Origin of the sequence: Pelagerythrobacter aerophilus (assembly GCF_003581645.1) — a bacterium.
GTDB lineage: Bacteria > Pseudomonadota > Alphaproteobacteria > Sphingomonadales > Sphingomonadaceae > Pelagerythrobacter > Pelagerythrobacter aerophilus.
In genome coordinates this window covers 559310-669975 of sequence record NZ_QXFK01000014.1, presented here as the reverse complement: position 1 = coordinate 669975, position 110666 = coordinate 559310, and the positions used below count along the sequence as shown (strand labels likewise).

117 protein-coding genes, 2 tRNA genes and 1 other annotated feature (3 of these 120 only partly in view) are annotated in these 110666 nt (G+C 64.6%); of the genes, 73 read left to right on the top strand and 46 right to left on the bottom strand.

Annotated elements, in window-relative coordinates:
* Positions 1–318 (bottom strand): IS3 family transposase gene (locus D2V04_RS07245; protein ID WP_119511571.1). Its coding sequence is split into 2 segments (ribosomal slippage): positions 1–30 and positions 30–318, totalling 1230 coding nucleotides (it extends 911 nt beyond the left edge of the window); the frame shifts between segments, so codons are not numbered across the junction.
* Positions 1–37: a sequence feature (AL1L pseudoknot), on the bottom strand (it extends 80 nt beyond the left edge of the window). (Overlaps the previous gene by 117 nt.)
* Before the next feature lie 228 nt (positions 319–546).
* Between D2V04_RS07245 and D2V04_RS07240 the strand changes: the two genes are divergently transcribed.
* A complete protein-coding gene (locus tag D2V04_RS07240; protein ID WP_119512645.1) occupies positions 547–816 on the top strand; it encodes a hypothetical protein in 270 nt (89 codons plus the stop codon).
* A 319-nt stretch (positions 817–1135) separates the two neighbouring features.
* Here the strand turns inward: D2V04_RS07240 and D2V04_RS07235 are convergent, their stop codons facing one another.
* From D2V04_RS07235 to D2V04_RS07220, 5 genes are all read right to left on the bottom strand, one after another.
* Positions 1136–2053 (bottom strand): DUF1259 domain-containing protein, encoded by a 918-nt coding sequence (locus D2V04_RS07235; RefSeq protein WP_225081837.1) that lies wholly within the window; start codon positions 2051–2053, stop codon positions 1136–1138.
* Positions 2054–2076: 23 nt separating this feature from the next.
* Positions 2077–3471, bottom strand: coding sequence for a chromate efflux transporter (gene chrA / locus D2V04_RS07230; protein ID WP_119512568.1), 1395 nt, complete (start codon positions 3469–3471; stop codon positions 2077–2079).
* 308 nt (positions 3472–3779) lie between these two features.
* Positions 3780–3944 carry a hypothetical protein gene (locus tag D2V04_RS17915; protein WP_182849688.1) on the bottom strand — a complete coding sequence of 55 codons (165 nt, stop codon included), beginning with the start codon at positions 3942–3944 and terminating at the stop codon, positions 3780–3782.
* Positions 3941–4216 (bottom strand): helix-turn-helix domain-containing protein, encoded by a 276-nt coding sequence (locus D2V04_RS07225; protein WP_228766303.1) that lies wholly within the window; start codon positions 4214–4216, stop codon positions 3941–3943. The genes D2V04_RS17915 and D2V04_RS07225 overlap by 4 nt, the downstream gene beginning before the upstream one ends.
* A gap of 537 nt (positions 4217–4753) precedes the next feature.
* A complete protein-coding gene (locus D2V04_RS07220) occupies positions 4754–5350 on the bottom strand; it encodes an SOS response-associated peptidase (RefSeq protein WP_119512567.1) in 597 nt (198 codons plus the stop codon).
* Positions 5351–5447: 97 nt separating this feature from the next.
* On the opposite strand from D2V04_RS07220, the gene D2V04_RS07215 reads away from it, so the two are divergent.
* Entirely contained in the window at positions 5448–5711 is a 264-nt protein-coding gene (locus tag D2V04_RS07215; protein ID WP_119512566.1) for a hypothetical protein, read from the top strand.
* 33 nt (positions 5712–5744) lie between these two features.
* Here D2V04_RS07215 and D2V04_RS07210 read toward each other — a convergent pair whose 3' ends face one another.
* Entirely contained in the window at positions 5745–6674 is a 930-nt protein-coding gene (locus D2V04_RS07210; RefSeq protein ID WP_119512565.1) for a HEPN domain-containing protein, read from the bottom strand.
* A 917-nt stretch (positions 6675–7591) separates the two neighbouring features.
* Here D2V04_RS07210 and D2V04_RS07200 point away from each other — a divergent pair.
* Complete coding sequence (locus D2V04_RS07200; RefSeq protein WP_119512563.1) at positions 7592–8722, top strand: beta-ketoacyl-ACP synthase III; 1131 nt, start codon at positions 7592–7594, stop codon at positions 8720–8722.
* Here the strand turns inward: D2V04_RS07200 and D2V04_RS07195 are convergent.
* A complete protein-coding gene (locus D2V04_RS07195) occupies positions 8683–9765 on the bottom strand; it encodes a phosphatase PAP2 family protein (RefSeq protein ID WP_182849687.1) in 1083 nt (360 codons plus the stop codon). The two genes, D2V04_RS07200 and D2V04_RS07195, sit on opposite strands and share 40 nt — an antisense overlap.
* A gap of 100 nt (positions 9766–9865) precedes the next feature.
* Between D2V04_RS07195 and D2V04_RS07190 the strand changes: the two genes are divergently transcribed.
* The 5 genes from D2V04_RS07190 (at position 9866) to tsf (ending at position 13797) form a co-directional block, all read left to right on the top strand.
* Positions 9866–10615 carry a phosphatidylserine decarboxylase gene (locus tag D2V04_RS07190; protein WP_119512561.1) on the top strand — a complete coding sequence of 250 codons (750 nt, stop codon included), beginning with the start codon at positions 9866–9868 and terminating at the stop codon, positions 10613–10615.
* Positions 10616–10665: 50 nt separating this feature from the next.
* The gene (gene pssA / locus D2V04_RS07185; RefSeq protein ID WP_119512643.1) at positions 10666–11463 is read left to right on the top strand and encodes a CDP-diacylglycerol--serine O-phosphatidyltransferase; all 798 of its coding nucleotides are present in this window, start codon (positions 10666–10668) and stop codon (positions 11461–11463) included.
* A gap of 58 nt (positions 11464–11521) precedes the next feature.
* Complete coding sequence (locus D2V04_RS17910; RefSeq protein WP_182849686.1) at positions 11522–11680, top strand: hypothetical protein; 159 nt, start codon at positions 11522–11524, stop codon at positions 11678–11680.
* Positions 11681–12019: 339 nt separating this feature from the next.
* On the top strand, positions 12020–12784 hold the full coding sequence (gene rpsB / locus D2V04_RS07180; protein ID WP_119512560.1) for a 30S ribosomal protein S2: 765 nt from the start codon (positions 12020–12022) through the stop codon (positions 12782–12784).
* Positions 12785–12870: 86 nt separating this feature from the next.
* Complete coding sequence (gene tsf / locus D2V04_RS07175; RefSeq protein WP_119512559.1) at positions 12871–13797, top strand: translation elongation factor Ts; 927 nt, start codon at positions 12871–12873, stop codon at positions 13795–13797.
* An 86-nt stretch (positions 13798–13883) separates the two neighbouring features.
* Here the strand turns inward: tsf and D2V04_RS07170 are convergent, their stop codons facing one another.
* Entirely contained in the window at positions 13884–14735 is an 852-nt protein-coding gene (locus D2V04_RS07170) for a metallophosphoesterase (protein ID WP_228766302.1), read from the bottom strand.
* A gap of 83 nt (positions 14736–14818) precedes the next feature.
* Between D2V04_RS07170 and pyrH the strand changes: the two genes are divergently transcribed.
* The 20 genes from pyrH to D2V04_RS07075 all read left to right on the top strand — a co-directional run bounded on the left by pyrH (position 14819) and on the right by D2V04_RS07075 (position 33060).
* Entirely contained in the window at positions 14819–15541 is a 723-nt protein-coding gene (pyrH, locus tag D2V04_RS07165) for a UMP kinase (protein WP_119512641.1), read from the top strand.
* A gap of 3 nt (positions 15542–15544) precedes the next feature.
* Entirely contained in the window at positions 15545–16102 is a 558-nt protein-coding gene (gene frr, locus D2V04_RS07160; protein ID WP_119512558.1) for a ribosome recycling factor, read from the top strand.
* Positions 16103–16263: 161 nt separating this feature from the next.
* Positions 16264–16950, top strand: coding sequence for a polyprenyl diphosphate synthase (uppS, locus tag D2V04_RS07155; protein WP_119512557.1), 687 nt, complete (start codon positions 16264–16266; stop codon positions 16948–16950).
* 45 nt (positions 16951–16995) lie between these two features.
* Positions 16996–17724: a phosphatidate cytidylyltransferase gene (locus D2V04_RS07150; RefSeq protein WP_119512556.1), complete on the top strand. Its 729-nt coding sequence runs from the start codon at positions 16996–16998 to the stop codon at positions 17722–17724.
* Complete coding sequence (gene dxr / locus D2V04_RS07145) at positions 17721–18884, top strand: 1-deoxy-D-xylulose-5-phosphate reductoisomerase (RefSeq protein ID WP_119512555.1); 1164 nt, start codon at positions 17721–17723, stop codon at positions 18882–18884. The genes D2V04_RS07150 and dxr overlap by 4 nt, the downstream gene beginning before the upstream one ends.
* Positions 18877–20016, top strand: coding sequence for an RIP metalloprotease RseP (gene rseP, locus D2V04_RS07140; protein WP_228766301.1), 1140 nt, complete (start codon positions 18877–18879; stop codon positions 20014–20016). Before dxr ends, rseP begins: the two co-directional genes overlap by 8 nt.
* Before the next feature lie 156 nt (positions 20017–20172).
* Positions 20173–22887 (top strand): outer membrane protein assembly factor BamA, encoded by a 2715-nt coding sequence (bamA, locus tag D2V04_RS07135; RefSeq protein ID WP_119512640.1) that lies wholly within the window; start codon positions 20173–20175, stop codon positions 22885–22887.
* Positions 22887–23564, top strand: coding sequence for an OmpH family outer membrane protein (locus tag D2V04_RS07130; RefSeq protein WP_119512553.1), 678 nt, complete (start codon positions 22887–22889; stop codon positions 23562–23564). The genes bamA and D2V04_RS07130 overlap by 1 nt, the downstream gene beginning before the upstream one ends.
* Before the next feature lie 25 nt (positions 23565–23589).
* Positions 23590–24057 carry a 3-hydroxyacyl-ACP dehydratase FabZ gene (fabZ, locus tag D2V04_RS07125; protein ID WP_119512552.1) on the top strand — a complete coding sequence of 156 codons (468 nt, stop codon included), beginning with the start codon at positions 23590–23592 and terminating at the stop codon, positions 24055–24057.
* Between the two features lie 182 nt (positions 24058–24239).
* Positions 24240–24467, top strand: a complete 228-nt coding sequence (gene rpmE, locus D2V04_RS07120) for a 50S ribosomal protein L31 (RefSeq protein ID WP_119512551.1) — start codon at positions 24240–24242, stop codon at positions 24465–24467.
* A gap of 350 nt (positions 24468–24817) precedes the next feature.
* A tRNA-His gene (locus tag D2V04_RS07115) sits at positions 24818–24894 on the top strand.
* A gap of 47 nt (positions 24895–24941) precedes the next feature.
* Complete coding sequence (locus D2V04_RS07110) at positions 24942–26006, top strand: Leu/Phe/Val dehydrogenase (RefSeq protein WP_119512550.1); 1065 nt, start codon at positions 24942–24944, stop codon at positions 26004–26006.
* Between the two features lie 94 nt (positions 26007–26100).
* Positions 26101–26823, top strand: coding sequence for a heme ABC transporter permease CcmC (gene ccmC / locus D2V04_RS07105; protein WP_119512549.1), 723 nt, complete (start codon positions 26101–26103; stop codon positions 26821–26823).
* Positions 26823–26963, top strand: coding sequence for a hypothetical protein (locus D2V04_RS17905; RefSeq protein ID WP_182849685.1), 141 nt, complete (start codon positions 26823–26825; stop codon positions 26961–26963). Before ccmC ends, D2V04_RS17905 begins: the two co-directional genes overlap by 1 nt.
* On the top strand, positions 26960–27424 hold the full coding sequence (gene ccmE, locus D2V04_RS07100) for a cytochrome c maturation protein CcmE (protein WP_119512548.1): 465 nt from the start codon (positions 26960–26962) through the stop codon (positions 27422–27424). The genes D2V04_RS17905 and ccmE overlap by 4 nt, the downstream gene beginning before the upstream one ends.
* Entirely contained in the window at positions 27421–29367 is a 1947-nt protein-coding gene (locus D2V04_RS07095; protein WP_119512547.1) for a heme lyase CcmF/NrfE family subunit, read from the top strand. Before ccmE ends, D2V04_RS07095 begins: the two co-directional genes overlap by 4 nt.
* On the top strand, positions 29367–29894 hold the full coding sequence (locus tag D2V04_RS07090; protein ID WP_119512546.1) for a DsbE family thiol:disulfide interchange protein: 528 nt from the start codon (positions 29367–29369) through the stop codon (positions 29892–29894). Before D2V04_RS07095 ends, D2V04_RS07090 begins: the two co-directional genes overlap by 1 nt.
* 98 nt (positions 29895–29992) lie before the next feature.
* A complete protein-coding gene (locus D2V04_RS07085) occupies positions 29993–30388 on the top strand; it encodes a cytochrome c-type biogenesis protein (protein WP_182849696.1) in 396 nt (131 codons plus the stop codon).
* Positions 30385–31017, top strand: a complete 633-nt coding sequence (locus D2V04_RS07080; RefSeq protein WP_119512544.1) for a tetratricopeptide repeat protein — start codon at positions 30385–30387, stop codon at positions 31015–31017. The genes D2V04_RS07085 and D2V04_RS07080 overlap by 4 nt, the downstream gene beginning before the upstream one ends.
* A 111-nt stretch (positions 31018–31128) precedes the next feature.
* The gene (locus D2V04_RS07075) at positions 31129–33060 is read left to right on the top strand and encodes a potassium transporter Kup (protein ID WP_119512543.1); all 1932 of its coding nucleotides are present in this window, start codon (positions 31129–31131) and stop codon (positions 33058–33060) included.
* Between the two features lie 73 nt (positions 33061–33133).
* Here D2V04_RS07075 and D2V04_RS07070 read toward each other — a convergent pair whose 3' ends face one another.
* The 5 genes from D2V04_RS07070 to D2V04_RS07050 are packed head-to-tail and all read right to left on the bottom strand — an operon-like array spanning position 33134 to position 38347.
* Positions 33134–33775, bottom strand: coding sequence for an inner membrane-spanning protein YciB (locus D2V04_RS07070; RefSeq protein WP_119512542.1), 642 nt, complete (start codon positions 33773–33775; stop codon positions 33134–33136).
* Positions 33775–34698 carry a signal recognition particle-docking protein FtsY gene (gene ftsY / locus D2V04_RS07065; protein WP_119512541.1) on the bottom strand — a complete coding sequence of 308 codons (924 nt, stop codon included), beginning with the start codon at positions 34696–34698 and terminating at the stop codon, positions 33775–33777. The genes D2V04_RS07070 and ftsY overlap by 1 nt, the downstream gene beginning before the upstream one ends.
* On the bottom strand, positions 34695–35873 hold the full coding sequence (locus D2V04_RS07060) for a MiaB/RimO family radical SAM methylthiotransferase (RefSeq protein WP_119512540.1): 1179 nt from the start codon (positions 35871–35873) through the stop codon (positions 34695–34697). Before D2V04_RS07060 ends, ftsY begins: the two co-directional genes overlap by 4 nt.
* On the bottom strand, positions 35870–36679 hold the full coding sequence (gene dapF, locus D2V04_RS07055; protein ID WP_119512539.1) for a diaminopimelate epimerase: 810 nt from the start codon (positions 36677–36679) through the stop codon (positions 35870–35872). The genes D2V04_RS07060 and dapF overlap by 4 nt, the downstream gene beginning before the upstream one ends.
* 39 nt (positions 36680–36718) lie before the next feature.
* A complete protein-coding gene (locus D2V04_RS07050; protein WP_119512538.1) occupies positions 36719–38347 on the bottom strand; it encodes a putative bifunctional diguanylate cyclase/phosphodiesterase in 1629 nt (542 codons plus the stop codon).
* 174 nt (positions 38348–38521) lie between these two features.
* Here D2V04_RS07050 and D2V04_RS07045 point away from each other — a divergent pair, with 174 nt between their 5' ends.
* A complete protein-coding gene (locus D2V04_RS07045) occupies positions 38522–38932 on the top strand; it encodes an EVE domain-containing protein (RefSeq protein ID WP_324186854.1) in 411 nt (136 codons plus the stop codon).
* Positions 38933–39020: 88 nt separating this feature from the next.
* On the top strand, positions 39021–39203 hold the full coding sequence (locus D2V04_RS07040) for a CsbD family protein (RefSeq protein ID WP_119512537.1): 183 nt from the start codon (positions 39021–39023) through the stop codon (positions 39201–39203).
* 334 nt (positions 39204–39537) lie between these two features.
* Here the strand turns inward: D2V04_RS07040 and D2V04_RS07030 are convergent, their stop codons facing one another.
* The gene (locus D2V04_RS07030; protein ID WP_119512535.1) at positions 39538–40887 is read right to left on the bottom strand and encodes an MFS transporter; all 1350 of its coding nucleotides are present in this window, start codon (positions 40885–40887) and stop codon (positions 39538–39540) included.
* A 110-nt stretch (positions 40888–40997) separates the two neighbouring features.
* Between D2V04_RS07030 and pgsA the strand changes: the two genes are divergently transcribed.
* Positions 40998–41591: a CDP-diacylglycerol--glycerol-3-phosphate 3-phosphatidyltransferase gene (gene pgsA, locus D2V04_RS07025; RefSeq protein WP_119512534.1), complete on the top strand. Its 594-nt coding sequence runs from the start codon at positions 40998–41000 to the stop codon at positions 41589–41591.
* A gap of 24 nt (positions 41592–41615) precedes the next feature.
* Here the strand turns inward: pgsA and D2V04_RS07020 are convergent, their stop codons facing one another.
* The 3 genes from D2V04_RS07020 to rnd form a co-directional block, all read right to left on the bottom strand.
* Positions 41616–42578, bottom strand: coding sequence for a division plane positioning ATPase MipZ (locus D2V04_RS07020; protein WP_119512533.1), 963 nt, complete (start codon positions 42576–42578; stop codon positions 41616–41618).
* A 119-nt stretch (positions 42579–42697) separates the two neighbouring features.
* The gene (locus D2V04_RS07015) at positions 42698–43594 is read right to left on the bottom strand and encodes a hydrogen peroxide-inducible genes activator (RefSeq protein WP_119512532.1); all 897 of its coding nucleotides are present in this window, start codon (positions 43592–43594) and stop codon (positions 42698–42700) included.
* A gap of 88 nt (positions 43595–43682) precedes the next feature.
* Positions 43683–44885 (bottom strand): ribonuclease D, encoded by a 1203-nt coding sequence (gene rnd / locus D2V04_RS07010; RefSeq protein WP_119512531.1) that lies wholly within the window; start codon positions 44883–44885, stop codon positions 43683–43685.
* Positions 44886–45041: 156 nt separating this feature from the next.
* Between rnd and aspS the strand changes: the two genes are divergently transcribed.
* The 8 genes from aspS (at position 45042) to D2V04_RS06970 (ending at position 52346) form a co-directional block, all read left to right on the top strand.
* Positions 45042–46862, top strand: a complete 1821-nt coding sequence (gene aspS, locus D2V04_RS07005; protein WP_119512530.1) for an aspartate--tRNA ligase — start codon at positions 45042–45044, stop codon at positions 46860–46862.
* Positions 46863–46937: 75 nt separating this feature from the next.
* The gene (locus D2V04_RS07000; protein ID WP_047805955.1) at positions 46938–47174 is read left to right on the top strand and encodes an acyl carrier protein; all 237 of its coding nucleotides are present in this window, start codon (positions 46938–46940) and stop codon (positions 47172–47174) included.
* 149 nt (positions 47175–47323) lie between these two features.
* Positions 47324–48583 carry a beta-ketoacyl-ACP synthase II gene (gene fabF / locus D2V04_RS06995; RefSeq protein WP_119512529.1) on the top strand — a complete coding sequence of 420 codons (1260 nt, stop codon included), beginning with the start codon at positions 47324–47326 and terminating at the stop codon, positions 48581–48583.
* Between the two features lie 19 nt (positions 48584–48602).
* Complete coding sequence (gene mltG / locus D2V04_RS06990; RefSeq protein ID WP_228766299.1) at positions 48603–49556, top strand: endolytic transglycosylase MltG; 954 nt, start codon at positions 48603–48605, stop codon at positions 49554–49556.
* Positions 49553–50083, top strand: coding sequence for a 2'-5' RNA ligase family protein (locus D2V04_RS06985; protein WP_119512638.1), 531 nt, complete (start codon positions 49553–49555; stop codon positions 50081–50083). Before mltG ends, D2V04_RS06985 begins: the two co-directional genes overlap by 4 nt.
* 90 nt (positions 50084–50173) lie before the next feature.
* Positions 50174–50250 (top strand) — tRNA-Met (locus D2V04_RS06980).
* Positions 50251–50427: 177 nt separating this feature from the next.
* Positions 50428–51540 (top strand): sensor histidine kinase, encoded by a 1113-nt coding sequence (locus tag D2V04_RS06975; protein WP_182849684.1) that lies wholly within the window; start codon positions 50428–50430, stop codon positions 51538–51540.
* Positions 51540–52346 carry a LytR/AlgR family response regulator transcription factor gene (locus D2V04_RS06970; RefSeq protein ID WP_119512526.1) on the top strand — a complete coding sequence of 269 codons (807 nt, stop codon included), beginning with the start codon at positions 51540–51542 and terminating at the stop codon, positions 52344–52346. Before D2V04_RS06975 ends, D2V04_RS06970 begins: the two co-directional genes overlap by 1 nt.
* Before the next feature lie 94 nt (positions 52347–52440).
* Here D2V04_RS06970 and D2V04_RS06965 read toward each other — a convergent pair whose 3' ends face one another.
* Both D2V04_RS06965 and D2V04_RS06960 read right to left on the bottom strand, forming a co-directional pair.
* On the bottom strand, positions 52441–55425 hold the full coding sequence (locus D2V04_RS06965) for a TonB-dependent receptor domain-containing protein (RefSeq protein ID WP_228766298.1): 2985 nt from the start codon (positions 55423–55425) through the stop codon (positions 52441–52443).
* Positions 55426–55587: 162 nt separating this feature from the next.
* Entirely contained in the window at positions 55588–56100 is a 513-nt protein-coding gene (locus D2V04_RS06960; protein WP_147391788.1) for a hypothetical protein, read from the bottom strand.
* 275 nt (positions 56101–56375) lie between these two features.
* Between D2V04_RS06960 and D2V04_RS06955 the strand changes: the two genes are divergently transcribed.
* Together D2V04_RS06955 and D2V04_RS06950 are read left to right on the top strand one after the other, a co-directional pair.
* Entirely contained in the window at positions 56376–57392 is a 1017-nt protein-coding gene (locus D2V04_RS06955; protein WP_119512523.1) for a hypothetical protein, read from the top strand.
* A gap of 117 nt (positions 57393–57509) precedes the next feature.
* The gene (locus D2V04_RS06950) at positions 57510–58652 is read left to right on the top strand and encodes a DJ-1/PfpI family protein (protein WP_119512522.1); all 1143 of its coding nucleotides are present in this window, start codon (positions 57510–57512) and stop codon (positions 58650–58652) included.
* Here the strand turns inward: D2V04_RS06950 and D2V04_RS06945 are convergent.
* The 6 genes from D2V04_RS06945 to D2V04_RS06920 all read right to left on the bottom strand — a co-directional run bounded on the left by D2V04_RS06945 (position 58649) and on the right by D2V04_RS06920 (position 66938).
* Complete coding sequence (locus D2V04_RS06945; RefSeq protein ID WP_119512521.1) at positions 58649–59653, bottom strand: DUF2891 domain-containing protein; 1005 nt, start codon at positions 59651–59653, stop codon at positions 58649–58651. The two genes, D2V04_RS06950 and D2V04_RS06945, sit on opposite strands and share 4 nt — an antisense overlap.
* Positions 59650–60603, bottom strand: coding sequence for a DUF979 domain-containing protein (locus D2V04_RS06940; RefSeq protein ID WP_119512520.1), 954 nt, complete (start codon positions 60601–60603; stop codon positions 59650–59652). Before D2V04_RS06940 ends, D2V04_RS06945 begins: the two co-directional genes overlap by 4 nt.
* Entirely contained in the window at positions 60600–61346 is a 747-nt protein-coding gene (locus D2V04_RS06935) for a DUF969 domain-containing protein (protein WP_119512519.1), read from the bottom strand. Before D2V04_RS06935 ends, D2V04_RS06940 begins: the two co-directional genes overlap by 4 nt.
* On the bottom strand, positions 61343–64843 hold the full coding sequence (locus D2V04_RS06930) for a hydantoinase B/oxoprolinase family protein (protein WP_119512637.1): 3501 nt from the start codon (positions 64841–64843) through the stop codon (positions 61343–61345). Before D2V04_RS06930 ends, D2V04_RS06935 begins: the two co-directional genes overlap by 4 nt.
* 62 nt (positions 64844–64905) lie before the next feature.
* Positions 64906–66654 (bottom strand): sodium:solute symporter family protein, encoded by a 1749-nt coding sequence (locus D2V04_RS06925; RefSeq protein ID WP_119512518.1) that lies wholly within the window; start codon positions 66652–66654, stop codon positions 64906–64908.
* Positions 66651–66938 carry a DUF4212 domain-containing protein gene (locus D2V04_RS06920; protein WP_228766296.1) on the bottom strand — a complete coding sequence of 96 codons (288 nt, stop codon included), beginning with the start codon at positions 66936–66938 and terminating at the stop codon, positions 66651–66653. The genes D2V04_RS06925 and D2V04_RS06920 overlap by 4 nt, the downstream gene beginning before the upstream one ends.
* Before the next feature lie 199 nt (positions 66939–67137).
* On the opposite strand from D2V04_RS06920, the gene D2V04_RS06915 reads away from it, so the two are divergent.
* From D2V04_RS06915 to D2V04_RS06900, 4 genes are all read left to right on the top strand, one after another.
* The gene (locus tag D2V04_RS06915) at positions 67138–68436 is read left to right on the top strand and encodes a serine hydrolase domain-containing protein (RefSeq protein WP_119512517.1); all 1299 of its coding nucleotides are present in this window, start codon (positions 67138–67140) and stop codon (positions 68434–68436) included.
* A 387-nt stretch (positions 68437–68823) separates the two neighbouring features.
* On the top strand, positions 68824–71517 hold the full coding sequence (locus D2V04_RS06910) for a TonB-dependent receptor domain-containing protein (protein ID WP_119512516.1): 2694 nt from the start codon (positions 68824–68826) through the stop codon (positions 71515–71517).
* 10 nt (positions 71518–71527) lie between these two features.
* Entirely contained in the window at positions 71528–72235 is a 708-nt protein-coding gene (locus D2V04_RS06905) for a PepSY domain-containing protein (RefSeq protein ID WP_119512515.1), read from the top strand.
* Positions 72232–72957 (top strand): PepSY domain-containing protein, encoded by a 726-nt coding sequence (locus D2V04_RS06900; RefSeq protein WP_119512514.1) that lies wholly within the window; start codon positions 72232–72234, stop codon positions 72955–72957. The genes D2V04_RS06905 and D2V04_RS06900 overlap by 4 nt, the downstream gene beginning before the upstream one ends.
* A 17-nt stretch (positions 72958–72974) precedes the next feature.
* Here the strand turns inward: D2V04_RS06900 and hutC are convergent, their stop codons facing one another.
* Positions 72975–73733 carry a histidine utilization repressor gene (gene hutC / locus D2V04_RS06895; protein ID WP_119512513.1) on the bottom strand — a complete coding sequence of 253 codons (759 nt, stop codon included), beginning with the start codon at positions 73731–73733 and terminating at the stop codon, positions 72975–72977.
* A gap of 213 nt (positions 73734–73946) precedes the next feature.
* Here hutC and D2V04_RS06890 point away from each other — a divergent pair, with 213 nt between their 5' ends.
* Entirely contained in the window at positions 73947–74234 is a 288-nt protein-coding gene (locus D2V04_RS06890) for a hypothetical protein (RefSeq protein ID WP_119512512.1), read from the top strand.
* Positions 74235–74275: 41 nt separating this feature from the next.
* Here the strand turns inward: D2V04_RS06890 and D2V04_RS06885 are convergent, their stop codons facing one another.
* The 3 genes from D2V04_RS06885 to purS form a co-directional block, all read right to left on the bottom strand.
* Positions 74276–74599 carry a hypothetical protein gene (locus D2V04_RS06885; RefSeq protein WP_147391787.1) on the bottom strand — a complete coding sequence of 108 codons (324 nt, stop codon included), beginning with the start codon at positions 74597–74599 and terminating at the stop codon, positions 74276–74278.
* Between the two features lie 312 nt (positions 74600–74911).
* Positions 74912–75589: a phosphoribosylformylglycinamidine synthase subunit PurQ gene (gene purQ / locus D2V04_RS06880; RefSeq protein WP_119512510.1), complete on the bottom strand. Its 678-nt coding sequence runs from the start codon at positions 75587–75589 to the stop codon at positions 74912–74914.
* Positions 75589–75828, bottom strand: coding sequence for a phosphoribosylformylglycinamidine synthase subunit PurS (gene purS, locus D2V04_RS06875; RefSeq protein WP_119512509.1), 240 nt, complete (start codon positions 75826–75828; stop codon positions 75589–75591). Before purS ends, purQ begins: the two co-directional genes overlap by 1 nt.
* A 145-nt stretch (positions 75829–75973) precedes the next feature.
* Between purS and D2V04_RS06870 the strand changes: the two genes are divergently transcribed.
* Entirely contained in the window at positions 75974–76852 is an 879-nt protein-coding gene (locus D2V04_RS06870; RefSeq protein ID WP_119512635.1) for a diacylglycerol/lipid kinase family protein, read from the top strand.
* A 7-nt stretch (positions 76853–76859) separates the two neighbouring features.
* Here D2V04_RS06870 and ruvX read toward each other — a convergent pair whose 3' ends face one another.
* From ruvX to pyrE, 7 genes are read right to left on the bottom strand one after another with little or no spacing between them, the layout of a single operon-like run.
* Entirely contained in the window at positions 76860–77345 is a 486-nt protein-coding gene (gene ruvX / locus D2V04_RS06865) for a Holliday junction resolvase RuvX (RefSeq protein ID WP_119512508.1), read from the bottom strand.
* Positions 77327–78463, bottom strand: coding sequence for a DUF3089 domain-containing protein (locus D2V04_RS06860; RefSeq protein ID WP_119512507.1), 1137 nt, complete (start codon positions 78461–78463; stop codon positions 77327–77329). Before D2V04_RS06860 ends, ruvX begins: the two co-directional genes overlap by 19 nt.
* The gene (locus tag D2V04_RS06855; RefSeq protein WP_119512506.1) at positions 78463–79581 is read right to left on the bottom strand and encodes an AI-2E family transporter; all 1119 of its coding nucleotides are present in this window, start codon (positions 79579–79581) and stop codon (positions 78463–78465) included. Before D2V04_RS06855 ends, D2V04_RS06860 begins: the two co-directional genes overlap by 1 nt.
* Positions 79553–80476 carry a signal peptidase I gene (lepB, locus tag D2V04_RS06850; protein WP_119512505.1) on the bottom strand — a complete coding sequence of 308 codons (924 nt, stop codon included), beginning with the start codon at positions 80474–80476 and terminating at the stop codon, positions 79553–79555. Before lepB ends, D2V04_RS06855 begins: the two co-directional genes overlap by 29 nt.
* Positions 80434–80835: a holo-ACP synthase gene (acpS, locus tag D2V04_RS06845; RefSeq protein WP_119512634.1), complete on the bottom strand. Its 402-nt coding sequence runs from the start codon at positions 80833–80835 to the stop codon at positions 80434–80436. The genes lepB and acpS overlap by 43 nt, the downstream gene beginning before the upstream one ends.
* Before the next feature lie 10 nt (positions 80836–80845).
* Positions 80846–81574, bottom strand: coding sequence for a pyridoxine 5'-phosphate synthase (locus D2V04_RS06840; RefSeq protein WP_119512504.1), 729 nt, complete (start codon positions 81572–81574; stop codon positions 80846–80848).
* On the bottom strand, positions 81575–82153 hold the full coding sequence (pyrE, locus tag D2V04_RS06835) for an orotate phosphoribosyltransferase (RefSeq protein WP_119512503.1): 579 nt from the start codon (positions 82151–82153) through the stop codon (positions 81575–81577). It lies immediately after the preceding gene.
* A gap of 226 nt (positions 82154–82379) precedes the next feature.
* Between pyrE and coxB the strand changes: the two genes are divergently transcribed.
* From coxB to D2V04_RS06800, 8 genes are all read left to right on the top strand, one after another.
* On the top strand, positions 82380–83384 hold the full coding sequence (gene coxB, locus D2V04_RS06830; RefSeq protein WP_228766294.1) for a cytochrome c oxidase subunit II: 1005 nt from the start codon (positions 82380–82382) through the stop codon (positions 83382–83384).
* Positions 83385–83408: 24 nt separating this feature from the next.
* Positions 83409–85130, top strand: coding sequence for a cytochrome c oxidase subunit I (gene ctaD / locus D2V04_RS06825; RefSeq protein WP_119512501.1), 1722 nt, complete (start codon positions 83409–83411; stop codon positions 85128–85130).
* Between the two features lie 103 nt (positions 85131–85233).
* Positions 85234–86157, top strand: coding sequence for a heme o synthase (locus D2V04_RS06820; RefSeq protein ID WP_119512500.1), 924 nt, complete (start codon positions 85234–85236; stop codon positions 86155–86157).
* Positions 86154–86279, top strand: a complete 126-nt coding sequence (locus D2V04_RS18300) for a hypothetical protein (RefSeq protein ID WP_263853359.1) — start codon at positions 86154–86156, stop codon at positions 86277–86279. The genes D2V04_RS06820 and D2V04_RS18300 overlap by 4 nt, the downstream gene beginning before the upstream one ends.
* 3 nt (positions 86280–86282) lie before the next feature.
* Positions 86283–86855, top strand: a complete 573-nt coding sequence (locus D2V04_RS06815) for a cytochrome c oxidase assembly protein (RefSeq protein WP_119512499.1) — start codon at positions 86283–86285, stop codon at positions 86853–86855.
* 64 nt (positions 86856–86919) lie between these two features.
* Positions 86920–87741, top strand: coding sequence for a cytochrome c oxidase subunit 3 (locus D2V04_RS06810; protein WP_119512498.1), 822 nt, complete (start codon positions 86920–86922; stop codon positions 87739–87741).
* Complete coding sequence (locus D2V04_RS06805) at positions 87741–88130, top strand: DUF983 domain-containing protein (protein ID WP_119512497.1); 390 nt, start codon at positions 87741–87743, stop codon at positions 88128–88130. The genes D2V04_RS06810 and D2V04_RS06805 overlap by 1 nt, the downstream gene beginning before the upstream one ends.
* On the top strand, positions 88130–88699 hold the full coding sequence (locus D2V04_RS06800; protein WP_119512633.1) for an SURF1 family protein: 570 nt from the start codon (positions 88130–88132) through the stop codon (positions 88697–88699). The genes D2V04_RS06805 and D2V04_RS06800 overlap by 1 nt, the downstream gene beginning before the upstream one ends.
* Positions 88700–88708: 9 nt before the next feature.
* On the opposite strand, the gene D2V04_RS06795 is transcribed toward D2V04_RS06800, so the two are convergent.
* Both D2V04_RS06795 and D2V04_RS06790 read right to left on the bottom strand, forming a co-directional pair.
* On the bottom strand, positions 88709–89068 hold the full coding sequence (locus D2V04_RS06795; RefSeq protein WP_119512496.1) for a DUF1428 domain-containing protein: 360 nt from the start codon (positions 89066–89068) through the stop codon (positions 88709–88711).
* A 38-nt stretch (positions 89069–89106) separates the two neighbouring features.
* Positions 89107–89589 (bottom strand): SRPBCC family protein, encoded by a 483-nt coding sequence (locus D2V04_RS06790; protein ID WP_119512495.1) that lies wholly within the window; start codon positions 89587–89589, stop codon positions 89107–89109.
* Positions 89590–89650: 61 nt separating this feature from the next.
* On the opposite strand from D2V04_RS06790, the gene D2V04_RS06785 reads away from it, so the two are divergent.
* The 6 genes from D2V04_RS06785 to D2V04_RS06760 are packed head-to-tail and all read left to right on the top strand — an operon-like array spanning position 89651 to position 93723.
* The gene (locus tag D2V04_RS06785; RefSeq protein WP_119512494.1) at positions 89651–90001 is read left to right on the top strand and encodes an ArsR/SmtB family transcription factor; all 351 of its coding nucleotides are present in this window, start codon (positions 89651–89653) and stop codon (positions 89999–90001) included.
* A gap of 48 nt (positions 90002–90049) precedes the next feature.
* Positions 90050–91453, top strand: a complete 1404-nt coding sequence (gene thrC / locus D2V04_RS06780) for a threonine synthase (protein WP_119512493.1) — start codon at positions 90050–90052, stop codon at positions 91451–91453.
* A 31-nt stretch (positions 91454–91484) separates the two neighbouring features.
* Positions 91485–92381 carry a class I SAM-dependent methyltransferase gene (locus tag D2V04_RS06775; RefSeq protein ID WP_119512492.1) on the top strand — a complete coding sequence of 299 codons (897 nt, stop codon included), beginning with the start codon at positions 91485–91487 and terminating at the stop codon, positions 92379–92381.
* A complete protein-coding gene (locus D2V04_RS06770; RefSeq protein ID WP_119512491.1) occupies positions 92381–92965 on the top strand; it encodes a TMEM175 family protein in 585 nt (194 codons plus the stop codon). Before D2V04_RS06775 ends, D2V04_RS06770 begins: the two co-directional genes overlap by 1 nt.
* Before the next feature lie 48 nt (positions 92966–93013).
* Positions 93014–93385, top strand: coding sequence for a dihydroneopterin aldolase (locus D2V04_RS06765; RefSeq protein WP_119512490.1), 372 nt, complete (start codon positions 93014–93016; stop codon positions 93383–93385).
* Complete coding sequence (locus tag D2V04_RS06760) at positions 93385–93723, top strand: Rossmann fold domain-containing protein (protein ID WP_119512489.1); 339 nt, start codon at positions 93385–93387, stop codon at positions 93721–93723. The genes D2V04_RS06765 and D2V04_RS06760 overlap by 1 nt, the downstream gene beginning before the upstream one ends.
* Here the strand turns inward: D2V04_RS06760 and D2V04_RS06755 are convergent.
* Complete coding sequence (locus D2V04_RS06755) at positions 93720–94229, bottom strand: hypothetical protein (RefSeq protein WP_119512488.1); 510 nt, start codon at positions 94227–94229, stop codon at positions 93720–93722. The two genes, D2V04_RS06760 and D2V04_RS06755, sit on opposite strands and share 4 nt — an antisense overlap.
* 187 nt (positions 94230–94416) lie before the next feature.
* Here D2V04_RS06755 and rplU point away from each other — a divergent pair, with 187 nt between their 5' ends.
* The 3 genes from rplU (at position 94417) to D2V04_RS06740 (ending at position 95962) form a co-directional block, all read left to right on the top strand.
* Positions 94417–94944, top strand: coding sequence for a 50S ribosomal protein L21 (rplU, locus tag D2V04_RS06750; protein ID WP_119512487.1), 528 nt, complete (start codon positions 94417–94419; stop codon positions 94942–94944).
* A gap of 12 nt (positions 94945–94956) precedes the next feature.
* Positions 94957–95226 (top strand): 50S ribosomal protein L27, encoded by a 270-nt coding sequence (gene rpmA / locus D2V04_RS06745; protein WP_119512486.1) that lies wholly within the window; start codon positions 94957–94959, stop codon positions 95224–95226.
* Between the two features lie 202 nt (positions 95227–95428).
* Entirely contained in the window at positions 95429–95962 is a 534-nt protein-coding gene (locus tag D2V04_RS06740) for a GNAT family N-acetyltransferase (RefSeq protein WP_119512485.1), read from the top strand.
* Positions 95963–96048: 86 nt separating this feature from the next.
* On the opposite strand, the gene D2V04_RS06735 is transcribed toward D2V04_RS06740, so the two are convergent.
* Positions 96049–96930 (bottom strand): metal-dependent hydrolase, encoded by an 882-nt coding sequence (locus D2V04_RS06735; protein WP_119512484.1) that lies wholly within the window; start codon positions 96928–96930, stop codon positions 96049–96051.
* 128 nt (positions 96931–97058) lie between these two features.
* Positions 97059–97967 carry a metal-dependent hydrolase gene (locus tag D2V04_RS06730; RefSeq protein WP_119512483.1) on the bottom strand — a complete coding sequence of 303 codons (909 nt, stop codon included), beginning with the start codon at positions 97965–97967 and terminating at the stop codon, positions 97059–97061.
* 29 nt (positions 97968–97996) lie between these two features.
* Between D2V04_RS06730 and D2V04_RS06725 the strand changes: the two genes are divergently transcribed.
* Positions 97997–98596, top strand: coding sequence for a TetR/AcrR family transcriptional regulator (locus D2V04_RS06725; RefSeq protein WP_119512482.1), 600 nt, complete (start codon positions 97997–97999; stop codon positions 98594–98596).
* Here D2V04_RS06725 and ygfZ read toward each other — a convergent pair.
* Complete coding sequence (gene ygfZ, locus D2V04_RS06720; protein ID WP_119512481.1) at positions 98580–99320, bottom strand: CAF17-like 4Fe-4S cluster assembly/insertion protein YgfZ; 741 nt, start codon at positions 99318–99320, stop codon at positions 98580–98582. The two genes, D2V04_RS06725 and ygfZ, sit on opposite strands and share 17 nt — an antisense overlap.
* Before the next feature lie 39 nt (positions 99321–99359).
* On the opposite strand from ygfZ, the gene pyrC reads away from it, so the two are divergent.
* Positions 99360–100406 carry a dihydroorotase gene (gene pyrC / locus D2V04_RS06715; protein WP_119512480.1) on the top strand — a complete coding sequence of 349 codons (1047 nt, stop codon included), beginning with the start codon at positions 99360–99362 and terminating at the stop codon, positions 100404–100406.
* On the opposite strand, the gene rarD is transcribed toward pyrC, so the two are convergent.
* The gene (rarD, locus tag D2V04_RS06710; protein ID WP_228766293.1) at positions 100403–101311 is read right to left on the bottom strand and encodes an EamA family transporter RarD; all 909 of its coding nucleotides are present in this window, start codon (positions 101309–101311) and stop codon (positions 100403–100405) included. The genes pyrC and rarD overlap by 4 nt on opposite strands.
* Positions 101312–101503: 192 nt before the next feature.
* Here rarD and D2V04_RS06705 point away from each other — a divergent pair, with 192 nt between their 5' ends.
* Both D2V04_RS06705 and D2V04_RS06700 read left to right on the top strand, forming a co-directional pair.
* Complete coding sequence (locus D2V04_RS06705; RefSeq protein ID WP_407672070.1) at positions 101504–101938, top strand: glycine zipper 2TM domain-containing protein; 435 nt, start codon at positions 101504–101506, stop codon at positions 101936–101938.
* 191 nt (positions 101939–102129) lie between these two features.
* A complete protein-coding gene (locus tag D2V04_RS06700) occupies positions 102130–102843 on the top strand; it encodes a hypothetical protein (protein WP_119512479.1) in 714 nt (237 codons plus the stop codon).
* A gap of 7 nt (positions 102844–102850) precedes the next feature.
* On the opposite strand, the gene astD is transcribed toward D2V04_RS06700, so the two are convergent.
* Positions 102851–104266, bottom strand: a complete 1416-nt coding sequence (gene astD, locus D2V04_RS06695; protein WP_228766292.1) for a succinylglutamate-semialdehyde dehydrogenase — start codon at positions 104264–104266, stop codon at positions 102851–102853.
* Positions 104267–104354: 88 nt separating this feature from the next.
* Positions 104355–105749: a protein adenylyltransferase SelO family protein gene (locus tag D2V04_RS06690; RefSeq protein ID WP_119512477.1), complete on the bottom strand. Its 1395-nt coding sequence runs from the start codon at positions 105747–105749 to the stop codon at positions 104355–104357.
* Positions 105750–105836: 87 nt separating this feature from the next.
* Here D2V04_RS06690 and D2V04_RS06685 point away from each other — a divergent pair, with 87 nt between their 5' ends.
* The 5 genes from D2V04_RS06685 to D2V04_RS06665 all read left to right on the top strand — a co-directional run.
* Complete coding sequence (locus D2V04_RS06685) at positions 105837–106697, top strand: alpha/beta fold hydrolase (protein WP_119512476.1); 861 nt, start codon at positions 105837–105839, stop codon at positions 106695–106697.
* Positions 106694–107845: a glycosyltransferase family 4 protein gene (locus tag D2V04_RS06680; RefSeq protein WP_119512475.1), complete on the top strand. Its 1152-nt coding sequence runs from the start codon at positions 106694–106696 to the stop codon at positions 107843–107845. The genes D2V04_RS06685 and D2V04_RS06680 overlap by 4 nt, the downstream gene beginning before the upstream one ends.
* A 127-nt stretch (positions 107846–107972) precedes the next feature.
* Entirely contained in the window at positions 107973–108740 is a 768-nt protein-coding gene (locus D2V04_RS06675) for a tetratricopeptide repeat protein (RefSeq protein WP_228766291.1), read from the top strand.
* Between the two features lie 19 nt (positions 108741–108759).
* Positions 108760–110103 (top strand): PQQ-binding-like beta-propeller repeat protein, encoded by a 1344-nt coding sequence (locus tag D2V04_RS06670; protein ID WP_119512474.1) that lies wholly within the window; start codon positions 108760–108762, stop codon positions 110101–110103.
* Between the two features lie 50 nt (positions 110104–110153).
* Positions 110154–110666: the 5' portion of a methyltransferase family protein gene (locus tag D2V04_RS06665; RefSeq protein WP_119512473.1), read on the top strand. 843 nt of this gene lie beyond the right edge of the window; 513 of the gene's 1356 nt are visible here — the first part of the coding sequence; the start codon lies at positions 110154–110156; its stop codon lies beyond the right edge, outside the window.

Sequence of the window (110666 nt, the reverse complement as noted above, 5' to 3'; positions counted from 1 at the left end):
GAACGGGCGGTCGAGCTCCGCCTGGGCAAAATATGCAGAGGCCTTGCGCAGGATCTCGTTGGCCTGGCGCAGCTCGCGGTTCTCGCGTTCCAGCGCCTTCAGCTTGTCTGCAACCTCCACCGGTACGCCGGCACGCTTGCCGCTGTTCACCTCGGCTTTCTTCACCCACTCCAGCAACGTGTGCCCTGAACAGCCAATCATCGCCGCTATGGATGTGATCGCTGCCCACCGGGATGGATGCTCGCTCTCTTGGTCCAGAACCAGGCGGACTGCCCGCTCGCGAACTTCCGGTGCAAACTTGTTCGTCGTCTTGCTCATCGTAGACCCTTCCTCTCAGGAGTTAGGGCCTCCGACAATCCCGGGGCGGTTCAGCTGTGAAGCTCCGGACAGGGCAAAGCTGACGGTCCGTTGGGTTTCTGCCTCGGCCAGTAGCCTCTCTTATTTTACACCAGACATGCCCCGCCACATTGCCGGCAAAATTCGCCGGTCATTTGTGCGGCGTCGATGCGATTTACACGGATGCCCTTCTGCAATATCCAGCAGTATATGAGCAAACGCGACCCTAACCTTGTCACTTCCGGCCTATCGGGTAGCCAATCGAAAGATGGGGTTTCTGTCGAGGTGAACATTTTTCGTCTGGAGGACGAAGGTCAATGGACCCTCGAAGTCGTCAATGAGAAGGGTACCTCGATCGTTTGGGATGACCAGTTCGCAGATGATGACGCGGCATTCAGGGCGTTCGAGCAGGTAGTCGCTGATGAAGGTATGGCGACCTTTCTTGATAGCGCCAATGTCATCCCATTTCCCGGCCAGTGAAAGTGACCAGAATTCCCGTGAACCAATCCGACGTATGAATCGTCTGACCGGCTTGGTTTCGGGCGCCGGTAGTTTAGCTGCCATATCGTGGCGAGTTCTGGGCCGCTTCGAGACAGTCTGGTTTCGGGAGCTTTCCTAAGAAAACGGACAATCCGGTCGCGATTCAAATCGCGGCGCCGTGTCCCATCCACATCGCATTCAAAGACAAGCCCACCAGCTAGCGACATAACTCACGTTCCCTGCCATTTCGAAGACAATGCCTGTCGCAATGAGGTGCAAGCGATCGCTGCCTTACTGATTTTTATCGGAATGGTTGCGCCTATCCGGTTTCGGCCTGTGCGTTACGGGCAGCAGCAATCGCCGCTGCAAGCTCTTTTGCTGGACCCACTCCCCAGTAGTGGAGGAAGTAAAACATCGGTTCACCGCCGATCATGTGGTTATGCAATGCTACGATATGGATATCCCGCTCGCGCAGTGCGCGGAGCACGGGCTGGACTTCGTCCTCGGTCATGATGAAGTCACCATCCACGGCGGCAAGGTCGTTGGTGCCCGAGAACGCCGCCCAGGTCGTAAGCCCCATCGAACCACCGATCTCAACGCCGTGCATGCGGCCTTGGCGAGCGAAGGTGTATTTCACGACACCATCGGCGATGCTTGGCTCGGTGCCCAAGATTTCGCTCAGCGCCAGGGCTTCGATCGTGCCGTTTGCATCCGGCGTCATGCCACCGAAACTGCGCTGCGGCGTCGGCGAGGCGGCGCGCACTTCCTTGATGGCATCCCAGACGGCTTTTACACCCGCTGCCATCTTGGCGGTTTCCCCATGCCCGCCGATATGCATAAAATAGACCGGCGGATCGTCGAATATGAAATGATTGTGCAGCGCGGTGACGGTCAACCCGTTGGCGAGGGCAGCGTCCATCGCGGCTGTTATCTCATCCTCGAATACGACCGTGTCGCCCATGACCATCACTCCGCCATCGACGGGTTTGAAGGCAGCCCATGAGCCGAGACCTGCCGGGGGATCGAGGCGCATGCCGTCGACCATCACCGGCACGTCGGCGCGCGTCCAACCGATGCGTGCGACCCCATCGTCGGTCATGGTGACCTCCGAGTGCGATGCCTCGAAAATCAGTGCCTCGAGATTGCCGAGATTATCCTGCGCGTGAAGAGCCGCCGACATCGCTGATAGCGATAGAGCCAAGCCGCCGACGAACAATGTTCTGCGTAATTGCTTCATCTTAGTTCTCCTTGGATGTGATTTCAGGTGCCAGCCATCATTGCGAGGTAATACAGCGACCCAATGAGTGCGCTCACGAAGAGAACGAGCAACATCCCGATCTTGAAGCGCAGCATGGCGATCAGGGCCGCAGCGGCAATGACGACGGAGGCGACGTCGATCGTGGCGAAGTCCGGCACGAGCAGGCGTGCGCCGTAACCTCGAACCTCGTCAAGCCGTGCGAAGGCAACGTGCAGCGCAAACCAGATGGCAAGGTTTAGGATCACACCGACGACTGCTGCCGTCACCGCCGAAAGCGCCGCTGTCAGAAGCTTCACGCCGCGCAGTTTTTCGATAAATGGCGCACCAAGGAAAATCCATAGGAAGCACGGCACGAACGTGACCCACGTGACGATGACCGAAGCCGCGATGCCCGATGCCACCGGGCCTAACATGTCTGCTTCGCGATATCCCCCCATGAACCCCACGAATTGGACGACCTGGATCAGTGGACCCGGCGTGGTCTCCGCCATGCCCAACCCATCGAGCATTTCACCGGGGGCAAGCCAGCCATGCGTCTGCACGGCTTCCTGCGCCATATAGGCCAGCACGGCATACGCGCCCCCGAATGTCACGACCGCGAGCTTGGAGAAGAAAACCGCCAGTTCCGTGAACACGTGATTTGGGCCAACAAGAAGGATCAGCGCAATTATGGGAGCTGCCCAGATGCTGCCCCAGATCAAGGCCGTGCGGACTGCTCCGCGCCATGTAGGCTGCGCTTTCGCCATACCGCCTGTATGAAGCACGGCTTCCGGCTCGCTCTCCCCGTCCTCGGTCGTTTCACGGGCGCGAATGACCAGAAACCGTGCAGGATCGAAATGCCCTCCAAGAAAACCGACCAGCGCGGCGGCCGCGATAATCAGCGGGAAAGGTGCATCGAATGCGAATATCGCCACGAAGGCTGCGGCGGCAATCAGATACATGGGCCAAGTTTTCAATGCCCTTTTCCCGATGCGCAGCAGGGCCTCGATGACTATGGCGAGCACCGCCGCCTTAATGCCGAAGAAAATCGCCTGGACGAAGCTGGCCTCCTGAAAACTGGCATAGAGCACGCTAAGCGCCATAATGCTGAGGAAGCCGGGAAGGACGAACAGGCATCCTGCGACGAGGCCACCGCGAACGCCGTGGAGCAACCAGCCAATATAGGTGGCAAGCTGCATGGCTTCCGGTCCGGGCAGGAGCATGCAGTAATTGAGCGCATGCAGGAACCGGTTCTCCCCGATCCAGCGCTTTTCATCGACTAGAATGCGGTGCATCACCGCGATCTGGCCCGCTGGTCCACCAAAGCTCAACGCGGCCACGCGCGCCCAGACACGCACCCCTTCGGAAAACGGGATCGGAGTTTGTTCTACGGAACCTGAATTAGCGGGAGAATTCATCAACGCGTCCTTCGCACACAGCTCATCGAGCCGGACTTGGGCGCATTGCCTTACCGGGCGCCGGAATAAGTGCCCGAAGTCAAACTGCTAGATCATTGATCTGGTGTTGTCAAAAGCCTTACGCGAACAGTCTGCCTTGCACTTGGAGAATGTCGGCTTTCGAGATCGGCATTTGTATCTCCGATTTCCGAATTGAGGGCACGAAGCCGCCCTCAGCTACTACCTAGTCCAGTGGCAGGTTTCAGGATCGCGACGAGACCGATCAAATGTCCAATATTGGGGCGCGAAGCCGACATAGCTCGAGTGCACTAGGAGCGCCGCGAAAGTTCCACGACCACGCTGGCTGCCAATGCATCTTCGGATTTCTCGCGTCGCTGCTGAACCGTCGACACCAGCTGACGCTTCGAGTGGTCCGGCATCCTGATGATGGCGGCGAGTACGATGGCCTTCATGAGATCAGGATGCATGGTCATTGCACAGCTTCTGCAGTCGGCTCATCTGAATTCTTCCGCCGTCTCTCAACCAGCGATCGGAGACTGGCAGTCAGCACAAGCGTCGAACTGCCCAGCTTGACGATCTCTATCTCGCCTTCACCGATGAGCACATAGAGGGTGCTGCGCCCGATCCCGAGATAGCGGCAGGCCTCGGGCACCCGCATCGCTATCGGTTCTATCGACTGACGCTGTCGTTGCTCGCGAAGATGGTCTGTCGTGCCTGCAGAAGGCATGCCGGTCGGTCCTTTCATCTATCGGGTGATGACGGACCGACCTGGGGGATCATGGAGGGGAGCAGACCGGCCCGCCATCGACAGCGAGTATCGCTCTATTGAGAGCTGGCGCGCCACATGACGTTTTTACGCTGGGGCAGCCTTTGGTGCGCTGGCGCGCCGCTCTTCTGGCAACTTAGGGTAAAGTGTATCCCAACGTGTCTTCGGGGACGAATGCGGATCTCATCTCAAAGGCTCATTTGCCAAGATACTTGCTCGATTTGGGAGGCGCCGTCGCTCTCTGCATTGAAAACAAAAGGATTTCATAGGGCAGCGCCAGCAGGGCAACATCAGCGCCGTCGGCAAATCATCAGCGAAACCAACCACCTGCACCCCGACCGACGGCGGTGCTTTTATCTCGCCATCCTATTTCCTACCCACCCCAAACGTCCACGGACACTTTATCTGAACAGCACGCGATGCAGCTTCGTTGCAAATGCGTGGCAATGATGTCGCGAAGCGAGCGCAGCGATTACAGCGCACCAAAAACGGCAGGCGTGCAGTCGGAATGCACTTCTACCAGCTCTGATCCGTCCGTTCGATTGCAAGCTCACCGGTCCATGGCTTGCAGAGACTGCGCGCCTCTCTTGTCGAGCCGTTGGTCCATTTCGACCAGTCGTCTTGCTCCAGCAGTACCGGCATCCGCGAATGGCATTCCGCAGCAATGCCAGCGCTGTCGGTCATCAACATCGAGTAGACGAGACCCCATTCGTCGCTGTTGCGCCACAGCCCTGCGGCTGCAAACAACTCGCTATCGGGACGGCTTAGCCAGGTGCGCGTCTTGCTTCCCGGTGTGCCCTCGGCTTCCGCCCATGCCGTCAACGGAATGAGGCAGCGGCGTTCCTCGAAGCTGTAGCGCCACATGTAGCTGTCGAGTTTGTCGGTGCGAGCGTTGTTGACCGGCTTCGGTTTGAGCGGCTCGCCGGTGCGCTTGCTTTTGAGCGACAACGGGAAACCCCAGGACATCTGCGAGAGCTTGCCATCTGCAATCACAGCACCGGGATATCCCGGAAACACTTCGTCCCCAAAGTTGGCATTGCCCAGTTGATCGGCTGCATTGAACCAGCGCGCGACCTCGTCGTTCGCCTTCGTCATTCGGTAGAGATTGCACATCGCAAAGCGCCTGCCGCGAGCATGTTTTACTGTCAATCGGCAGCAGGGTAGAAGTTTCGCATTGGCAATTAGTTCCTGTTATGTTCTAACTGCAAGAATGTTGATTCGACCTAGCGATACTGAACTTACCTATGTGATCGGGGCTGCACTCGGTACGGTCGAGACCTACGCGCTCCGCGATGTGCTTTCAGCAACGAGAGCGTTCAACCGGCGCGAAGCGGTCGAGACACTCACGGCAAGGATCGTCGAGGCGCTCGGGCCTTATGAAATTACCCGGGAGGCGGGGGAGGCCGGTTTTGACGACAAAACCCTGCCGCTTTTTCCAGAAACAGAACAGACAAATGTGCTCAGCGCTCCGTAATCTTGACGAATCTCGAGCCAAGATAGCAATTGTCTAAGAACCGTTCCCGGTCTCGGCTTTGAGTTTTTCCAATCGCTCAGAACACACTTCGTGGACGACGCGGCCCAGCTCTTCGACCTGCTCGCCGAGCCACTCAAGCTCCGCTTTCGTGATCCGGTAGTGTTTTGAGTAGCGCGCCTTCACGTACGCTTCTTTGAGTTTCTCAAAGCGGGCGCGGTCTCGCTTCGTATCGCGTGGCCAGACGTAGGTGAGGCGAGGATCGATGCGCTCAGCTTGGGTGCGAAGGAACCCGAGATTGTGCACGTGGGGTGTGTAGAACGTGCAGACCAGGAGCACGCAGTGATAGAGAAACTCGGAAGTTTGATGAAGGTCGAAGGCAGCGGGTTTGAGGAAGCCTCGCTCCCTGCCAAGTTTCGAGAGTTCAAAGCGCTGGATAGCCGTTGGAAACCACTCGTCGAAATACTCCTGCGCCATTGCTAGCGCTTGGTCGGGAGTCTTGGGTTTAGGCGTATGCAGCTCGGTGTCGTCCGACTGGTAGAGCGCGACTCCATCCTGCTTAACGTCCATGAAGAAATAGCGGCCATGGGCGAGACCGTCGTTCACCTCCTGCAAGGTGTGGACGATGAAATTTACCGGCGTGTGGAGCGTGCCCGTCACGCCGTATTCTCGCATCAGGCGGTCATCGACCTTTGCCCAGTATTTCACTCTGTCGGTGAGCCGCTTGTCATTGACGATGATCAGTAAATCATAATCCGACTGGTAGCCTTTGGCGGTATGCGGCTCGTCGACCCAGGTACCGCGTGCGTAGCTTCCGTAAAGGATGACCTTGAGGATACGCCCGGCTTTCTTCCAGTCGTGCTTAGCCAGTGCGAAGGCATCCTCGAACTCTTCGAAGATCAGCTGAACGACGCGTTCCAGCTCGCGCTGTTTTTGCGGGGGCAGGTGATCGAGATCGGTCTTCATCAGTCAGTTCCTAGCAAGTCGCTGGAATGGTTGCACCTGCTGACCATGATTCATCCGCAAAACTCGCTCATTGGGCACAGTGATTCAGCGGAGCCCGTATACGTCAATACCAAGAAATGGGGATGGGCGTTCATAGACCCATTCCCAGATGCTGGTACGCTGGTGTGGAACAGCAAAGAGCTTCTTTTGAGGTAGTGCTTCTTGGCACTTCGAACGGGCTGGGATAAGAAGGAAAGGCGCTCTACCAAGCCCCGAAAAATTCAGTTTCAAAGCTCAAAAGCTGAACCGAACTACACTTATATGAACAAAAATGTGGGGGAGAGTGTGGGGTAGAGTTTACGCTGCCTATGAGTACTAAATTGATTTCAAAACGTTAATTGCTAGGTTCGATTCAAGCCCTGCCACCACGCCTTCCCGCTCATCGGCAAGCAGGCATAAAAGACCCCGCCGAAGCGGGGCCAGGTTCTTGCCTTGTGTCTTGGCCTAAACGCTGATGGGCAAATCCTGCAGGCGGCTGTTGGAGCCTTCCGTCGCGTTCATTGCGCGGAGTATGCCCGGGGCGGCTTTCTCCAATGCCTTCACCAGTCCGGGCGGCGGCTCAGTGGAACGCTGAGGTTCGCCTTTGGCTTGTGCCGCCGCCGAGGAGACGGCGGCCAAGCCCGCTGTCGCTCCCAATAGCCCAATGAGCATGGTTGGCTTTCGCATATTGTCACTCCATTCTGACGCCCCCGATCACAGAATGCCGCGCCGCGAAGCCCGTGCCTTCCGAAGCGGCGGGTCGTGCGACTTACTCGGCTGCCGGAGCGGTGCGGATTTCCGGGCGGGACGTGACGTTCCGGAGGCGCGGCTAGGTGGTCCCGAGCGCCGCCGCAGTGTCGGTGCTTGCCGGTCCCCGCGGACGGCTTTAGTTGAGCGCAATGCAGCCCACCCATCGTCCCGTGATTTCCGCGACCGGCCTGTTCACGCCGGAAGAGAGCATTTCCAACGAGGAACTGGTCGCCAGCTTCAACACCTACGTCGAGCGATTCAACGCACGAAATGCGGAGGCAATCGCGGCGGGCGAGATCGAGCCGCTGGAGCCGAGCTCGGTCGAGTTCATCGAGAAGGCCAGCGGAATCAAGGCGCGCCACGTGATAGCGAAGGCGCCGGTGCTCGATCCGGAAATCATGGCGCCGCGGTGGGCGGAACGGGCGAACGACGAGCTCTCGATCCTGGCCGAGATCGGGGTGAAAGCGGCCCGCGAGGCGCTCGAGCGGGCAGGGCGCGATGCCGCCGATGTCGATGCGGTGCTGTGCGCCGCGTCGAACATGCAGCGCCCCTATCCGGCGATGGCGATCGAGATCCAGCAGGCGCTGGGCATCGAAGGCTTCGGCTTCGACATGAACGTCGCTTGCTCCTCGGCGACATTCGGCATCCAGACCGCGGCTGACTACATCCGTGCCGGCAATGCGCGTTCGGTGCTGGTCGTCAGCCCGGAGATCACCAGCGGCCATCTCAACTGGCGCGACCGCGACAGCCATTTCATCTTCGGCGACGTCGCCACGGCCGTGCTGGTGGAGGACGCGGCCATGGCGCCGACGCAGCACTGGGACATCCTCGGCACCCGGTTGAAGACGGTTTTCTCGAACAATATCCGCAACAACTTCGGCTTCCTCAATCGCGCGCATCCCGAAACTGCGGATCGGCCCGATAAGCTCTTCGTCCAGCAGGGACGAAAGGTGTTCAAGGAAGTCGTGCCGATGGTCTCGCAGATGATCCTGGACGAGGCCGAGCGGCTGGAGATCGATCCGCAGGGGTTGCGCCGCCTGTGGCTCCACCAGGCCAACACCGGCATGAATCGTCTGATCGCGCACCGGGTCCTGGGGCATGAAGCGAATGAGGATGAAAGTCCGACGGTGCTCGACACCTACGGCAACACGTCGAGCGCGGGCTCGATCATCGCGTTTCATCTTCACAGCGACGATCTCGCACCTGGCGATACCGGGCTGATCTGCAGTTTCGGAGCGGGCTATTCGGCCGGAACCGTCTTCGTCCGCAGGATCGGCTGAATCCGCGCCGCGGACGCCGCGACCCGCGCGTCCCACCACTTGAAGATCCAGTCGGAAGCGCGCCACAGCATCGCCACCAGCACCACCGAGACCAGTCCGTCGACCGCATAGTGGTAGGCGAGGTGGACCGAGCCGATCCAGATGGCGACGAAGAACGCGAGGAACCAGCGTCCGACCATGGGCGACACGCGGCGGGTGGCGAGCCAGAACAGGAATGCGATCGCCACATGCATCGAGGGCATGGCGGTGATCCCGCTGCCGAGCCCATCGGCATCGGCCAAATGCCAGTCGAGCAGCATTTCCTGCACCGATAGCGTCATCACCGGTATCTGGCCGTCGGCCGCGCGAAGATAAGCCATCTGCGCATCGAACGCCGGATCGCCGAACAGCGGCCCCACGAAACAGGGGCCGACCGAAGCGAGCAGGGTCGCAACACCCCCGCCGATCACCGACCATGCCAGCACATAGGTGAGGAAGAAGCGGCGGCGGATCGCGGGATCGATCGCGGCGAAGGCGAAATAGAGACAGCCGAGGTAGAGCAGCAAAAGCCAGGCATGATAGAGAAACGCGAGCGCGGCCGTAATCGGCGGATAGCCCACCAGCGGCTGCAGCACCTGCCAGGCATCGTGACCGAAGAAGATCGCGCGATCCCAGGCGATAAACCGGGCATCCCAGGTGTAGTCGTTGAACAGTGGAATCGCGGCTTTCATCTTGGAGAAGAACGGCATCAGCAGCACGCAGAGCGCGAGCAGGGGCGTCCCGGCGAGCCATCGCTGTGCGGCTGTGGGCCCGGCGTAGCGCCGGTGCAGCGCTGCGATCGGTTCGCTGGGCCGCCGGCGCGCGAGGTACACGGCGGTGTCGACCGAGAGCCAGGCGATGATCGCGACCAGATAGAGCCACGCGTTGGCCGCGGCGGGTTCGGCATCCAGGCTTATGCCCTTGCCCGTCAGCAGGACAACGCATAGCGCGAACAGCGCCAGAGCGATCCCGTAGATCGGAACCTCGCCGATCCAGCGGCGGATGCTTTCGTCGCGCATGCTCATCGACCGGAGGCGATAGTGCGAGATGGTAAGCATCGTCCTAACGCGCCGGTGCGGCGTCGTGCCGCTTGTTTGGATGGATGCGAGTCTCTAGATGGCGGGGATGGCTGGTGAATTGGTCGACAACAAGGGACGCGGTGATGTCGCCTGGCAATGGCCGGCTATTCATCCCGAAGGGCGCAAGTTTGGACTGATCGCGGTGGGCATCAGCCTGCTCGCGGCATTCCTGGCGTGGGAGACGATCGCCTGGCCGATGGCGTTCCTCTCACTCGGCGTCTTTGCCTTTTTTCGCGATCCCGAACGCGTCGTCCCGCAGGACGAGCGGGCGATCGTCTCGCCCGCTGACGGGCTCGTTTCGCTCATCACGCAAATGGAGCCGCCGGCAGAACTGACGATGGACGATGGCAGCGGAACGCCGGCGCTTCCCAATCAGCCCGTCACGCGCATCTCGATTTTCATGAGCGTGTTCGACGTGCACATCAACCGCGCGCCGATCGGCGGCACGGTGCGGCGGCTGGTCTATATTCCGGGCAAGTTCGTCAACGCCGACCTCGACAAGGCGAGCGAGGAGAACGAGCGCCAGCATATCCTGATCGAGCGGCAGGACGGCGTGGCGATCGGCTTTACGCAGATTGCCGGGCTGATCGCGCGGCGGATCGTGCCGTTCGTCAAGCCGGGCGACACCCTGGCGGCGGGCGCGCGCGTCGGCCTGATCCGCTTCGGCAGCCGGGTCGATGTCTATCTCCCCGCCGGAACCGATTCCAAGGTCCTGGTGGGGCAGAAGGTCATCGCGGGCGAGACGATTCTCGCGGAGATCGGCGAGCAGAAGCTGATCGAGGGTGTCGCGCAGTGAGCGAAGACTATCCGCGCATCGGCCCCAAGGCAGCGGAAGACGAAATACCCATGGCCCGCGGCGTGCGGGGCCTTTCGCTGCGTGCGGTATTGCCCAACGCGATCACCGCTGCTGCGCTTTGCTCGGGCCTGACCGGGATCCGTTTTGCGATCTCGGATAACTGGCGGCTTGCGATCGTGGCGGTCATCCTCGCCGGCGTGCTCGACGGGATCGACGGACGGATCGCCAGGCTGCTCAAGGCCCAATCGCGATTCGGTGCCGAACTGGACAGCTTGGCCGACTCACTTTCCTTCGGCGTCGCGCCGGCGCTGATCTTCTACCTCTGGACCTTGCAGGATCTGCCGCGGCTGGGCTGGTTCGCCGCGCTCGCCTTCGCGATCTGTTGTGCGCTGCGCCTGGCGCGGTTCAACGCCCAGATCGATGTGGACGAGCAGCCGCACAAGTCGGCCGGCTTCCTTACCGGCGTTCCCGCGCCGGTGGGGGCGGGGCTGGCGTTCCTGCCGTTCTATCTATGGATGGCGACCGGGTGGGAGGGCTTTCGCGAGCCCGTGGCTTGCGCGATCTGGATGGTGGCGATCGCCTTCCTGATGATTTCCAACATCGCGACGCTGAGCTGGACCTCGATCCGACCGCGGCGCAACGTCAGGCTGGAACTGATCGCCGGGGTCGGAATCCTCTTCGCCGCCTTGCTACTCGAGCCCTGGTGGACGCTGGTCGCGATCTGCGTCGGCTATCTCGCGATGATGCCTTACGCGCTGGTGCGCTATTCGCGGGTCAGGCGGCCGCGGGCAGCGGCGCCTGCATCCGGGCCGGCACCTGCCGCTGCGGACGACCACCTGCTCGACTGATCGGGCGAGGGCGCCACGCGGGGAGCGGCTCGTTCTCCGGCACATTCACGATCACGGTATGGACGCGGCTGACGGACTGTTCGGCCTGCGCCATTTCCCGGCGGAGACGCGCGAACGCTTCCCGACCGCGAATGAAGCTGTCCGCCAGCACTACGGCTGCACCCACGGTGGCGGACAGAAACAGTGCAAACAGAGTGACGCCGAGCATGATTTCTGATCCTTGCGAATGCGATCCCGTGGCTGTTGACAGACTGTGGGTTCGCTGTGGATAACCAGTGCGTCGCACGACTCGTTCCGGGCGACAGGGGCTAATGTTCCCCATTTGTTCCTACATGTCAAGCGCTATTGCGCTCGGGTCCGCAATTCACGCGGCGAATCGAGGGTGGATTCTTCCTGCGATCCCGGGTAAGGGCGCGCCCGCGGGGCGATTCCGGACCTCTGTTTGTCCGGTTTCTCTCACGCAAATCCACATGGAGAGCGCCACATACCGGTGCCTGCCGCGGGATCTCCGCACGGGTTCCAGCTCTCCAGAGGCTCAACCGGAAAGGAAATACCTATGGCGGCTTCTACCGTCACCATGCAGCAATTGATCGAGGCCGGCGCTCACTTCGGCCACCAGACCCACCGCTGGAACCCGCGCATGAAGCCGTACATCTTCGGCGCGCGCAACGGTGTCCACATCATCGACCTGTCGCAGACCGTGCCGCTGTTCTCGCGCGCGCTCGACTTCATCGAATCGACCGTGCGTTCGGGCGGCAAGGTGCTGTTCGTCGGCACCAAGCGTCAGGCGCAGGAGCCGATCGCCGAAGCCGCCCGCGCGGCGGGCCAGCACTTCGTCAATCACCGCTGGCTGGGCGGTATGCTCACCAACTGGAAGACGATCTCGGGCTCGATCAAGCGCCTCAAGACGCTGGAAGAGCAGCTTTCGGGCGACACGTCGGGCTTCACCAAGAAGGAAGTCCTCCAGCTCACCCGCGAGCGTGACAAGCTCGAGCTCTCGCTGGGCGGCATTCGCGACATGGGCGGCATTCCCGATGTCATGTTCGTGATCGACGCGAACAAGGAAGACCTGGCGATCAAGGAAGCCAACGTGCTCGGCATCCCGGTCATCGCGGTGCTCGATACCAATGTCGATCCGAGCGGCATTGCCTTCCCGGTGCCGGGCAACGACGATGCCAGCCGTGCCGTGCGTCTCTACTGCGACGCCGTGCGCGACGCTGCGCTCGCCGGCCGCGGCGGCAAGGTGGCCGATTCGGGTGACGACGTCGGTGCGATGGACGTGCCGCCGGCAGAGGCCGCGGCTTCCGAAGCGGCCGCCTGAGCTTCCATACGGCCGTCACAAACACGACCTAGTGCGCCGGGCCGGAACACGGGCCCGGCGTCCACAGATTATCAAAGGAAACGACAATGGCTGCATTCACCGCCGCTGACGTGAAGGCCCTGCGCGAGAAGACCGGCGCGGGCATGATGGACGCCAAGAAGGCGCTCGAGGAAACCGGCGGCGACATCGAAGCCGCCGTCGACGCGCTGCGCGCCAAGGGCCTCGCCACCGCCCAGAAGAAGTCGAGCCGCACGGCGGCCGAGGGTCTCGTCGGCGTCGCCGTCGAAGGCACCCGCGGCGTCGCGGTCGAGGTCAACTCGGAAACCGACTTCGTCGCCAAGAACGACAAGTTCCAGGACTTCGTGCGCAAGGCGACCGAAGTCGCGCTCGGCGTCGAGGGTGACGATATCGAGACGCTGAAGGCGGCCGCCTATCCCGACGGCGGCACCGTGACCGACAAGCTGACCGACAACGTCGCGACGATCGGCGAGAACCAGCAGCTCCGCCGTATGAAGACCGTCTCGGTCGCCAACGGCGTGGTCGTGCCTTACGTGCACAACGCCGCTGCGCCGAATCTCGGCAAGATCGGCGTGCTCGTCGCCCTCGAGAGCGAGGCCGATGCCGCTACGCTCGAGACGCTCGGCAAGCAGCTTGCCATGCACATCGCCGCCGCGTTCCCGCAGGCGCTCGACGCCGACGGCCTCGACGCCGACGTGATCGAGCGCGAGCGCAAGGTCGCTGCGGAGAAGGCGGCCGAGAGCGGCAAGCCGGCCGAAGTGCAGGCGAAGATGGTCGAAGGCGCGGTGAAGAAGTTCGCCAAGGAAAACGCGCTGCTCAGCCAGCTCTTCGTAATGGACAACAAGACCCCGATCTCTGACGTCGTCGCTAAGGCCGGCAAGGACGCGGGCAGCGAGATCGTGCTCAAGGACTATGTCCGCTTCCAGCTCGGCGAAGGCATCGAGAAGGAAGAGAGCGACTTCGCAGCCGAGGTTGCCGCCGCCGTCGCCGGCTGACCGGCCGCACAAGCGAGCGAAATGCGCGGCCGCCGGACTTCGGTTCGGCGGCCGTTTTCGTATGCGCCGCACCCACTTGCAGGCTTTCAGCGGCCCGCCGGGACGACTTCTATCAGCCACATCTCGGGCCGGGAGAACAGGCGGAACGGGAGCACACTGGTGCCAAGACCCGCGGTCGTGACGAGCAGGTTCCCGTTCTCGCGCACCGTGCCGCAGGCGTAGCGGTCGCCATAGGCCGACATCGTTGCTGGCGAGCCGCCCCAGGGATAGCGGATCTGCCCGCAATGGGTGTGCCCCGCGAGCATGAGCCCGAAACCGGCCGGCAGGTCGGGGAAGGGATCGGGGCTGTGACTGAGCAGGACCCGGCCGCCACCGAGCCGGTCCACCGCCGCGAGCGCCGCGGATGGATCGGCATGGCCGGTATAATCGTCGTCGATCCCGCCGATCGCGAGCGGACCGGCGCGCACGGCCGCGTTGGCAAGCACAGTGAACCCGGCCCGCTCCAGCTCGCGGCGGACGGCTGCCACGCCGAACCAGTGATCGTGATTGCCGGGCACTGCGATCTTGCCGAGCGGCGCCTTCAGCGCGGCGAGCGGGGCGATCGCCTCCGCCGCCGAATAGAGCCGGGTCGCCGTGCGTTTCTCGCTGACGAAATCGCCTGCAATCAACACCACGTCGGGCTGGAGCCGGTTCGCCTGCTCGACGATCCGCGCAAGCCGTTCGGGCGGCATGTCGGGGCCTGAGACGTGAATGTCCGAAAGCAGCAGCAGACGCATCGGCGGTGTGCCGGCGGGCAAGCCGTCGAGCCGGGCGGTGAGGCGCATGATTTCGGGCTCGGCGGCCGTGTCGCTCCATGCCTTCGCAGCCAGCGCCGCCGCTGCGGCCAGCAGCACCACGAACACCCAGCGCAGCGTGCGCCACCGCGATCCTCTTCCCATCACCGGCTTTCCCTTTGCGCACGGGGGGCGAGGCGGCTAAGGACGCCGGCAACCCGCAAGTGAATCCGGAAACCCCATCGCCCATGCCATCCCCCAAATACAAGCGCATACTGCTCAAGCTTTCGGGCGAGGTGCTGATGGGGGATCAGCAGTTCGGCATCGATCCCGCCTTCGTCTCCGAACTGGCGCAGGAAGTGAAGGCGGCCAAGGATACCGGGCTTGAACTGTGTCTGGTGATCGGCGGCGGCAACATCTTCCGCGGGATGGCCGGTGCGGCGCAGGGCATGGACCGCGCGCAGGCCGACTACATGGGCATGCTGGCGACGGTGATGAACGCGCTGGCGATGCAGAGCGCGCTCGAACAACTCGGCGTCCCGACCCGCGTGCAATCCGCGATCGAGATGGACAAGGTGTGCGAACCGGTGATCCGTCGGCGGGCCGAACGGCATCTGGAAAAGGGCAGGGTGGTGATCTTCGCGGCCGGCGTCGGCGCACCCTACTTCACCACCGACAGCGGCGCCGCGCTGCGCGCTGCCGAAATGCGCTGCGATGCTCTGTTCAAGGGCACCAGTGTGGATGGAATTTACGACGCGGACCCGAAGACGAATGCTTCAGCAAAACGTTTTGATACGGTCAGTTACGACAAGGTTCTGGCAAACAATCTCAAGGTGATGGACGCTTCCGCCGTGGCGCTGTGCCGCGACAACGGGATCCCGATCGTGGTCTTCTCGATCCGCGAAAAGGGCAATCTGGCGCGGGTGCTCGCCGGCGACGGCGTCCGCACGGTAGTGAAAGAGGAAGCCTGACAAATGGCGAAGTACGACAAGAGCGACATCGAGCGCAGGATGCAGGGCGCGGTGGAAAGCCTGAAGAGCGATCTTTCGGGCTTGCGCACAGGCCGCGCCAACACCAGCCTGCTCGATCCGGTGCAGGTCGAGGTCTATGGCGCGATGATGCCGCTGAACCAGGTGGCCACGGTCAACGCGCCCGAACCGCGCATGCTGGCCGTGCAGGTGTGGGACAAGGCCAACGTGACGGCGGTGGAGAAGGGGATCGCGCACGCGAACCTCGGCCTCAACCCGATGACCGACGGGCAGACGATCCGCCTGCCCATGCCCGATCTGACGGAAGAGCGCCGCCGCGAACTGGCCAAGATCGCCGGCAAGTATGCGGAAAACGCCAAGATCGCGATCCGCAACGTGCGCCGCGACGGCATGGAAGCGCTCAAGGAAGACGAGAAGAAGAAGGAAATCTCCGAGGACGAGCGCAAGCGCGGCGAGGACGAAGTGCAGAAGCTGACCGACAAGTACGTCGCCGACGCCGATGCCGCCGCTGCGCAGAAGGAGAAGGAAATCCTGACCCAGTGAGCGGGATCGGGCGGCCTATCCCCTTCTCTTCAGAGGAAGGGCAGTGAGACTTGGCAAACCGAAAGTGAGCCTGGCCGGAGCGGAGTGGTGCGGATGCCGCACCCGCCGCTCCGCGCCGTGCCGTCACTCGTTGGCTCCTTCGTGCGACGAGGAGGGTGGAAATGGCTGACGGCGTAGCCGCACAGGCCCGCCATGTCGCCGTGATCATGGACGGCAACGGCCGCTGGGCGAAGCGCCGGCACCTGCCGCGCGCGCTGGGGCACCAGCGCGGCGTGGAGGCCGTGCGCACACTGGTGCGCAGCCTCTCCGAAACCGGCATCGAATGCCTGACGCTCTACGCCTTCAGTTCCGAGAACTGGAAGCGCCCGGGCGAAGAGGTCGACGACCTGATGAACCTAATGCGCAAGTTCGTGAAATCGGACCTGCCGGAGTTTATCGCCAACGACGTCAAGCTCAAGATTATCGGTGATTGGCAGGGGCTTGCGCCCGATATCGTCGAGATGCTCGAAGATGCGCTGGAGAAGACCAGCGGAGGTGCGCGCACGCTGGCCGTCGCGCTCAACTACGGCTCGCAGCAGGAAATCGCGCGCGCCGCGGGGAAGGCGGCGGCCGAAGGCCAGATCACGGCCGAAACGATCGCCAAGCACCTCGACACCGCCGACCTGCCGCCGCTCGACCTGCTGATCCGCACGAGCGGGGAGGTGCGGCTGTCGAACTTCCTGCTGTGGCAGGCGGCCTATGCCGAGATGATCTTCGTCGATACGCTATGGCCCGACTTCACGCCCGAGCACTTGCGGAACGCGCTGGACGAATTCGCGCGGAGGGAGCGCCGATATGGCGGGCGATGACCCTTTCCTCCCCCTCAGCGTTGCATCAGACGAGCGAGGAGAGCGATGACCGGTGAGAGCGAGCCCGTTCCGCTGAAGACGCGCAGCGCGGACCTGCCGGTTCGCCTGGCCTCGGCGGTGGTCATGCTGGCCGTCGCCGGCGCCGCGTTCTGGCAGGGCGGGCGGGTGTTTGACCTGTTCGTCGGTATCGTCGCGCTGGTCTGCTTCGCGGAGTTCGTGGTGCTGGTCTCCCGTGCGACGGCGAACGTGCCCTACCGGCTCGCTGCCCTGATTGCGGGTGCGCTCTACATCGGCCTGGCCGCCGGTATTCTGAGCGGTGCGGCGGACTTCCTGATCGTGCTCGTGCTGGGCGTCACGATCTTCACCGACACCGGTGCCTACTTCACCGGCCGCGTCATCGGCGGACCGAAGATCGCGCCGCGCGTGAGCCCGTCGAAGACCTGGGCCGGGCTGCTGGGCGGCATGGCTGCCTCGGCCCTGTGGGTCGTGCTGTGGGTGGTCGCGATCGATTCGAGCGTCTCGTGGCTGGGGCCGCGGTTCGAACTCGGCCTGGCCCTCGATGCGCAGAACCTCGGCGGCGCCGCGCTGCTGGGCGCGGGGCTTGCGGTTCTGGCGCAGGCCGGCGATTTCTTCGAGAGCTGGCTCAAACGGCGCGCGGGCGTGAAGGACAGCTCGCACCTCATTCCGGGGCACGGCGGCGTGTTCGACCGCATCGACGGGCTCCTGCCGGTCGCCATCGCAGTCGGCGTGCTTGCCGCGAGCGTCGTCAATTGACCCGCTCGATTTCCATTCTCGGCGCGACCGGCTCGGTCGGGGCTTCGACGCTGGACCTCGTGCGCCGCAACCGCGGCGATTGGCGGGTGGTGGCGCTGACCGCCAATTGCAGCGCGCGTGAACTCGCGGCGCTCGCACGCGAGTTCGACGCGGAGCTCGCGGTGGTCGGCGACGAGGCATGCCTCGGCGATCTGCGCGAGGCGCTCTCGGGATCGGGCATTGCGGCTGAGGGGGGATCGTCGGCGCTGTGCGAGGCCGCCTCGCGGCCGGTGGACCTGACGGTCGCGGCGATCGTGGGTTGCGCCGGGCTTCGCCCGACGATGACGGCAATCCGTCGCGGCGGCGCGATCGCGCTGGCGAACAAGGAGGCGCTCGTCTCGGCCGGCGACGTCATGACCGCGGCCGTTGCCGAGCACGGCGCGACCCTGCTGCCCGTCGATTCGGAGCACAACGCGATCTTCCAGTGCCTGCAGGGCGGCAGGATCGAGGACGTGCGCACGATCACGCTGACCGCCAGCGGCGGCCCCTTGCGTACCTGGACGGCGGAACAGCTCGCCGGCGCGACGCCCGCACAGGCCGTGGCGCATCCGAACTGGAGCATGGGCGCCAAGATCAGTGTCGATTCGGCGACGATGATGAACAAGGGGCTCGAATTCATCGAGGCGCATCACTTGTTCCCCGTCGGGCTCGAGGCGCTGCGGATCGTCGTCCATCCGCAGAGCGTGGTGCATTCGATGGTCGAGTACCGCGACGGTTCGACCCTGGCGCAGCTCGGCCCTTCGGACATGCGGGTCCCGATCGCCTCGTGCCTCGCATATCCGGAACGGATGGACACGCCTTGCGCGCCGCTCGATCTTGCGGCGCTCGGTTCGCTGACTTTCGAGGCGCTCGACGAGGTGCGCTTCCCTGCGACCCGGCTGGCCCGCGAGGCCGCGCATGCGGGCGGCGCGGCGCCGGCCGTGCTCAACGCAGCAAACGAGGTCGCGGTTGCCGCATTCCTCGCCGGTCAGATGCCGTTCACGCGGATCGCGTTAGTGGTCGAGCAAACTCTCGAACGTTATACCCCCATGGCACCTTCGAGCCTGGACGACGTTCTCGGTGTGGATGCCGAGGCGCGCAGTCGGGCTCGCGAGCTGCTGGAGACTATGCCAATTGGCTGATTCGCCTTCATTCTGGATGTACATCGTTGGCTTCCTGCTGGTGCTGGGGCCGCTGATCACGATTCACGAGTTCGGTCACTACCTCGTCGGGCGCCTGTTCGGCGTTCAGGCGGAGGCGTTCTCGATCGGCTTCGGCAGGGAGCTTGCTGGCCGGACCGACCGCCACGGCACGCGCTGGAAGCTCTCCGCACTGCCGCTCGGCGGCTACGTCCAGTTCAAGGGCGACATGAACCCCGCGAGCATTCCCGACCCGGACAAGATTGCCGCGATTCCCGAAGAGGAGCGGGCGGGTTCGTTTCACTTCAAGCCGCTATGGCAGCGCGCACTGATCGTGATCGCGGGCCCCGCGACCAACATCCTGGTCGCGCTGGCGATCTTCGCCGCGTTCTTCATGGTTGTGGGCGAGCCGGTGCCGGTCGAAACCGACCGGCAGCTCACGGTTGCCGGGTTCTCCGAAGGTTCGGCCGCGGAAGAGGCAGGCTTCGAGGTCGGCGACCGCATTGTTTCGATCGACGGCGAGCGGATGCACGATTTCCGCGACATCCAGAGCGCTGTGATGCTCTATCCGGGGCGTACGTTCGAGATCGTGGTCGACCGCGACGGGCAGAACATGCCGATCACGGTGACTGCCGACAGCCACGAGGTGACCGACGGGTTCGGCAATACTTCAAAGATCGGACTGCTCGGAATCCGCCCGGCGCAGGCGGAGTTCGAATTCGAACGGCAGGGTCCGATAGCTGCTACCGGCATGGCCGTGGATCACAGCATCGGCATCGCGCACATGATGGTGACCGGCGTGAAGCAGATCGTCTCCGGCGATCGCTCGGTCCGCGAACTCGGCGGACCGATCAAGATCGCCAAGTATTCGGGCGAGCAACTCAGCCTCGGTCCGCTCGCCTTTATTAACTTCATCGCGCTGATCTCGCTTAATTTGGCATTCATCAACCTCTTGCCAATTCCGGCGCTCGACGGCGGCCATCTGGCTTTCTACGCGGCAGAGGCTGTCCGCCGGAAGCCGGTCGGCCCGCGCGGACAGGAATTGGCGTTCCGCACCGGTGTTGCCGTGGTGCTCGCGCTGATGGTGTTCGTCACGATCAACGATCTGGTTTCGCTGCCGATATTCGGGAGCTGACCGGTCCGGGGGGCGAAAAAGCGCGGGGGAATGGTTCCTTCCTTTGCTTGATTGGGGGCATCGCATCGGGCAAGGGCGGCATTCGCTGTCGCTCCGATGCTTGGGCAGCGGCCCAGATGGTGCATTTGGTAAGGATTGGACGGGATCGCCGTGTCGATGATTGAACGCGAGAAAGCCGCCGGCGCATTCGGCAAGACCGGCACCGGCTTCGCGCTGGCCCTGCTCTGCGGCACTATGCTGGCCGGCGTTCCTGCGCCGCTGCTGGCACAGGAGCAAGAGGCGCCTGCCGCTCAGGTGCCGCAGCCCACTCCGCAGCAGCCTGCCGCGCAGCCCGCGCCTGTCGCAGCACCGCAGGGCCAGACGATCCGCTCGATCACCGTGGTCGGTGCACAGCGGCTCGAACCCGCGACGATCCTGTCGTACATCCAGATGCGCGCCGGGGATACCTACACCCAGGCGCTCGCCGACCAGGCGCTGAAGGATCTCTACGCGACCGAGCTGTTCTCCGAAGCCAGCGTCCGCAACGACGGCGGCAACGTGGTGATCGAGGTTACCGAGAACCCGGTGATCAACCGCATCATCCTGGAGGGCAACAAGCGGATCAAGAACGACAAGATCCTGCCTGAAATCCGCCTCGCGCCGCGCCAGATCTTCACCCGTTCCAAAGTGCGCGCCGACACTGCGCGCATCATCGAGCTCTACAAGCGCCAGGGCCGTTTCGCCGCCTCGGTCGAACCGAAGACGGTCGAGCTCAGCCAGAACCGCGTCGACGTCGTATTCGAGATCAGCGAGGGGCCCAAGTCGAAGGTTCGCCAGATCAACATCCTCGGCAACGAGGAGTTCGACGACGGCGAGCTCAAGGGCGAGATGGTCACCAAAGAAGCGCGCTTCTTCCGTTTCTTCAGCTCGAACACCAGCTACGACCCCGACCGACTGGCATTCGACCAGCAGAAGCTGCGCCAGTTCTACCTGACCGAAGGCTACGCCGACTTCCGCGTCGTATCCGCCGTGGCCGAGCTGACGCCGGACAAGGAAGACTTCATCATCACCTACGTCCTCGAGGAGGGCGAGCGCTACAAGTTCGGCGATGTGACCGTCGACAGCCAGATCCGCGATTTCGACAGCGAGCGGATGACGCAGAACCTGCCGATGAAGACCGGCGACTGGTACAACGCCAAGCTGGTCGAGGACACTGTCGAGCAGCTGAACGAACTTGCCGGCACCTTCGGCTACGCCTTCGCCGATGCGCAGCCGCAGTTCGTCCGCAACCAGGAAGACCTCACGATGGACGTGACGTTCGTCCTGCGCGAGGCGCCGCGCGTCTATGTCGAGCGGGTCGACGTGAACGGCAACACGCTGACGCAGGACAAGGTCGTCCGCCGCGAATTCCGCGTGGCCGAGGGCGACGCGTTCAACTCGCTCCAGGTCAAGCGCTCGAGCAACCGCATCAACTCGCTCGGATACTTCCAGGAAAACTTCGAGATCGAGCAGAAGGAGGGCAGCGCCCCCGATCGCATCATCCTCGAAGCGAACGTGGAGGAGCAGCCGACCGGCGAGTTGCAGCTTTCGGCCGGCTTCTCGTCGATCGAAAACTTCATCCTCGCCGGCTCGATCCGTCAGCGCAACTTCCGCGGCCGCGGCCAGACGGTCGGCGCGTCGGTCAACTGGTCGCGCTACTCGCGGTCCGCCGCGCTGAGCTTCTCCGAGCCGTATGTGTTCGACCGCAACATCTCGATGGGTGTGGACATCTACCGCAAGGATTACAACAGCTTCAACTTCCTCAACAACGACCGCAATCGCACGTTCGAACAGTCGACCACCGGTTTCGAAGTTCGTGCCGGCGTGCCGCTGACCGAGTACATCTCGGCGATCGGCAGCTACACGCTCAATTACGACAACGTCTCGCTCGACGAGTTCACCTACTACAGCGACATCGACGGTGATGGCGTGACCGAGTGCGACCCCGTTCTGGCGGGCCGCTATCTGTGCGAAGCCGTCGGCAAGCGGACCAGCTCCATTGTCGGCCTGACGATCGCTTATAACAACCTCAACAACAACTACCGGCCAACGCGCGGCGAATCGCTGTCGCTAAGCACTCAATATGCCGGCCTGGGCGGATCGGTGAAGTATCTGCGCCTGCGCGCGAAGGGTGCGAAGTATTGGCCGGTATTCGGCGGTTTCATCTTCTCGCTGCAGGGCGAGGGAGGCCTGATCAAGGGTCTCGAAGATCGCGGCCCGGGCGTCGACGACGTACGGCTGACCGATCGGTTTTTCCTGGGCGAACCGCAGTTCCGCGGCTTCGATATCCGCGGCGTCGGCCCGCGCGTGCTGCGTCAGCCGATTCGCGAGGATGAAGACGGCAACCCCGTCGTGATCACAGATCGCGATCAGGTCGGCGACGACGCGCTTGGGGGCAATGCCTACTATCTGGGCCGTGCCGAACTCGAGATTCCACTTGGCTCGGGCGCGCGCGAGATGGGCCTGCGGCCCTCGATCTTCATGGATGTCGGCGCGTTGTTTAACGTGACCAAGCCCGTGCTGCAAAGCTCGCCATTCCCCGACGGTATCCAGCGCCAGTACCGCGATAGCGAGGGCAATCCCCTCTACATCGATCCGACCGACGCGACGAAGACGACCACAGATCCGACGGATGCCGCGGGCAACCCGAACGATCCGGCGATGTATCGGGTGGCGAACCCGTTCCAGGAGGTCTTCCTGGGCGACACCGCCAGCCCGCGCATCTCGGTCGGCATCGGCGTGAACTGGAACTCGCCCTTCGGGCCGTTCCGCATCGACTTCGCCCATGTGCTCAAGAAAGAGCCGGGCGACGACACGAAGACCTTCACTTTCAATGTAGGAACCCAATTCTGATGAAGAACCTTCTCAAGCCGGTCTTCGCGGCCGGTCTCATGCTCACGGCGGCTTCGGCCCCGATGATTCTCGCTACGCCGGCCATGGCGCAGGACGCACGCGGCGTCGGCGTCGTCAGCCTTCCGGCCGTGATCGCCAATTCCAACGCCTACAAGACGGCCGAGCAGCAGCGCCAGACGACCTACAAGGCGCAGATCGACCAGGCCGAAGCGCGCCGCCAGCAGCTCGAAGCGCAGCTCACGCCGATGGTGCAGAAGTTCAATACGGACCGTCAGGCCGCCAGCCCCGACCAGCAGGCGCTGCAGCAGCAGGCTGCACAGATCCAGCAGATCGAGCAGTCGGGCCAGCGCGAATTGCAGCAGATCCTGGCGCCGGTCTCCCTGAGCCGCGCCTATACCCAGGAACAGATCGAGGATCGCCTGGACGAGGCGGTGCAGGCCGCTGCGCAGAAGAAGAACATCTCGCTGATTCTCGACGCGACGTCGGGTCAGGTGATCTTCGCCGGCGCGCAGCACAACGTCACGCAGGACGTGCTGACGGAACTCAATACGCTGCTGCCCAGCGTGCAGATCACGCCGCCGCAGGGTTGGATGCCGCGCGAGATTCGCGAGCAGCAGGCCGCCGCGCAGGCAGCGCAGGGCGCACAGCCGGCGCAGCAGCAGCCGACCGGCCGTTGATCCCAAAGACGAAGAAGGCAGGGCGATGAGCGAGGAATCGGGCGCGCAGCCGTACGACATCCGCAAGGTGCTCAAGGCCCTGCCGCACCGTTATCCGCTCCTGCTGGTCGATCGGGTCAAGTCGATCGAACTCGGCGAGCGGATACATGCGGTAAAGGCGGTGAGCTTCAACGAGGACTTCTTCCAGGGGCACTTCCCCGGCGCGCCGATCATGCCCGGCGTACTGCAGGTGGAGGCGCTGGCACAGGCCGCTGCAATCCTCGGCATCGAGACGCTCGAACTCGCGGGCACAGGCAAGCTCGTCTATTTCATGGGCATCGAGAACGCCAAGTTCCGCGCGCCCGTGACGCCCGGTTGCCTGCTCGATCTGGAAGTCGAATTCCTCCAGAAGCGCAGCCGGGTCTACAAGTTCAAGGGCCGCGCCAGCGTGGATGGCAAGACCACGAGCGAGGCGGAATTTACCGCGATGGTCGCGGATCCGCCGGAAGCGTAGTTTGTTGGCACCCGCGTCCGCGGGTGCGAGGATAGCCAAGCGAGCGAATGCGAGCGCCGGCGCTTGAGGACAAACAGGAACCCTGATCGGGGTTGCTTTCCAAAGCAATCCCGATTAGGCGCGCCGCTTTCCCGACATTGCCGGCCGGTCGGAACCGGTCACATGCAGAAGGACACGACGCCATGAAGGCCGACACGCATCCCGATTACCACACGATCACCGTCAAAATGACCGACGGGACCGAGTTCCAGACGCGCTCCACCTGGGGCAGCGAAGGCGACACGCTGACGCTCGACATCGATCCGACCAGCCATCCGGCCTGGACCGGCGGCAAGCAGCAGATTCAGGAAGGCGGCCGTGTCGCGGCCTTCAACAAGCGTTTCGGCGGGCTGTCCCTCAAGAAGGGCTGACGCTCGGGATTGCCTTCTCAGGCGTTCTGACAAAATCGGGGAGGGCGGTCCGGTCGGGCCGCCCTTCTTGCGTTTCGGCCTCTGTCGCTGACGAGTGGTGGGCCGATCCGGACAGCGATGCAGCCCGGGATTCGCTTTCCACGAACCGTCCCGGCAACGGTGATTCCGAGGTGTTTCGGCGCCGGCGAAAGAATCTTGCGCTTGCGCGGTGTCAGAGTAGTTTTTGCTTTGCAAATGAGCATCCTTGTGCAACAGGCGCGCGCCCGCATCGTTCGCGGCTTGACCGCGCAGCGAAGGGGCGTATCAGCCCCGCTTGCACGGCAGGTCCGATAAACGGGCCGGGGCATGTGGCGATCGTAGCTCAGTTGGTTAGAGCGCCGGTTTGTGGTACCGGAGGTCGCGGGTTCGGATCCCGTCGATCGCCCCATTTTCCCCAATCTTCGCCGTCGGTTGGCAGCGGGACTTCTTCCTAAAATGACGGCATTCTGGACCGAACCGGACTACGACGATCACGAACTCGTTCAACTGGTGCGCGACCGCGCATCGGGACTGACCGCGATCATCGCGCTCCATTCCACGCACTTGGGCCCCGGCGCTGGCGGCACGCGCTTCTGGCACTATGCCGATCCGAAGGACGCGATGCGCGACGCGCTGCGGCTGAGTCGCGGGATGAGCTACAAGAACGCCATGGCTGGTCTGCCGATGGGCGGCGGCAAGGCCGTGATCCTTGCCGACAAGGATCGGACCAAGACGCCCGAGATGCTTGAAGCGTTTGGCGAAGCGGTCGAGGCGCTCGGCGGCGCCTACGTCACCGCGGAAGACGTCGGCATCGGCGAGGCTGACATGGTCGCGGTGTCGCGGCGCACGCAGTACGTCACCGGCCTGCCGGTTGAGGGCGAGGGCACCGCCGGCGGAGATCCGGGTCCGTTTACCGCAATGGGCATTTATCACGGCATCAAGGCCGCGGTACGCCACAAGCTGGGCAAGGATTCAGTGAGCGGCGTCCACGTCGCGGTTCAGGGCGCCGGCAGCGTCGGCGGGGGCGTCGCGCGCCTGCTGGCGAAGGACGGCGCCAAGCTGACGCTGTCGGACATCAACATGGACCGCGCCGCCGCGCTGGCGGACGAACTCGGCGCCGAAACCGCCGCGCCTGACGCAATCATGAGCGTTTCGTGCGATGTGTTCAGCCCCAATGCTCTGGGGGCCATTCTCGACGACGAAGGGATCGCCCGGCTCGACGCCTCGATCGTGGCCGGGGCGGCGAACAACCAGCTCGCCCGCGCGCATCATGGCCAGATACTCGCCGAGCGCGGCATTCTCTACGCGCCCGACTACGTGATCAACGCGGGCGGGATCATCAGCGTCACGCTGGAATACCTCGCCCGCCGCGACGGTGCTCCGTGCGACATCAACGAGGTGCGCAAGCGCATCGCGCAGATTCCCGGGCGGCTCGAGGAGATATGGCAGGAAAGCGATGCGAGTGGCGTCTCTCCCGACGTGGTCGCCGATCGTATGGCGCAGAAGCTGATCGGGCGCTGAGGTTAGCGCCCGCGCCCGCGCGGACCTCGGGCGCTCGAACCCCTTGCCCCGGCGGGCGCAGCCTGCCATTGCGCCGGGCGTACGGATGTCATCGATGCACGGCTTCGCCAATCCCAAGAGGTTCCTGTCGCTCGCGCGCTGGTTGACCCCGCTGCTGCTCATCGGTGGGCTCGTGCTTGCGGGTGCTGCGCTGGCCTGGGGCCTGTTCGTGGTGCCGCCCGACCGGCTGATGGGCGAGACGGTGCGCATCCTGTTCCTCCACGTCCCGACCGCCTGGCTCGGCATGGGCGGCTGGACCGCGATCGCGATCGCCAGCGCCGCCTATCTCGTCTGGCGCCATCCGCTTGCGGACCTCGCGGCGCGCGCGGCAGCGGTGCCCGGGATGGTGTTCACGGCGGTTTGTCTCGTCACCGGATCGATCTGGGGCCGGCCGACCTGGGGCACCTGGTGGGTGTGGGACGGGCGGCTCACTTCGATGCTGGTGCTGCTGTTCCTCTACTTCGGCTATATCGCGCTGGCGCAGGCGGTCGCGCGCGAAGGCGGGTCGAGCCGGATTCCGGCGATCTTCGGCCTCGTCGGCGCGATCAACATACCGATCGTCAACCGCTCGGTCGTGTGGTGGAACTCGCTCCACCAGCCGCCCAGCATCACTGCGGGCAAGAGCGCGATCGACGCCGAGTTTCTCGTGCCGCTGCTCGTCGCGGTGCTCGGCTTCTCGCTGATCTTCGGCGGGATCGTACTTGCGCGGATGCGGGCGCTGCTCGGCGACATCCAGGCTGAGGCGCGGTTGCGGCGCAAGGCGAGCGAGGCTGCCTGATGCGTGAGGCTCTCGACCAATGGGACTTCGTGATCGCGGCCTATGCTGTCGGGATCGTGGCGACGCTGGCGCTGGTCGTCTGGGCGTGGTGGGACATGAAGCGTGCCGAACGCCGCCGTGAGGAGGCGCGCCGCAAGTGAGCACGCTCAAACCGAAGCACCAGCGGCTCGTACTGGTCGTCATCGCGCTCGTCGCGCTGGTTGCTGCAGGCTTGCTCGCCGCCTGGGCGCTGCGCAGCCAGGCGAGCTATTTCTACGTGCCGGAGCAGATGGTGGCCGAACCGCCCGCGCCGGACCGCGCGGTGCGGCTTGGCGGTATGGTCGAGGAAGGTTCGATTCGCACGCTGCCCGATGGCGTGACTGTCGCCTTCGTCGTCGGGGACGGCAAGGCGCGGGTGCCGGTGCGGTTCGCCGGGATCCTGCCCGACCTGTTCGTCGAGGGTTCGGGCGTGGTCGCCGAAGGGCGGCTCGGACCGGACGGTACGTTCCTTGCCGACAACCTGCTCGCCAAACACGACGAGAACTACGTGCCGCGCGAGCTGCAAGAGATGACCGAACACCAGAAGCGCGAAGTCGTCGCCGAGACCGAGGAGGGCGCGTGATTGCCGAACTCGGCCTGGCTGCCCTGTGGCTGGCGGCCGCGCTGGCGGCGTTGCAGCTCTATGCCGGGACGAGGGCGCTGCGACCGGGCGGGGAGGCTGTTGCGGCGCTGGTGCGGCCGGCGGCGGTGGTCCAGGGTCTCGCCTGCGCCATCGGCTTCGTGATGCTGCTGTGGCTGTTCGCGATCACCGACCTGTCGGTGAAGCTCGTCGCCGCCAACTCACATTCTGCCAAGCCGATGATCTTCAAGCTCGCCGGGGCATGGGGCAACCACGAAGGTTCGATGCTGCTGTGGGTCGCCGTCATGGCGTTGTCGGGCGCGCTGATCGCCCTGATCGAGCGGCGCCTGCCCGAGAAGACCATGCTTGCCACCCTGGCAGCGCAGGCCTTCGTGGGGCTGGGCTTCTATGCCTTCCTGATCGTCAGCTCGAACCCGTTCGAACGGCTGCCGCAGCCTGCGGCCGAAGGTCTTGGACTCAACCCGCTGCTGCAGGACATCGGCCTCGCGTTCCATCCGCCGACGCTCTACTTCGGCTACGTCGGGCTCTCGGTGGCGTTCAGTTTCGCGGTCGGCGCGCTGCTGACACGGCAGGTGACGCCCGAGTTCGCGCGCGTGATGCGCCCCTGGGTGCTCGGCGCCTGGGTGTTCCTCACCCTCGGCATTACCGCCGGTTCCTACTGGGCCTATTACGAGCTCGGCTGGGGCGGATGGTGGTTCTGGGACCCGGTCGAGAACGCTTCGCTCATGCCGTGGCTCGCGGCGACCGCGCTGCTCCATTCGGCGAGCGTTCTTGCCGCGCGCGACGCGCTGCGGGCGTGGACGATCATGCTCGGCGTCGTTGCCTTCTCGATGAGCATGGTCGGCACGTTCCTGGTCCGCTCCGGCATCCTTACCAGCGTTCACGCCTTTGCCGTCGATCCCGAACGCGGCAGCTTCATCCTCGTGCTGCTGACGCTCTATATCGGGGGGGCGCTGGCGCTGTTCGCACTGCGGGCGGGTACCGTGACCGAAGGGCAGCGCTTCTCCATCACCAGCCGCGAGGGCGCGCTGGTGTTCAACAACGTGATGCTGAGCGCGGTCCTCGCCATCGTGCTGTTCGGCACTCTCTACCCGCTGCTGACCGAGGCCTTCGACGTGCGCGTGTCGGTGGGACCACCATACTTCAACCCGATGGGAGCGATCTTCGTCGTACCCATGCTGCTGGTAATGACGGTCGGTCCACTGCTGCGTTGGCGCGGCGATTCGATTGGGCGCATTCAGCGCCCGCTGATCCTGATCGCTGTGATCATGCTGGCGGCGCTCGTCGCAGCGCTGGCGCTGGGGGAGGCGGGCGTTCTGCCGCTGCTCGGCCTCGCGCTCGCGGTCGGGCTCGCCGTCGCCAGTTTCCTGCCGCTGCGCGGTCGGCGGCTCACGCGTGTGCCGCTGGCGGTGTGGGGCATGGTGATCGCGCACTTCGGGCTCGCGGTCGCGCTGTTCGGCATGGCGAGCGAGAGCGCCTTTTCCGAGGAACGGCTGGCCGCAATCGCCGTCGGCGATACGGCGCGAGTGGGCCCGTGGGACGTGACGCTTTCCGAAGTGCTGCCCGCAGCCGGCCCGAACTGGACGGCAATCGAAGGGCACCTGCTGGCCAGCTATGCTGGTGGCGATCCGATCGCACTCGATCCGCAATCGCGCAGCTTCTGGGCGCCGCCACAGGAAACGACGGAAAGCGCACTGGCGACGCGCTGGAATGGTCAGCTCTACGCCGTGGTCGGCAGCGATGCCGGCGCCGGACGCTGGCAGTTGCGCCTGTGGTGGAAGCCGTTCGTGACCTTCATCTGGTATGGCGGCATGCTGGTGGCCCTGGGCGGCGCGCTCGCGCTGATCGGGCGGGTGATCGACGATCTTCGGCGCCGCGCAGTTCGTGCGCGGATCGCGGAGCGGCGCGCGGAGGAGGCGGTCTGATGCGCTGGTGGTGGTGGATTCCCTTGCTGCTTTTCGCTGGTTTTCTCGGCGTGGCGGCATACCAGCTCACGCAGCCGAAGGACGACCTCGTGCCGAGCGCAATGGTCGGCAAGCCGCTGCCCGAGTTCGAGCTGCCCCCCGCGGCCGAGGGAACGTCTGGTGTCTCGACGGCCGATCTCAAAGGCGGCAAGCCACGCCTGCTGAATGTCTGGGCGAGCTGGTGCCTGCCATGCATCGCCGAGGCGCCGCAACTCGAGCGGTTGAAGCAGGAGGGCGTCGAGATCGTCGGCATCGCCATCCGCGATCGGCCGGAGGATGTCGCGGCCTTCCTGGCGCGCCACGGCAATCCTTACGCACGCATCGGTGCGGACGATCTCTCGCAGGTCCAGCTCGCGATCGGGTCCTCGGGCGTGCCGGAGACGTTCGTGATCGATGGCGAGGGGGTGATCCGCTACCAGCACATCGGCGATATCCGCGCCGAGCACGTGCCGCTTCTGCTGGAGAAGCTGCGGGAGGCGGGGAAGTGAGCCCGACCCGCCTTCTCCTTACCCGTCGCCCCAGCGAAAACTGGGGTCGCGTGCCGCGCCTTCGGAGCTTGTGGATGACGGTCCCAGCTTTCGCTGGGATGACGTTGTTTTTGTTTGGCTTGATGGCGCAGCCTCTCACTGCGCAGCAATCGCTTCCGCCCGCACCTTACGCCTATCGGCAGCTCGAGGATCCCGCGAAGGAAGCGGAAGCACAAGCGCTGATGGAGACGCTGCGCTGTCTCACATGCCAGAGCCAGTCGATCGCCGACAGCGACGCCGCGATGGCCGGCGATATGCGCCATCAGGTCCGCACCCGGATCGCCGCGGGTGAAGAGCCGGAGGCGATCCGCACCTGGCTGGTCGAGCGCTATGGCGACTATGTCAGCTACGCGCCGGTGGTGAGCGAGGCCACGTGGCCGCTGTTCGCGATTCCGCTGCTGTTGCTTGCAGGGGCGGGGGCGATTTTGTGGCGACGCCTGCGGAGAGTGCGATGAGCTGGCTTCCCGCAATCGTGCTGGCGGGCGCAATGTTCCTGATCGCGGCGTTCGCGCTGCGCCTGCCGCGTGCGGCCTGGGCAGCCTTCGGCGCGGCACTGCTGTTCGGACTGGCGGGCTATGCCCTTCAGGCGAACCTGGACATGCCCGCGGCGCCCAAGGCGGCGGTGCCGGAAGCGAGCGAGGCCAGCGCAGCTATGATCGAGGCGCGACGCGCCATGTTCGATTCCACGATGCAGGCCAGCGACTTCGTCCTCGTCTCCGACGGCTTCGCGCGGCGTGGACAATATGCCGACGCGGCGCAGATGCTGCGCGGCGTCGTGCGCGAAAACCCCGGCCATGCCGAAGCGTGGGTCGCGCTCGGCAACGCGCTGGTGGAGCATGCGGACGGAAATCTCACGCCGGCAGCCCTTTACGCCTATGCCCGCGCGGAGCAGGCCGCGCCCGGGCATCCAGCCGCCCCATACTTCCACGGGCTCGCCCTGCTGCGCGCGGGCCGCGCGTACGATACGCGGGATTTGTGGGCGCAAACGATCGCCGATGCGCCGGAGGGTGCCGAGTGGGTCCCGTCGATGCGCGAGAGGCTGGAGAGGCTCGATGCGCTGATCGCCGCGGTGGAGGCGCAGTAGGCGCTCGCGCGGTGCATGTTGCACCTGCGAAAGGAGGGTGCTAAGCGCCGCCGCCCTGCACTAGGCCGCATTCAAAGGCAGCGCCGGAATGCATATGGGAATGCCGTTTCTATGAGCGAACTTTCCTTGGATCGGGACGGCCCGGTGGAAGGCGGTAATCCACAAGGGAACCGCGGGAGTCCGAAAGTGGCGCTGGCGGTCGGCGCGGTCGGGATCGTCTTCGGCGATATCGGGACCAGCCCGATCTATGCCTTTCGCGAAACTTTTGTCGGGCCTCACAAGCTCGCGCTCGATACCCTGCATCTGTTGGGGGTGATGAGCCTGATCTTCTGGGCGATGACAATCATCGTGTCGCTCCAGTACGTCACCATTCTGATGCGGGCGGACAACAAGGGCCAGGGCGGCACGCTTGCGCTCGTGGCGCTCATATCGAGCCGTATCGGACGAACCGGTTACGGCTGGATCGCCGTGATGCTCGGTGTCTTCGCCACGGCGCTGTTCTATGGCGACAGTATGATCACGCCGGCAGTGTCGGTGCTTTCCGCCGTCGAGGGCTTGACCACGGTCGAGGAGGATCTCCAGCCGATCGTCATCCCGATCGCGCTCGTGCTTCTCATCGGGCTGTTTCTCCTCCAGCGACGCGGAACGGCCAAAGTAGGCACGCTTTTCGCGCCGGTGATGGTCATCTACTTCTCCGTTCTCGCGATCCTTGGCCTGATACATATCGTGCAGAATCCGGGTGTCCTGGTTGCGCTGAACCCGTGGTATGCGGTGCAGTTCTTCATGACCGACAAGCTGCTCGGTTTTCTCGCGCTGGGCTCGGTCGTGCTCGCGGTAACCGGGGCCGAAGCGCTTTATTCCGACATGGGGCATTTCGGTCGCGGTGCGCTGCGATTGAGCTGGTTCGGTTTCGTCATGCCGTGCCTGCTCCTCAACTATTTCGGCCAGGCGGCGATGATCCTCAATCTCGAGGCTGCCGCGGCGGCGGACGCGATCCGCAACCCCTTCTTCCTTATGGCGCCTGAGATCTATCGCTTGCCGCTGGTGATCCTCGCCACATGTGCCACCTTCATCGCCAGTCAGGCAGTCATATCGGGGGCGTTCTCGGTCACGCACCAGGCGATCCAGCTCGGTTTCGTGCCGCGTCTGTCGATCCTTCACACCAGCGAAACCGAACACGGGCAGATCTACATTCCGTTTGTCAACTGGGTGTTGATGGTCGCGGTGATCCTGCTCGTGCTGACCTTCCAGAACTCCTCGAACCTTGCGAGTGCCTACGGCATCGCGGTGACCGGCGCGATGCTGATCGACACCTGTCTCATGGCCGTGCTGTTCGTCGCCGTCTGGCGTTGGAAGCTCTGGATGGCGATTCCGATCGCGGCTGTGTTCTTCCTCGTCGACGGTGCCTTCTTCGGCGCGAACTTGCCCAAGGTGCCCGACGGCGGCTGGTTCCCGCTGCTGGTGGGCGCGATCGCCTTCACCTTCCTCACCACATGGGCGCGCGGACGCAAGCTGATGCGCGACCGGATGAGCGAGGTGGCGCTGCCGATCGAGATCTTCGCCAAGTCCGCGATGAACAGCGCGATCCGCGTGCCGGGCACGGCGATCTTCATGGCCTCGGCGACCGCTGGCGTACCCTCCGCACTGCTCCACAACATCAAGCACAACAAGGTGCTGCACGAGCGCGTGGTGATCCTGACCGTCGAAATCGCGGAAGAGCCTTACGTCGATTCCGAGTTCCGGACCCAGTTCGACGATCTGGGCGACGGCTTCTACCGCATGGTGCTGCGCTATGGGTTCATGGAGGAGACCGACGTGCCGGCGGCGCTCAAGAAGGTCCACCACTGCGGCGGCGACTTCGACATGATGCAGACGAGCTTCTTCCTCAGCCGCCAGACGCTGCTGCCCTCGAAGAACCCGAGCATGATGATCTGGCGCGAAAAGATCTTCTCGTGGATGCTGCGCAACGCCGCGACCGCGATGGAGTTCTTCCGCCTGCCTTCCAACCGCGTGGTCGAGCTGGGCAGCCAGGTCGAGATCTGAGGGCGGCAGTCGGCCCGGCTATACGCCGTCTCCCAGTTCACTGGGATGGCCTTGTTGGTCGGAGACCTACTCGTCAGGCTGTCGGCGGCGGGGTCTGTTCTTCCTCCTTCACCCCTTCCGTTGCCAACCCGTGCCGCAGCAGCATCGGGATCTGCGTGAAGGTGAAGAGGAAGCTTAGCGGCAGGAACACCCAGAGCTTGGCCCAGAGCCAGCTTTCGAACGACAGCGTCGCGCGCAGCGCTTCGTTGAGCACGGCGAGGGCAAAGAAGAACAGGCCCCAGTTGCGCGAGAGCTTGAGCCAGCCTTGCTCGTCCAGCCCCTCGAACGCGGCGCCGAGAAGGATCTCGAGCAAGGCGCGTCCGCGCAGCCAACCGATGATCAACGCGAGGCCGAAGAGGACGTAGATCACGGTCGGCTTGATCTGGATGAAGCTTTCGTCGCGCAGCCAGATGGTCAGCGCGCCGAAGCCTACGATCATTGCTGTCGAGAGCCAGAGCATCGGCGAGATGCGGCCGAACTTCCATTTAGAGAAGGCCAGGGCGACCACCGCCGCGACCATGAACGCGACCGTGCCGCGGATGACTGCCGCGATCTCGCCCAGCGGGCTCGATTCATCGGGCGCATAGAACTTGTAGGTACCGAGGAAGACGAGCAGCGGCCCGTAATCGACCAGAATGTTGAGCCAGCCGCTCTTCGGCTTCGTATCGCCCGCCATCACGCCACTCCCGCAATCACACGCGCAACGAGGTCGGGGTCGAACGGACGCAGGTCGTCGATCTTCTCGCCCACGCCGATCGCGTGGATCGGCAGGCCGTATTGCTCGGCCGCGGCGACCAGTACGCCGCCACGCGCGGTGCCGTCGAGCTTGGTCATGATGAGGCCGGTCACGCCCGCGACTTCCTTGAACACATCGATCTGGCTGAGCGCGTTCTGCCCATTGGTCGCATCGAGCACGAGCACCACATCGTGCGGCGCTTCGGGATTGAGGCGGCCGAGCACCCGGCGGATCTTCGCCAGTTCGTCCATCAGTTCGCGCTTGTTCTGCAGCCGGCCGGCGGTGTCGACGACCAGCGCGTCGATGCCTTGTTCAGTCGCCGCCTTGACCCCATCGAACACGATCGAGGCCGGGTCGCCGCCCTCCGGGCCGCGTACGATCGGCGCGCCGATCCGTTCGGCCCAGGTGGCGAGCTGGCCGATCGCCGCCGCGCGGAACGTGTCGCCGGCCGCCAGCATGACACCGTAGTCCTCCTCCTGAAACCAGTGCGCGAGCTTGGCGATGGTGGTCGTCTTACCGCTGCCGTTGACGCCGATCACCAGGATCACCTGGGGGCGCGGGAAGGCGACGATCTCGAGCGGTTTGGCCACGGGGCGCAGGATCGCTGCAATTTCCTCGGCGACCGCCTCCTTCAGTTCGCGCTCGGAGATCTCGAGGCCGAAGCGTTTCTCTGCCAGCCGTGCGCGAATGCGGGCCGCGGCGGAGGGGCCGAGATCCGAGAGGATCAGCGCATCTTCGACGTCGTCGAGTGTGGCGTCGTCGAGGCGCGAGGTGCCGACCACGCCGGTGAGATTGGTCGAAAGACGTTCGGAGGTCTTGCGGAAGCCGCCGAAGAGCCGCTCGCTCCAGCTCGTCTCGCTCATGAGAGCAGGCCTTTCTCGTGTCGCTGGGGGGTGACTGTCACGATCGCGCCGCTCGCGGTGCCTTTCGGCACGACGAGGCGCGCGAAGTTGGGCGCATAGCCGGTGCCGTCGTTTTCGGCGAGTACCGATTGCTGAGTGCGCACGAGCGTGTCCAGCCAGGCATCGCGCGCGCGGACGACTTCGGCACGCAGCTCGGCGGCGCGTGCCTTGACCGCGGTGCGCTCCACTTGCGGCATGCGTGCCGCCGGCGTGCCCGGGCGGGGAGAGTAGGGGAACACGTGGCCGTGGACGATGCCCAGCTCGCGCACGATTGAGAGGTTGTCGGCGTGCGCCGCCTCGTCCTCCGTCGGGAAGCCGGCGATCAGGTCTGCGCCGATCGCGATCTCGGGACGGGCCTGCTTGAGCCGCGCGACCAGTTCCACTGCGTCGGCCCGCAAGTGACGGCGCTTCATGCGCTTGAGGATCAGGTCGTTGCCGTGCTGCAACGAGAGGTGGAGGTGCGGCATAAGCCGCGGTTCGCCGGCGAAGAGGTCGAACAGCAGCGGATCGATCTCGATGCCATCGAGCGACGACATCCGCAGACGGCGGAGCTCGGGAAAGCGATCGAGGATGGCCTGTACGAGTCGGCCAAGAGGAGGGCGGTCGGGCAGGTCGTGACCCCACGAGGTCACGTCCACGCCGGTCAGCACCACTTCAGGCGCGCCCTGTGCCAGGTGGCCGTCGATTTCGGCGAGGATCTGCGAGATCGTCAGCGAACGGCTTGGTCCACGGCCTTGAGGGATCACGCAGAAGGTACAGCTATGATCGCACCCGTTCTGAACCGCGACGAAAGCGCGGGTACGGCGTAGAGGCATCTGCGGTGCGCGCTCAGGTGCATTCCAGGCCCGCCGGTCCAGCTTGCGCGTATTCGCGACCAGCCCGTCGACCTCGGGCATGGCGGCTAGCTGTTCGCGCTCGATTTCCGCCGCGCAGCCGGTAACGAGCAGACGTGCATCCGGCCGCTCGCGGCGCGCCTTGCGGATCGCCTGCCGCGTGGTGCGGACCGCCTCCGCCGTGACCGCGCAGCTATTGACCACCACGACATCGCGCTCGCCCGCGAGCATGGCGCGGATACGCTCGCTCTCGGCGATGTTGAGGCGGCAGCCGAGCGAGATCACTTCCGCACCCGCGCTCATGCAAAGTCGTCCCACTCGAAGCTGCCGCGGTAGGCTTCGGCCGCGGGGCCCGTCATCGTGATCCGGCCATCCTCCGCCCAGGCGATCGTGAGCGTGCCGCCCGGCAGCCGCACCTCGACCTCGCGTTCGACCAGCCCGCGCCGCATTGCAGCGACGGCCGTGGCGCAGGCGCCTGTGCCACAAGCGCGGGTCAACCCCGCACCGCGCTCCCACACGCGCAGGCAGATGCGCCGACGGCTTTCCACTGTCGCGACGTTCACGTTGACGCGCTCGGGAAACAGCGGGTCATGCTCGATCTCGGGGCCCAGCCTATCCAGCTGTACGACGTCGCTGTTCTCGACAAAGAACACGACATGCGGATTGCCGACGTTCACCGCCGTCGGGTTTTTCAGCGGTTCCCACGCGACCGGCATCGTCAGCGTATCCATCGCATAAGCGAGAGGAATCTCCTCCCAGCCGAAACGCGGCACGCCCATGTCGACGCTCGCGCCGCCGTTTGCCGGCTGGACCCGGATCGTGCCGCCAGCCGTTTCGACCGACGCCTCGGCTCCGTGGAGCAGCGCGACCGCGCGCGAGGCATTGCCGCAGGCTTCGACCTCACCGCCGTCGGAATTGAAGATGCGCATGCGGAAATCGGCGGTTTCGGAGGGCTCGAGCAGGATCACTTGATCGCACCCGATCCCGGTACGCCGGTCGGCCAAAGCCGCAGCAATGGACGGGGTCATCGTCGGCAGGCCTTCGCCGCGTGCGTCGAGCACGACGAAGTCGTTGCCGAGACCGTGCATCTTGATGAAGGGAACGCGCATCGCGGCGCATCTATGCGCCGCATGGCGGCGCGTCCAGTGTCAGGCGCTCTTGCTTATCGCCTCGGCCTCGTCTGGCGCATCGCCGCCGTCCGTCAACCGTCCAAGGGCACCGAGCCTCTCGCGGACCTGTTCGATCGTTTCCGGGCGGCCATAGATATAGCCTTGGCCCTTGAGCTGCCCCAGCTCGCGCAGGCGCGCCAGGATTGCGTCGTCCTCGATCCCCTCGGCGGTGATCGGCATCCCGAGCCCTTCACCGAGCGAGACAATGGCATCGACGATCTTCGACCCGTCGCCATCCTGCCCGATCTCGCTGACGAAGCTGCGGTCGATCTTGATCCGGTCGAACGGCAGTGAGCGCAATTGAGCGAGGCTCGAGTAGCCGGTGCCGAAATCGTCGAGGCTGATCTTGATGCCCTGGTTGCGCAGGCTGAGGATCATCGATCTGACCAGCGCGACGTTCTCGTGCAGGCAGCTCTCGGTGATCTCGATCTCGAACCGCTGTGGGGGGAAGTTGTGCTTCACCAGCAGTTTGAGCATGCGCTGGGCGAACCACGGATCGTTGAGCTGCAGCGGCGAGACATTGACCGAGAGCGTCAGCGCCGGATCCCATTGCCGGGCATCCTGGAGCGCGCGTTCGATGAGCTGTTCGGACAGGAGCGCGATCACGCCCATGTCCTCCGCGATCGGAATGAATACCTCGGGTGACACCAGCCCGAAGTTGGGCGAGTTCCAGCGCGCAAGCATCTCGAACCCGGTCAGCTCGCCGGTTTCGAGGTCGATCTGCTGTTCGTAGTAGGGGACGAATTCGCCGTTCGCGAGGCCCGCGCGGACGCCCGCTTCAAGGGCGTTGCGGAAGCGCAGCTCGTTCTCCATTTGCGCCTCGAACCAATAGTAGCGGTTCTTCCCGTGCTTCTTGGCATGGTACATCGCAATGTCCGCCCGGTGCAGGAACGCCTGCGCCTCGACCCGCCCATCGAACGGTTCGCATGCGGTCGAGGCGATCCCGACCGACACCGTGATTTCGGTGGAATGGCCGGATATCTCGACCGGATCGGATATCCGCCCGATCATGCGCTGAATCAGTCGGTCGAGCTGGGCTTGATTGGAGGTGTCGTAAGGCAGCACGCAGGCGAACTCGTCGCCGCCGAGGCGGGCTACCAGCGCCTCCTGGGGGATGAGCCCTCGGAGGCGTTCGGCGGTTTCCTGCAGCACCTTGTCGCCTGCCATGTGGCCGTTCAGATCGTTGATCTGCTTGAAGTTGTCGAGATCGATCATGACGAAGGCGACCGCACTTTCGGTGTCGGCGCAACGCGCAACCAGCGCTTCAGCGGCGGAGGGAAGACTGCGGCGGTTGAGAGAGCCGGTCAGGGGGTCGGTCTCGGCGAGACGGCGGGCGCGTTCTTCGGCAGCCTTGCGCTGCTCGATCTCCGCCATGAGTTCGGCGTAGCGGCGCCAGCCGAAGATGATCAGTGCGATATTGAGCAACATGGCGCTGACGAGCACGCTGTCCGGCCCCGGGCCGATGCCCATCCAGTTGCGGATGGCCTTCGGCAGCACCGCTCCGCCCGTGCCGACGAACATGATGATCGCCGCGGCCGCGATGCCCATGGCGACCAGATCGCGTTCGGCGCGCGGAGTTTTCTGCTTTGTCTGCTCGCCCTTTGCCATAGACCCGGCGGCAGCGGCCGCCTCCCCCCGTTGTCGCATTGACAGCCTATAGGGGGCCGGATTGAAGAAGAAGTTAAGCACCGCGCCCCCCGCAGCAGCGGTGGTCAGGCGGCGCGAGGGCCGCTATCGCTGGGCGCAGTTGCCGACCGAAATCCGACGAAGGAGAGTGCTCGCGTGCCGCGCTACTGGCTGATGAAATCCGAACCCGACGTCTACGGTTGGGAGGACCTCGTCGAGGAAGGGGAGGGCACTTGGGACGGCGTGCGCAACCACCGTGCGAAGAACAATCTCGCGGCGATGAAGGTCGGCGATCAGGCGTTCTTCTACCATTCCAACATCGGTCTGGAGATCGTCGGGATCATCGAGATCAGTGTCGCCGGGATCACCGATCCGACCGATCCCGAGGGGAAGTGGGCGGCGGTGAAGGTCAAGCCGAAGGAGAAACTGCCTCGGCCGGTAACGCTGAAGGAGGTCAAGGCCGAGCCGGCGCTTTCGGATATGGAACTGGTCCGCCAGTCGCGGCTGTCCGTGTCGGAAGTGCGTCCGGCCGAGTGGAAGAAAATTCTTTCGATGGCAGGGGCTTAGCCGAACGGAACCGAGCCCCGCCAGCTCGCGTTGATCCTGCAAGACGGCGTGCAATCCCGTCGCCGTGAGACAATGCAGGAGAGTTTTCATGGGTGAGTTCAAGGACAAGGCCAAAGGCATCGGCAACGAAATTGCCGGCAATGCCAAGCAGGCTGCGGCGGAAATCGCCGGCAACCCCCGGCTCGATGCCGAGGGCAAGGCGCAGGAGCGCAAGGGCGAGGCGCAGAACTTGAAGGGCGAGGTAAAGGGCGCTCTCGGCGACAAGGTCTGAACGCTTCCACTCGACGATAGGGCCGCCGCTTTGGCGGCCCTTTTCATATGCCATCGCGGATGCGAAACCGTCCCGGCGTGCGACAATCGGCAAAGTGCGGGAGCCGAATGGTTAGTGGAACGTTAATCCGCCGCGATGCGACGATCACTAGTCCTTACCAACGAAGCCGCCCGTCACCCATTCCGCGCGACGCTGCCGCCGCATGTCACGCGAATCGCGGAGGTGCCACCTGCCAACCGGATGCAGTGGCGCCCCTTGCTTGACGAGGTGCGGACTTTCGCGGCGGTCTATGTCAGCGGCGTCGTGGGCGTGACGGCGTTCATCGCCTGAAGGTTCACGCTGCTGGCGATTCGGCGAGGCAGAGTTTCCTTCCCAGCCAGCTCGACACCAGGCACATCGCCGCGCTGAGCAGGAGCTGGTCGACGATCGCCACATCGGCTGCACTGAGCCCCGTGGCGAGTAATGCGCCGGCCACCATCGCGCCCGAGTTGACGATATTGTTCGCCGCGATCGTGCGCGCGGTTTGAGTATTGGGGACAAAGGTTGTCAGGAAAGCGTACAGCGGCACGACGAACATGCCGCCCGCAATTGCGATCCCGAGCAAGCAAAAGAGCAGCGGTATTGCGAGCGGTTGGGCCATGAACTGGCCCACGTTCATCAGCGTGTCGCCCGGCGCTGGTGTCCACAAGCGGCAGACGGCGTAAAACGCGACCACGAACAGCGCCATCACGATCACCGACATTGGCGAATAACGGGCCGAGACGGTGCCCTTGAGCAGCGCGTTGACGGAGACCGAGCCGATCGCCACGCCGACCGAGAAGATCACCAGGAACAGGCTCGCAACCTCGGGGCTGGCCGTAAGCACGTTCTTTGCGAGCGGTGGGAACTGGATGAACAGCACCGCACCGATCGTCCAGAAGAAGCTGATCGCCATGATCGCCAGGAATACGCGGTCGTCATGCATCGTGTTGCGCACGAGTGCGTAGGAGGAGCGAAAGACGTTGAAGTCGATCGGCTCGATCTCTCCCTGCGCAGGGGCGGGAGGTACGTAGCGCGAGGTGAGATAGCCCAGCACGGCTGTGACGAAGACTATCGCCGCTGCCGCCTCGACCGGGATCCAGCCGGCGAGGATCGTGCCGAAGAGGATCGCAATGTAAGTCCCCGCCTCGACCAGCCCGGTTCCCGCGAGAACTTCCTCGGGCTTCAGGTGCTGGGGCAGGATGGCGTATTTGATCGGACCGAAGAAGGTCGAGTGAACGCCCATCGCAAACAGAGCCGTGAGGAGCAGCGGAATGGCCATGTCGGCAAGGAGGGGATGGGGCGGTGCGAGGCATTGTCCTGCGGCTGCGGCGCATTCGACATCCTGCCAGGCGAGCACCAGGCCCGCTCCGCCGACCGCCATGATGCCGATCTCGCATGCCTTCACCACGCGCACGATGCGCGCCTTGTCGCTCATGTCGGCAAGTTGCCCCGCCAGCGCCGACAGGACGAAGAACGGCAGTATGAACACGCCCGAGGCAACGGCGCTGAACATCGCCTCATCCGCCTCGGAATTGTAAACGACATAGACCACGAACAGGACCATCGCCGTCTTGTAGAGATTGTCGTTGAACGCGTTGAAAAGCTGCGTGACGAACAGCGGCAGAAACCGCCGGCGGCGCAGGATGTGCGTCGATGTGGTCATGCTTCTCGCGCAGCCCCTTGCGGTTCGGGCCCCCTGTAGAGGACGAGACGGTGCGGACAAGGGCAAAGCATGGCTTTTTCCTGTGGGATAGAGAGGCTAGGGAGATCGCCGTGCTCAACTTGCCGAACATTCTGACGCTTTCGCGAATCGTCACGATACCGCTGCTCGTCGCGTTGCTGTGGTGGCCGAGCTGGGCCTTTGGATATCTTCTCGCCTTCGCGCTCTACTGCCTCATGGGAATCACAGATTACTTCGACGGCTACCTCGCGCGGGCGAGTGGCACGGTATCGAAGCTGGGCGTGTTCCTCGATCCGATCGCGGACAAGATCATGGTCGCCGCGGTGATTCTGGTGCTGACGGCGCAGGGCTGGCTGCGCGGACCCTTTGCGGGGGACTTCCACGTGATCGCGGGCCTGATCATCCTCATGCGTGAGATTGCCGTGTCGGGCCTGCGCGAGTTTCTCGGGCCGCTGCAGGTCTCGGTGCCGGTGAGCAAGCTCGCCAAGTGGAAGACCGCCGCACAGATGGTCTCGCTCGGCGCGTTGATTCTGGCAGGTGCGCTGCCGGGTTGGATGATGACGCTGGGGGAGGCCACGTTCAACGTGCCGCACCTCGTCGGTATCGTCACACTATGGACCGCGGCGGTGCTGACGGTGATTACCGGCTGGGACTACCTGCGCGTCGGCATCAAGCACATGGACTGAAGCGGAAGGACGGCTTCCCGCCGATCAAAGTGCCGCTGCCAGCGCTTCGCGGTATGCGGCGCGGACGCGGGGCGAGGAGCGTACCTGCGGGGCCGCGGTGCTCACGCAGAGCGCGCCGGGGCCGTCGAGCGCAAGCTGCTTCAGCAGCCCGTCGATTTCCGTGAGCGTGCTCTTGTTGGCGCGTGCATTTTCCGGGAGCAGGGGGAGGTCCAGGTGGGTCAGCCCGAACTGGAGCAACTCGCGGTAGGCGACCCGTTCGGTCAAGCCGCGTCCGATGCGGAAATCCTGTTGCTCGGCGAGTGTGGCAAGCGCGGTGTCGATCCGGCCGATTTGCCGCCGTTCGGTTTGTCGCACTCGGTTTTTCGCCACCAGCCAGTCGATCGGGCCGAACCCGCTGCGATGCCGCTCGCGGCGTAGCCCGGCGACCATCGCGCCGAAGCAACTCGACTGCCCCGGGCGGCCCGTGATCGGATCGATCTGGCCCAGCACCTGCAGATCGATGAACGACGCGTTGATCGGCGTAACCAGAGTGTCCGCCATGGCAACTGCCCGGCGGAAGATCGGGCAGTCAGCCCCCGGCGCATCGAGCACGATATAGTCGGCGCGCGCGTCAAGCCGTGCGATTTCCTGATAGAGCTGTGCCGTGCAGGGCTTGGTCAACACCGCATGCGCGGGCATCGGCAAGGCCGCGCCCAGGACGCGCGCAGTCCCTTCGCGGAAGGACAGGCTACGGTCGAGCGTGGACTGGCGCCAGTCGAGATCCAGCGCGATCACGCGATGGCCGGCATGCGCAAGCGCCACCGCGCAATGGAACGCCAGCGTCGATTTGCCGACTCCGCCTTTCTCATTGGCGAACGCAATGACGTGCCCCGCAAGCGCGGGGCGGGAGGCCATCTCCGCCAGAATTACTTTGGGATGCTCGCCGTCGGTCCAGGCGCCCGAGAGGGGTTCGCCCCCACCTTCCGAATGTTCAAGGTCTTTCCACACGACGCAGCTCCCCCACCGGCGCTTCGCGAATCAGTTATCCACAGCTTTTAGCACGAATTTGTCAACAGTACCTTGCACTGTCTTGATGTCGGGGAAGTGACACGCGCGCTGTGCCGGAATCATCCGGCCCGCAGTTCCTCGGCCAGCAGCTCGAAATCGGCTTTGCGGGGAGAGTTCTTGCGCCAGATAAGCGCGATTTCGCGGCTGGCAGCCTGCGACTTGAGCGGGCGAGCAACGATGTCGGTCTCGTGCAGGATGCCGGCCTCGATCGCCATTTCGGGCAGCATGGTCAGGCCGAGGTCGTTGTTCACCATCTGCACCAGCGTGTGCAGGCTCGTGCCGATCATCGTCGCCGAGGCGCGCAGTTCCGGCCGGTTGCAGGCGGCGAGCGCGTGTTCCTTGAGACAGTGCCCGTCTTCGAGCAGCAGCAGCCGCCCCTCGTCGATCATAGACGGCGGGATGACGGCGGGCGGATCGCGCGGATCATCCTTGGGAAAGGCGACGTAGAGCCGGTCGTCGGCGATGTGCGCCATGTCCACCTCGCCCGTGGCGAAGGGAAGGGCGAGCAGCACGCAGTCGACCCGGCCGTGGTGCAGGCTTTCGACCGCGTCCTGGCTGGTTTCCTCGCGCAGGAAGAGCTTGAGATCCGGGCGCTCGCGGCGGAGCCGCGGCAGAATGCGCGGCAGCATGAACGGAGCGATCGTGGGAATCACGCTCATCCGCAGCGTGCCCGACAGCGGCTTGCCGCTCGCACGCACGAGGTCCGACAGCTCCTCCGCCTCGCGCAGCAGTCGGTGCGCCTTCTCGACCACCTGCTCGCCCAGCGTGGTGAAGCGCACCACACGGCGGCTGCGCTCGACGAGCGTCACGCCGAGCAGCGATTCGAGCTCGCGGATGCCGGCCGAGAGCGTCGACTGCGAAACGAAGCTCGCCTCCGCCGCGCGCCCGAAGTGACCGTGCTCGTGCAACGCCACGAGGTACTGGAGCTGCTTGATCGTGGGGAGGTAAGTGGACATTGCTAGATCACGGATCCTCTAAGGAACACATCGCTTATCCCGAGGAGCGGATCCGCCGAGGGGCGTCGCGAAAGCCCGTCTCGAAGGATCACTCGGCCGCTTCCGCCTCGGCTATGTCATCTGCCACGTCGTCGATGTGCGTCATGTTGAGCTTGCCGCCCTTGACCGTGAAGGCGAGCTTGCCCTCGACCAGTTCGAGGGCATCGCGGCCGAAGACCTCGTACCGCCACCCCTGAAGGACCGGAAGCTTGCGTACGCCGGCGGCGAGCGCCTCCATCTCGTCCGAACGGGTGAGCAGCCGGGCGGCGACGTCGATCTCGCGGGTGCGGATTTTGAGCAGCAGCTTGAGCAGATCGGCGACCAGCGCGCCTTCCTTGCCCAGCGGCGCGCCGCGCTTGGGCTTGTCGGGCATTTCGTCGGCCGTGAGCGGCTCGGCCTTCTCGAGCACTTTCATAAGCCGCTTGCCTATGTCGTTGTCTTTCCAGGCATTGGAAAGGCCGCGGACCTTGACGAGATCGGCCTGCTGCTTCGGCGGATGGCTGGCGATGTCGGCCAGGGTCTCGTCGCGCATGATGCGGCCGCGCGGGATGTTCTTGTGCTGCGCCTCGCTCTCGCGCCAGGCGGCGAGGGCCTTCAGCCGGCCAAGCACGGTCGGATTGCGGCCGGCCTGACGAATGCGGCGCCATGCCTCGCCCGCATCGTTGTGGTAGTTGGCCGGATCGGCGAGCTTCTCCATTTCGGCGTCGAGCCATTCGCCGCGTCCGGTCTTCATCAGCTTCTTCAAGATCTTGGGAAAGATCTTCGACAGATGCGTGACGTCGCCGATCGCGTATTCGATCTGCCGTGCGGTCAGCGGACGGCGGCTCCAGTCGGTGAAGCGGGCACCCTTGTCGACCGTGATGCCGAGCCATGCCTCGACCAGATTCGCATAGCCGATCTGCTCCGACTGGCTGATCGCCATCATGGCGATCTGCGTGTCGAAAATCGGATGCGGGGTCTTGCCCGTCAGGTTGTAGATGATCTCGACATCCTGTCCGCCCGCGTGGAAGACCTTGAGCACGTCCTCGTTGTCGCACATCAGGTCGAGCAGGGGGGTGAGGTCGATTCCGTCGGCCAGCGGGTCGATCGCCGCGGCTTCTTCCTCGTTGGCGATCTGCACCAGGCACAGTTCCGGCCAATAGGTGTTCTCGCGCATGAATTCGGTATCGACGGTGACGAAGTCGGACTTCGCAAGGCGCTCGCACAGCGTGGCGAGCTCGTCGGTGGTGGTAATCAGATCGTGTATCTTCATTCTATCTTTTCTATCGTGGGGCGGAGTACCGCCGCTCGGGGGTGCCCGGTGCCTTGACAAAGCACCGTGCTTGCCCTGTTAGCGCGCGCGACATGCGCGGTGCGCCTTCGGTGGCGCGCCCTTAGCGCCATAGCTCCGAAAATGGAAAGATTTTAGATGCACGCCTACCGTACCCACAACTGCGCACAACTGGCGAAGGCGAACGTCGGTGAAACCGTCAGGCTCTCGGGCTGGGTCCACCGCAAGCGCGATCACGGCGGGGTGCTGTTCGTCGATCTGCGCGACCACTACGGCCTGACCCAGATCGTCGCCGACGAGGACAGCCCGGCGCTGGAAGTGCTCGATGGGCTGAAGCTGGAATCGGTCGTCACCATCGACGGCGAGGTCAAGGCGCGGGCGGAAGGCACGGTGAACCCGAATCTGCCGACCGGCGAGATCGAGGTCTTCGCCCGTAGCGTCACGGTCCAGAGCCGTGCCGACGAGTTGCCGCTGCCGGTTGCGGGCGAGCAGGAGTACCCGGAGGACATTCGCCTCAAGTACCGCTTCGTCGACCTTCGCCGCGAGACCATGCACCGCAACATCATGCTGCGCAGCCAGGTCATCACGTCGATCCGCCGCCGGATGACAGCGCAGGGCTTCACCGAGTTCCAGACACCGATCCTCGGCGCCTCCAGCCCCGAAGGCGCGCGCGACTACCTCGTGCCCAGCCGCCTGCATCCGGGCCGCTTCTACGCGCTCCCCCAGGCACCGCAGATGTTCAAGCAGCTCCTGATGGTCGCCGGCTTCGACCGCTATTTCCAGATCGCGCCGTGCTTCCGCGACGAGGATCTGCGCGCCGACCGCAGCCCGGAATTCTATCAGCTCGACTTCGAGATGAGCTTCGTCACCCAGGAAGACGTGTTCCAGGCGATCGAGCCAGTTCTCGCTGGCGTGTTCGAGGAATTCGCGAACGGCAAGAGCGTGACGCCCGCGGGCGAGTTCCCGCGCATCCCCTATGCCGAAGCGATTCTGAAGTACGGCACGGACAAGCCGGACCTGCGCAATCCGCTGGTCATTTCAGACGTCACCGATCACTTCCAGACTTCCGGCTTCGGCCTGTTCGAGAAGATCGTCGGCTCGGGCGGCCGCGTCCGTGTCGTTCCCGCGCCCGGCACGCACGAGAAGAGCCGCAAGTTCTTCGACGACATGAACGACTGGGCGCGTCGCGAAGGCTTCGCCGGGCTCGGCTACGTCACCCGCAAGGGCGGCGAGTTTGGCGGCCCGATCGCCAAGAACCACGGCACCGAAGGCATGGAGAAGCTCTACGCCGAGCTGGGCCTGGGTGAGAACGACGGCCTGTTCTTCGCCGCGGGCAAGGAGAGGGACGCGGCCAAGCTCGCCGGTGCCGCCCGCACCCGTGTCGCCGAGGAGCTCGGTCTGATCGAGCAGGGCTGCTTCAAGTTCTGCTGGATCGTCGACTTCCCGATGTTCGAGTACGACGAGGAGCAGAAGAAGATCGACTTCAGCCACAATCCCTTCTCCATGCCGCAGGGCGAGATGGAGGCGCTGGAGAACGAGGATCCGCTGACCATCATGGCCTGGCAGTACGACATCGTCTGCAACGGCTACGAACTGTCGTCGGGCGCGATCCGGAACCATCGGCCGGACATCATGTACAAGGCGTTCGAGATTGCCGGCTATTCGAAGGAAGACGTCGACGCGAACTTCTCCGGCATGATCGAGGCGTTCAAGCTCGGCGCGCCGCCGCACGGCGGTTCGGCGCCGGGGATCGATCGCATCGTCATGCTGCTGGCCGACGAGCCGAACATTCGCGAGGTTATCGCCTTCCCGCTCAACCAGCGTGCACAGGATCTGATGATGGGTGCGCCCTCGGTGGTAAGCCCCCGTCAGCTCCGCGACGTGCACATCCGTGCCGTCGAGGCGCCGAAGCCCCAGCGGGGCGAGGATACGCGGGTCGATCGGGCCGGAGACGCTTGAGCGGGCACTTGCCAGCGCGTTCGCCGTTCATTAGGGCGAAAGCAACATTTAACCCCAATACACAGAGGGCATAGTATGAGCGATACCGCCGACCGCGTGCAGAAGATCGTTGTCGAGCATCTGGGCGTCGAAGCCGACAAGGTGACCCAGGATGCGAGCTTCATCGACGATCTCGGCGCCGACAGCCTCGACATCGTCGAGCTGGTGATGGCTTTCGAGGAAGAATTCGGCGTCGAGATTCCTGACGATGCGGCCGAGAAGATCACCACCGTCGGTGACGCCACGAAGTACATCGAAGAACACAAGGGCTAGGCTTTTCGCGCTTTTCCCGTTCGCTTGAGCTTGTATTGGCGAAAGCGGCGAGGGAGAGGCCCGATCCCTGTTTGCGCAGGGATATGCAGGCTCAGCCCTAACGGGTTGAGCCTGTTGTTCTTTCTGGAAGACGTAAATCGGAGAATTGCATGCGCCGTGTGGTCGTAACCGGTCTGGGTCTCGTCACCCCGCTGGGTGGCGATGTCGAGACGACGTGGAAGAACCTCATCGCCGGCAAGAGCGGGGCGGGGCAGATCACCCGTTTCGACGCGAGCAACCAGAAGTGCACCATCGCCTGCGAGGTAAAGGCGAAGGATCACGAATGGGGTTTCGACCCCGACAAGCGCGTTGACCACAAGGTCCAGCGGCAGGTCGACCCGTTCATCGTCTATGGCATCGACGCGGCCGGACAGGCGCTCGAGGATGCTGGCCTCGCGGAGATGGACGACGCTCTGAAAGAGCGCACCGGCGTCTCGATCGGTTCGGGCATCGGTGGTCTGCCGGGGATCGAAAGCGAATCGATCGTCCTGCACGAGCGCGGCCCGGGCCGCGTGAGCCCGCACTTCGTCCATGGACGGCTGATCAACCTCATCTCCGGACAGGTCTCGATCAAGTACGGCCTGATGGGCCCGAATCACGCGGTCGTGACTGCCTGTTCCACCGGCGCACACTCGATCGGCGATGCCGCGCGGATGATCCGCGACGGCGATGCCGACGTCATGCTCGCAGGCGGTGCGGAAGGAACGATCAACCCGTTGGGCGTCGCCGGTTTCGCACAGGCGCGCGCGCTCAACATGAGCATGAACGATCGCCCGACCGAGGCAAGCCGCCCCTACGACAAGGACCGCGACGGTTTCGTCATGGGCGAAGGCGCCGGCGTGCTCGTGCTCGAGGAATACGAGCATGCCAAGGCCCGCGGCGCGAAGATCTATGCCGAAGTGGTTGGCTACGGTCTCTCGGGCGACGCCTACCACGTCACCGCGCCGCATCCGGAAGGCAAGGGTGCCGAACTCGCCATGCGGATGGCCATCCGGAAGTCCGGGCTCGAGCCTTCTGACATCGACTACGTCAATGCGCACGGCACCTCGACGATGGCCGACACGATCGAACTCGCGGCGGTCAAGCGCGTGCTCGGCGACGATCTGAGCGGCGCATCGATGAGCAGCACCAAATCCGCCATCGGGCACCTGCTGGGCGGTGCAGGTGCGGTGGAGAGCATCTTCTGCATCCTCGCGATGCGCGACCAGATCGTTCCGCCTACGCTCAATCTCGACAATCCGGACGAGGGGACCGAAGGCGTCGATCTCGTCCCGCATGAAGCGAAGAAGCGCGAGGTTCGCGCCGTGCTGAACAACAGCTTCGGCTTCGGCGGGACCAACGCCAGCCTGGTGATGAAGAAGGTCGACTGACATGGGCCGGCGCGGCTGCATGGCCGCCGGGGCGCTTGCCGCCCTGGCGCTGCTTTCGGCCGTGATCTTCGGGAGTCTGGCGTTCGGCTCCGCGCAAGTGGAGAAGGACACCGCCTTCATCGTCCCTTCGGGCGCGACGCTGACCGCCGTCGCGCACAAACTGGAGGACGAGGGGCTGATCACCTCCGCCGACGGCTTCCTGCTGCGGGCCAAGCTGCTCGGCAGCTCCGACCCGATCCAGGCCGGCGAGTTCCGTCTCCCAGCGGGGATCGGGCAGGGTGGCATCCTCGACACCTTCCAGCACGGCGAGGTGATCCGCCGCTTCGTCACCATTCCCGAAGGCACGCCGTCGATCCTCGTTTACGAGAAGCTCATGGCGGAGCCTCTGCTGACGGGCGAGATTCCGGTGCCGGAAGAGGGTTCGGTCCTGCCTGACACGTACGCCTTCGAACGCGGCGAGGCGCGCACGGCGGTGCTCGCGCGGATGCAGGCGGCGATGCGTAACTACCTCGCCGAGGCCTGGCCTCGTCGTGGCCCGGACATCGCCGTCGACACGATCGAGGAGGCAGTGACGCTGGCGTCGATCGTGGAGAAGGAGACCGCGCTGCCGAAGGAGCGGCGGATGGTCGCCGGCCTCTACTCGAACCGGGTGAAGGAGGGCATGTTCCTTCAGGCGGATCCGACGATCATCTATCCGATCACCAAGGGCAAACCGCTCGGCCGCCGCATCCGCCAGTCGGAGATCGCGGCGATCAACGACTACAACACCTATTCAATGGCGGGCCTTCCGAAGGGCCCGATCACCAACCCCGGGCGTGAGAGCATTGCCGCGGTGCTCAATCCGGCAAAGACCGATGCGCTCTACATGGTCGCAGACGGCACGGGCGGGCACGTGTTCAATTCGGACTATGCCGCGCATCAGGAAGCGGTCGACAAGTGGTTCGCGATCCGCCGCGCCCGCGGAGAGATGTGACGGAGGCGGCACCAGCGCCGCTGATCGTCACGGCGGAGCTGCCGCCGGATATCCATCGTTGGGCCACGCGATTGCGTGCGGCGCACTACCCGCCCGAGCGCAACATGCTCGAGGCGCACGTCACCTTGTTCCACGCGCTGCCGCCGGGCAGCGAGGACGAGGTGCGCGATCGCCTTGCGAGGCTTGCCGCGGAGTACGCGCCGGTCGCAGTGCGGCTCGAAGGTGTTATGTCGCTCGGCACTGGTACCGCCCTCCATCTGACGAGTCCCGACATGCTGGCGCTGCGCAGCGATCTCGCGGCGCAGTTCCACGGCCTGCTGACCTCGCAAGACGCACACGAGCCGCGCCTCCACATCACGATCCAGAACAAGGCATCCCCGCAAGCTGCGCGCGACCTCCAGCGCACGCTCTCCGCGGAGGTCGAGCCGCGTACTTTCACCTTTTCGGGGCTAGCGCTGCACCGTTATCGCGGCGGGCCATGGGAGTTCGTGAAGCGCTGGGCATTTCGCGGCAAAAAGCGAGGTTGACCGGCTCGCAAGCCCGCCCTAAATGCGCCGCCTGCCTCCGCACCGGCGGAGGCCTGCCGAACCGCCGCGCGGCCGGCAAAGTGCCCATGGGGCGGAGTAGCTCAGCTGGTTAGAGCAGCGGAATCATAATCCGCGTGTCGGGGGTTCAAGTCCCTCCTCCGCTACCACTCGCGAATCGCTTCCAAATATCGAGGCTCGCGGCAGAGTGCACGCGCAGGATTGTGCGGGCGCTCACTTGCCGCTGGCACTTTCACGCAGCACCTCTCCGCTGAGTGTCACTTTTCTGCGGCCAAGCGTATATCGACAGCTCTACGGTGCTCTGCGAAGCTGTTGGGATGAACGTCATGCCCATTCTCGACGTTGGTCCAAATCTCGACGACCCGTCTTCGCGAGGTGGGCGAACCTACGATCAGCGGGCTGAGAACAGAGCGAAGATCTGGCTGACGCTCGCGATGTGGGGCTCTACGTTCGTCGCGTTCACGCTTCTCAGCCTTCTCGGATCGGACCGTGCGCCCGGCCCCGCTGCGGCGATGCGAGCGGCAGTGATGCTTCTGGGGATCGGGTTCTGCTATGCCTTGCATCGTCTTCTACAGTCGATGCGGTCGCGCCGGTTCTCGACGCGGGCCGCGACGCTGATCATTGCGGCGCCCGTCGTCGCGGAGATCTTCGCGTGGATTAATTATTTCGGTTTCGCCTGGCTCTCCGGGGCGCCGCTGGCGTTCGTGGTGGAGGATTGGAATGCGGCCATTCGCCAGTTGCTCCTCTACACCTGGTTCTTCATCGCGTGGTCCGGCCTGTACCTGGCGATAGAGTACAGCTTTCTTGCGCGAGGGGAGCAGCAGCGCGCCGCCGAACTGCAGATCCATGCGCATCGAGCGAAGCTCCGGGCGCTGTCGAACCAGCTCAACCCTCATTTCCTGTTCAACAGTTTGAACTCGATCTCGGCGCTCGTGCTGGAGGGCAAGCGCGAGGACGGGGACAAGGCTTTGGGTCTGCTGTCGTCCTATTTCCGGCAGACGCTAAGCCTGGATCCCATCGCCGATCTGCCATTGTGGAGGGAGCTCGATTTCCACCGCACTTATCTCGCGGTCGAGCAATTGCGGTACCCCGACATGCAAGTGCAGATCGACCTGCCCGACAGCCTCCGGGATGCCGCGGTGCCGGCGCTGATCCTGCAGCCGATCATAGAGAATGCCATCAAGCACGGGGTGGCCCGATCGAAGCCACCGACTGTCGTGCGGGTCGTGGCCGGCGCGGACGCAGGGCGGCTCGTTCTGCGCGTCGAGAATAAGGGGGCAACAGAAGCACGCGCGCCCCGAGGGGAGGGGCACGGAATCGGACTCGACAACATCAGAGGCAGGTTGCGCGAGCGCTTTGGCAGCGAGCAGGAGCTGGCCACCATCACGAAAGAGGACGGGTTCGAAGTGAAGCTCTCGTTCCCGCTCACGTTTCTGTGATGATGCCGCTCCGGGTGGTCATCGTCGACGACGAGCCGCTCGCGCTGCGGCGATTGAAGGTCCTGCTCGATGATATGCCGGATGTGCAACTCGTGGGCGCCGCGTCCAGTTGCGCGGAGGCAGCAGATGTTATCGAAGCGAGTTCACCCGATGTGCTCCTGCTCGATATCAGAATGCGGGACGGAACCGGTTTCGACGTAATCGAAGACCGCCGGGAAACGGACCACCCGTTCGTGATATTCGTGACAGCCTTCGATCATTACGCCGTCAGGGCTTTCGAGCAGGCGGCCATCGACTATCTGTTGAAGCCGATCGACGCGGGGCGCCTCGAACAGGCGCTGGCCCGCGTGCGGAGCCGCTATGAGGAGGAGAGAGACGGTTCACGCATCGAGGAAATGCGCGAAGTGATCGAAAATCTGCGCGCGGCTTTGCATGATCAACAAAACGATACGGAGAGCGGCGACATTTGGGTCAGAAGTGCGAACAGCAGTTTCACCCGCGTGTTGCTGTCCGACGTCCATTGGATCAGCAGCGAAGACGACTACGTGAGGCTTCACCTCGACAAGACGACGCATCTGGTGAGGTCGTCCATCCGCGCGCTCGAGACAAAGTTGGAAGACGGGCAGTTCGTGCGCGTCCATCGCTCGGCGCTGGTCCGCCTGGCTTCGATCACCGAGGTTCGGCGTTCGCCTTCGGGGCGCCGGGAAGTGATCCTGGAGAACGGCGAGAAAATAGCTGCCGGGCGGGTCAATTTCCGCTCGCTTCGCGAGCTCTTCAAACGAAACGACCTTCTGTCCGACAGCTGACACGCTCGAGGAAAAGCGGATGAAAACCATGGAAGGCTTTCATCCGCTGAGTATCGGCTGAAGCGCTTGGAGCAGCGCTCCGCAAAACAGCCGGCTAGAACTTCATCGTGGCAGTGATGCTGTAGCGCCGGCCGAGAACGTCATACGTGGTGGGGTAGGTATTCCCCGAGTTCAGCGCGGTGGTTCCGACATAGTTGCTGACGTTGGGCGGATCCTTGTCGAGCAGATTCTGTACCGAGAACGTCAGACCCAAGGTATCGGCTATCTCGGTCCGGAAGGTCAGGTCGAGGTAGTTGTAGCTGGGAATGCTGAGATAGTCGGGATGGACGCCGTCCGTCGGCAGGATCCGTTCGTAATCGACGCCATCGATCCAGCGCCAAAGCAGCGAAATGTCGCCCACCTCGTCAATCCGGGCCGTTGTGCGGAAGTTGAAGCTGAGTTCCGGCGTGATCTCTCCTGCGAAGAAACCGCAGTTCGAGCTGTACTGACCTACGCACTCGCGATTGATGCCGACCGGCGATGCCTGGAATTTGGACTGTTCAGTCCAGTTGCCCGTCAAATCGAAATTCAGTCCACCGAAGCTCATGGGCACGTCGTAATTGATCCGGAGGTCGACGCCCGAGGTTACTATGGTGCCTTGGTTGGTCAGGACGGCGATCAGACCCGGCGTATCGCCTCCGCCATTGAGCGAGCCGTTCAGGGGGTTCCGGCGGATCAGGGCGCAAGCTTCGGCGTCACCCTCCTCGAAACAGGGACCGAAGATGTCGTTCGGCGTAGGCAGCGTAATCGCATCGGTGACCTTGATGTGGTAGTAGTCTGCGGTCACGGCCAGCCGGGGAATCTGTGGCGGGGTCAGCACCACGCCGAGGGTGTAGGAATCCGCAGTCTCGACGCCAAGGTCCGGATTTCCCCCGCTTGTAAGATTGATCTGTCCGGCCGAGGGGGACGGGATATTCCCGATTACGCCCGCGGGCGCGCCCTGGGCGATACAGATTGCCGTCAATTCCGGATTGCCGACGGGATTGGTCCCCTCGCACGGATCCTCGGGCAAGTTCGAGAGCCCCGTCGTCACCGGTGTGAACAGTTCGGAGATATTGGGTGATCTAACGGAGTGCTGGAATATTCCGCGGATCTTGTATCCGCGTAATGGTTCCCAGGTACCTCCGGCTTTCCAGGTTGTGCTCCCACCGGTGTTGGAATAATCGGACAGGCGCAGACCGCCTTCGAACGTCAGGCTATGGATACCGGGGACATCTTCGACCAGCGGGACGATGACTTCCGCGAAAACCTCTTTCACATCGTAGGCGCCCGAGAACGAGGGCGAGGGGGCGCCAGTCCCCAGCACCTCGTCCTGAGTGCCGAAAGCAACGTCGGAGACTTGCGACGCGCCGTACTTCCTGTACTCCGCGCCCAGTGCGTAACCGATCGGCGTTTCGCCGGCGAGGAAGTTGCCGATCTCGCCCGAGATGCTTCCGCTCACCACCGAAAGCCGGGTACTGATGGTCGCACCGGCCGGCTGATTGAAGAACGCGATCGACTCCGGCGAGATATCGGTTCCGTCACCGAACAGATTGATGGGCACGCAGCCGTTGGACGGATCCGCACATTCGGTTTCGCTGACCGCCCGCAGCGCTTGCTGGACTCGTGATTTCAGCCCCCAGTTGATGTTGCTGTTCTTGCGGTCGGATTCGCCATGGAGACCATAGATGTCGAAGTCGATCGAGTCGGTGATCTCGCCGCGCACACCTGCCCAGACCTGAAACTGGTTGGTCGTAAGATTGCGGATGCGAGGCCCCTGCTCGACGAAGCGCCGATTGATGATGGTGGCAACTTCACGATAGTTCGGGTCGGTCGGATCGGTCGCGCCCGCGGCGGCCGCGCAGTCTGCGGCGGAAATGGAATTGGAGGCGCAGACCTCGGTTCGAACGGCATTGGGCAAGAATGGATTGTTCAGCGGCAGAAGCCAGGTGTCGCCGAACATGCCCGACGGCGCCAAGCTGAGCTGGACCGTGGACTTGGTGAACATTCCCTTGGCGTACACCTCGATTGCATCGGCAATCTCGTAGCGGGCAGAGCCGAAGAGGTTGTAGCGCTCGAGCGGCGTCTGAAAGTAGTTGTCCGGCGCAAAGTTGAAGGCGTCCCTCGACCCGACATAGTCGCGCAGAGAGTCGGTTTCCGGATTGTAGATGCGGCCGTTGATCCGTGTCGGAAAGGTCGTCCCCGAGCCGATCTGTTCGCCGTTGATGAAATAGGTGTTCCGCGAAACGTCGCGGTCGCCCTGCAGGACGGGTTCGACCTTCTGGTATCCGACGTTGAGCACGGCATTGCCTCGTCCGTCATCGAAATTCGCGCCGAGCGTGACGTCGGCCCGATAGCGTGCACCGTCGCCGCGCTCGTTGATACCCAGAGTTCCTGCGAGTTCGGCCCCTGCGAAGTCCTTCTTGGTGATGAAGTTCGCCACCCCGGCGATCGCATCCGCGCCGTAGACCGACGACGCACCGCCCGTAACGATTTCAACCCTCTCGACCAGCGCGACGGGAATGATGTTCAGGTCGGTTTCGCTGAGCAGAGAAGAAGGGACGAGACGCGTCCCGTCGAGCAGAACCAGATTGCGATTGGTTCCTACCCCACGGAGATTGAGCGATGCGAAACCGGCACCGCCGTTGTTGACGCCCGCGCCGGCGCCTGGAGAAACGCCGGGGAGTTCGCCGATGAGTTCCTCTGCGTTCGTTGCTTGCCGAAGGGTGATCTCGGATTCCCCGACCACCTGGACGGGGCTCGATTGATCCAGATTTGGGTTTGAGATGCGCGAGCCGGTCACGACGATGACCGGTTGTTCGTTCGCCGTCGCCTCCGGTGCTTGAGTGCGTGCGTCCTCCGCAGTCTGTGCATGCGCCGGCACGGCGACTCCTGCAACGAGCATGGTCGATGCGAACAGGTGTGCCCGTATTCTGGTCCTCATTGGTTCCTCCCTTGGACGGTCTTTTTGTTTTGCGGTCGCCGAGCGAAGGAAAGAGCTGCCGCGTTGCGCGCATTCGCGCGAAGGATCGGAGCGGCCCCACTGCTCGTGACTTGGCACACTCTTGCTAGAACCGGACGGTCTGCGTGACGCCGACGTTGCCGGTCAGTGGCCCTTCGCTGCCGCCGAACGGAGGGAGCCGGCCGAGCGTCGATTTACGAGGGGCGAACGTAGCGCCAGGCGCCGGCTCGGCCGCGAGTGGTCTCTTGAATGACCTCTCGTTTACGCGGGTGGAGCCTGCCGCGAGGACATGCCGCTTGCGGCAACATGCACGGCGGATTGGCGGGAGCTGCGGCCGGCGGCCGAAAGGATCAGCGATATAGGGAGGCCGACCAGCGTGATGTGGATGAGGATCGGAATGCCGATCGCCCGTAACGTGAAGAGCTGTGTCGTGTCGGGCCAGCGGATCGGAAGAACCAGCCAGTACATCACGGCATAGATGGCGAGCCCGTACAGGATTCCCGCAGCCACAGGTCGATGGACCAGGCCGGGATATCGCCTGATCAACCCGGCAAACACGACGACCATGATCGACATCAGAGCATAATGCGTCACCAGCCCCAGCATCGCGGCAGTGAGACCGAGCGCGATGACGCCGTCGCCGAACGGTCCCGCCGCGATACCGGCAAGCATCCGGTCGACCGGGCGGCCCGCCATGGCCGTCAGCGCGACGGCAGAAAGGATGTCGAGCGTTCCTGCGACAAAGATGGCTTTCAAAATTGCTCTTCTGGTCATTGAGGTCGTCCTCTCCGCCTTTTCTGAGGACAATCCCGATTACGCTGCGATCATCCCACCCCGATGCAGCCGAACGGCACGGTTCTGAAGCCATGCGTGCGGTGAGAGCGGCGGCGGCACGTGCGCAACCGATCCCGCTGACCGCGCGCATGTGACGTTCGGCAGAGTTCCCGCGCGCTAGGCTGCATTGTTTCGCCGCTCGCTGACCTCGTCACTGCGGCTTCGCAAGGGTGCGGTCACTCTTGCTCCCTCCGCCGGCAAAGGGAGGGACGGGCATGGCGACGAGGCCTCGGGATCAAGAGCGCAACGGTCCGGGCGAGATCATGGATAGCGGCAATATCGCCGAAATCCGCAGTCTGACCGCGCGAGCGACGCGGCTGGCGGACAGGATCATGCTCTGTCCTCCCAAAATCCGGATTTCGAAGGGCTTGCCAAAGCCGATGCTTCTGACAGGCGTGGGCTGTCGAAACAAAGAGATCGCGACCGTGCCGGTGCGGTATATTCTTCAACCCGAGGTTGCGTTCTGGTGCTGCGAACTGGTCCGCTCGGCAGATAGCTATCTCGACACCCGCAATCCGCGCATGAAGATGCCCCATGATTCCTTCTGGCTGGAGTGGCCATCCGAAGATGCTACATCGCGGCATAGTTTCGGCGCTCTCGTCAACTCGGGGCCCGACGGTCGCAGCGGCGAGATTCACTCCTGGTGGGCGAGTGAGGGTGCGTTACCGGACCTGAATGTCCTCTCGGTCGAGTTCGACCTGGACGCGCCGATGGCGAGGGCGGCGAACGGACGCTCGGCATTCGCTGTGCGCAATGCCGCGCTTCCGCAGCTCGACGACTTGCTTTCGCACGTGATCGCCAGACTCGATCCCGGTTGGGAAGAGTTTCTCGCTCGCTGCGGGCGCGAAAAGTTTCCGCAGCTTATTCAGGAGTGTATGGATAATACCTGGTATCTCCTCCCTCAGATCCTGGCGTTCGTCGCAGTGCTGGAAAGCCGCACGCCGCTGACCTTTCTGTCGAGCGACCTGTCCCGACTGAACAAGGCGCGACAGAGAAGAGGAAAACTTCCGCTGCTCGAACATTCCGAAATCGGTCTCGACCTCGCGCGGGGCAGCATCCTGTCTGGCGAGCACGGCGGGAGTGCGCAAACCCGGCAAACGCCGCGACTGCATCACGTGCGCGGACATCTTGTGCATCGCGGGGAGACCACTTTTTGGCGCGCGCCGCATCTGCGGGGCGATATCGCGCTAGGGGTAGTCAAGCGAACAGTGACGGTTCGTCGATCAGCTTGAGGTACAGGCCAACAGTCTTCGCTGCGAACACATCCCGCGCGTTTGCCAAGATGCCGGCATCATAAAGCTGCCGGGTTCCGACGGCCTCGCGACCATTTCCGTCAAGGAGACGCAATCATGTCGAAGTCGATCTTCATCTGGGGCGGTGTCGCTGTCGTTCTGCTTTGTCTGGGGGGCTTTGCCGGTTGGATTTTCAGCCTCCCTTCCAAAACGGTTGCGGTCGAGGCTCCGCCGGTGCCGCAGGAAGAGGCCGCCGCCATGCTCGCTGCATTGCGACACGATGGCGAAGGCCGGCCTGTCATTGCGGTCGTCGGGGTCAACGACGCCACCGAGACCAACGACTACATCACCACGACCGGGATCCTGCGGCGAGCGGATGTAGCCGATGTGATCATGCTGGCGACCGGACCGGGGCCGGTCCAGCTTTATCCCGCGCTTCGGGCAGAACCGGACGCGACGATCGCCAAATTCGATGCCGGGCATCCCGAGGGAGCCGATTATGTCATCGTTCCGGCGATGAGCCGCGATGACGATCCTGCGGTGCTTGCATGGCTGCGGGATCAATCCCGCAAGGGCGCGCGAATCCTCGGCGTCTGCGCTGGCGCCAAAGTGGTCGGCGCGGCCGGCCTGCTGGACGGCAAGCGTGCGACGACACACTGGTACTATCGCCGCGAGATGCTCGAGCGAAGCCCGACGATCGAGTATGTCGCCGGCCGGCGCATGGTGGCTGACGGGAATGTCGTGACCACAACCGGCATCACCGCCGCGATGCCGATGATGCTGACGCTGATCGAAGCAATTGCCGGACACAGGAAGGCGGAAGAAGTTGCGCACGAACTGGGCGTCGAAGCCTGGGATGCGCGGCATTCAAGCGCAGCATTCAGGCTCACGCGTCCGTTCGTGACGACCGTGCTCGCCAATCGCATGACGTTCTGGAATCGCGACACTTGGGGAATCGAGCTTCAGCCCGGCATGGACGAGGTGTCGCTGGCTATAGTGGCCGACGCCTGGTCCCGAACCTACCGGTCCGACGTCGTCACCTTCGCGGCTTCGACCCATGCGGTGGCAACGGCAAACGGAATTCGCATCTTGCCTGATCTCGCCGACGACCAATGGCCGTCGGATCGCCGGGTGTCGATCTTCCCCGCCCAGCGACCGGTCGATGCACTGGACCGGACGCTCGACACGATCACCGACCGTTACGGGAAGCTCACAACCGATGTCGTCGCCATGCAACTGGAGTATCCGCGTACGAACTAGTGTGGGGAGGGCGGAATTAACGCGTCTGCCTGAATTGTCCTCGTGGCGAGTAGGGCCAGAAGGGCGAAGCTCTGCAGCCAGTGCTCCCCCATGTAGTCACCTGCGACGTGCGGTAGTGCGGCTGCAAGGTGCTCTTCCGCGACATCCCGATGGCCCAGCAGGCGCCAGCACCAGGCGCGGCTGAGATTGAGGCCGTCGAGGTGCGCGATCTTGCCGTCGCTGCGATCGCTGACGGTCGCCGGAGTGAAGAGTGTCTCCGGCTGCCGCTGGTGGATCCGCGGCAGGAAATGACCGAACCACTCGCCGAACGCGTCCTCTGCGAGCACCCGCTTCATCAGGAGCGCTTCCGTCAGCGTCGGGGAGAGGAAGTCATCGCCACTCGGCTCCCACGCCTGTGCGTCGCGGTCGGCGGCGAACCAATGCCGCGAACGCGAGCGGATCAGGTCGGCGAGAGGCTCGTCGAACTGCTCCGCCCATTCGAGCGCAAGAACGAGCGCGAAGGCCGTGTTGGAATGAGCGCCCGCCCGAATCGGGTAGGTAAGGATCTGCAGATACGTGCGAAAGCGATTGGCGAAAGCGCTCGCCAGCGGCGCGAGCTCGGCGACCCAGCTGCGGTCGGCGTGTTTGGCCGCTTCAAGGTGAAGGTAGAGCAGCCACGCCCAGCCATAGGGCCGTTCGAACCCCCGCGAGAGGGGGCGGTCCAGATAAGCCCGCTCCACGGCAATCTTTTCGGCGGTGAACGTGCTGTCCGCGAGCCGCTCGATCTCCAGCGCCTCGGCGCCATCGCGATGCAGGCGACGAACCGTCAACAGCGTCCACCAGCCGTGCACACAGCTATGCCAGTCGAAGCTGCCGAAGAAGACGGGGTGAAGCTCTCGCGGTGGCCGCGCATCCTCGTCGCCGCCCAGCACGTGATCGAGCTTGTGCGGATATTCCTGCGCGACATGCCCGAGAGCAATGCGAGCCATCTTCGCTGCCGTATGCATGCTAAGATCAGTCATCCGAATGCCGCGAAATAGATGATGAGGATGTTGGCGACGAGCAGGGGCAGCGCCGTAGCAATCTGCGCCTTGATCACGCCGTACTGATCCTTGAGCTCCAGCAGCGCCGCCGGGACGAGGTTGAAGTTGGCTGCCATCGGGGTCATCAAAGTCCCGCAGAACCCCGCCAGCATGCCGACTGCCCCGACGATCGCCGGATTGCCGCCATAGTCTTCAACAAGGAGCGGGATGCCGACTGCCGCGGCCATGACGGGGAATGCCGCGAACGCATTGCCCATGATCATCGTGAACAGGGCCATTCCCATCGCGAAAACCAGCACGGTGAGGAAGATGCTGCCCTCCGGAATGACTGCCGCGGTCAGGTCTCCGATGATCGTGCCGACGCCCGCGGCTGCGAACAGTACGCCGAGCGCCGCGAGCATCTGCGGAAGAACGGCGGCCCAGCCGATCGCGTCGATGAGGCGCCGCCCCTCCTGAACCGGGGCCAGGGGCGACGGTTTCAACCATGCGAAAATGGCCGCGATTGCAAGCAGCACGCCCACACCCAGCAGAACGTAGGTCTCGCGCTTGTCTTCGAACCAGCCGTAGGTGCCGAGCGCCGTGTAGTTGTAGGCGAGCGTGCCGAAGAGCGCCGTCGCAGGGATGATGAGTGCCGGAAGAAAGAGCCTGTTACCAAGCCGATCGGCCCAGCTCTCCCGCTCGGCATCCGTTGTCGTGGGCGGTGCGCTTCGGCCGATGAGCCCGAAACCTGCCAGGCCGGCCAGCCCGAGCACCAGCAGGCCGTTTCCGAAACCGCCGAGGTAGTCGCCGGCAAGCAGGCTCAGCGCCATCAGACCCCAGAACGCCGCATTGCCGAGCCGCTTCGCGTTGGTGCGGTCGGCAGCGCTCAGGAGCGCGAAGGCCGCGAACATGAGGCCCGCGAGGATGTAGAGCCATTGCAGCGTGATCATTCGCTCGCCCCCACATGGCCGGTGGGCGGCGTGTCGGTCGGCGTATGGTGCGGCGCCGGCATGGTGGCGAGCCCCGCACCGCGCGTCAGCCGACGGTCGAGCAGCGCGAGCCTCGTACCATGGATCAGAAACGCGGCGATCGCGGTCGGGATCGCCCAAACGGCAATTTCGAGCGGCGCGAGATTGTACCCGTAAGTGAGCAGCGTCTGCTGGATCAGCACGATCGATCCGATCGCGAAAAAGATATCTTCCCCGAAAAACAGACCGACATTGTCGGTGGCGGCCGAATAGCTTTTGACGCGCTCCGCCGTGTCTTCGTCGATCGGGCCGCCGCGCTGCTTTTCGGCGGCAGCGAGCGCCATCGGCGCGATCAGCGGCCGCACGGTCTGCGGATGTCCGGCAGTCGAGTGCAGTCCGATTGCGGCGGTGATCTGGCGATAGAGCAGGTAAAGGATCAGAAGCTTGCCAGCGGTGGCCTTTCGGAAGCCGCGGATCAGCGTCGCTGCCTGCTGCTGCAGCCCGAAGCGTTCGAGCAGGCCGATCACCGGGAGGACGATCCATACGATGGCGATGATGCGGTTGTCGTTGAAGGCCTCGCCGAAGGTCGAGATAACCTGGTAAAGATCCATCCCCGCGAGAAGTCCGGTCACGACGGCCGCGGCCGTGACGACCAGCATCGGGTTCATGCGAAGCGCGAAGCCGATGACGACGAGCAGGATTCCGAGCAGCGGAAGGTAAGTCATTTCGTCGCTCCGAACCCGCCGCCGCCCGGCGTCTCTATCACGAAGCGGTCGCCGGGCTGCATCTCGGCGGACTGGGTGGCGCTCAGTTCCTCGATCGTCCCATCGACGCGTTCGACCCAGTTGCGGCCGGCTTTGCCGTCGCCGCCGCCCTTGATACCTCTGGGCGGAACACGGCGCCGGTTCGCGAGGATGTTGGCCCGCATCGGCTCGAGGAACGTCAGTTCTCGGGTGACGCCATCGCCGCCGCGATGCTCGCCGTCTCCGCCGGAGCAGCGCCGGATTGCGAAACGGTCGAGCCGGACCGGGTGCCGGGTCTCGAGGATCTCGGGGTCGGTGAGACGGCTGTTCGTCATGTGCGTCTGCACCGCGTCGGTCCCGTCATGATCGGGTCCGGCTCCGGAGCCGCCGGCGATCGTCTCGTAATATTGGTGTTGGCCGTTGCCGAAGGTGAAATTGTTCATCGTTCCCTGGCTCGGTGCAAGGCGACCCGTCGCTGCAAACAGGGCGTCGGTGACCACTTGGCTGGTCTCGACATTGCCGGCCACGACCGCTGCCGGATAGCGAGGGCTCAGCATGCTCCCTTCGGGCACCACCAGCTCGACTGGGCGGAGGCAACCGTCGTTCATCGGTATGGGGTCGTCGATCAATGTGCGCAGAACGTATAGCGACGCGGCGCGTACGATCGAGAACGGCGCGTTGAAGTTGTCGCCGAGTTGCTCGCTGGTACCGGTGAAATCGAAGACGGCGGACCGTTTCGCGCGGTCGATACGAATGGCGACGCGGACGCTGGCGCCGTTGTCCAATGCGTACTCGAATTCGCCGTCGTCGAGCGTTTCGAGCAGCCGCCGAACCGACTCCTCCGCGTTGGCGAGAACATGGCGCATGTAGGCGTCGATAACGTCGGACCCGTGTTCGCGTACGGCGCCGATGAGTCCTTCGGCGCCGCGTGCGCAGGCCGCAAGCTGCGCCCTGAGGTCGGAGATGTTGCGGTCGACGTTGCGCGCCGGGTGCGATCCGGAGCCGAGCAGGGTGCGCACCTCGCGCTCCTGAAAATGTCCCTCGTCGACGAGCAGCAGGTTGTCGATCAGCACACCTTCCGCGTCGATCGTGCGGCTGTCGGGCGGCATCGAACCCGGCGCAATGCCGCCGATGTCGGCATGATGGCCGCGCGCGGCCACGAAGGCTGAGGGCTCGGCATCCTCGTCGGAGTAGAAGACGGGCATGATCACCGTCACGTCCGGCAGGTGCGTGCCCCCGCGGTAAGGGTCGTTCAACGCGTAGGCATCTCCGCGCAGGATGCCCCGTCCGTCGCGCGCCGAGCCGCGCATATCGATGATGTGGCGGATGCTTTCGCCCATCGAGCCAAGGTGCACCGGGATGTGAGGCGCGTTGGCGATCAGCGCACCGTCACGGTCGAACAGGGCGCATGAGAAGTCGAGCCGCTCCTTGATGTTGACGCTCGTCGCGGTCGACTGGAGCGCAACCCCCATTTCTTCGGCGATGGCCATGAACAGGTTGTTGAAGATCTCGAGCATCACCGGATCGGCCTTCGTGCCGAGCGCCTGGGCACGCTGCGCCGGCACGCTGCGCGTCAGCACGAGGGTCCCGTCCGATGCTCGCAGCGCGCTCCAGCCGGGCTCGACGACAATCGTCGACGTCTGCTCGGTGATGATCGCGGGGCCGCTGACTGGCTTCGCTTCCTCTTGAACCTGCAACTGGGGCGGCTCCGCCGCGGAATCGCCGACGCCTTCGACGATGAGCGCATCCAGGATCACCGCAGCCTGCTTGTCGACATAGCCGAAGCGCCCCTGGTGAAGGTGTTCGAACTCCGCACGCATTTCGTCCGGTTCTCGCAGCGCCACCTCCAGGGTCGTATCGCTGCCCGCGTAGCGGAGGCGAGACCGTCGATGCAGAACGACCGTTTCGAGCGGGACGCCTTGAGCAACGAGCGATGCGGTGGCGGCCCCCTCGAGCGCCGCGAGCGGTTGTGAGAAGTCCGTGCCGAGCGGCTGCAGGAAGCTTTCTTCCCGGATGGACTTCACATCGGCGAGGCCGATCCCATAGGCCGACAGCACGCCCGCGAGCGGATGGATCAGGATCCGCTCGATGCCCAGCGCATCCGCGACCCGGCATGCCAACTGGCCGCCGGCTCCGCCGAAGCAGGCGAGGGTGTAGCGTGTCACGTCATGGCCTCGCGCTACCGAGATCTTTCGGATGGCGTTGGTCATGTTGTCGACTGCGACGGCGAGGAAGCCCTCGGCGATCTCTTCCAGCGACTTTGCGTCTCCGAGTGCCTCGGCAACTTCCCGAAGTCGCGCGCGCGATGCTTGGGCATCGAGTGGTTGATCGCCCTCGGGCCCGAACACGGCAGGGAACGCCTGCGGATCGATGCGGCCGAGGAACAGGTTGCAATCGGTAACCGTGAGAGGGCCGCCGTTGCGATAGCAGGCCGGCCCCGGGTCCGAGCCGGCGCTTCCGGGACCGACCCGAAAACGCATGCCGTCGAAACTGCAGATCGAACCGCCGCCGGCCGCGACGGTGTGGATCTGCATCATCGGCGCGCGGATGCGAACGCCCGCGACGACGCTTTCGTCCGTAAGCTCGAAACGGCCCGAATAGTGTGAAACATCCGTCGACGTCCCGCCCATATCGAAGCCGATCAGGCGTACCGGCTCGTCGTCGGCAAAGTGCGGGCGGGTGGCCGCCACCATTCCGACCACGCCCCCTGCCGGACCGGACAGGATCGCATCCTTGCCCCGGAATGCCTGAGCGTCCGCAAGTCCGCCGTTCGATTGCATGAATTGCAGGCGCGTATCGGCGGATAGTCCGGCCGCGATCTGGCTGACGTAGCGCCCCAGGACGGGCGACAAATAGGCGTCCACCACCGTCGTATCGCCGCGCCCGACAAGCTTTATCAGCGGCGCCACTTCGTGACTGACGGAGATCTGCCCAAAGCCCAGCTCGCAGGCGATCCGCGCGACCCGCTCCTCGTGATCGGTGAAGCGCCATCCGTGCAGCAAGACGATTGCGAGTGCGTCGATCCCGCTGGTCCGCGCTTCGGCAAGTGCCGCGCGAGTCCGCTCCTCGTCGAGCGGCCGCACGATATCGCCCTCTGCGCCGACGCGCTCGTCGACTTCGATGACCCGCTCGTACGCCTGGTCGGGAAGGCGGATGTGCCGCGCGAAGATGTCCGGCCGCGCCTGATATCCGATCCGCAGCGCATCGCCGAAGCCGCGGGTTATCGCCAGGGCGACGCGGTCGCCTCTGCGCTCGAGAAGGGCGTTCGTTGCGACGGTCGTGCCCATGCGTACCGACGCGGCCGTGCCACCGTCGCCGCGCGTCAGGATGCGCCGGATCGCCTCCAGCGCCGCATCCGCGTACTGGCCCGGGTTCTCCGACAGCAGCTTCTCGACGACCACCTCGTTTTCCGGCGAGCGTGCGATCACATCGGTGAACGTTCCGCCGCGATCGATCGCGAAGCTCCATCCGCTGGTCATGGCTTCATGAAGCATTTTCGGAGCCGTGCCTCAAGCAAACCGCGCCGGCAAAGGATGACACGCTATGGCACCCGTATCATCGATACCAGGCGACCAACCTCGGCCGGAGGTCTTGCGGTGATTTTGGCGACCACGGCTGCCACAGCGAAGTTGAGCAGCATGCCGACCACGCCGATCCCTTCGGGCGAAATGCCGAATAGCCAATTGGCCTGAACGTTCGCAGCCGGTTCCCAGAGCTTGAAGTAGGCGATGTAGAGAAACGTGAAGCCGAGCCCGGTCACCATGCCGGCGATCGCGCCTTCGCGGTTCACCCATTTCGTGAAGATGCCCAGAAAAATTGCCGGGAACAGCGAAGCGGCCGCCAATCCGAATGCGAATGCGACCACCTCCGCCACCCAACCGGGAGGATAGACCCCGAGGTACCCAGCGACCAGGATGGCAGCCGTTGCGGCGATCCGGGCGGCAGCCAGCTCGCCCTTCTCGGTGATCTGCGGCCGGAACGTCTGCTTCAGCAGGTCGTGGCTGACGGCGCTCGAAATAACCAGCAAGAGCCCCGCGGCGGTGGACAGTGCGGCTGCCAGACCCCCGGCTGCAACCAGCGCGATCACCCAGCCGGGGAGGCTCGCGATCTCCGGGTTGGCGAGCACCATGATGTCCCGGTCCACGTACACTTCGTTGGTGCCGCCCGGGATGTCCTCGTTCATCACCAGCCGCTCGCCCGAAGCCCCTCTCTCATCCGTAAAGAGCGGTGCGCCGTCGAACGCGGCGCCCGCACGATACTGCATTATGCCGTCGGCGTTTCGGTCGCGGAACGCGATCAGGTCGTTGGCTTCCCAGTTGGTGAACCAGCCCGGTGCATCCGCATAGGCGGTCTCGTTCACGCTTTCGGTGAAGTTCAGCCGGGCGAAGGCACCCACGGCGGGCGCTGTTGTATAGAGCAGGGAGATGAAAAGGAGCGCCCACCCGGCTGACTTGCGAGCATCCGCGGCGCGCGGGACGGTGAAGAAGCGCACTATGACATGCGGCAGCCCCGCCGTGCCGACCATCAGCGCGGCGGTGATGCAGAAGACGTCGATCATCGACTTGGTGCCAGCAGTATAGGCTGCGAAGCCGAGATCCTGGACGACCAGATCGAGCTTCTGGAGCACGTAGAGGCCCGAACCGTCGTTGAGCTGCGAGCCGAGGCCGAGCTGCGGCACCGGATTGCCGGTCAACATGAAGCTGATGAAAAAGGCCGGCACCAGGTAGGCGAAAATCAGCACGCAATACTGCGCTACCTGAGTGTAGGTGATGCCCTTCATGCCGCCCAGCACCGCGTAGATGAAGACGATGCCCATGCCGGCGATGACGCCGATGGTAACCGAGACATCGAGGAATCTGGAGAAGACGATACCCACCCCGCGCATTTGCCCGGCGATATAGGTGAAGCTGATGAAGATAAGGCAGACCACCGCGACGACCCGGGCCGCCTTGCTATAGTAGCGCGCACCGATGAAGTCGGGCACCGTGAACTGGCCGAACTTGCGCAGGTAAGGCGCCAGCAGCAGCGCAAGAAGCACGTATCCGCCGGTCCATCCCATCAGGTAGACGGAGCCGTCATAGCCAAGGAACGCGATCAGCCCGGCCATCGAGATAAAGCTCGCCGCGCTCATCCAGTCGGCCGCGGTAGCCATGCCGTTGACGACGGGGTTCACTTCTCCGCCGGCGACGTAAAACTCGCTTGTTGAGGACGCCCGCGACCAGATCGCTATGCCGATATAGAGGGCGAAGCTGGCGGCTACGAAGATGTAGATGAGCGTCTGGGTGCTCACTGAGGCTCACCGTCACCGAGGCCATGCTTGCGCTCGATCCGTCCCATCAGGACCACATAGATCACGATCAGCAGGAGGAAGATGTAGATGGAGCCTTGCTGGGCGAACCAGAAGCCGAGCGGATAGCCGCCGATCGAGAACCGGTCGAGGTACTCGCGGAAAAGGATCCCCGCGCCGAAGGAGCAGATGAACCAGATGCTCAACAACAAGCCGAGCAACCTGACGTTGGCGCGCCAGTAGTTCGAAGCCGCAACTTCGCGCGCCTCAATTTCGTCCTCGGGCACTGGTTCTCCCCCTCATCTTACGTCCCGTTCAACGCAGAGCGCATCTGCCGGGCATCTCATTTCCTGGACCTGTCGCAGACCAGGACCTCTCTCCTTTCTTCCGCGTGCGGACGGAGCCGTCAAGCGCACGTTCCCTTTCGCTTGACCTCGCTATCGCACGGCCCGCATGACGGTGGCTCGAGAGACAGGGAGAAGACGGATGAATTGGATCGCGGTGAAGGTCGTATCCGGCCTGTTGGTCTCCACGGCCATGCTCGGCGGCGTGGGGTCCGCACAGGCACAAGCACCGGCTCAGGCGGTAGAAGCACCGGCGGCATCCACGATCTCCGCCGAGCGGCTCGGCCGCTTGCGCACGCAATTGCAGCGCTATGTCGACGAGGGCCGGCTGGCCGGCGCGGTGGTTATGATCCAGCAGGACGGCAAGCGCGTCTTTTCGGAAGCGGTGGGATGGCGCGACAAGGAAGCGCGCGATCCGATGCGGGAGGACACGATCTTCCGCATCGCCTCGCAGACCAAGGCGCTGACAAGCGTCGCGGTGATGATGCTGATGGAGGAAGGCAAGCTGCTGCTCGACGATCCGGTCGGCAAGCATCTGCCCGCATGGAAGGAAACGACCGTCGCGGTGGCCACACCGGAGGGCGGCTACGAGACCGTTCCCGCCAATCGGCCCATCACGATCCGGGACTTGCTCACCCATACGGCCGGCATCTCCTATGGCTCAGGGCCTGCAGAAGACGCATGGCGCGATGCAGGCCTGTTCGGCTGGTACTTCGCGAACCGCAGCGAGCCGGTATCGAGCGCCGTCGCCCACATGGCATCGCTCCCCATGGCAGCGCAGCCCGGGGAGAAGTTCGTCTATGGCTACAACACCGACATTCTGGGTGTGATCGTGGAAAAGCTCAGCGGCAAGTCGCTGCAGGAATTTCTCGACGAGCGCCTGATCAAACCGCTCGGCATGAAGGACACCTCCTTCTATCTGCCGCGCGAGAAGGCTGACCGGCTTGCGGTCGTTTACGAGGGCGAGGGAGGTGGCCTGCGGCGGGCGGCGGATGCGAATGCCTGGAAGGCCGGCGGCCATTTCGGGCAGGGACATTATTTGGATGGCCCGCGGGTCGCCTACTCAGGTGGTGCGGGCCTGTTGTCCACCGCAGCCGACTACAGCCGCTTCCTCGAGATGATGCGGCGCGGCGGCGAGCTCGACGGACGGCGCTACCTGAGCGGCAAGTCGGTGGAGCTGATGGTGTCCAACCATCTGGGAGAGATCGGATTCGACCCCGGCATGGGCTTTGGGCTCGGGTTCTCCATCCGCACCGATCTGGGAGCTGCAGGGGAGCCGGGCTCCGAAGGCGAGTTCGGCTGGGGCGGCGCCTACCACAGTCAATATTGGGTCGATCCCGAAGAAAGGCTAACGGTCACTTACATGACTCAATTGCTGCCGGCCGGAGATATCGACGACCATGGCAAGCTGCGGGCGCTGATCTATCAAGCCATCGACTGACGGGCACCACCGCCGATCGCGCCGCGGCGCAGGCTCAATGCGCGGCATTCCTAGCTGCGATCTTGGCGGTGTCGAAGTAGAACGGCGTCCCCTCTACTCGCACGACCACGCACAGTTTGCGCGAGGCGGGATGAGACCGCGTCCGATATTTTATTCCAGGCAACGTTGGTGTAGCGAGCGGCGGCAATCGGCATAAGAGCACTCCGGGAAAAAATATTTCCCCGCAGATAAGGGGGAGAGCGGACGGATGCGTATCTATCATGTCCGGTCCGTCCACATAAACTCCGCTTAACTATCTGTAATAAAACAGAAAAATCCTGTTGACCTGTATATACAACTCGTGCTGTTTGCGAGCCGATCGAGAGGCTATGAGGGGCTCGCACGACTATGAGGACCTATTTGCTTGCCAGCGCGGCTGTCGCGGCAGCCATTGCATCACCTGCGCTTGCTCAGACGCAGCCGGAAAACGAACCAGCCGCCGAAGCGGCAGGCGCCGCAGACATCGTGGTGACCGGATCGCGCATTCGCAGGCAGGATCTTGCAGGTGTCGGTCCTGCCACCGTGGTGTCCGCCGAGCAGATCGAGAACACCGGCATCGTAAATATCGAAACCGTTCTCCAGCGCCTGCCCGCCAATGCTGGCTTCGCGGGCAACCAGACTTCGGCATACTGGACGGATAACGGCTGGGGCACCGCTCAAGTCAACCTGCGCGGGCTCGGGATCAAGCGGACGCTGGTGCTGCTCAACGGTCGGCGGCTGGTGGCGGGTGGTACCGGTGCCAATTCCTCACCCGATCTCAACATGATCCCCGTCGCCGCTCTCCAGCGGACGGATGTGCTCAAGGACGGCGCGTCCGCCATTTACGGCGCCGATGCCATGGCCGGTGTCGTCAACCTGGTAACACGCACGGACTACGAGGGCCTCGGGCTAAGCGCCCGCATGGGCATCAACGAGGAAGGTGACGGGTCGGACTTCACCGCCGATCTCATCTGGGGCGTTCGCGGCGATCGCGGCGGCTTCATGGCAGCGGTGACCTACCAGAAGACCGATCCAGTCAATATGGCCAGCCGTGCGCCATGCTCGCTGGCGGAAACCGTGCCGGGGCAACTGAGCTGTATCAACAGCTCCTCCACCATCGGTGGCCGCGCCGTTCTGCCCGACGGGAGCCAGATCAATTTCAATCAGGATCCGGGCGGCGACGGCGACTTCTTCGAGCCCTACGATCCGGCCAAGCACAACATCAACTTCAACCGCTTCCTCAACGCCGTGAGCCCGGTCGAGCGCGTCAGCACGGCGTTCTTTGCCGATTACGACGTGACGGACGGCGTCCAGGCGTTCGGCGAATTTCTCTACACGCTCCGCAAGTCGAACCAGATCGCAACCCCGGGGACTCTGCGCAATCTGGAGATCGCGGCGGGCCATCCGACCAATCCGACGGGGCAGGACATCGTGCTCGTCCGGCGCAATCTGGCCGAAGCCGGCCCCCGGCAGTTCTTCCAGGAAACCGATACCTGGCAAGGCACCCTGGGTCTGCGAGGCACGTTGGCCAACGATTGGGCCTGGGAAATCGCAGGCAGCTTCGGACGCAACACCGCGATCGACGGCGCTACCAACATCGCCAATCTCGAGCGGGTTGCGGCGTCGCTCGACACCTCCGAATGCAGTACGGCGCCGGGCGCGGCGATTCCCTGCGGCGACTACCTGGGGTATGGCGACCTGACGCCCGAGGCGCTCGACTACATCCTCTTCACCATGCGAGACCACGGCGGCAACCAGCTCGCCACCGTCACCGCCGATCTCACCGGCAACCTGTTTGACCTACCGGCGGGTTCGGTCGCCTTCGCCGCGGGTGCGGTCTACCGCAAGGAAAAGGGCTGGCGCGATCCCGACCCGCTCACGGTGCTGGGCATCGCGAACACCAACCAGCAGGATCCGATTTCCGGATCGAGCACCGCCAAGGAAGGCTATCTCGAGCTGTCGGTGCCGCTGCTTGCCGATCAGCCGTTCGTTCAGGCGCTGACGATCGATGGCGCGGTTCGCTATTCGGACTACGACCTGTTCGGCAGCGACTGGAACTACAAGGTCGCGCTAGACTGGGTCATAAGCGACAGCTTCCGCCTGCGTGGCACTTACGGCACCGGCTTCCGCGTGCCCAATGTGCCCGAGTTGTTCGGCGGCGTTTCCGAAGGGAACCTGACCACCACCGATCCGTGCTCGAACTATTCGAGCAGCGGCAATGCCACGCTGATCGCCAATTGCCAGGCGTCTGGCGTGCCCGCCGGCTATGTCCAGCTCGGCTCCACGATCCTGACCACCATGGGCGGGAACGAGAACCTGAAGCCGGAAAGCTCCACCAGCTGGACGGTCGGTACGGTCGTCTCGCCGCGCGCGTTGGTCGACGGCCTTTCGCTGACGGCGGATTGGTTCGACATCCGGATCGAGGATGCGATCCGCGCAATTCCGGGCTCGACCAAGCTCGCCGTCTGCTATGCCAGCAGCGGCCTGTCGCACCCGTTCTGCAACGATTTCACCCGCAGCACGCTGACGGGCGAGGTGACCTATCTGTCGGCGCAGCCGATCAACACCGGGCGCGAGGACATGAGCGGCCTCGACCTCGGGCTGGTCTATGACCGGACGATCGGTGATGTGGCGGTCTCGCTCGACCTCAACGTGACCTGGCTCAACGAATACACCGTTTACCCCTTTCCGGGCGGCGCACCGATCGTGTTCGATGGCTACATCGGCGGGGGCAACGGGGGCTTTCCCGAATGGCGCGGCTACGGCGTACTAACGCTGGAGAAAGACGGCGTCGCCGCCACATGGTCGAGCCAGTGGATCGGCAAGGCGACCGATTTCAATGCCGCACCAGGCGATGTCGGCTACCGCACTCCGAACGTATTCTATCACAATCTGCAGTTGGCATTCGAAGTGAGCCAGAAGATGCGGTTCCAGCTCGGGGTCGACAACCTGTTCGACCGCAAGGCCCCCTTTATCCAGAGCTACACCGATGCCAACACGGATACGATGACTTACGACCTGCTCGGACGGCGGTTTTACGCCGGTGTCCGCACGACGTTCTGAGGGAGCACGCATGAAGGTCCGCTGGCCTCTCGTCGTACGGCGAACCCATAAATGGCTGGCGCTGCTGGTCGGCGTCCAGGTCGTGATCTGGACGCTGACCGGCTTCTACATGGTCGCCGTCCATATCGACATCATCCACGGCGACCATCTGGTCCGGGCGCCGCAGGCCGCCCCGTTCGATCTCGACGAAGTCGTACCCGCTTCTCGCGTCATCGCGGCTGCGCCAGGCACGTCGGAAGTGCGTCTTCAGCGGCTGTTCGGTCAGCCCGTATGGCGCGCACAGACGGGGGAGGGCGCGCGCCTGTTCGACGCCAGGACAGGCCATCCGCTGCCTCCGCTGGACGAGACGCAGATCCGTGCGCAGGCGCGGCGCATCTTCACCGGCGACGCGCCGATCGTCTCGGCTCGCCTGCTGACCGAGGTCCCCGCCGAGATAAAGACCTACGCGCCGCCGCTGTGGCAGGTGGAGTTCGAAGGCTGGAATCGCCCCACGCTCTATCTTTCGCCCACGACCGGCGAACTGATGTCGCGCCGTCACCAGTTGTGGCGCGTATTCGACTTCGCCTGGATGCTCCACATCATGGATTACGAGGAGCGCACGAACGTCAACAATCCGCTGCTCCGCGTCGCAACGTGGACCGCGCTTGCGATGATCGCGACGGGGGCCTGGCTGCTGATCTGGGCCTTTCCCCGGCGCCGCAGGAAGAAGAAAGCATGAAGCGCATCCGATTCTCGCCGCTGCTGTTCCGGCGCATTCACAAGTGGATGGGCCTGATCCTGGGCATCCAGTTCGTCATCTGGGCGTTGAGCGGGTCGGTCATGGCCCTGCTGGACATGGAGAAAGTCGGCGGGCACTCGTCCAGTGCGGCCGATGCTCCGGCGCTCCACACAACCGGCTATGCCCCTCTCGCATCGCTCGCGAGCACCGCCGACGTTACCGGCGTTACGCTGCGCAACCTGGGCTCGCGGCCGATCTACGAGGTACGTAGCGGCGCCGAGGTGCGTTTGTTCGATGCGGAGACCGGTGCGCCTGTCACCATCGACGCGGCAGCCGCCCGGCGCATCGCGACACAGGCCAACGATGCGCGGATCACGCGCGCGCAACTGCTGCCCGAGCCCAACCTGGAATCGCGCGACTTCTCCGGACCCGTGTGGCGGATCGATTTCGCGGACGAGGAAAACAACAGCGCCTATGTCTCGGCGGACACCGGACGGTTCCTCATCATGCGCGGCGATACCTGGCGTACGTGGGACTTCTTCTGGATGCTCCACAACATGGACTATCTCAATCGCACGAGCTTCAACCATCCGCTCATCGTCTTCGTGGCATTCGGCACGCTGTGGATTTCCGGAACGGGGTTCTACCTGCTGTTCAAGAGCTTCAGCCGGGCGGATTTTCGCTGGCTCAGGCGGCGGCGCAGATCGGCCGCCAGATCCTGATCCAGGTCTCGGCGATTTCAGCAGCGATCATCGATCGCGAAGGCGGCGGATAGTTCGAACCGGCTGCCGGGATGGGTCAGCCAGGCGTGTGAGACCAGCCGGCCGCGGCTCCAGGTCCGCCGCGTCATTCGCAATACCGGCTCGTCTGTCGCGAGGGTGAGCAGCGTGCGAGTCTGCTCGTCGGGCATGGTGGCTGAAACCCGGTGCTCGACCCGCTCGATCGGGGCGATACGGGTCAGGTATTCATTGGGCGTTGCCCGCGTGAAATCCCGCTGACCATATTCGGGCGCGATCGAGGCGAGGACGAAGCGCTCTTCGAGCTGGATCGGCAGATCGTCCTCGTGATGTACGATTACCGAATGAAACAGGCGCGTGCCCAGCGAGACCTGGAGCAGCGCGGCCGTTTCGGCGTCGGCGCGCTCTTCGTCGTTGCGGACGACGCGCGCGCGCCAGGCATGGCCCCGCTCGCGCACTTCGTCGGCGATATTGCGGATCTCGATGAGCTGCCCGATTGGCGCGGGCTCGGCGATGAACGAGCCTTTGCCCGCGTGGCGGACGATGACCCCTGCCGCCTGAAGCTCGCGCAACGCGCGGTTGGCCGTCATGCGCGAGACATTGAACCGTGCGACCAGCTCGGCTTCCGAGGGAATGCGGTCGCCCGGCTTGAGATCGCCCTTCTTCACGGCATCGCTGATGCTGCGCTTTATGACCTTATAGTGCGGGGTCGCTCGCTTCGTCACGGCGTCGCCGCCGGCATCGTCACGCTGCAATTTCATGAATCATTTGATCTTTTTCCGCATCGCACGCATCCTCAACCGCAGTTGACTATACAATCTTCAGGCAAGCACCAGCAATGCCTTTGGCCGGGGACCAGGCGAAATTCGCGTCGATCCGGGTCCCATCCGTTGCCCCCGGTTGAGGGACAGGCGTCCCCTTCGCGTATGACTTCGAGGAATTGGGTTCTTCCACTTCCTTCCGGAGAACGACGAATGAAAATGATGCTTGCTGCGGTCGCGATGACGATCGTCTCTCCCGCCTTTGCTCAGAGCGCAGTCCCGGCCGATGCGCACGCGCAGCATCCGCCCCGGCAGGGCACTGCCGGGCACTCACAGCATACCGGGCACGAAGGCCACGACATGAGCGGGGCCTGCTGCAAGAAGGGGGCCGCGGACAAGACGGTTCGCTGCGATAAAATGAAAACCAGTGGCGATAAGAAGACCTGCCGCGAAAAGCCGACTGCCGATCCGCATGCCGGTCATGACATGGCCCAGCACTGAATTCGCTCGGACCGGGAGATGAATGGTCGTCTCCCGGTTCGTTACGGGGCGTTGCGTTGCATCCTCGCGTCGGGGATCCCGGTATCGTCAGCCTTGCGCCGCCACCCATCCATCGCGCGTTTGCAGAGGTGTCCGGCCGAGTAGAACAGGAAGGTATAGGTCAGCTTGGCCAGGAAATTGAGCGCTATGCTCTCCGCGGTGAAACTGAGGTGCCTTTCGACTGCGGTGAATACCGGACTATTCGTGGTCACCAGACAGAGCGCGGTTGTGCCCACGGCAACCACCAGCGCGATCGGTAGCCCGGAGCGCCATCGGTTGGAAAACCAGCCAATGGCGAACATCGCAAGCCAAGCTGCAATCAGCATCTCTCCATCTCCTCCTCTCAGCCGGCCCTCTTTCGGGACCTGGCTGTCGTTCCGACGTCGTGGTGGCGCCTTATTCCTGCGCCTTCTTGTTACCACGCTTCGCCTTGCGCGCACTGTGCATAACAATCGGTCGATGGACAAGAGGGCGACGCAATATGACTACGCAGCCAGGCGCATCCGGGATATCGTCGACAGAGGAGGACGAGGAGCAAGGCCCCACCGCATAGGTGCGGAGTCGGGCGAGAAACTTTGTCGCCACTATTCCGACGGGATCAGCCGTGCCCATTCATGCACGGGCGGTCGCTCGTCAGGTTAAGCGGCGACCAGGCCTTTTACCGCGCTCTCGAACAGCGCACGGCCGTCGCTGCCGCCGTGATCGGATTCGATCGCGCGCTCGGGGTGCGGCATCATGCCGAGGACGTTGCCGGCATGGTTGAGAATGCCGGCGATGTCGCGCCGCGAGCCGTTGCAGGTGTCGAGGTAGCGGAAGGCGACGCGGCCTTCACCCTCGATCCGGTCGAGCGTATCCTCGTCCGCGAAATAGTTGCCGTCGTGATGGGCCACCGGCAGCATGATCTCCTGCCCCTGCTCGTAGCCGCCGGTGAACAGCGACTGGCTGTTCTCGACCCGCAGCGGAGCGGTACGGCAGGTGAAGGTGAGCTGGGCGTTGCGCATCAGCGCGCCGGGCAGCAGGCCGCTTTCAGTCAGCACCTGGAAGCCGTTGCAAACGCCGAGCACGGGCACGCCGCGCTCCGCCGCCTCGATCACCGCGCGCATGATCGGGCTGCGGCTCGCGATTGCGCCACAACGCAGATAATCGCCGTAGGAGAAGCCGCCGGGGACGCCGATGAAATCGAGCCGCTCGGGCAACTCGGCATCGCCGTGCCACACGCGCAGTGCCGGGGTCCCGGAAACTTTTTCGAGCGCGACCGCAAGGTCGCGGTCGCAGTTCGATCCGGGGAAAGTGATGACGGCGGAGCGGAAGGCCATCACGCCGTCTCCATCGTCTCGATGCGGAAGTTCTCGATCACCGTGTTGGCCAGCAGCTTGCGGCACATGTCCTCGAGCTCGGCTTCGCTCGTGCTATCGGCGACCTCGAGCTCGATAAGCCGGCCGACGCGGACGTCCTCGACGCCGGAGAAACCCAGGCCTTCGAGCGCGTGATGAACCGCGCGGCCCTGCGGGTCGAGCACGCCGGGCTTGAGGCTGACATGGATGCGGACTTTCATGGGGCGGCGCGCCTTTCGCTAAGAGTGCTCATCGACTCGCGCGCAGCCTATGGCTTGCTGCGCATCGCAGGGCAAGCGGTGCCTGAACAGCGAAGGCGTCGAAACCTTGGGCTTTTGGCAAGGTCGCAGTGCTAAGGCCGCGGCGATGAAGATCGATCTGGTTTACAATCCGGCCGCGGGCAATTTCCGGCAGGCACGGCTGGACGCACTGATTGCGGCGTTCTCCGCACGTGGGGCTGCCGTCACCCCTGTCGCCAGTCAGATCGGCGGCGCCTGGCTCTCGGGCGAAGCAGACATGGTCTGCGTTCACGGCGGCGACGGCACCTTGCGCGACACGGTTCAGGCGCTGGGCGAGAACGCGGGCAGGGTGCCGCTGGCGATCGCCCCGTCGGGCACGATCAACCTCGTCGCCCGCGAACTCGGTTACGCGAGAAATCCCGAGCGGCTAGTGGAGCAGGTCCTTGCCGCGTGGGAGCGCGGGCCCGAAAGCTGGGTGCGCGCGCCGCTCTACCGGCTCGGCGAGATGCCGGTCGTCGCCTGCCTCAGCATCGGACCCGACAGCCACGCGGTCGCGCAGGTGTCCGGTGCGCTCAAGAAGCGGCTCGGGCGCTACGCCTACGTCGTCGCGATCATGCGCCAGCTCCGGCGCTGGCCGCGGGAGACGATGGCGATCAGCGGCGAGCTTGCCGACGGAACGCCTTTCTCATGCGAGGCTGAGGCCGCCATCGCCTCGCACGGCGCGCTCTATGCCGGCCCGTTCCGGCTCAGCCAGCGAGCTGCGCTGGCCGCGGATTCGGTGGAGCTGATCACGTTGCGGCGCTCGACCCGGCTGGGTGCACTCGCGCTTTCCGGCGCGGCGATGTTGCGCCTGCCGCTCGATCGGCTCGGTCTCGCCGAGATCCGCACCGTGCGCCGCGTGGTGTTCGACCGCTGCGTCAGCCCGGTGCAGGTCGATGGCGACCATATTCCGGACTGCGCCTATGCGATCGGGCCGAGCGGAACGGTGCTGCAATATGTGATCTGAGTGGACCCTAGAACGCGCTGCCTGTGAGCGCATCGATCGCGCCCTGCAGGATCACGGCCGCGGCATGGCTGTCGATGCGTTCGGCGCGTTTCCTGCGGCTCATGTCCTGACCGATCAGGTCGCGCTCGGCGCTGGTGGTGGACCAGCGTTCGTCCCACAGGAGGATCGGCAGCGCGAGACGTTCGGAGAGATTGCGGGCATAGGCGCGGCTCGCCTGCGCGCGGGGGCCTTCGCTGCCATCCATGTTGCGCGGGAGCCCGAGGACGAGACCGGTCACGCGCCGCTCGCGCACGATCGCGCTCAGCGCCTCCAGATCGCGGCCGAACTTGCCGCGGGGCAGGGTCTTGCCGGCGGTCGCGAAATGCCAGCCTGCATCGCAGGTCGCCGTGCCGATCGTCTTGGTTCCGAGGTCGAGCGCGAGCAGCACGCCGCCGCCGGGCAGGGCGGCACCGAACTCGGCGCTGCTGTCGGTGATCAGGGCCGTGCTGCCCACGCCTCGACCCGCTTGGCGACGTCCTGCTTCACGTTCTCCCAGAACAGCGGGATGTCGTAGACGTGGTAGTTGTTGCCCGGCAGCACCGCGCTGCCGACCTCGGGCGGATCGCCGATCAGCAGCAGTCCGCGTTCGCTGCAGCGGGCGGGGACCGCGCCTGGGACCAGCTCACCGGTCGAATAGTCGGCGCTGGGGATAAGCGTTCCGAGGTTCGCCTCGGCCGGCGCTTCGCCGCCGATGCCTCCCGTGAGCGGGTTGGTGCAGAGGATCGGGCTTTCGCCGCGCATGGTTCCGTCGAAGCCGCGCGAACCGCTGTAGGCCTCGATCACGCGGGCCGGATCGGCGGGTTCGGCGAAGGTCGACCAGCTCATGATGCATCCGGCCTGCGACGGGGTCGCGCATGCGGGAAAGCCGAGCGCCGGCAGATCGTGCTCGACCGAGACCGGCCAGCCCACCGCGTAGATCGCTGCGACGCGGCCCGCCAGCGGGCTGTTCGCAAGCTCCTCCCGCAACAGGCGAAGAAGGTGCAGCGTGCCTTGACTGTGCCCGGCGATCACGATCGGCACGTCTTCATCGACGCTGGCGACGAAGAAGTCGAAGGCCTGCTTCACGTCGTCGTAGGCGGCGTCGATCGCCTGCTGCGCTTCGGCGGAATCGGTCAGAAACGCGCCGAAGGTCGCCTGGCGGTAGCGCGGCGCCCAGATCTCGCTCGCCTGGTTGAAGGGGCTCGCCATGCCGCGAACGTAGATGCGCGCGATGCGCTGCGATTGTTCGTCGTCGAGGGGCGCATTCCAGTTGGCGCTGTCGAGATAGCTCGTCGGGTGGACGAAGAAGACGGCGAAGTCCTGCTTCGGCTGGTCGCCTTCGGGCAGTTGCCGCCCTTCGCCGCGCATCGCCGGCTGCCAGCGCGCCGCGTCGTCGAGGCCGATTCCGGGACGGGAGAGCCACATCGCCGGATCCTGATAGGCGTTCGTCTCGAGCGGCTTCTGCTCCACGAACTCGCTGCGGGGAACGTAGGCGATTTCGGCCAGATCGTCCCAATAGAGCCGCAGCGCGAACACCGCCACCAGCGCGAGCACGATCAGAACGGCGATGAAGTAAAGAAACTTGCGAGCCATCAGGCGCTTGCCTCGTTCAGCCGGTTACTTTCGTCGAGCCGCTCCGCTCGGCGTTCCAGTGCCACCTTGATCATCGCCAGCATGGGATCGGCCAGCGCCAGCCCGAGAATGCCGAACATGACGCCGAAGATGAGCTGGGCGCCGAGAACGAGCGCCGGCGCCAGATCGACGGTCTTCTTGGCGATCATCGGCACGAGGACGTAGCCGTCGAAGTTCTGCACGAGCAGATAGACGAAGATCGTGTAGAGCCCCATGTCGGTGCCGCCCGAGAACCCGACCAGCACCATCAGAATGCCCGAAATCACCGCCCCGATGTTGGGGATGAAGGCCAGCAGGCCGGTCAGCAGACCGAGCAGCGCCGCCATCGGCACCGGATCGATGCCGATCAACTGTCCGCCGTAGGCGAGCAGCGCCCAGGTGAAGAGGCCCTCCGCGAACATCCCGAACAGGCGCCCGGCCAGAAGCCGGCGGAGGGTGAACGACATACGCTCGATCGTATCGTAGAACGCGGTGCGGTGGTTTTCCGGCACCATCCAGGCGACGCCGCGCTCGTAGAGGTTCGGATCGATCGCGATGTAGATGCCGATGATCAGGATCAGCAGTAGCGTCGCCAGGCCCCCGAAGATGCCGCCGATCGCGCGGGTCACCGTGCCGACGCCGCTTACGAGGCTTCCGACGACGTTCTGGACGTCATCCTGGCTGATTGCGAAACCCTGCTCGCGCAGCAGCGCCAGAAGACGGCCCAGTTGCTCGCCGACGATCGCCGGGAACTGCGCCGCCTGCTGGGAAATCTGCGAACCGGCGAAATAGCCGAGCCAGGCGAGGAACGCGACCATCGCGACGATCACCATCGCCACCCGCCACCCGCGCCCGATCTTGAGCCAGCGGCCGAGCAGACGCGCGCCGCCGTCGATCATCGAGGCGAAAACCATCGCCCCGAAGATGACCAGCAGCGATTGCGAGATATAGACGGCGAGGACGGCAAGCCCGATGACGGCGGCCCAGATGACCGCGCGCGCCGCCTCGTAGCGCAATTTGGGGCTTCCGATGTGGGTTGGACTGGCGCCCATCGGCGTGTCCGGTCCTTCGTCAGTCCTGCTCACTCTCGGCGCCCCCATCGGCGATTGCGGGCCGCAGTGTGGTCCAGGCGCGGTCGCCGCGCAAGGACGTGAACCAGGTGATCGGGTTGAAGCTGGTCGTCCCGTCGAGCGAGAACGTGATGAACTCCGCCCGGCCGCCGATGTTCTCCAGCGGAACCGGCCCGCCGAGCCCGCGCGAGCCGTATTCGCGGCTGTCGGCCGAATGGTCGCGGTTGTCGCCCATCACGAACACGTGGCCTTCCGGCACGGTGATCTCGGCGAAGTCGTCGAGATCCTGCGTCGTGTGGTCGACGACGAGATAGCTCGCGCCGTTGGGCATGGTCTCGCGGTAGGTCGGCATTTCGCAGACGGCTTCTCCGGAGGAGGTGGTCGTCCGCATGCCGGGGTAAGTGTAGGGATCGCAGGGCGAATTGGCGTCGACCGGAATCTGTACCGGCGGTTCGACCGCGCGCGGGACCGGCGTGCCGTTGAGCACGATCTGCCCGCCTACCACCGCGATCCGGTCGCCGGGGAGGGCGACCACGCGCTTGATATAGTCCTCGTCGCGTTCCGGATGGACCGGAATGACGATGTCGCCGTACTCCGGCGTCGCGGGCCAGATGCGCCAGTCGCCGCGTGGCATGAGGTGGAAGGAAATCGAGGCCCAGCTCCAGCCGTAGGGATACTTGCTCACCACCAGCCGGTCGCCGACCAGCAGGTTGGGCATCATCGATTCGCTGGGGATGTAGAACGGCTTGGCGACGAAGCTGTGGAAGCCCAGCACGGCGAGCAGCATGAGTGCCAGCCCGCGCAGTTCGGAGACCCAGTTGATCTTCTCGCGCTCTTTCGCCTTTTCGGTGGTCGTTTCGCTCACGGTCGGATTTTCTGCGGTCAAAGGAGTCGGGCCTCTATCACGACGAATGCCTGCGCCCATGGGTGATCGTCGGTTAGGGTGAGATGAACGACCGCCTCATGGCCGGGCGGCGTCAATTCCGCAAGCCGCTTGGCCGCTCCATGGGCGAGCGCGAGCGTCGGTGCGCCGGACGGCGCGTTCACCACGCCGATGTCCTTCATATAGACGCCGCGGAAGAATCCGGTCCCGACCGCCTTGGAATAAGCCTCCTTGGCGGCGAAACGCTTGGCGTAGGTCCCGGCCCGCGTGAAGGGGCGTTTGGCGGCCTTGGCCCGCTCGATCTCGGTGAAGCAGCGCCGCTCGAAGCGCTCGCCATGCCGGTCGAGCGCGGCCTGTATGCGCTCGATATTGCAGAGGTCGGAGCCGAGACCGATGATCACCGCGCGCACCTCATCGCGCGTCGTCCATCAGCTCGCGCATCGTGCGCACGGCCTGCTCCAGCCCCACGAACACCGCCTCGCCGACGAGGTAGTGCCCGATATTGAGCTCGGCGAGCTGGGGGATGGCGGCGATCGGCTGCACGTTCTCGTAAGTGAGCCCGTGGCCGGCGTGCGGTTCGATCCCGTTCTTCGCGGCGAGGGCGGCCATGTCGGCGATGCGCTTCAGTTCGCGCGCCCGGTCCTCGCCCGCCGCGTGGGCGTATTCGCCGGTGTGGAACTCGACCACCTGCGCGCCGAGCCGGATGGCGGCGTCGAGCTGACGCTCGGTCGCTTCGATGAACAGGCTGACGCGGATGCCCGCATCGGTCAGCCGCGAAACGACCGGTGCGAGCTGGTTGTGCAGGCCCGCCGCATCGAGACCGCCTTCGGTCGTCCGCTCCTCGCGCTTTTCGGGCACGATGCAGGCGGCGTGCGGCTTGTGGCGCAGCGCGATTGCCAGCATCTCCTCGGTCGCGGCCATTTCGAGATTGAGAGGCAGGTCGGTTGCCGCTTGTATCCGGGCGAGATCCTCGTCGCGGATATGGCGCCGGTCCTCGCGCAGATGCGCAGTGATGCCGTCGCCGCCGACGCTCGCAACGATCTCCGCCGCACGCACCGGGTCGGGATGGTCTCCGCCGCGCGCATTGCGGATGGTCGCAACGTGATCGATGTTGACGCCGAGGCGCAGCCGCTGGAGCACTTACTTGCGGCTCCCCGGCTTGGTGACCGGCACTGCGGCGAGTTCGGCGGGAATCTCGTTCTCCGAATACGTCGGGAAGGTGATGTCCAGCAGCGCATAATAAGGAACGTCGAACGTCACTCCGTCGCCGCGGCGATCGACGAGCGAGACGAGGCCGACGACCTGGCCGCCGGCCGCCTCGACCGCTTTCATCGCCTCTTTCGAAGAGAGGCCGGTGGTCACGACGTCCTCGACGACGAGTACCTTCTCGCCTTGCTTCAGGTCGAAGCCGCGGCGGAGTTCGAAGGTGCCCTCCGGTCGTTCGAGGAAGATCGCCTCCTTGCCCAGCGCGCGGCCCATCTCGTGCCCGATGATGATGCCGCCCATCGCGGGCGAGACGACTTTGTCCACCGAACTGCGCAGCTCGCGTGGGATCTTGGCTGTCAGAGCCGCGGCCAGACGGCTCGCGCGCATCGGCTCCATCAATACGCGCGCGCACTGCAGGTAATATCCGCTGTGGCGGCCGGAAGAGAGCTTGAAATGCCCCTCCAACAACGCTTCGCTCGTGCGGAATTCGTGGAGAACTTCGTCTTCGGTCATCGAGGTTTGCGGTCCGTTTCTGGAGCGTTTCGCGGCGTTATCCGCCGGTTTCCGATTTTTCTCCTAGAAGCGCTTGAGGCAGGGGGCAAGCGGGCGTATAGGGCCGCCCAGACCTGTCCCCCGACGGGGTTTTCGCGGCTGCTTGTGCAGCCTCTCAACGACAAGAACGGAAAGCGTCGGACAGATGAGATTCGGTGACTGGCCCCACGGGGTTACGCGGTTCGTAATGGTTTTTTGGGCAGCGATCGCGCTCGCCCTGGTGCCCCAGGCGGTGTCCGCGCAAGACGCGGCGGAAGCACCCGCGGCGGAAGCCGCGCCTGCCGAAGGTGCTGCCGCCGCCGGCGATGCAGCGCCGGTGGCGGGCGGCTACGAACCGCTCGGTCCCGAGTGGATTAAGGGGCAGCCGACCGCGGGCGGATGGGACGTCCAGGACCAGTTCTCACCGATCGGCGAGACGGCCTCCGGCCTCCACTTCGGCCTCATGTGGGTCATGGGAATCATCTGCATCTTCGTGCTCGGGCTGCTGCTTTGGGTCGTCGTGCGCTATCGTCGTGGCGCCAATCCGACCCCGTCGAAGACCACGCACAACACCTTCATCGAAGTGGTGTGGACGCTCGTCCCGGTTCTGATCCTGGTCGGCATCGCGGTGCCGTCGATCTCGCTGCTCTCCGACCAGTATGAATCCCCGCCGAAGGACGCGGTGACGATCAAGGTCACCGGCTACCAGTGGTACTGGGGTTACGGTTACCCCGACAACGGCGGGTTCGAGGTGATCTCGAACATGCTGCCCGAGGATGAGGCGAAGGCGAAGGGCCTTCCGGCGCTGCTCGCGGTGGACAACCGCCTGGTGGTGCCGGTCGATACCCCGCTGCGTATCCAGACGACCGCGGCGGATGTGATCCACTCGTTCGCCGTGCCGTCGCTGTGGTTCAAGATCGATGCGGTGCCCGGCCGCCTCAACGAGCGTCTCCTGACGATCGAAGAACCCGGCATCTACTACGGCCAGTGCTCCGAGCTCTGCGGCGCGCGTCACGGCTACATGCCGATCGCGGTCGAGGCGCTTCCGCGCGATCAGTGGGAAGCATGGGTCCGCTCGCAGCCGGGCGGCACCGTGGGTGACGAGGCCGAAGCGGCTCCCGCCGCTCCCGCTGCCGATGCATCGGCCGCCGAGGGCGAAGAAGCTGCTGCCGAGAATGCCGGCGGCGCCGAAACCGCCGCTGCAACCAATTGATAGAAGTCGAAGAGAAACGCGACCATGGCTACCACCGCTGAAGGCTTTCAGGCCCACACCGAAGACGAGCATCACGATGCCGATCACAAGCCCGGCTTCTTTGCGCGTTGGTTCATGTCGACCAACCACAAGGACATCGGCACGCTCTACCTGATCTTCGCGATCTTTGCGGGCATCATCGGTGGTGCGATTTCGGGCGTCATGCGTGCCGAGCTGGCAGAGCCGGGTATCCAGATACTCACCCAGGCGTGGCCGCTCGGGGCGGGCGAGGCTGGTTTCGATGCCGCGCTGCATCACTGGAACGTGCTGATCACGGCACACGGCCTGATCATGGTGTTCTTCATGGTCATGCCGGCGATGATCGGCGGCTTCGGCAACTGGTTCGTGCCGCTGATGATCGGCGCGCCCGACATGGCCTTCCCGCGGATGAACAACATTTCGTTCTGGCTCACCGCTGTCGGTTTCGTGTCGCTGATGATCTCCACCATCATGCCGGGCGCGGCCGCAGGTGCGGGTGCGGGTACGGGCTGGACGGTCTATGCGCCGCTGGCGACGTATGGGCACGACGGCCCGGCGGTCGATTTCGCGATCTTCTCGCTCCACCTCGCGGGCGCGGGCTCGATTCTGGGCGCGACGAACTTCATCACGACGATCTTCAACATGCGCGCGCCGGGCATGACGCTGCACAAGATGCCGCTGTTCGTGTGGTCGGTGCTCATCACCGCGTTCCTGCTGCTGCTGGCGCTGCCGGTGCTCGCCGCGGCGATCACCATGCTGCTGACCGACCGCAACTTCGGGACGACCTTCTTCGATCCGGCCGGCGGCGGCGATCCGGTGCTCTACCAGCACCTGTTCTGGTTCTTCGGTCACCCTGAGGTCTACATCATGATCCTGCCGGGCTTCGGCATGATCAGCCAGATCGTGGCGACCTTCAGCCGCAAGCCGGTGTTCGGCTATCTCGGCATGGCTTACGCCATGGTCGCGATCGGCGTGGTCGGCTTCGTCGTCTGGGCGCACCACATGTATACGGTCGGCCTCGACGTGAACACGAAGATGTACTTCACGGCAGCGACCATGGTGATCGCGGTTCCGACCGGCGTGAAGATCTTCAGCTGGATCGCGACGATGTGGGGCGGCAGCCTCGAGTTCAAGAGCCCGATGGTCTGGGCGCTGGGCTTCATCTTCCTGTTCACGGTCGGCGGTGTGACCGGCGTCTACCTCGCCAACGGCGGTGTCGACGACGTCGTGCACGACACGTACTTCGTGGTGGCGCACTTCCACTACGTGCTGTCGATGGGTGCGGTGTTCTCGCTCTTCGCGGGCTTCTACTACTGGTTCCCGAAGATGAGCGGCCGCATGCACAGCGAACTGCTGGCGCACATCCACTTCTGGGGCTTCTTCATCGGCGTGAACGTGATCTTCTTCCCGCAGCACTTCCTGGGCTGGCAGGGCATGCCGCGCCGTTACCCGGACTACACGGCAGGTTACGCCTACTGGAACGAGATTTCCTCGATCGGCTACGCGATCATGGCCGTCTCGATGCTCGTGTTCTTCGCCAACCTCGCCTACGCGTTCATCGCGGGCAAGCGGGCGGCGCCGAACTACTGGGGCGAGGGCGCAACCACACTCGAGTGGACGCTTTCGAGCCCGCCGCCGTATCACCAGTTCGAGACGCTGCCGGTGATCGAGGAAAGCCAGGGCTATCACGACCACCGTCCGGTGGCCGCGACCCCGGCGACGAGCTGACGATGCGACCCTCCCGCTGGCGGGAGGGGAAAGGGGCAGCATGCCGCTGCCCGCTCAACCGATCATGGACCCCTCCCGTTCGCGGGAGGGGGCGTTTTTTAGTATGACCGCGACCACGTCCCACACCCGAACCGCTCCGGCCGACTGGCGCGATTTCTTCGCCCTGACGAAACCGCGCGTGATGAGCCTGGTGATCTTCACCGGGCTGTGCGGCCTGCTGGCGGCACCGGGTGCGATCCATCCGGTGATCGGCTTTACCGCGGTGCTGTGCATCGCACTGGGCGCCGGCGGAGCGGCGACGCTCAACCAGTGGTGGGAAGCCGATCTCGACGCGGGCATGAAGCGCACCGCGGGGCGGCCGATTCCCGCCGGCCGGCTGAACCGCATCGACGCGCGCGATTTCGGAATTGCCCTGTCGGTCGGCTCGGTCCTGCTGATGGGTCTGGCGGTGAACTGGCTCTCCGCCGCGATCCTTTTCGTATCGATCATCTACTACGCGGTGGTCTACACCATCTGGCTCAAGCCGCGCACGCCGCAGAACATCGTGATCGGCGGCGGGGCGGGGGCGTTCCCGCCGATGATCGGATGGGTCGCGGTGACCGGCGACATCACCCTGATGCCGGTGCTGCTGTTCGCGATCATCTTCTTCTGGACGCCGCCGCATTTCTGGGCGCTCGCCCTGTTCGTGCAGTCGGACTACGCCAAGGTCGGCATTCCGATGATGCCGGTGGTGAAGGGCGAGCGGTCCACGCGGCGGCAGATCCTGGTCTATTCCGTCCTGCTGCTCCCGCTCGCGCTTGCGCCCTGGTTGATCGGCGGTACGGGCCTGATCTATGGCGGCGCAGCCGCAGCGCTGACGGCGGTGTTCGTGGCGCTTTCGGTGCCGGTGGCCTTCCGCACCGCCGGGGCGGAAGACCGGATGCTGCCCGAAAAGCGGCTGTTCGGTTACAGCGTGCTCTATCTCTTCGCGCTGTTCGCGGCCCTCGTTGCGGACCGCGTGGCGCTAACGCAAGGATGGCTCGGATGACGCCGGAAGAACAGGAAGAATTCAAGCGACGGCAGAAGGGGCGGAACATCGCGCTCGCGCTGGTGCTCGGCTTCTTCGTCGTGCTGTTCTACGTCCTCACGTTCGTGAAGATGGGAGACTGAATCATGCCCACCGCCGCGCTCGAACGAAAGAACCTGCGTGTCGGCCTCCTCGGCTTCCTCGCCGCTGCCGCAATGCTGGGGCTCGGCTACGCCGCCGTGCCGCTCTACCAGTTGTTCTGCCAGGTGACCGGTTTCGCCGGCACGACCCAGCGCGCGACCGAGGACGATGCCGATCTCGCTGCGCGGATGGCGCAGAGCGCAGGCGCCAAGACGGTTTCCATCCGGTTCGACGCCAGCACCTCGCACGACATGCCGTGGCTGTTTCGGCCCGAACAGGTGACGGAGACCGTCCAGATCGGCGAGCGCGACATGGCCTTCTTCGTCGCCCGCAACAACAGTACCAAGCCGATCACCGGGAACGCGACTTTCAACGTCGAGCCCGAGCAGACGGGCCAGTACTTCAACAAGATCCAGTGCTTCTGCTTCACCGAGCAGACGCTTCAGCCGGGTCAGGAAGTGCGCATGCCGGTGCTGTTCTATATCGATCCCGCGATCCTCGACGATCCCAACGCGAAGGACGTCGAGCAGATCACCTTGAGCTATACTTTCCACCGCAAACCGGAACCCGCTTCCTAGCACTGGACCAACGGCGCGCTGCCGATTAAGGGCCGCGCAACCGCTTTGACAGGACGTTCGATCAATGGCCGGAACCAAGAACCACGACTACCACATCCTTCCGCCCGACATCTGGCCGCTGATCGGCTCGATTTCGGCTGTCACCTTCACCAGCGGCATGGTGCTCTACATGCACGAGCTGGCGAACTGGCAGATCGTGCTCGGTCTCGGCATCGCCGGGCTGATCGCGACGTTCTTCAGCTGGTTCAGCAACATCGTGAAAGAGGCGCAGGGCGGCTATCACACGCCGGTCGTGCAGCTTCACATGCGCTACGGCATGATTCTGTTCATCGCCTCCGAAGTGATGTTCTTCGCGGGCTGGTTCTGGGCCTGGTTCGACTTCTCGCTGTTCCCGAGCACCATTTCCGAGGTCGTCGGCGGGCAATTCCCGCCGGTGGCGATCGAGGCGGTCATGAACCCGTTCGACCTGCCGCTGCTCAACACGCTGATCCTGCTCTGCTCCGGCACCACGGTCACCTGGGCGCACCATTCGCTGATCCATGGCGACCGCGACGGGCTGAAGAAGGGCCTGTGGCTGACGGTCCTGCTCGGCGTGCTGTTCACCAGCATCCAGGCCTACGAGTACTGGCACGCGCCGTTCGAGTTCGGCGGCAACACCTACAGCTCGGCGTTCTACATGGCGACCGGCTTCCACGGCTTCCACGTGCTGATCGGCACGATCTTCCTGATCGTCTGCCTGCGCCGCGCCTACCTCGGCCACTTCACCCCGCGTCAGCACTTCGGCTTCGAAGCGGCTGCGTGGTACTGGCACTTCGTCGACGTGGTGTGGCTGTTCCTGTTCGTCGTCGTGTACGTATGGGGCGGTTGGGGCGCGCCGGTCCACTGATGGATCAGCGCGAGCCGCAGTCCGAGAAGGGGCAGCCCGGCATTGCCGCGGCTGCCCTTTTCGGTTTGTGTCCCCGTTGCGGCGGGAAGACGCTGTTCGCGGGCGGCCTCCGCTTCGCCGACAAGTGCGGGGCATGTGAACTCGATTACGGTACCTTCAACGTCGGCGATGGGCCGGCGGCGTTCCTCACGCTGCTGATCGGGGCCGCCGTCACGGCGCTCGCCATTTCCGTCGAGCTCGCCTTCCGCCCGCCGCTCTGGCTGCATGCCCTGATGTGGGTGCCGGTCACTACGCTTGCGGTGATCTTCGGCCTGCGGGTCGCCAAGGCGGCGCTGCTGGCTTCCGAATTCCGGAACCGCGCCAAGGAAGCGGGAAGCCGCGAGCTGTGATGCGGAAGGTTCCGATCATCCCGACCGTGATCGTCGTAGCCGCCGTTGTGACGATGATCGCGCTCGGCTTCTGGCAGCTCGACCGCAAGGCGGAAAAGGAAGCGCTGCTTGCCCGCTACCAGCAGGCGAGCACGCTCTCTTCCGCCGTAGAATGGCCGCAGACCGAAGCGGAGACGGAGGCGGCGCTCTTCCGACACGCGCAGCTCGATTGCGAGCGGGTTCTCTCGCTCACGTCGCGCGCTGGAACCAGCGTCGAGGGACGCAAGGGCTGGGCCCATGTGGCCCGCTGCGCGATCGGCGGCGGGCGAGAGGCCGATGTGGCGATTGGCTGGTCGGAGCGGCCCGAGGCGCCCGATTGGCAAGGCGGTGTGATCGAGGGGATTGTCGCGCCGGGGCCGCGTCTGGTGGCGGGGCGGCCGACCGCAGGCCTGGCGCCGCTGGCACCGCCCGATCCGGCGGATGTCCCCAACAACCACCTCGCCTACGCCGGGCAGTGGTTCTTCTTCGCGCTGACGGCGCTCGTGATCTACATGCTGGCTTTGCGGCAAAAATGGAGAGCTGCCGCCTGACCGCTCGCGTCAGTCGCGTCTCTTCCGCACCAAAGGTTCGAAATTGCCATAGATCATCCGCTTGGGATCGAAGAGAGGCTCGCCGTCGAGTTTTTCCATGCGGGGATCCGCGGTCATCCTCTCGTGACTGGCGTCCGCAGTCTCCTTGTCGGGCCAGATGACCCAGGAGAAGACGATCTTTTCACCATCTTGCGAGCCTACCGCACGGCGCAGATCGGTGGTTTCGCCATCGGGGACGTCGACTTCCCAGTTCTCCGTGTGCTCCAGGGCGCCGTAGTCCTTCGCTATTTCCCACCAGCCTTCGGAGATCTTCCGAAAGGCATCCTTGTTCTGCTCGGGAACGGCGAGCACGAAACCGCTGACATACATGGGCTATCTCCCTATCGGCCGAGCAGCCGGCCGGTTGGCTACTTGTACATCCCGTCGCGCAAGTTGATGCCGTGCTCGAGCCAGACCTTGAGCGCGCAGAGCATCTGGCTCCAGCCCTGGCAGTTGCCATAGCTGGCCTGCAGCGCGCCCTGGTTCTCGCGCCAGCCTTCTTCGGCGATTTCGACCAGCGTACGGCCGTCGTCGAGCGACTTGAAAGTCATCGTCACGGTCGTTCGGTAGTCCGCACTGGCAGACTCGGCGCCTTCGACGTTTGGTGGTTCGCCTTCGCTCGCATCCCACTCGAGCACGATCCGCTCGTCCGGCACGACCTCGATCACGTAGACGGGGAATGCGCCGGGGAAGTCCTGGAAGTCCCAGGTCACCGTCGCTCCGGTTTCCAGCCGTCCCTGCGCGCCGCCGGTGGTGAAATAGTGCGAGAGCTGTCCGGGATCGGCGACCGCCTCGAACACTTCGTGCACCGGCTTGGCGATCCGCGCCGCCACTCTGAATTTCAGTTCCATCGCATCCGCTCCTTTCGAGTCGCTGCTTGATCGAGTGGAAAATATGTTATAAAAACCTAACATGTCAATCGAAGACGACCTCGATGCCGTGTTCAAGGCGCTGGCCAATCCCGTGCGCCGGGCGATCTGCGATGCGCTCAAGCTGCGCCCGCTCACGACCAAGCAGCTCTGCGCCTGCTTCGGCGAACTCGACCGGACCACGGTGATGATGCATCTGCGCGTGCTGGAGCAGGCGGGGCTGGTGGTGCCGGTGCGCAAGGGGCGGGAGAGGTTCAACTATCTCGACGCGATGCCGATTCAGGCGATTCACGAGCGCTGGATCGGCCCGCACGCGGCAGCGGCCGCCACGGGCCTGCATCGCCTCAAACAGGGGCTGGAGGCGGACGAAAAGCAAAGCCTTCGCGCCGACTAGCGCCCATTGCTTGCGGGGCGGGCGGGGCACGGCTAGTCGCTCCGGTCGATGGAATACCTATCCACCCGCGGAAGCGCCCAAAACCCCAATGGCGGGCCGCTCGATTTCGAAGGCGTCACGCTCGCCGGTCTGGCGAGCGACGGCGGTCTCTACCTGCCGCGCGAATGGCCGCGGTTCTCGCAGGACGAGATCGCCGCGCTGGCCGGCATGCCCTATGCGGACCTCGCCGCCCGGGTGATGCAGCCGTTCGTTGGCGACAGCCTGACGCCCGAGCGTCTGCGCGAGCTGTGCGAGGAAGCCTACGCCCGCTTCGCGCACAAGGCGGTGACGCCGCTGGTCCAGCTCGACCAGCGCAACTGGCTGCTCGAGCTGTTCCATGGGCCCACGCTGGCGTTCAAGGACGTCGCGCTGCAACTGCTCGGCCTCCTGTTCGAGGAGTTCCTCGGCCGCCGGGATGAACGGCTGACGATCGTTGGCGCGACCAGCGGCGATACCGGTTCGGCCGCGATCGATGCGGTTGCGGGCCGCGAGGGTGTCGAGATCTTCATGCTCCACCCGAAGGGCCGCGTCAGCGATGTGCAGCGCCGGCAGATGACCACCGTGCTCGCGCCCAACGTCCACAATATCGCGATCGAGGGCAGCTTCGACGACGCGCAGGCGATGGTGAAGCGGATGTTCGCCGACACCGCGCTCACCGGCCGCGTGCGGCTCGGTGCGGTGAACTCGATCAACTGGGCGCGGCTGATGGCGCAGGTCGTCTATTACTTCGCCGCCGCGCTGCAGCTCGGCGCGCCGCAGCGCAAGGTCGCCTTCAGCGTGCCGACCGGCAACTTCGGCGACGTTTTCGCCGGCTATGTCGCCGCGCAGATGGGCCTGCCGGTCGAGCGGCTGATCGTGGCCACCAACGTCAACGACATCCTCCACCGCGCGCTGTCCGACGGCGACTACTCGGCCGGCGAGGTCACGCCGACCGCGGCGCCTTCGATGGACATTCAGGTCAGCTCCAATTTCGAGCGGCTGCTGTTCGACTGCGGCGGGCGCGACGGCGCGGCGCTGGCCGAACAGATGCGCGGCTTCGAAGCGACGAAGGCGATGCGGCTCACCAACGCGCAGCGCGAGGGGGCCGCTGCACTCTTCACCAGCGCGCGCGCCGATCAGGACGAGATGGCCCAGGCGATGCGCTGGGCGTGGGAGCATTGCGGCGAGACCGTCGATCCGCATACCGCGATCGGCCTCCACGCGGCGCGTCTGCAGGATCTCGATGCGCCCGTGGTGACGCTTGCCACCGCCCATCCGGCCAAGTTCCGCGATGCGGTGGAGCGCGCGACCGGGACCCGCCCGCCGCTGCCCCCGCGCGTCGGTGATCTCTTCGCGCGCGAGGAGCGCTTCACGGAACTGCCCGGCGACTATGATGCGGTGGCCACATACATCGCCGAGCATGCGAGCGTGTGATCGTGGCTCCGCCTGAACGACAAGGCCCGGCATGGCTCGCCTGATCGAAACCCCTCAGGTCATGATCGGCGAACCCTGGGCCGACTACGGGCTCGTCGACAGCGGGAACGGCCGCAAGCTCGAGCGCTACGGACGCTATCGCTTCATCCGGCCCGAGCCGCAGGCCATGTGGACCCCGCGCAGTGCCGACTGGCGGGCGCACGGCGAGTTCGTGCCCGGTTCGGACGAGGATGGCGGCGGCCGCTGGCAGTTCGCGGAGCCGGTGCCGACAGAGGGCTGGCCGCTTTCCTGGAACGAGGTGCGCTTCACCGCGCAATGCACGCCTTTCCGCCATCTCGGGTTCTTTCCCGACATGGTGCCCGTGTGGGAGTGGATGGGCGCGCAGCTCGGCGCGGCCGAGGATGCGCAGCTTCTCAATCTCTTCGGCTATACCGGCGTCGGGACGCTGGCGCTCAGCCGCTTCGGGCAGGTGGCGCATGTCGACGCCTCGAAGAAGTCCGTCGCTCAGGCGCGCGAGAACGCGGCGCTCTCGGGCATGGAGGGGCGGCCGGTTCGCTGGCTGGTCGACGACGCGGCCAAGTTCGCCGCGCGCGAGGTGCGGCGCGGGCGGCGCTATGACGGGATCATCCTCGACCCGCCCAAGTTCGGGCGCGGCCCGAACGGGGAAGTCTGGCGGATCGAAGAAGGGTTGCCCGGCCTCGTCCGCGATTGCCGCAAGCTGCTCGATGACCGCAGCCGTTTCCTCTTCCTCACCGTCTACGCGGTGCGCATGAGCAGCCTCGCACTCGCCGGATTGTTGGCTGAAGTCATGGAGGATTTGCCGGGGGAAATCCAACACGGCGACCTTTCTGTGCGCGAGGATAGTAAAGTTCCCCGCCTCCTCCCCACCGCAATCTTCGCCCGCTGGTCCAATCCCGGAGACGCGTGATGCCCACGAACCGCCTCGAAGCCTTCAGCGACGGCGTTCTCGCCATCATCATCACCATCATGGTGCTCGAGATGGAAGTCCCGCACCAGGCCACGCTCTCGGCGCTCGCCGGCCTGTGGCCGGTGTTCCTGAGCTATGTGTTGAGCTTCGTCTACATCGGCATCTACTGGAACAATCACCACCACCTGATGGCGGCGGCCGATCGGGTGAGCGGCGGCATTCTGTGGGCGAACCTGCATCTGCTGTTCTGGCTCTCCCTGCTGCCCTTCGCCACCGGGTGGATGGGAGAGAACCGCTTCGACACCTGGCCGACCATCTTCTACGGTCTCGATCTGGTTGCCTGTGCAATCGCCTACTACATCCTCGAACGGTCCATCGTATGTGTCCAGGGCGAGGATGGTATGCTCGCGCGGGCGATGGGCCGAGATTTCAAGGGCAAGCTCTCGCCCATCCTCTATCTGGTGGGGATTGCCTCGACCTGGCTGATTGCGCCGCTGGCGGGCGTGGCCTTCTTCGTTCTCGTTGCGGCGATCTGGATCGTGCCGGATCGGCGCATTGAACGCGAGGTCGCACGTGGGCGGTGAGCCGGGATCGGGCGGCACTTGCGCGCAATTCGGGGTAGAGGGAACGCCATGGCCGATTCGCTGATACTGGAAGTCGCCGATCTCGAGCACGATGTCCTCACGGGCATTTACTCGGAGGAGACCGGTAAGCCGCAGCCGCTGCGGATATCCATCAGCGCCCAGCTCAAGTGCGCGGCCCGCTACGCGCCCGACACGCCGCTCGACGCGAGCAAGAACTACATGGACCTGAAGTTCGCCGCCACCGAAGCGCTTCCCCCCGGCGTGCACTTCAAGCTGATCGAGGCGGTTGCGGACCATATCTGCGAAACGCTGTTCCTGCAGGACGAGCGGGTTGAGGCGGTGACGGTGAAGATCGTCAAGCTCGCGATCGCCGAGGACAACGAGAAGATCGGCATCACGCTGACCCGCGAGCGCCGCTGATGAAGCGGATCGCGGTGGACGATTTGCCGGAAGACCCTTTGTCCGCCGCAGGCGTGTTCCATCAGCACTGGCTGCCCTATGCCGAAGAAGCGCTTGCCGCGGGCGATGATCTGCTGCTGACTTTCGCGCCGGCCGACCATACCCATCGCGCCTGGCGGCTTGCCGCGGTCGCCGGTCTGGCGCGAAAGCATGCGCCGCTGCGCGTCAACGCCGTGGCAGGGGAGGGGGAGGCGATCGCCCAGGCGGAGCGATACCTGGCCGCAGCGCCGGGTGTAACCGGGCAATACCTGCCGCTGGATGGAGAAGGCGCAGGGAATCGGGCGGACGCGGCGCGTTAGCGAACCCTGCGGAGCTCCGCGAGAATCGCATCCTCCTGCGTAATCATGTCCACGACCTCGCTGCGCGCAGCGGAGATCGGCTCTCGCAATTCGAAGGCGAGGGTCGCATCGGCGAATATCAGGTCGAGATCGCCCAACGCGATCGCCGTCCTGCTGCGATGCGAATCGAGATCGGCCAGCGCGACCTGTGCGGCCGCCCAGCTATTGGTTTCGACGCCCGCTCCGCGAGCGGCCTCGATCGTGCGGCGGGCGCCCGGCACGGCCTGCGTAAAGGCCTGATGGGCGCTCGCCGCCTCGGTCTCTAGCTGCGAGAGCCGCTGGAGCAGATCGGCGCTCGGCGCCACCGGAGGGGCCGGGGCTTCGGTTGCCGGAGCGGGTTCGAACGTGCCTTCGACGCGCTCGGCGTCCCGGATCGCCAGCGAGGGATAGTCCGCGCTGCCGCCGGCGCAGGCGGCCAGCGGCGCGGCGAGAAAGAGTGGCGCGAGGCGGGTGAGGGCTTGCTTCATTCTGCAAGGCTCATAGCATGCACCCCGCGCTGCGCCAGATGGCGCGCACACGCGGATTTCCGCCGTTGACTTGCGCGGGCGGTTCCCTTAACGGCACCCATCTTTCCGGACACCGCCATCGGCGGCATTTCGGTCGCGCCTCTTCCACCACGGTGGAGGCACAGCAAAGAGAATGGAAGTTACCACCATGTTCGCAGTAGTGCGCACGGGCGGCAAGCAATACCGGGTTGCCGCCGGAGACAAGATCGCGGTCGAAAAGCTCGCTGGCGAAGCCGGCGACACGGTGACGCTGGGCGACGTCCTGCTCGCCGGCGAAGGCGACAAGATTGCCGACGCCTCGAAGGTCGCCGTTTCGGCGGAGATCATCGCACAGGCGAAGAGCGAGAAGGTCGTCGTTTTCAAGAAGCGTCGCCGCCACAACTATCGCCGCAAGGCGGGCCATCGTCAGCAGTTGACCCTGCTCCGCATCACCGCGGTTGGCGATTCGAAGGCCGAGAAGAAGGCTGCTCCGAAGAAGGAAGAGGCGAAGGCCGCTCCTGCGAAGGAAGAAGCCGCGCCGAAGAAGGCGGCGCCCGCGAAGAAGGCTGCCCCGGCTGCGAAGGCCGACACTGCAGAGAAGAAGCCGGCCGCAAAGAAGGCTGCGCCGAAGAAGGAAGGCGCCACCGACAAGGCGCCGGCCAAGAAAGCCCCGGCCAAGAAGGCCGAGAAGAAGTAAGGACCACGAACGATGGCACATAAGAAAGCAGGCGGTTCATCCCGCAACGGTCGCGACTCGGCCGGCCGTCGCCTCGGCGTGAAGAAGTTCGGCAGCCAGGGCGTGATTCCGGGCAACATTATCGTGCGCCAGCGCGGCACCAAGTTCTATCCGGGCACCAATGTCGGGATGGGCAAGGACCACACGCTGTTCGCGCTCGCGCAAGGCGTCGTCCGATTCCACACCGGCAAACTCGGTCGCAAGTACGTGTCGGTCGACATGCTCGCGGAAGCCGCTGAATAACCGGACGATCCGATAACGGGATCGTCCAAACGGGACGGTCCCAGCCGGGCTGAACACCGGCAGACGAAGAGGGAGATGGGGCCGACCCGTCTCCCTCTTGTCGTTTCTCCCTCTCTCGTCGGCGAAATATTCTTTCGTCGCCATCGCACTGTCACGCATCAGTCCTAACGGGGCGCTGCGGGGCGAATGAGGAGAGATCGCCGTGTTCCATCGCAGCCAGAGACTGCTCCTGAGACCGCCATGGCCCGAGGATTCGGCCCAGGTCTTCAGCGCCATCGCCGATGAGGGAGTGGTGCGCAATCTGGCGCGTGCGCCGTGGCCCTACAGCTGCGAGGATGCGCGCGAATTCGTCTCGCGCCCGTTCGATCCGCGCTTCCCTCGCTTCCTGATCGCTCGCGCCGACGACTCGGCACTGGTCGGCTGCATCGGGATCAATCCGGAAGGTCGGGAGATCGAGCTGGGCTACTGGATCGCCCGCGACCATTGGGGGCAGGGCTATGCGACCGAAGCGGGAAGCGCGGTGATCGAGATCGCACGCATGCTGGGACACCGGCGGATCGTCGCGAGCCACTTCCTCGACAATCCCGCTTCGGGCGCCGTGCTGCGCAAACTCGGCTTCGCCCCGGTCGGCCGCATCCGGCCGCGGTATAGCCGGGGGCGCGGCGAACAGGCGTTGGCGGCCGAGTATGCGCTCGAACTGGCGGGCGAGGTGGAGTCGGACATGCGTGCGGCATAACGCGAGTCCCCGCGAAGGCGGGGACTCCAAGCCACCTGGTCGTCCGATGCTGCCTCAGATCCCCGCTTCGCGGGGACTCTTGGCAATCACTCCGCCGGCAGCAGCGCGTCCTGGAACTCGCCTTCGTAGAGGCCGATGAGTTCGCGGTCGTCGTGGTCCCATGGGTGGAAGCCGGGCTTGAAGTAGGCGAGCCAGGCCGGGAAGATCCGGCGCAGGACACCCGGGCTGACCACCAGATACTTGAGCAAGCCCAAGCGTGCCTTCCAGCCGATGATCCCGTCTTGCGCAAGCAGGTTCATCGAATCGATCCAGCGGTTCTTGAAGAAGCGTCCGGTTACCGAGAGCATGACCAGGCTGCGGACTTTCCAGCGCTGCCACTTCGACCAGCGGCGCGTCGCGTGATTCCAGGTGTCGAATGCGACGCCCTTGTGCTCGATCTCCTCGACCGCGTGCCAGCGCCACATCGCACGTACTTCGGGGTCGGCATTCTCGAAATGCTGCGGATTGGCCAGGAATTCGTGCGCCATCATCGCGGTATAGTGCTCGAGCGCCATGGTCACCGCGAGATTGGCGATCGCGGGGCGGTCCTTGGTCAGCGCGAGCAGTTCCTCGACCCGCTTGTCGATCGCCTTGATGTCGTAGCCGGCATTTTCCGCGAGCTTGTTGAAGGCGATGTGTTCGCGCGTGTGGTTGATTTCCTGGCGGACGAACGTGCGGATCTCGGCGTCCAGCTTCGGATCGGCGCCTTCGCGATGCGCCTTGACTGCCTCGATGAAAAAGGCCTCGCCGCGCGGGAAGGTGGCGGAGAGCGCATTGTGCCACGCGGTGCCGAACGGCTCGCCAGCCCACCAGCGGCGGGGCGTGTCGTCGCGGTTGAAGCGCTCGTCGCGCACGGTGATCGCGAGATCCGGCGGTGTGGGGCTGGTGGCGGAGGCCCGGTCAAAGGTGATCTTTTGGGGGGCGTTCATGATTCGCTCGTTCGTTACTGACACTTCTGTAAGTAGATAATACTTACATCTATGTCAATAGCAGCAAGAGTCATGCGCCACGGGGAGTTGGACGCCGCGGTCTTGGCAACCCCAGTGGGCCCCGATGTCTACTCTGCCGGCATCACCGCATCGGCATAGGGGCTGTCGAACTTGCGGATCAGCGCGCGGTCGTCCTGCTTCCAGGGATGGAAACCGGGCAGCAGGATCTTTGCCCAGTCGAAGAACATCCGCCGCATCATCCCGGGCGCGATCCACAAGTGCTTGAACAGCAACCACTTCGCCCGCGCACCTGCGATCCCGTCCTGCCGCAACAGGCCGAGCGCATCGCGTACCCGGTTCTTGTAGTAGCGGCGCGTGATCAGCAGCGTCAGCAGCGCGCGCACGCGGTACCGCTTCCAGGTGCTCCACTCGCGCGTGGCGTGGAGCCAGACGTCGTAAGTGATGCCCTTGTGCTCGATCTCCTCGATCGAATGCCAGCGCCACATTTCGGCGATTTCCTCGTCCACGCCTTCGAGATAGCGCGGATCGGTCAGCAGGCAGTGGCTGATGGAGGCTGCGAAATGCTCGAGCGCGATGGTGATGGCGAGATTGAATTCGACAGGCCGCCCTTTGGTGAGCGCAAGCATCTCCTCGATGCCCTTGTCGATGCTCTCGATGTCGTAACCGTGGCTCTGCGCGAGATTGTTGAACGCCACATGCTCGCGCGCATGGTTCGATTCCTGCCGCGTGAAAGCGCGCAGTTCCTTCGCCATGCTGGGCGGAACCTTGTCGTCGTAGTACTTCATCACCTGGATGAAGAACTTCTCACCCCGCGGCAGGCTGGCGGAAACCGAGTTGTACCAGGCGGTCGCGACCGGATCGCCCGAATGCCACCAGCGTGCCGGCCGCTCGCCACGACAGAACTTCTGGTCCCGAATGTTCAGCGCATGGCCGGCCGGCGTCGCGCTGTCGCTGGTGCGCGGCGGCTTGCCCGCGGCGCTCTCGCGTTCTACCCCGATGGTTTGATCCCCCCGCATGGTTAATCTTTTATTGTTCAGGGAATCGCATGGCAAGTCGCAAGCGCCTCAGCCCGGAAGAGAGCCGCAAGTCTGCACTCGAAGCGGCGCGCGCATTACTTATTGAAACCGGTCCGCAATCGGTGACGCTGAAGGCCGTCTCGGCGCGGATTGGCCGGACGCACGCGAATTTGCTGCATCATTTCGGATCGGCATCGGGTCTGCAGAAGGAACTCGCGCGGCATCTGGCCGAAACCGTGTGCGAGAGCATCAAGGATGCCGTGCGGGCGAGCCGTGCCGGCCTCGGATCGCCTCGTGAAGTGGTCGACCTTGCGTTCGACGCCTTCGACAAGGAAGGCGCGGGCGCGCTCGCAAGCTGGATGATCCTGACCGGCAACGAGGATGCGCTGACCCCGATCGTCGAGGCGATCCATCAACTGGTGGACGAAATCGCGCCGGAAGAAGCAGGATCGCATGGCGACCTGACGCGCGTGCATGAGGATACGCTGGCGCTCGTCCTGCTTGCGATGGGGGATGCACTGATCGGCTCGGCGCTTGCGCGTTCGCTCAAGCTGCCGGACACCGCCGCGCGCGACCGGGCGGAGCGCATGCTGCTGAACTCGATTGCGGCAGCTACTCAACCCGGCTGAGTGATCCGGCGAGCCAGCCAGGCGCGGATGCGGGATCGATCGCGTCCAGCCTAAGATGGTCGACCGCGAGGCCAAGGGTGGGATAGGCGGCCTTGCGCCGCTTTTCCTCCGACTTGTCGAGCGGGACGACCATGAGACGGCGATTGACCTTCTGCCGCCAGTTCATCCGCGCAGTGTTTTCCTGCCCGACGTAGCAGCCCTTGGAGAAGCTCACGCCGTGAAGCTCGACCGCATTGGTCTCCAGCCACAGCACGTCGCCGAGCTCGTCCCGCCCCTCCGGCACGCCGAGCGCGAGGCGGTGCGCCCGCCATTCGCCGTCCGCTGCCGCGTCGTCGCCCGAAGCGGGCGCCAGCCAGCGCTCACCAAGATCCGCGAGCCTCGGGTCGGGCGCAGCCCCGTCCCCGAGGTACTTCCGCCAATGGACGCCGACCGTCTCGTCCACGCGAATGTCGATCTTGCGCCGCAGGCGGTAGAGCGACAGCCGCTTGACCAGTTCCTCCGCATGCGCGGCCTCGCAGTCGAGGAGAATCTCGCCTTCGCCGCCGGGCCAGACGATCAGATCGAACATCGTCTTGCCCTGAGCGGAGAGCAGCGCGGCATAGGCGGGCAAGGGTCCGGCCAGGTCGTTGGTCAGCAATCCCTGGAGGAAGGCCGAAACGTCCTCGCTGGGATCGAGCGGGCTTACGCGCACCACGGCGCGGTCGAACAGGCGGGTTGCGGTCATGGGTGACAGATAGGCAGCGGCGCGCCTAAGGGAAGCCCCATGACCGATGCGCCCGAATCCCTCACCATTCGCCGCCCCGACGACTGGCACGTTCACTTGCGCGACGGCGACGTGCTGCGCGGCGTCACGCCGTTCACCGCGCGCCAGTTCGCACGTGCGATCGTGATGCCGAACCTGTCGCCGCCGGTCGCGACGGTTGAGGCAGCCGTGAACTATCGCGACCGCATCCTCGCGGCCGTGCCGGAGGGCACCGACTTCACGCCACTGATGACCTGCTATCTCACCGATCATACCGATCCGGACGAGCTGGAGTGCGGCCATCGCGAAGGCGTGTTCACCGCGGCCAAGCTCTACCCGGCCAACGCGACGACCAACTCGGCCCACGGCGTCACCGATGTCGCGAATATCCGCGGAGCGCTGGAGCGGATGGCCGCCATCGGCATGCCGCTCTGCGTCCATGGCGAAGTAACCGATGCGGAAGTCGACGTGTTCGACCGGGAAAAGGTGTTCATCGACCGCGTTCTCGCGCCGCTGCTGCGTGATCTACCGGAGCTCAAGGTGATCTTCGAGCATATCACCACCGAGGAGGCCGTGCAGTTCGTTGCCGCGGCCGGCGCCAACGTCGGCGCGACGATCACACCGCAGCACCTCCACATCAACCGCAACGCGATGCTGGTCGGCGGCATCCGGCCGCACGCCTACTGCCTGCCGGTCGCCAAGCGTGAGAAGCACCGGCTGGCACTGCGCAAGGCGGCGACTTCGGGATCGGCGAAGTATTTCCTCGGCACCGACAGCGCGCCGCACGCCCGTCATGCCAAGGAGAGCGCCTGCGGTTGTGCCGGGATCTTCAACGCGCCCTATGCGCTCGAAAGCTATCTGCAGGTGTTCGAGGAGGAAGGCGCGCTCGATCGTTTCGAAGGCTTCGCTTCCGAGAACGGCCCACGCTTTTACGGCCTCCCGGTCAACGAGGAACAGATCACGCTGGAACGGGTGGACACCCGGGTGCCGGAGGAGGTCGACGCAGGCGAAACTGCCATCGTGCCGTTCCATGCCGGCGAGACGCTCGGCTGGAGAATGCGCGCCTAGGCCTGAAGGACTTTATCCGCCTGGCGCCGCGCGAGAATGTCCCACACGAAAATCGCGATCGCTATCCAGATCAGCACGAAACAGGCGAGTTGCACCGGCTGGAGCGGCTGATCGAACACCGTCAGGCCCAGGATGAAGACGATCGTGGGCGCCAGGAACTGCAGGAAGCCCAGCGTGGAATAGTCCATGCGCCGCGCGGCGATGGCGAACAGCAGCAGCGGGATCGCGGTCAATATCCCACCCAGAACGATCGCGAGACTGAGTTCGATCGACTGACCGAACGACGAACCCGCAGGCGAGGCGGCATACCACCAGGCGATCGCTCCTGCCGGAACGACCAGCAGCGCCGATTCGATCGTCAGGCCAGGCAGGGCGCCGACATCGACCTGTTTGCGCAAAAGACCGTAAACGCCGAACGTTATCGCCAGTGCGAGGCTGATCCATAGCGTCGTCAGCGCCCCTCCGAGGAGAAGCGCCACGCCGCAGGCGGCGATCGCCACTGCCACCCACTGCCGCCGGCTCAGCCGCTCGCCCAGGAGGAACGTCCCCAGAAGCACATTGAGCAGCGGGTTGATGTAGTAGCCGAGGCTCGCGGCATAGACTTGATCTTGTTGGATCGCCCAGACGTAGACGAACCAGTTGGAGCCGATCAGCGTCGCGCTCGCGGCCAGAGTGACAAGCACGCGGCGGTTAAATAGCGCCGCACAGATCTGCGGTCCTTGTTTGCGAACCGCCACGATCAGCAGACAGATCGGCAGTGTCCAGATGATTCGCCAACCGACGAACTCGAAAGCCGGCACCTCGCGAACGAGAAGCAGGTAGAGCGGCAGGAAACCCCAGATGAAGTAAGCCGCGAGCCCGGCGGCGAAGCCCGATTGCCGGGTCTGGGGCGATGCATCGGTCACTTGCGAGGCATTTAGGTGCGGCGATGAACCGCTGCAAGAGGGCATCTCGTCGGCCGGGATGCTCGCTTCGTCGCCAAATTCCAATTCTGTATCGCGCGTTGCAGTTCGTTCAGAAAACATCTCCTAAACATGAACACATCGAGCGGATGACCCATCGAGTCGGGATCCGGCGAGACAAGAAAGGACCGAGCGATGACCATGAAGACTTTCAAGATCGCGGCGCTGGCGATTGCCGCTCCGGGCCTCGCGATGGCGATGCCCGCGCAGGCTGCAGTGCCGACCGGCACCTACCAGGCGGCCCACGCGGCGACCTATGAGATCGAGAGCAGCAACCAGTGGCGCGACCGCTATCGCGACCGTGACCACCGCCGCTACGATCGCGGCCGCTATGACCGCTATCGGGACCGTGACTATCGCGATCGGCGCACGTGGCGCGGCCGTGACGGACGCTACTACTGCCGGAAGGATGACGGCACGACCGGTCTCCTGATCGGCGGCGCGGTTGGCGGCCTGGTCGGTCACGAAGTTGCCGGCCGCGGTGATCGCACCCTCGGCGCCATTCTCGGCGCGGCCGGCGGTGCCCTCCTCGGCCGTGAGATCGACCGTAGCGGATCGCGTTGCCGCTGATCCGATCTGACTAAAGAGCTTCGGCTGCACCCACCTGCAGTCGCAGCGCGGCTCCACCGTGCCGCGGAAGGCGCTCCGTTGCCACATGGCAGCGGGGCGCCTTCAACTTTTCTGCCGGCGATTAACCCTATTCTTCCGTCTTGCCGCTAGCCCGCTGTTGTTGGCGCACTGAGGGCTGGAAAGGGGACTGCATGGCGAAGCACCGCATCGCTTTCTGCGCGCTGCTCGCCTGCGTGCTCGCGGCGTGTGGCAGCGAGCCTCCCAAGGTCGCATCCCGTGACATCGACCCGGCAGTGGTTGCCGCGCTCAATGATCAGATCCTTACCGACCCCGATCTCTCGCGCCAGAACGAGGCCAACGCTGCGCTGACCGGCGGCATCGACGATGCGCTTCCGCTGGTGAACGACAGCCCCGCAGCCATCGATGCGGCGCGTGAGGAGGCACGGGCGCTCGTTGGCGGGCGCGATCGCTTCCGGCGGCTCCCCAGTGCCGGAGAACCCAAAGCGGAAGTCCCTCTGGAAAGCCGCATCGCGATTACCGCGCGCGCCGCGTATGCCGGTGCAAGCGAAGCATGCGTCCGTTCGTTCGACCGAGGTTTCATCTGGGCAGCGCGTATGCCGGCGCCGTTTCCCGTTTATCCTCGCGGTGCGACGCAGGAAGCGGCGGGCAGCGACGCGGAGGGATGCGCACTGCGTGCGGTCAACTTCCGGACGCCTGTATCGCTGGAGGAGGTGCTGGCGTTCTACCATACCCGCGCGCTCGACGCGGGCTTCTCATCGACTCTCGTCAAAGCGGGCGATGAGTCGATCCTCCGCGGATCGCGCGAGGATGCCTTCTTCGCCCTCTATGCGCATGCCGATGCGTCCGGCCTCACGGAGGCTGACCTCGTCACGCATGGCTTGTAGAGGCGCTTCAGGCGTCCTTGAAGCCGACACCTACGCTGGCCCGAGGCTGGTCCATCTCGGTGCTCGCCACCGGATAGGCGCAGTAGTCCGCCGCGTAATACGCGGCCGGGCGGTGGTTGCCGGACAGGCCGATGCCGCCGAACGGAGCGTTCGACGATGCGCCGTTGGTCGGGCGGTTCCAGTTGACGATCCCTGCGCGAACATTGGCCCAGAACCTGTTGTAATCCTGTGGCGTTCCGCCAATCAACGAAGCCGAGAGGCCGAAGCGCGTATTGTTCGCCTCCGCGATCCCCTCGTCGAGATCCTCCACCTTGATGACCTGCAGCAGCGGGCCGAACAGCTCCACATCGGGCCGCTCCGCCATCGCGGTCGTGTCGATCATGGCGGGGGAGAGGAATGGCAGCTCATCGTCGGGCCGCGTCATGTGCCGGATCGCCTTGCCGCCGTTGGATAGCAGATAGAGGAAGCTTTCCATCAACTGATCGGCCGCCTGGTTGTCGATCACGGACCCCATGAACGGCGCCGGATCGGCGAAGGGCTGGTCGACAATGATACGACCGGCGAGCGCTTTCACCTCCGAGACGATCGCATCGTACATGCTCGCTTTGACGATCAGCCGCCGCGCCGCCGTGCAGCGCTGCCCGGCCGAGGTGAAGGCGGACTGGATGATGAGCGTCGCCGCGTCGGAAATCTTAGGCGTATCAACCACTACGATGGGATTGTTGCCACCCATTTCGAGCGCAACGATCTTGCCGGGACTGGTCGCCAGCTTCCGGTTGATTGCAATTCCGGCCTGTGCCGAACCGGTAAAGAGCACCCCGTCCACCCCGCGGTGGGCGACCAGTTCCTTGCCTTCCTCCGGTCCGCCGATGAGCAGTTGCACGACCGCCGCCGAAATGCCGGCGCGGTGGAAGCATTCGACCAGGAACTCGCCGACCGCCGGCGTCTTCTCGCTCGGCTTGAAGATCACTACGTTGCCGGCGATCAGCGCAGGGACGATGTGGCCATTCGGCAGGTGCGCCGGGAAGTTGTAGGGGCCGAGCACGGCCATGACACCGTGGGGCTTGTGCCTGACCGCCGCCGTGCCCTGGAGTGCGCTGTCGAGCTTCTTCTGCCCCGTTCGCTCCGCGTAGGCGGTGACCGAAATATCGACCTTCTTGATCACGCTGTCGACTTCGGTGAGCGCTTCCCACAGCGGCTTGCCGGTCTCGCGTGCGATCAACTCGGCGAACTTGTCCGACTGCTTGCGCACCTCGTTGGCGAAGCGGCGGCAGAGTTCGATGCGGGTCGCCAGCGGTTGCGCAGCCCATGCGGGCCAGGCGCGGCGGGCGCGGTCGACAGTCTCCTCGACGTTGCCGGCGGGGCTGCGCCACAATTCCTCGCCCGTAGCGGGTTCGAAAGACACGATTTCATTGCTGCTCACTGGAGCGGGTATCCCTGCGTTCCTGAATGTCGGGGCCAATGCCACAGGCCCAAGGTAGTAACAAACCGATTGTCTGCCAGTCGGTGCCTCAGTGCCCCTGGGGCGGCGGCGGCGAGCCGTGCGCATCGCCCATGCGGCGGATGGCTTCGACCTTGTCGTGGAGGGGCACCCAATCGTCGCGCTGGTCGATCGCGGACCAGATCGTCTCGACTTCGTCTATCAGCATCGTTTCAGGCTCGGCTTGGCTCCAGTACGGATCGTCGGACGGGACAGGGCGATAGCTCTCGAGCGCCTCGGCCAGATCGCCCTCGGCGTTGCGCCCGCCGCGGTGGCGATGGAAGAAGCCGTCCGGCTGAGCCCCGCTTTCCCGCATCGCCTTCTCGCTGGCGGCAACGAGCTGGCCGTCGCGCTCGGCTCCGCGGGATTCCACCCCCAATCGCCAGCACCAGCGCCGCGCCACCGCTGCCATGTAGAGCGGTCCGAACCGCTCCATCGCTGCGATCAGCGGCGGCGCATCGGCGAGCAGGCGCAGCGCGACCGCGAACTGCCCGAGGTTCCAGTGCAACGCCTCCGGCTGACGGCCGAAAGCATAGAGCCCTGTCTGATCGAAATAGGCCGCGGTGAAACCTGCATCCCACTTGGGCAACCAGCGCCATGGGCCGTAGTCGAAGCTTTCGCCCGTCACGTTCATATTGTCTGTGTTGAGCACTCCGTGGACGAAGCCGGCGACCATCCATGCGGCAGCGAGGTCGGCGAGCCGCTCGACCACCTGATGCATCAGGATAATCGCCGGTTCGTCCCGCCCGGGCGCATCCGCGGGTGGTCTGGGCCCGGGAAACTGCCGGAGGCAGTAGTCGATCAGTTCCGCCATATGTTCGCGCTCCTCCAGCGCGAGGAGGCGCTGAAACGTGCCGATGCGGATATGCCCGTGGCTCAACCGCACCATCACGGCGGAACGGGTAGGGGAAGGCTCATCCCCTCGCCACAACTCCTCCCCGGTTTCGATCACCGAGAAAGTCGTGGAGGTGTAAACGCCCAGCGCTTCGAGCATCTCCGTCGCGAGGATCTCGCGCACGGCGCCTTTCAGCGTCAGGCGGCCGTCGGCGGTGCGGCTATAGGGGGTGAGGCCGGAGCCCTTGGTGCCCAGGTCGAGCAGCCGCCCCTCCGCATCGCGCATCTGCGCAAACAGGAACCCGCGGCCATCGCCGATCTCGGGATTGTACACTCGGAACTGATGGCCGTGGTAACGCAGGGCTAGCGGGCGTGACAGGTTCTCCGGTAGAGGTTCGAACCGGGCGAAGTGCGCGGCCCATTGCCCGTCGTCGAGATCGCCCAGGCCGACCGCTTGGTCCCACCTGCGATTGCGGAAGCGCAGGGTGGCGCGGGGGAATTCGGCGGCGGACACTTCGTCCGCAATCCAGTCCGAAAGCGGCAGGATCGCGGGATCGGGCCGATAGGGCGACGCTTGCGGTTCTTCGCGCATCGGGCGATAGTGGGCTGCGCGGGCGGCGCTGGCAATGCGGCCGTCCGGAGATGCAGCAACTTGGACACAGGAAACTCTCCGAAGCCGATGGACACAGGATTTAACGACCGCTTCTGGGAAAGCCCGGACGGTCTGAAGCTGCATTTCCGCGACTATCCGGGGCGTGAGGACCGTGTGCCGGTCCTCTGCATGCATGGCCTGACGCGCAACGCGCGCGACTTCGCGGCGCTCGCCGAGCATCTCGCCGAGGAGCGCCGAGTGCTGGTGCCCGAGATGCGCGGACGGGGCGACAGCGAATATGCGCGCGATCCGGCGACCTATACGCCGGCCACATATGTCGAGGACGTGTCTGCTCTACTGGCGCAGGAAGATATCTCCCGTTTCGTCGCCGTGGGGACCTCGCTTGGCGGACTGATGACCATGATGCTGGCCGCTGCCGAACCGGGCAGGATCGCCGGCGCGGTGCTCAACGACGTCGGTCCCGAGCTACAGGCCGCCGGACTGACGCGCATCGCCGAATACGTGGGCCAGGGCCGCAACTTCCCGACGTGGATGCATGCCGCTCGCGCGCTCGAGGAGGTGCATTCGGCCGCCCACCCGGATTTCGATACCGAAGAGTGGATCGCAATGGCCAAGCGCACGATGACGGTGCAGCAGAACGGCCGCATCGCGTTCGACTACGACATGAGTATCGCCGAGCCGTTCCAGACCGGTGACGGTGCCGCGCCGCCCGATCTCTGGCCCGCATACGAGGCGCTGCGGGGCGCGCCGCTGCTGATCGTGCGCGGCGCGCTGTCGGACCTGCTCTCGGAAGGCACTGCGCAGACTATGCTCGCACGGCATCCCGATGCGGAACTCGTCACGGTGGCGGGCGTTGGGCACGCACCGCTGCTCGACGAGCCGGCAGTGCTGGCTGCGATCGACCAGCTGATGGCGAAGGCGGCATGAGCGCCGCAGGGCGCGGCAAGGCGCGGATCCTGCATCTTCACTCGACCTTCGCAGCCGGTGGCAAGGAACTGCGCTCGGTTCGGCTGATCAATGCTTTCGGCCCGAAGGTCTCGCACGCGATCGTCTCGGCGGAACCGGACCGGATGGAGGCTGCACAGCACATCCTGCGGCAGATCCCGGTGACTTACCCGCGCGATTTCCCGGAGCTGAAGGGCAAGCCCACGCCGGGCCGCCTGCAGCGCCTCGCCCGGGCCATGCAGGGCTACGATCTCGTGCTGACCTACAACTGGGGCGCAATGAACGCGGTGATGGCGCATACCGCGTTCAGGGACACTTTCCGTTTGCCCGCGCTGATCCATCACGAAGACGGTTTTAACGAAGACGAGCGCAAGCGCTTGAAGCCGATGCGCAACTGGTTTCGCAAGATCGCACTCGGGCGCACGAACGGATTGGTCGTGCCCTCGGAAACGCTCGAGGGGATTGCGCTCCAGGTGTGGGAGCAGCCCATCGGGCGGGTGAAGCACATTCCCAACGGCATCGACACCAAGGCGTTCGCCAAGCGCCCGAAGCCGGACGCCTTGCGCGGCGTGGTGAAGCGGAAGGGTGAGTTCTGGGTGGGCACGCTCGCCGGGCTGCGCCCGGTCAAGAACCTGCCGCGGCTGGTGCGTGCGTTTCGCCATCTACCTGAGGATTGGCACCTCGTAATCGTGGGGGAGGGACCTGAGCGGGACGCCATTCGCGCCGAGGCGGACGAATACAACATCGGCCACCGGGTCCATCTGCCCGGCTTTGCGCCCCACCCGGAGCGCTACGTCGGCCTGTTCGACATATTCGCACTTTCGTCCGACAGCGAGCAGTTCCCCATCTCGCTGGTGGAGGCGATGGCGGCAGGCTTGCCGGTCGTGGCGCCGGCGGTGGGCGACCTTGCGGAGATGGTGTCGGAGGCCAATGCGCCGCTGATCGGGCCCGCAGGGGACGAAAGCGCGCTGGCGCAGGGCCTGGCGCAGCTCGCCGGTGATCCGGGTTTGCGCGACCGGCTCGGGCAGGCGAACCGCGAGAAGGCGCGGGCGAGCTATGACGAGAAGCCGATGATTGCGGCCTATCGCCGCCTCTATTCCTCCGCGATGGACAATGATGCCCTGAACTGAAGTGCTCACGTTCGCTTCACCTCGGGTTCACGCGACGGGGGACAGGCGGGTTTCCAAGTTGAATTGGCGCGGTCATCCGCTAAACAGCCCGGCGAACCTTCACTCGAATGATCGAAAGTGCCACGTCTTGGCCCTGAACCCTCTTTCCAAGCAAAACCCCGACCAGCGCCGCGCTTCGGAAGAAGACGTGCTGATGCGCGAAGTCGACGAGGCGGTCCGGCAGGACCAGTTCGCGGACTTTGCGCAGCGCTACGGCAAACCCATTGTCGCTGCCGTCGTACTCGGTCTCGCGGCATTCGGCGGATACCTGTTCTGGGACCATCGGCAGGAAGCGGCGCTGGAGACGGAGTCGGAAACGCTTGTCGGCGCGCTCGATCAGCTCCAATCGGGTAACTTCGGCAGCGCCACAGAGCGTCTCGAACCGCTTGCGGCCGAAGAAGGCGGGGCGGCGACGCAGGCCGCGCTGCTGAAGGCTGGCATTGCGATGGAGCAGGGCCGCAACGAGGACGCGGCGAAGATCTACGCCGAGATTGCAGCCGACGGCGATGTGCCGCAACTGCTCCGCGATCTGGCGACGGTCCGAGAGGTCTCCGCGACGTTCGACAGTCTGGAACCGGGAGAAGTCGTTACGCGGCTCAAGCCGCTGGCGGTGCCGGGCACTCCCTACTTCGGCAGCGCGGGCGAACTCGTCGCGATGGCCTATCTGGATCAGGGCAAGAACCAGGAGGCGGGAACGCTCTTCGCATCGATCGCGAAAGACGAAGCCCAGCCCGACAGTCTCCGCTCTCGTGCACGGCAGATGGCGGGCGTCCTCGGTGTGGACGCCGTCGAAGACGTCGATGCGGTGCTGGACGGAATTCGAGAACCCGCGGCCGCGCCGCAAGCGCAGCAATAATTCAGGACGGGCCTAACCGATGAAGTCGAATCGCATTTCCATTCTTGGCCGCGGCGTCGCCGTGGCGGCGCTTGCCGGCATGCTCGGCGCGTGCGGCATCTTCGGAGGCGGCGAAACCAAGACCACCCCGACGATCGGTGAGCGCAAGCCCGTGTTGTCGCGGATCGAGAGCGGGGCAAAGGTGGACCCGGCCCTGGCAGGAGTCGCGGTCGTCCTGCCGCCTGCGCGGACGAACACCGAGTGGGCACAGGCAGGCGGCACCGCCGACAAAGCTTATGGCCACCTCACGCTGGCTGACAATCCTTCCTCCGGGTGGACCGTGCAGATCGCGGGTGGCGGCGAACGTCGCAAGCTTGCCTCAGCGCCGGTGATCGGCGGGGGCGCACTCTATGCCGTCGATACCGAGGGCGTGGTCCATGCGTTCGATGCACAGACCGGTGCGCGGCGCTGGAACCATCGGATGGAACTCGCCGGCAATGTACGCAACGCGGCGTTCGGGGGCGGCGTGAGCTACAACGGCGGCCGCGTCTACGCGACAAATGGCGTGGGCCAAGTGATCGCGCTCGATGCGGAAACGGGCAGCGAAATCTGGAAGAAGCAGCCTGCCGGGCCCTTGCGCGGCGCACCGACGATCGCGTTCAACTCGGTCTATGTGATGACGCAGGACAACCAGATCCACGCGCTGAACGCCGCGACCGGCGAAACGCAGTGGAACGAATCCGGTTCGCAGGCGCAAGCAGGCGTGTTCGGTGTCGCAACCCCGGCGGCGGGGCAAGGCACAGTGATCGCGGGCTACAGCTCCGGCGAGCTGGCCGCTTATCGCTATGAAAACGGCCGCGTCCTGTGGTCGGACGCCCTTGCCCGCACCTCGATCTCCACCGAGGTCGGTTCGCTGACCGACATCGATGCCGATCCCATCATCGATTCCGGAAGCGTCTACGCACTGGGTCAGGGCGGCCGCATGGCGGCCTACGAACTCGTGACCGGGCAGCGGCAGTGGGAACTGAACGTTGCGGGTATTTCGACCCCTGCGGTTGCGGGGGAATGGATTTTCGCGCTGACCGACGATGCCCGCTTGCTCGCGATCGCGCGTGCGACCGGCAAGGTACGGTGGATCACCCAATTGCAGCGTTACCGCGACGAAGAGGACAAGGAAGATCCGATCTTCTGGACCGGCCCGGTCCTCGCCGGGAACAACCTGTGGGTCGCAAGTACGCGGGGCGAGATCTACAAGATCAGCGTCGGCGAAGGATCGGCGAGCCTGTTCACCGACCTGAAAACGTCCGTGTCGCTTCCGCCGGTGGTAGCCAACAACACCCTCTACCTGCTCGACGACGGCGGCACGATCCACACCTTCCGGTGATCGGCCTCTTACCGCGCGCTTAACCCTTTGCCGCTATCGCGCGACTCGTCATGAGCGCGCACCCGATCTCGGCAAAGGGGCTTCCGGCAAGCGATGTCTCGGCGGGTGTAGGCCTTGCCGGCCTGCTCGGGCTGCTCGCATGGATCGTTTTCTGCCGCAATTGGCCCCATTTCGCGGATGTCTTTGCATTGCCGGGGCCGCGCGAGCCGCTCTCCGGCCCGCATGCCGCGCTGACTGCGCTGTTCTTCTCCGCGGCGCCGATGGTCCTGTGGTCGATCTTCGTCGACAAGGTTCACCGCAATCCCTCCACCGGGATCGACTGGAGCCGCAAGCGCGCGCTGTCCGAAGTGGTCGGTGTCTCGCTGGTAAAGATTGCCGGCCTCTGGGTCACCTGGGCGATCCTCGGCTTCCTCTACTGCGTCGCGCGCTGGTACTGGCGGGGGCAGTATCTCTTCGCCATGGACGTTATCACCGCAGCGGCGATTCCACTGGTTGTGCTGTCGGTGCCCTACGTACTCTGGCTCGACCGCTACATGGTCAACCCGCGCGATCACGCCTGGCAC

What these genes read in the sequence shown, in the direction of transcription:
- D2V04_RS07000 (WP_047805955.1), top strand. Translation starts at nt 46,938, where the DNA reads ATGAGCGATACCGCCGACCGCGTGCAGAAGATCGTTGTCGAGCATCTG.
- D2V04_RS07030 (WP_119512535.1), bottom strand. Translation starts at nt 40,887, where the DNA reads ATGACCACATCGACGCACATCCTGCGCCGCCGGCGGTTTCTGCCGCTG.
- D2V04_RS06815 (WP_119512499.1), top strand. Translation starts at nt 86,283, where the DNA reads ATGCCCACCGCCGCGCTCGAACGAAAGAACCTGCGTGTCGGCCTCCTC.
- D2V04_RS06790 (WP_119512495.1), bottom strand. Translation starts at nt 89,589, where the DNA reads ATGGAACTGAAATTCAGAGTGGCGGCGCGGATCGCCAAGCCGGTGCAC.
- D2V04_RS06805 (WP_119512497.1), top strand. Translation starts at nt 87,741, where the DNA reads ATGGATCAGCGCGAGCCGCAGTCCGAGAAGGGGCAGCCCGGCATTGCC.
- fabF (WP_119512529.1), top strand. Translation starts at nt 47,324, where the DNA reads ATGCGCCGTGTGGTCGTAACCGGTCTGGGTCTCGTCACCCCGCTGGGT.
- D2V04_RS07170 (WP_228766302.1), bottom strand. Translation starts at nt 14,735, where the DNA reads ATGGGAAGAGGATCGCGGTGGCGCACGCTGCGCTGGGTGTTCGTGGTG.
- hutC (WP_119512513.1), bottom strand. Translation starts at nt 73,733, where the DNA reads ATGAAATTGCAGCGTGACGATGCCGGCGGCGACGCCGTGACGAAGCGA.
- D2V04_RS06870 (WP_119512635.1), top strand. Translation starts at nt 75,974, where the DNA reads ATGAAGATCGATCTGGTTTACAATCCGGCCGCGGGCAATTTCCGGCAG.
- dapF (WP_119512539.1), bottom strand. Translation starts at nt 36,679, where the DNA reads ATGCGCGTTCCCTTCATCAAGATGCACGGTCTCGGCAACGACTTCGTC.
- D2V04_RS07210 (WP_119512565.1), bottom strand. Translation starts at nt 6,674, where the DNA reads ATGAAGACCGATCTCGATCACCTGCCCCCGCAAAAACAGCGCGAGCTG.
- uppS (WP_119512557.1), top strand. Translation starts at nt 16,264, where the DNA reads ATGGCTGACGGCGTAGCCGCACAGGCCCGCCATGTCGCCGTGATCATG.
- ccmC (WP_119512549.1), top strand. Translation starts at nt 26,101, where the DNA reads ATGCACGGCTTCGCCAATCCCAAGAGGTTCCTGTCGCTCGCGCGCTGG.
- D2V04_RS07240 (WP_119512645.1), top strand. Translation starts at nt 547, where the DNA reads ATGAGCAAACGCGACCCTAACCTTGTCACTTCCGGCCTATCGGGTAGC.
- D2V04_RS07070 (WP_119512542.1), bottom strand. Translation starts at nt 33,775, where the DNA reads ATGGCGGGCGATACGAAGCCGAAGAGCGGCTGGCTCAACATTCTGGTC.
- D2V04_RS07060 (WP_119512540.1), bottom strand. Translation starts at nt 35,873, where the DNA reads ATGAGCGCGGGTGCGGAAGTGATCTCGCTCGGCTGCCGCCTCAACATC.
- pssA (WP_119512643.1), top strand. Translation starts at nt 10,666, where the DNA reads ATGGCCCGCGGCGTGCGGGGCCTTTCGCTGCGTGCGGTATTGCCCAAC.
- D2V04_RS06890 (WP_119512512.1), top strand. Translation starts at nt 73,947, where the DNA reads ATGAAAATGATGCTTGCTGCGGTCGCGATGACGATCGTCTCTCCCGCC.
- purS (WP_119512509.1), bottom strand. Translation starts at nt 75,828, where the DNA reads ATGAAAGTCCGCATCCATGTCAGCCTCAAGCCCGGCGTGCTCGACCCG.
- D2V04_RS06935 (WP_119512519.1), bottom strand. Translation starts at nt 61,346, where the DNA reads ATGACTTACCTTCCGCTGCTCGGAATCCTGCTCGTCGTCATCGGCTTC.
- D2V04_RS06910 (WP_119512516.1), top strand. Translation starts at nt 68,824, where the DNA reads ATGAGGACCTATTTGCTTGCCAGCGCGGCTGTCGCGGCAGCCATTGCA.
- D2V04_RS06670 (WP_119512474.1), top strand. Translation starts at nt 108,760, where the DNA reads ATGAAGTCGAATCGCATTTCCATTCTTGGCCGCGGCGTCGCCGTGGCG.
- D2V04_RS07050 (WP_119512538.1), bottom strand. Translation starts at nt 38,347, where the DNA reads ATGGCAAAGGGCGAGCAGACAAAGCAGAAAACTCCGCGCGCCGAACGC.
- rpsB (WP_119512560.1), top strand. Translation starts at nt 12,020, where the DNA reads ATGGCGGCTTCTACCGTCACCATGCAGCAATTGATCGAGGCCGGCGCT.
- D2V04_RS06770 (WP_119512491.1), top strand. Translation starts at nt 92,381, where the DNA reads ATGCCCACGAACCGCCTCGAAGCCTTCAGCGACGGCGTTCTCGCCATC.
- D2V04_RS06855 (WP_119512506.1), bottom strand. Translation starts at nt 79,581, where the DNA reads ATGGGGGCGCCGAGAGTGAGCAGGACTGACGAAGGACCGGACACGCCG.
- frr (WP_119512558.1), top strand. Translation starts at nt 15,545, where the DNA reads ATGGCGAAGTACGACAAGAGCGACATCGAGCGCAGGATGCAGGGCGCG.
- fabZ (WP_119512552.1), top strand. Translation starts at nt 23,590, where the DNA reads ATGAGCGAGGAATCGGGCGCGCAGCCGTACGACATCCGCAAGGTGCTC.
- D2V04_RS06885 (WP_147391787.1), bottom strand. Translation starts at nt 74,599, where the DNA reads ATGCTGATTGCAGCTTGGCTTGCGATGTTCGCCATTGGCTGGTTTTCC.
- coxB (WP_228766294.1), top strand. Translation starts at nt 82,380, where the DNA reads ATGGTTTTTTGGGCAGCGATCGCGCTCGCCCTGGTGCCCCAGGCGGTG.
- pyrE (WP_119512503.1), bottom strand. Translation starts at nt 82,153, where the DNA reads ATGACCGAAGACGAAGTTCTCCACGAATTCCGCACGAGCGAAGCGTTG.
- D2V04_RS06775 (WP_119512492.1), top strand. Translation starts at nt 91,485, where the DNA reads ATGGCTCGCCTGATCGAAACCCCTCAGGTCATGATCGGCGAACCCTGG.
- thrC (WP_119512493.1), top strand. Translation starts at nt 90,050, where the DNA reads ATGGAATACCTATCCACCCGCGGAAGCGCCCAAAACCCCAATGGCGGG.
- D2V04_RS06755 (WP_119512488.1), bottom strand. Translation starts at nt 94,229, where the DNA reads ATGAAGCAAGCCCTCACCCGCCTCGCGCCACTCTTTCTCGCCGCGCCG.
- rnd (WP_119512531.1), bottom strand. Translation starts at nt 44,885, where the DNA reads ATGAAGATACACGATCTGATTACCACCACCGACGAGCTCGCCACGCTG.
- D2V04_RS07075 (WP_119512543.1), top strand. Translation starts at nt 31,129, where the DNA reads ATGAGCGAACTTTCCTTGGATCGGGACGGCCCGGTGGAAGGCGGTAAT.
- D2V04_RS07080 (WP_119512544.1), top strand. Translation starts at nt 30,385, where the DNA reads ATGAGCTGGCTTCCCGCAATCGTGCTGGCGGGCGCAATGTTCCTGATC.
- D2V04_RS06680 (WP_119512475.1), top strand. Translation starts at nt 106,694, where the DNA reads ATGAGCGCCGCAGGGCGCGGCAAGGCGCGGATCCTGCATCTTCACTCG.
- rpmA (WP_119512486.1), top strand. Translation starts at nt 94,957, where the DNA reads ATGGCACATAAGAAAGCAGGCGGTTCATCCCGCAACGGTCGCGACTCG.
- D2V04_RS06765 (WP_119512490.1), top strand. Translation starts at nt 93,014, where the DNA reads ATGGCCGATTCGCTGATACTGGAAGTCGCCGATCTCGAGCACGATGTC.
- D2V04_RS06950 (WP_119512522.1), top strand. Translation starts at nt 57,510, where the DNA reads ATGTCGAAGTCGATCTTCATCTGGGGCGGTGTCGCTGTCGTTCTGCTT.
- D2V04_RS07040 (WP_119512537.1), top strand. Translation starts at nt 39,021, where the DNA reads ATGGGTGAGTTCAAGGACAAGGCCAAAGGCATCGGCAACGAAATTGCC.
- D2V04_RS06905 (WP_119512515.1), top strand. Translation starts at nt 71,528, where the DNA reads ATGAAGGTCCGCTGGCCTCTCGTCGTACGGCGAACCCATAAATGGCTG.
- D2V04_RS07190 (WP_119512561.1), top strand. Translation starts at nt 9,866, where the DNA reads ATGGCTGGTGAATTGGTCGACAACAAGGGACGCGGTGATGTCGCCTGG.
- tsf (WP_119512559.1), top strand. Translation starts at nt 12,871, where the DNA reads ATGGCTGCATTCACCGCCGCTGACGTGAAGGCCCTGCGCGAGAAGACC.
- D2V04_RS06800 (WP_119512633.1), top strand. Translation starts at nt 88,130, where the DNA reads ATGCGGAAGGTTCCGATCATCCCGACCGTGATCGTCGTAGCCGCCGTT.
- D2V04_RS06810 (WP_119512498.1), top strand. Translation starts at nt 86,920, where the DNA reads ATGGCCGGAACCAAGAACCACGACTACCACATCCTTCCGCCCGACATC.
- D2V04_RS07220 (WP_119512567.1), bottom strand. Translation starts at nt 5,350, where the DNA reads ATGTGCAATCTCTACCGAATGACGAAGGCGAACGACGAGGTCGCGCGC.
- D2V04_RS06970 (WP_119512526.1), top strand. Translation starts at nt 51,540, where the DNA reads ATGATGCCGCTCCGGGTGGTCATCGTCGACGACGAGCCGCTCGCGCTG.
- D2V04_RS07200 (WP_119512563.1), top strand. Translation starts at nt 7,592, where the DNA reads ATGCAGCCCACCCATCGTCCCGTGATTTCCGCGACCGGCCTGTTCACG.
- mltG (WP_228766299.1), top strand. Translation starts at nt 48,603, where the DNA reads ATGGCCGCCGGGGCGCTTGCCGCCCTGGCGCTGCTTTCGGCCGTGATC.
- D2V04_RS07130 (WP_119512553.1), top strand. Translation starts at nt 22,887, where the DNA reads ATGAAGAACCTTCTCAAGCCGGTCTTCGCGGCCGGTCTCATGCTCACG.
- D2V04_RS06735 (WP_119512484.1), bottom strand. Translation starts at nt 96,930, where the DNA reads ATGAACGCCCCCCAAAAGATCACCTTTGACCGGGCCTCCGCCACCAGC.
- aspS (WP_119512530.1), top strand. Translation starts at nt 45,042, where the DNA reads ATGCACGCCTACCGTACCCACAACTGCGCACAACTGGCGAAGGCGAAC.
- D2V04_RS06945 (WP_119512521.1), bottom strand. Translation starts at nt 59,653, where the DNA reads ATGACTGATCTTAGCATGCATACGGCAGCGAAGATGGCTCGCATTGCT.
- D2V04_RS07195 (WP_182849687.1), bottom strand. Translation starts at nt 9,765, where the DNA reads ATGAGCATGCGCGACGAAAGCATCCGCCGCTGGATCGGCGAGGTTCCG.
- D2V04_RS06900 (WP_119512514.1), top strand. Translation starts at nt 72,232, where the DNA reads ATGAAGCGCATCCGATTCTCGCCGCTGCTGTTCCGGCGCATTCACAAG.
- ygfZ (WP_119512481.1), bottom strand. Translation starts at nt 99,320, where the DNA reads ATGACCGCAACCCGCCTGTTCGACCGCGCCGTGGTGCGCGTAAGCCCG.
- D2V04_RS06795 (WP_119512496.1), bottom strand. Translation starts at nt 89,068, where the DNA reads ATGTATGTCAGCGGTTTCGTGCTCGCCGTTCCCGAGCAGAACAAGGAT.
- D2V04_RS07015 (WP_119512532.1), bottom strand. Translation starts at nt 43,594, where the DNA reads ATGTCCACTTACCTCCCCACGATCAAGCAGCTCCAGTACCTCGTGGCG.
- D2V04_RS18300 (WP_263853359.1), top strand. Translation starts at nt 86,154, where the DNA reads ATGACGCCGGAAGAACAGGAAGAATTCAAGCGACGGCAGAAGGGGCGG.
- bamA (WP_119512640.1), top strand. Translation starts at nt 20,173, where the DNA reads ATGATTGAACGCGAGAAAGCCGCCGGCGCATTCGGCAAGACCGGCACC.
- D2V04_RS06960 (WP_147391788.1), bottom strand. Translation starts at nt 56,100, where the DNA reads ATGACCAGAAGAGCAATTTTGAAAGCCATCTTTGTCGCAGGAACGCTC.
- purQ (WP_119512510.1), bottom strand. Translation starts at nt 75,589, where the DNA reads ATGGCCTTCCGCTCCGCCGTCATCACTTTCCCCGGATCGAACTGCGAC.
- D2V04_RS06700 (WP_119512479.1), top strand. Translation starts at nt 102,130, where the DNA reads ATGGCGAAGCACCGCATCGCTTTCTGCGCGCTGCTCGCCTGCGTGCTC.
- D2V04_RS07225 (WP_228766303.1), bottom strand. Translation starts at nt 4,216, where the DNA reads ATGAAAGGACCGACCGGCATGCCTTCTGCAGGCACGACAGACCATCTT.
- ftsY (WP_119512541.1), bottom strand. Translation starts at nt 34,698, where the DNA reads ATGAGCGAGACGAGCTGGAGCGAGCGGCTCTTCGGCGGCTTCCGCAAG.
- D2V04_RS07110 (WP_119512550.1), top strand. Translation starts at nt 24,942, where the DNA reads ATGACGGCATTCTGGACCGAACCGGACTACGACGATCACGAACTCGTT.
- D2V04_RS07215 (WP_119512566.1), top strand. Translation starts at nt 5,448, where the DNA reads ATGTTGATTCGACCTAGCGATACTGAACTTACCTATGTGATCGGGGCT.
- D2V04_RS06760 (WP_119512489.1), top strand. Translation starts at nt 93,385, where the DNA reads ATGAAGCGGATCGCGGTGGACGATTTGCCGGAAGACCCTTTGTCCGCC.
- D2V04_RS07085 (WP_182849696.1), top strand. Translation starts at nt 29,993, where the DNA reads ATGACGTTGTTTTTGTTTGGCTTGATGGCGCAGCCTCTCACTGCGCAG.
- D2V04_RS06975 (WP_182849684.1), top strand. Translation starts at nt 50,428, where the DNA reads ATGCCCATTCTCGACGTTGGTCCAAATCTCGACGACCCGTCTTCGCGA.
- D2V04_RS06930 (WP_119512637.1), bottom strand. Translation starts at nt 64,843, where the DNA reads ATGACCAGCGGATGGAGCTTCGCGATCGATCGCGGCGGAACGTTCACC.
- D2V04_RS17910 (WP_182849686.1), top strand. Translation starts at nt 11,522, where the DNA reads ATGGACGCGGCTGACGGACTGTTCGGCCTGCGCCATTTCCCGGCGGAG.
- D2V04_RS06725 (WP_119512482.1), top strand. Translation starts at nt 97,997, where the DNA reads ATGGCAAGTCGCAAGCGCCTCAGCCCGGAAGAGAGCCGCAAGTCTGCA.
- rplU (WP_119512487.1), top strand. Translation starts at nt 94,417, where the DNA reads ATGTTCGCAGTAGTGCGCACGGGCGGCAAGCAATACCGGGTTGCCGCC.
- pyrH (WP_119512641.1), top strand. Translation starts at nt 14,819, where the DNA reads ATGCCATCCCCCAAATACAAGCGCATACTGCTCAAGCTTTCGGGCGAG.
- D2V04_RS07150 (WP_119512556.1), top strand. Translation starts at nt 16,996, where the DNA reads ATGACCGGTGAGAGCGAGCCCGTTCCGCTGAAGACGCGCAGCGCGGAC.
- D2V04_RS17915 (WP_182849688.1), bottom strand. Translation starts at nt 3,944, where the DNA reads ATGACCATGCATCCTGATCTCATGAAGGCCATCGTACTCGCCGCCATC.
- D2V04_RS06690 (WP_119512477.1), bottom strand. Translation starts at nt 105,749, where the DNA reads ATGCGCGAAGAACCGCAAGCGTCGCCCTATCGGCCCGATCCCGCGATC.
- D2V04_RS06955 (WP_119512523.1), top strand. Translation starts at nt 56,376, where the DNA reads ATGGCGACGAGGCCTCGGGATCAAGAGCGCAACGGTCCGGGCGAGATC.
- rpmE (WP_119512551.1), top strand. Translation starts at nt 24,240, where the DNA reads ATGAAGGCCGACACGCATCCCGATTACCACACGATCACCGTCAAAATG.
- D2V04_RS06820 (WP_119512500.1), top strand. Translation starts at nt 85,234, where the DNA reads ATGACCGCGACCACGTCCCACACCCGAACCGCTCCGGCCGACTGGCGC.
- D2V04_RS06785 (WP_119512494.1), top strand. Translation starts at nt 89,651, where the DNA reads ATGTCAATCGAAGACGACCTCGATGCCGTGTTCAAGGCGCTGGCCAAT.
- D2V04_RS07235 (WP_225081837.1), bottom strand. Translation starts at nt 2,053, where the DNA reads ATGAAGCAATTACGCAGAACATTGTTCGTCGGCGGCTTGGCTCTATCG.
- D2V04_RS06860 (WP_119512507.1), bottom strand. Translation starts at nt 78,463, where the DNA reads ATGGCTCGCAAGTTTCTTTACTTCATCGCCGTTCTGATCGTGCTCGCG.
- D2V04_RS07090 (WP_119512546.1), top strand. Translation starts at nt 29,367, where the DNA reads ATGCGCTGGTGGTGGTGGATTCCCTTGCTGCTTTTCGCTGGTTTTCTC.
- pyrC (WP_119512480.1), top strand. Translation starts at nt 99,360, where the DNA reads ATGACCGATGCGCCCGAATCCCTCACCATTCGCCGCCCCGACGACTGG.
- lepB (WP_119512505.1), bottom strand. Translation starts at nt 80,476, where the DNA reads ATGGGCGCAGGCATTCGTCGTGATAGAGGCCCGACTCCTTTGACCGCA.
- D2V04_RS06705 (WP_407672070.1), top strand. Translation starts at nt 101,504, where the DNA reads ATGACCATGAAGACTTTCAAGATCGCGGCGCTGGCGATTGCCGCTCCG.
- D2V04_RS06940 (WP_119512520.1), bottom strand. Translation starts at nt 60,603, where the DNA reads ATGATCACGCTGCAATGGCTCTACATCCTCGCGGGCCTCATGTTCGCG.
- chrA (WP_119512568.1), bottom strand. Translation starts at nt 3,471, where the DNA reads ATGAATTCTCCCGCTAATTCAGGTTCCGTAGAACAAACTCCGATCCCG.
- ctaD (WP_119512501.1), top strand. Translation starts at nt 83,409, where the DNA reads ATGGCTACCACCGCTGAAGGCTTTCAGGCCCACACCGAAGACGAGCAT.
- D2V04_RS17905 (WP_182849685.1), top strand. Translation starts at nt 26,823, where the DNA reads ATGCGTGAGGCTCTCGACCAATGGGACTTCGTGATCGCGGCCTATGCT.
- D2V04_RS06915 (WP_119512517.1), top strand. Translation starts at nt 67,138, where the DNA reads ATGAATTGGATCGCGGTGAAGGTCGTATCCGGCCTGTTGGTCTCCACG.
- D2V04_RS06730 (WP_119512483.1), bottom strand. Translation starts at nt 97,967, where the DNA reads ATGCGGGGGGATCAAACCATCGGGGTAGAACGCGAGAGCGCCGCGGGC.
- D2V04_RS06685 (WP_119512476.1), top strand. Translation starts at nt 105,837, where the DNA reads ATGGACACAGGATTTAACGACCGCTTCTGGGAAAGCCCGGACGGTCTG.